Origin of the sequence: Marinomonas ostreistagni, assembly GCF_016461785.1 — a bacterium.
Lineage (GTDB): Bacteria > Pseudomonadota > Gammaproteobacteria > Pseudomonadales > Marinomonadaceae > Marinomonas > Marinomonas ostreistagni_A.
Genome location: NZ_JAEMUH010000003.1, coordinates 1 through 115,343 on the forward strand (window position 1 = coordinate 1; position 115,343 = coordinate 115,343).

Consider the following 115,343-nt stretch of genomic DNA (forward strand, 5'->3'; position numbering starts at 1 on the left):
GCGCCTGTTTTGAAGAAGACAATCACCGTAGTCTGGAGTCATCCAACAAATTTTATAAACATCGGCTAGACAATGTCGGATGGCGTCGCAAGTTCCTTATCCCGACCTGCGCTTTATTGCTCATTAGCAAGTATATCTAAATTTAATTAGCAGAGTTCATATTAATTTTGGCTATTATTTCTTTCGCCTCCTCTTCCAGTGCTGCAATAAAGTCATCTAAAAAAGGGTTAAAGGGACGGTGTAAAGGCAAAAGTATATTGACGGTAAATGGGTAAGACACATTCAATGGACGAATTTGCAGGCCATGCTCAATAAAATCCAGAGCGGTTAGCGGGTTGATGATGGCAATTCCCGCCCCTTTGCTAACCAGCTGACAGACAGACGCGGCTGTGGGTGTTTCTATCACCGTTTTACGATTGATTCCAAGTTTATGTAGCTCTTCATCCAATTTGATTCGATAAGGGTCAGTAGGGGATAAGTTAACAAAAGGTTGACCTTCGAAATCTCGAATATCAATAATATCTTTTGTTAATAATGGATGGTTATTTGGCAAAATGCAGACTTCATCGATGCTTAACAAAGGTTTAAGTGTAGTACCTGAAGGTGAGTAGTTGTTTTCAGTCAAACCAAGATCGTATTGCTGATACGTTAAACTTTGTTCTAAATATGGTGGTTCTTGCACCGAAATAGAGATGCCGACATTTTTGCCGGTGTTTAAAAACTTTAAACAAGCTCCCGGTAAAAGCGACTGAGAAAAAGCTGGCAATGTCAGTATTGAAAGTCTTCCTACCTGATCAATGCGCAAATCTTCAACGGTTGACCAAATTCTTTCCAAACCTATGTATGAGCGTTTCACCTCCTCAAAAAGAGTGTAAGCCGCATTGCTGGGCTTGAGTCGGCCTCGCACTCGTTCAAATAAAGTGAATCCTAATACTTGCTCAAGTCTTGCTAATTCTCGGCTAATGGTGGGTTGCGAGGTGTGCAATATATCTGCAGCGTTGGTCACGCTTTCCGCAGTCATCAAAGCATTGAATATTTCAATTTGTCGGAATGTTAGCTTCATAAGTCATATCGGAAGTGAATAGAAATTGAATAAATAGATATTATTTGTATTTTTGTCTGAGCGCTATGATTGATTCACTTTCAATAACTAAAAAAGTGACTCAAATAATCTATAGGAGCATGGCGAAGTGACAATTTTTAATCCCAATACACTAATAGAAATAACCCAGCAGTTTGGTACTCCTGTGTGGGTGTACGATGCGGCTACTATTCGACAACAGATAAGACGGCTTCGAGAGTTTGATGTCATTCGCTTTGCGCAAAAAGCTTGTTCGAATACGCATATATTACGATTGATGCGAGATGAAGGCGTAATGGTAGATGCCGTGTCCGCTGGAGAAATTGAAAGAAGTTTAGTGGCGGGCTACAGCAACAGTGACAATCCCGAAAGCATTGTTTTTACCGCAGATGTGATAGATCGTGAAACGATAGAATTGGTTATTCAACACGACATTCCTGTCAATATTGGCTCTATGGATATGTTGTATCGAATTGCAGAAGTAAATCCTCACCATCCAGTTTGGATACGAGTAAATCCTGGTTTTGGCCATGGGCATAGTGAAAAAACCAATACTGGTGGACCAAATAGCAAACATGGTATTTCGCTAGAAGATTTGCCGCATGCCGTAGCTATGATTCAACAATATGGTTTGGACTTAATTGGCATTCATATGCACATTGGTTCAGGTTCAGACTTTGCACATTTGTCTCAAGCCTGCCAAGTTATGGTCGAGATAGTGAAATTAGCCAATGTGGATATTCGAGCCATTTCTACTGGAGGTGGGCTTCCTGCGTCTTATACAGAAAAGGATGCAGAATTAGATACCAATAGCTTTTTTAGATTATGGGATGAGGCTCGTAAAGAGATAGAAAATCATTTAGGCCACGTTATTAAACTAGAAGTAGAGCCGGGACGATTTTTAGTGGCAAACGCGGGTGTTTTGGTGGCGGAAATCCATTGCTTGAAATCAACGCAGCACCACAATTTCATTCTAGTTGATGCGGGTTTTAATGACCTGTTAAGACCGAGTATGTATGGCAGCTATCACAAAATTGAGGTGGTTCATCAAGCAACACATCAGAAGCCTGCAATAATACCATCTAATGAGCTTGAGTATGCGGTGGCTGGCCCTTTGTGCGAGTCTGGCGATGTATTTACTCAGAATGCAAATGGGGTAATTTGCCATCAAACATTAGATAATCCTAAAGTTGGTGAACTATTGGTATTTAATGATGCTGGGGCCTATGGTGCTTCTATGTCATCAAATTACAACAGTCGACCACTAGCGCCTGAAGTAATAATTGAAGAAGGAGAATACCGTCTCATTAGAAAAAGACAAACCATAAGTAATCTTTTGGCATTAGAAGCCCTCTAGAACTTCTGCTGTTGAATGAAGTCAAATGGGGCGGATGGTGTTGCAAGCTCCTTATCTCGGCTGATCATAGAGTACCTGATCTCATCCGCGTGCTTGTCACAGACGCTCAGAAGTGACTCTTTACACGCCACAGGCGCTCACCATTGCATTGCTGATGGTAGTGTGATCTTTTGAATTGGTGGGCATGTGAGAGTAGGTCGCACCGCAAGGGCATAAATATCGTCAAGCTTTTCATTATGAAGCCCTGATTGCTGATGCAGTCAGGGTTTTTTTTCGTTTGCTCGATCGAAAAAGACCCTTACGCTAATACTGCTATTGCTAAACCTTTACGAAGAACAGCTGTAATGACTAACGCCGCCCATCCTGTAGAACTCTTCTGGGCGAAGGCGGTAGTACTTATCTTCGATCTCTTTAGATTGTTCTTGGTAAGGGTTGTTAAGGACTTCTTGTAACTCTCTAATGAGATCATAGTTACCTTGTTCTGCTTGTTGATAAGCAGGTACAACGAGCCATTCGCGCCAAGTGTATTTAGGGTTCACTTGTTTCATCGCTTGGCTAATGCTGGCTTGTTTTTCGTCCGCATGGATAGCTACGCGCCACTGCTCAAGCCATTGCTGCCATTGGATTAGCTGTTCTTCAGTTGGCTCTGTATAAAAAGTACTGGTCAGGGCTGAAATGTCTTTTGGTATATGAGACAGCTCACGGAAGAACATATTAAAGTCAGCGCGGGCGCTGAACATTAAGCTTAACAGCTGCGTCACAAGCTCTGAGTCATAGCGTTCAAGTCCTAGCTTGCTGACCCACATGGCTTCAATCTTCTGCTGCATCACCTGGATAAATTCATCACGAATTTGCAGTAGTGCTTTGTGTGCATCTGGTTCTTGTTGCAGTAATGGCTCAAGCGATTTGCAGAACATGCTAAAGTTTTGCTGCGCTGCTAGAGGTTGATTGAAGAATGAGAAGTGGCGTCCACCACCAGTCCAAGGTTGGAACGCTGGATCAAATATCTCGCAGAAGCCAAATGGGCCATAGTCTAGGGTGTAGCCGCCAGCAGGACAGTTGTCACCATTAAAGTTCCCTTGGCAGTATCCTACTCGAATCCAGTTCGCTACTAATGAACTGAGGCGTTCGCGGAATACTTCAGCAAGTTTGATCAGTTGCTTAGAAAAAGATAACGCTAGATCGATTTCACCTTTGTATTCTCTATCGATTAGATGGTGCACTATCATCTCAAGCTCTTTTAACGCATTAGGATGCTCGTTGATTCGTGCTCTACGTGCAAATAGTTCGAGCTGACCGACACGTATAAACGAGGGTGCCACTCGGGTTGATATCGCTACAGGGTTAGACACCATGATTTCAGGGTCAGTGGACTGTGAGCCTTCGTGATACCAAGGGCGATGCACCTGCTCAGTTTTCGAAACAAATAGGCTAAGAGAACGAGATGTTGGAATACCCAAGGCATGCATTGCTTCTTGTGCAAGAAACTCTCGTACGCTTGAGCGTAGGACGGCTCTACCATCACCACCACGACAGTAAGGTGTACGACCACCGCCTTTCAACTGCATTTCCCAACGTTTACCTTTAAATACTCCTTCAAATATAGACATGGCACGCCCATCACCATATCCGTTTCCTGTTCTGAAAGGGCACTGCTGAGTGTACTCTGTACCGTAAATAGATAACGCGTAACCTGTTGCCCAGCCGGATCTCAACATCGGTGCTGTAACGTTTGACAGGTCTCCAGAAAAGACTTCTTGAAATGTTTCCGTAAGTGCTAAGGCATCATCTAAGCCAAGCTCTTCAAAGAGTGTGTTGCTGTGAGCAACGTACTCGAAGTCTGGCAAAGGTGTGGGACTTACTGGTACATAGTGCCCTGAGAAGACTTGCCTCGGATGATGCTCGTTACCATCTGGATCGCTTTCTGGGTCAGCGTTAAGTGAATCCACTAGAGAATAGTCAGCTAGCTTAGCAAAGCCTTTCATCGTCGTGACTTTAGTATTGAGGTCGCTGCTGTTGTCATGTGCCATGTTAGTGTCTTCTCTTGAATTAGTGATAAGTGGATTCGACTTACTTTAATAAATTGTATTTATGCTAAGACTTGATAGATAGCCCTACTTAAACTTTCTTATCTTGAACCTCATTACTTTAAGATTAGCTGCGCAATTAATTAAACTGTTTCTATAAAATAGTACGTACGTTATTAAGTCTTGAAAATAAGGATTTCGGTGAATGAGTCATCAATCATGGGTAGTGAGCCTGTACAACTGGATAGTGAAGTCAGACGAGAAAAGGCATGAAGACAAACCTTCTGTGGCAAGGAACTTTATTCGCTTAATCACGGCGCAGTTTCTCACTAATACAGGAGATGCAATCGTTAATCCCAAGGTGACTCTTCCTTGGTTGCTCCAGTCTGTTGGAGCGCCAACGTTTTTAGTGGGCTGGCTGGTGCCAATTCGCGAGTCGGGTTCGTTATTACCGCAGTTATTTATTGCCAGTGCGATGCGCCGTTTAACGATTCGTAAGTGGGTGTGGGTATTGGGAAGCGTAATACAGGCTATGTCGTTATTGTTGATGGCACTCGTTGCAAGCTCCCTTGAGGGCTATACAGCAGGCATGAGTATCATATTGCTGCTGGCGTGCTTTAGCTTAGCTCGTGGGCTCAATTCTGTTGCGACAAAGGACATTTTAGGTAAAACCATCCCTAAGTCAGAGCGAGGCCAAGTGACAGGGCTATCTGCCAGTGCAGCTGGTCTAGTAACGATCGGCATTGGCCTTATGATGGCTCTTAGCTATGCCTATGATTGGCAGACATCGTCTTACTTTATTTGGGGGTTGATTGCTGGTGCGGTGCTTTGGTTGTTATCTGCATTCATCTTTTCGCGTGTTGATGAGCCGAAAGGGGAGACGGACGATACAGACTTTAGTGTGATGCGTTCTTTATCTCAGTTATCACTTCTAATATCCGATAAAGAATTTCGTCACTTTGTCATAACACGAGCGTGTTTCTTAGGGACGGCTTTGGCTGCACCGTATTACGTTCTGTTAGCTGAGGAAAGAATTGGTGACTCAATTTGGGTGTTAGCGATATTTATGATGATCAGTGGCTTAGCAGGCCTCGTCTCAGGGCCTTTTTGGGGCCGCTTTTCTGATGACTCAAGCCGTAAAGTTCTGATCTTAGCATCGAGTTTAGGAGCGCTGACAAGTATTGCTCTTTTTGCTATTGCGCAGTGGCTACCGGAGGCGCTTGAGAGCTTTTGGTTATTACCGGCACTGTATTTTTTGCTGACGGTTTTTCACCAAGGTATTCGTGTTGGTCGCAAAACCTACCTAGTGGATATGGCTGAGGGAAATAAGCGTACGAGCTTCGTAGCGGTAGGGAATACCGCGATAGGGATGATGCTGCTTGTATTCAGTTTAATTGGGTTGCTAAGTGAAGTGGTGACATTAGATATGCTGATTTTTATCTACGCTCTAATCACGGTTGTTGGAGTATTGATGGCAATACGTTTGCCAGAGGTCACTAAGCGCTCCTGAGCGCTTAGTTTGGGAGTGGGACAGAAGTGCAGTACTTGATTTTGTTTAATGCAAGAGTCGAGCTGACATCTCGTACTCCTTCCATGTTTGAAAGCTCATCGCTAAGAAAATCTGATAAAGCCGTAAGGTCCTGCGCAATGACTCTAAGCCAATAGTCACAATGCCCCGTCACAGAATAGCACTCTTGTACTGTTTCCATCGTTGCGACTCGTTCTTGAAAGTTTTTACGAGCCAGACTGTTGCCTTTATCAAGTGTTATAAACACAAAAGCGGTAACTTGATACCCTAGTTCTGTACTGTTTAACCGTGTATTGTATGCCTCAATTAAGCTACTCTGCTCTAATCTCTGCAGGCGCCGAGAACACTGAGAAGGCGATAAATTCACTTGTTCGGATAAAGCGACATTAGAAAGACGAGCGTTGGTCTGGAGCGCTTTGAGTAGCTTCCAGTCATAAGCATCAAGTTCTAAGTGGTTCATTCAAGGTTCCTTAGAATATTACTTGGCGTATTTAATTTTAAGTTAGTTATTGGGCCAAGCCTGTACGTTATATCCTATGGAATTCTCAGGAATAAACAAGCACATTGCTTGCTTTTTTGGGGGAATAAAAGCAGAAAAGTGCAGTGCGATATGAAAAAGGCTGCATGTAGCAGCCTTTTTCGCAATTAACCTGTAGGTAGGTTTTCGCTCAACCAAGCCAGTGCTTGGTCATAAGGCTCTGGCATGGAGCTCAATGACTTGAGAATCGATTGCAGCTGGTCGAGATCTCCTGAACAAGCATTCAGGTGGCCAACCTTACGGCCTGGGCGCACTTCTTTGCGGTACCAGTAAAGCTCTAGACCTTTGATGGATAGCCAGTTGTAATCAACGTCAACACCGATCAAGTTCACCATCATGCTTTGATTTTTCACTTCAGCAGGCGCTAAAGGTAAACCTGCTACAGCACGAATATGGTTTTCGAACTGGTCAACACTTGCACCAGCTTGAGTCCAGTGACCACTGTTGTGAACTCGTGGGGCCAATTCGTTGATCAATAGTTTGTCGCCGCAACGGAAGCATTCCATTGCCATCACACCGACGTAATCCAGCGCGTCCATTAGCTTACCAAGCATGCCTTCAGCTTGTTCTTGAAGGTGCTCTAAGCGCTGCAGCGGTGAAATGGATGCGTACAGAATGCCGTTAATGTGTAGGTTTAGGGTAAGTGGGTAAAAGTATTTTTCACCGTTTCTACCTCGTACACCAACAACAGATACCTCTTCATCAAAGTTGATGGCTTGCTCAGCAATCGCTAGGCCTTTCCAGTCATCTGGAATTTCAGTGCTTTCAGCTTGTTTCAACCAGTACTGACCTTTGCCATCGTAGCCACCACGGCGGCGTTTCATCAATACGCGGTCACCCAGTGTTTGATAAGCTTTTTCAGCCGTTGAGTCATCTTCAACAGGGAACCAAGGTGCTGTTGCTAGGTCCAGTTTATCGATCCACTGCTTTTGTGTCAGACGATCGGCTAACTGTGGGAACGTTTTCAAGTTGACGAAGTTCGGATGGGCTGCAAGCTGCTTTGTTGCAGCCGTTTCAGGCCAATCTTCACGTTCTGCTGTGACGATGTCATCCGCTTGAAGTGGCAACGTTTCGTCGGTTTCAATATCAACAGGTTTAACGTCTAAGCCAAGTGGGTTGGCTGCCTGTTTAAGCATGGCGCCAAGTTGACCTGCGCCGAGTACCCAAATAGATGACATGGATTAAGCCTCGCGTGGATCTGGGTTAGAAAGAACCGTATCTGTCTGCTCGTTGCGGAACGCTTCAATACGCTCTGCAAGCTCAGCATCTTCATTTGCAAGGATTTGACAAGCTAATAGGCCAGCGTTGAAAGCACCTGCTGTACCAATGGCTAACGTGCCTACCGCTACACCTTTTGGCATTTGTGCAATCGATAGTAAGCTGTCCATGCCGTTTAAAGCTTTGCTTTGAACTGGAACACCTAACACAGGAAGGCGAGTATGTGCTGCAACCATGCCAGGTAGGTGAGCTGCGCCGCCAGCGCCGCCAATGATAACCTTAAAACCACGTTCAACTGCGCTTTCAGAAAACTCTGCTAGCTTAACCGGTGTACGGTGTGCTGATACCACTTCAACATGGTACGCAACGCCTAGTTTGTCCATGATTTCAGCGGCTGCTTCCATGGTTGCCCAGTCACTTTTAGATCCCATAATAAGGGCTACTTTCGCTTGCAAAATTGTTCTCCTGCTCTGTTCTCCAACGGGTATGAGGGGATATGTCGGAGTTTGATTTCAAGTCTTCAAGGGAGCTGTATTCAACTCCTGCAAATAGGGGCGATAATATAGCCGATTTTCGTCGAAACCGCGAGTTGGGGGAGTGTCTAGAGGCGACTTTTTATTTTAAAAAAGCACAGTGTCAGAAAGAAAAAAGGCGAGACTTAAAGTCTCGCCTTTAGATAGCTATCGTAATCTGGAATTTGCTTCTCAAAGGGCTCATCAAACAGAGGTGAGCTGATTAGGAAGTTTGCCGACGATACGCTACAAGCAATGGGGATGTTCCACACAGCTGCTACACGTAAGAGCGCTTTAATATCCGGATCATGGGGCATTGGCTCAAATGGATCCCAGAAGAAGATCAATATGTCGATTTTGCCTTCTGCAATCAGGCCGCCAAGTTGCTGATCACCGCCAAGTGGACCACTGATTAAGGCGTTGACCGGTACACCCAGCTGCTTTTGTAATAAGCTGCCAGTAGTCCCCGTTGCCATGAGTTCATGCTTAACGAGTTTATCTTTATGTTGCACAGCCCAAGATGTCAACTCGGGCTTCATGTTGTCATGTGCAACCAGAGCAACGCGTTTGCGCGCTGCTGTTGTAACCGTCTTTTTATCCATTAAACAACTGCGCCAACTTCAACCACTTTGATCATGTTAGTTGTACCATGTGAAACAAGGTGATCACCTTTGGTTACGATCACTAGGTCGCCGTCTTTAACGAAGCCCAAAGATTTCACTTTATTCACGAGACCTGAAATGATGGTGTCAATGTTGTGCTCTTGAGAAGAGAACGCAACGGGTGTAACACCACGGTATAGTGCTGTTTTGTTCAATGTTTCTTGGTTTGGTGACAATGCGTAGATTGGCAAACCAGATGAAATACGTGATAACAACAATGGTGTTGTACCTGAAGCGGTTAAACTAATGATCGCTTTCACGCCTTCAAGGTGGTTGGCTGCGTACATTGCTGACATAGCAATCGTTTCAGAGATCGACGTGAATGTCACATCAAGACGGTGCTTTGAACGCATCACTGAAGGATGTTTCTCTGCGCCAAGACAGACGCTGTCCATCTTTTTAACCACTTCTTCAGGGAAAGAGCCTGCAGCGGTTTCTGCAGATAGCATTACAGCATCAGTACCATCTAGTACAGCGTTGGCAACATCAAACACTTCTGCACGAGTTGGCATTGCCTGTGTAATCATAGTTTCCATCATCTGTGTTGCTGTGATCACAGGACGGTTAAGTTGACGACAACGTTTGATCATGTGTTTTTGTACGCCAATCAACTCGGCATCACCGATCTCAACACCTAAATCACCACGTGCAACCATTACAGCATCAGATGCGAGAATGATAGCATCTAGTGTTTCGTTGTCAGCCACCGCTTCAGCACGCTCAACTTTAGCTACGATACCTGTTTCAAGACCTGCCGCTTTAGCCAGCTCACGAGCTTCCTCAAGATCTGCTGCACTACGCGGGAAAGAAACCGCTAGGTAATCTGCTTTTAAGGCCGCTGCCGTTTTGATGTCTTCTTTGTCCTTGTCGGTCAACGCCGCTGCAGACAAGCCGCCACCTTGACGGTTGATGCCTTTATTATTGGACAGCGCACCACCAACGATGACTTTGGTGTGAACTTCCATGCCAATCACTTCAGTGACTTCCAGCACAACACGACCATCATCAAGAAGCAACACGTTGCCTGGAGAAGAGTCTTCTGCAAGTTGAGGGTAGTCGATACCTACGCGCGTTTCATCGCCTGCGTTCTTGTCGAAACCTACGTCTAGGATAAACTTCGCGCCTTCTTGTAGCGTAACTTTTGTATCCTTAAAACGAGCGATACGAATTTTTGGACCTTGAAGATCCCCAAGAATAGCAACATGACGCTTATTTTTTGCCGCCATTTCACGCACGACATTAGCGCGATTGATGTGATCTTCAGGTTGGCCGTGTGAGAAGTTCAAACGAAAAACGTTTGCTCCAGCCAAAATAAGTTTCTCAATCATCTCTGGTGAGCTAGAGGATGGTCCTAATGTGGCAACGATCTTTGTTCTGCGGGTCATATCTATTCCAAAAAAGTGATAATGCGTCAGGGAAGTATAAGAGATGAAAAAGGCTGCGTCAGCAGCCTTTTGGATTTAGTCTTACTTGGCGTTCATCAAAGCGATGGTGTTATCCAGCATTCGGTTTGAGAAGCCCCACTCGTTATCATACCAAGCCATGACTTTAACAAGCTTTCCTTGTACACGAGTTTGTGTCGCATCAAAGTTGGAAGTATAAGTGCTATGGTTAAAGTCAGAAGACACTAGTGGCTCATTGTTAACACACAATACTTGTGCCAACACTGGATCCGCCGCAATGGCGTCTTCGATAATTTTGTTCACTTCTTCAGCCGTTGTTTCACGCGGTGCTTGAAATGTTAAATCTACCAAAGACACGTTAATCGTTGGTACACGAACAGCCATGCCGTCAAACTTGCCTGCAAGCTCTGGAACCACTAGGCCAACAGCTGCTGCAGCACCAGTTTTAGTAGGAATCATGTTCATTGCAGCAGCGCGAGCACGGTACAAGTCAGAGTGATAAACGTCTGATAAACGCTGATCGTTTGTATACGCGTGGATCGTCGTCATCAAGCCACTTTCGATGCCAAGCTTATCGTTAAGCGGCTTCGCGATTGGAGCAAGACAGTTCGTGGTACAAGAAGCGTTTGAGATCACTGTCATGTCTGACGTTAGAACATCTTGGTTAACACCATAAACAACTGTGGCGTCTACTTCTTTGCCTGGCGCTGAGATAATGACTTTCTTGGCGCCTGCGCTAATGTGAGCACCTGCTGTTTCTTTGGTAGTGAAGAAACCAGTGCACTCGTAAACCACATCAACACCTAAGTCTGCCCAAGGTAGTTTTGCTGGGTCTCGCTCAGAAAACGTTAGGATTTTATCTTCATTGATGTATAGCGCTTCAGCATCAAATTTTACATCTGCATTGAAACGTCCGTGAACTGTGTCATATTTAGTTAAGTGAGAGTTGATTTTGGAATCGCCAAGGTCGTTAATGGCTACAACTTGTATTTGATCACGTTTTCCTGACTCGTAAAGTGCTCGAAGTACGTTGCGTCCGATACGTCCATAACCGTTAATAGCTACCTTAATCGTCATATCTCACTCCTAATATTCGAAGATAAAGTCTGCTCATTGGAATTAGTGTAGAACAGAATTCTTTCAATGTTATTGTAAAAACACTACAAAAATAAAAATCCTCAATGGCTAAACCTACCAAGAGAGCATTGTATGTGTAAAAAACATACGGCATTTTGAAATGTTCTGTCATTTAGCCTGTTTTATAACTCTATTCTAAAGAAAAAAAAGCGTATTGGTAATATTTTTTGGTAAATTTATTACATAAATATGCCTAATATAGAACTTTAGTCTTGTTTGTTGGCTTTAAATTCTTAAAATGTAGTAAAATTACATAAAACGGCTCTGTTTTCTTAATCTAGCATTTAACCGGAGCCCAAATGGAGAGAGATGATGAACCCTATAGTGGAAAAAGTGACCCAAGCCATTATTGAACGTAGTAAATCGCTGCGTTCTCAATATTTAGCGGATATGCAGCAGGCTGAGTTAAAGGGTCCACATCGTGGTTCATTGTCATGCGGTAACTTGGCCCATGGTTTCGCGGCGTGTCAGCCTCAGGAAAAGCAAAAGCTTAAGCTGATGGATGAAGCTAACATCGGTATCGTTACTTCCTACAACGATATGTTGTCTGCCCACAAACCTTATGAAACTTACCCAGATATCATTCGCAAAGCCGTGGCAGAGATGGGATCTGTGGCACAGGTTGCTGGCGGTGTGCCAGCAATGTGTGATGGTGTCACTCAGGGCCAAGAAGGTATGGAGTTATCGCTATTTAGTCGAGACAACATTGCTCAAGGTACCGCGATAGCACTTTCTCACAACATGTTTGATGCTGCTGTGTTCTTAGGTATCTGTGACAAAATTGTTCCAGGACTGTTGATCGCGGCTTTACGCTTTGGTCATTTACCATGCCTATTTGTGCCAGCCGGCCCAATGCCATCTGGTATTACTAATGCGCAAAAAGCGGCGGTTCGTCAGCGTTTTGCCAAGGGGGAAGCAAGTCGTGACGAACTGCTAGAAGCTGAGTCTGCTTCTTACCATAGTGCAGGTACTTGTACTTTCTACGGCACAGCTAACTCTAACCAATTATTGGTTGAAATGATGGGGCTGCAACTACCAGGCTCCTCTTTTGTTAATCCTGATAACCCAATGCGAGATGCATTAACGCGCTATACAGCGCAGTTGGCCACCAAAACAACGGCGCTAGGAAAAGATTACCGTCCAATCTATAAAGTGATTGATGAGCGTTCAATTGTGAATGCTATGGTCGGTCTGTTGGCAACAGGTGGCTCAACGAATCACACCATGCATATTGTCGCATTTGCTCGCGCGGCAGGTATTGTGATCAATTGGCAAGATTTCTCAGAGCTTTCAAAAGTGGTGCCGCTATTGACGCGCATCTACCCGAATGGGCAAGCGGACATTAACCATTTCCAAGCTGCAGGCGGTATGGCTTTCCTAACTAAGCAGTTATTAAAAGGCGGTTTGGTACATGAAGACGTAAATACCATAGTGGGTCATGGACTAACGCATTATACCAAAGAGCCTTTCATGGAAGGTGATCAGCTAGTATGGCGTGACGGTGTTGAAGCCAGTTTAGACGATGAAGTTGTTCGATCAATTGACAACCCATTTAGCAAAGAGGGTGGTTTGTCTTTGTTAGAAGGTAACCTTGGTCGTGCGGTGATTAAGGTTTCAGCAGTAAAAGAAGAGAACCGCGTGATCGAAGCGCCTGCTGCTGTTTTCCAAGATCAAAATGACTTGGCTGAAGCGATTCGCACTGGTGAATTAAAGCGTGACTGTGTTGCAGTAGTACGTTACCAAGGTCCGAAAGCCATCGGTATGCCAGAACTACACAAGTTGACGCCTTTCCTTGGCAACTTGCAGGACCAGGGCTACAAAGTAGCACTTGTTACCGATGGGCGTATGTCTGGTGCCTCTGGTAAGGTTCCGGCGGCAATTCACTTAACTCCTGAAGCATTAGCCGGCGGCCTTATTGGCAAAATCCAAGATGGTGACTTGGTTCGCTTAGATGCTAATAAAGGCACTTTGTCTGTATTAGTAAGCGATGCTGAGCTTGCTAAGCGTGAGCAGGCTAGTTGTGACCTGACGGCTTCTCATCAAGGAATGGGACGCGAGTTGTTTGCTGGGTATCGCATGCTGGTTAATGGTGCTGAGCAGGGCGCTTGTTCACTTTTCCCCGAGTAACAGATTTCTCTGACTACTAACGTTTGTTAGTAATGGTGTTTAGGCCTCCTTTTGGAGGCCTTTTTTTGACCTTTAGAAAGAGGTTCTAGTTGCTGGAGCTGGAACGGAAATTCGGCAAAAAGGAGCTGTCAGACAGCCACAAAAAAGCCGAGCGCTCAGGCTCGGCTTTGAAGAGATGAAGACTCTAGATCATTAGTCTAGCGTGTTCAATTTACCCTCGTATGACTCAAAAGAATCCAGTACTTTCTTCTCTGGAGCACCAGACATAAGGCTAACGACAACAATAGCGATGGTTGATAGGATAAAGCCTGGAACGATTTCATAGACATCAAAGATGCCACCAGAAATTTGTTTCCAAACAACGATCGTAATACCACCCACTAAGATACCTGCTAGGGCACCGTTGCGGTTCATGTTGCGCCAGAATAGGCTCAAAATGATGGCAGGGCCAAAAGCTGCACCAAAACCAGCCCAAGCGTACGACACTAAGCCAAGCACCGAGCTTTCTGGGTTAAAGGCCAGAATAAGCGCGATAATCGATAGAGCAACAACACCAAAACGGCCGATGTTTACGATTTGTTTTTGTGTTGCATTTGGGTTGATCCAAGCTTTGTAGAAGTCTTCCGCTAACGCAGAAGAGGACACAAGCAACTGAGAGTCAGCGGTACTCATGATTGCAGCAAGAATTGCAGCTAATAGGATACCCGCTACGACTGGGTTAAATACCGCATTCACCAAGATCATAAAGATCTTTTCGCCGTCTTCTAAAGAGCCGCCCATATGGTTGTCTACGTAGACAATACCAACTACACCAATTAATAGTGCACCAACCATTGAAAGTGCTGTCCAAACAACGGCAATGCGACGTGCTGTAGTAATGTCTTTGTTAGAACGAGATGCTTTAAAACGAGCTAGGATGTGTGGCTGACCAAAATAGCCTAGGCCCCAAGCAACCAATGAGATGATACCAATGATGCTCAAAGGTTCACCATTTACATCACGCCATAGGGACAATAACTCTGGATTTTTCGCTTCTAGTGTCGCTGGAAGCTGAGACCAGTCGCCTTCCATAATTGCGATGGGTACGATAACCAATGCCGCACACATCAAAAGGCCTTGCACTAGGTCTGTCCAAGATACGGCTAAGAAACCACCAAATAGTGTGTAAGACACAACACATACCGTGCCGATTACAACTGCCCAACGGTAGTCCAGGCCGAATACTGTTTCGAAAAGCTTACCGCCCGCTACTAGGCCAGAGCTTGTGTAGAACAAGAAGAATAGCAAGATAAAGAAGGCTGAAATGGTTTGAATCAGTTTTGATTTATCTTGGAAGCGAGTAGACAAGTATTCAGGTAAGGTTAGAGAGTTGGCTTCGATACTGTAAGTACGAAGACGTTTCGCACAGATTAGCCAGTTTAACCATGTACCAACAAGCAGACCACCAGCTAGCCAAAGAGACTCCATACCGGCTGCGAAAGCGTAGCCTGGAAGTCCTAGTAATAGCCAGCCACTCATGTCTGATGCGCCAGCGGATAGGGCAGTAGGCCAAGGGCCTAGAGAGCGACCACCTAGGAAGTAGTCTTCTGAGCTAGATGTACGTTTGTACGCGTATAAACCAATACCTAACATAACCACTAAATAGGCTAAGAAGGTGAAGCTTATTGCTAAGCTGTTTTCAATCATTGTTGTCCCCATGATTTGTTTTCTTATAGCGAAGGATATTGTGCGACGTTTTATTCAATAAGCTTAAACGTTTCCCGAGGATCAGCTAAGAGCCTCAGAGGTGCATGTCATCCTCAGATGATGGATTGCATAAGACAATCGGGCTGTAGTTCCTTGAAAAAGGCTTTTTTTACAAAAAAATAACCATTACACAACCTGACCGGCGATTCTAAGAAGAGAGTGAGCAATTATCTTTCAAAATCCTCTGACAAAATATTGATATTCTCTTATTAAGGGGGAAGTGAGGGTTCTATAGTGGAACAAATAAGAAAGGCGCCGATTAGGCGCCTTTGAATACTTTAGTTATCCTGCTTCGGAAGGCGAGTATCTTGTACACTCAGTTTCAACTTGCGCAGATGCTCGTTGAATTCAGGGCCGCGTTTCAGCAGTACACCTGTTGCCAATGCATCGATCAGCGTGAGATACACGATACGTGAACTCATCGGTGTGTAGATGTCCGTATCTTCGGTTTCTTCGATCGGAAGCACAATAGAGCAGTGTTCCGTTAATGGTGAGCCGGGGTTAGTAATACCGACTACCGTTGCACCGGCTTCACGTGCAACCCGGGCTGTTTCGATCAATGGTAAGGTACGACCTGACAATGAAATCAGTACCACCGCATCGCCTGGATGAGTGCCCGCCGCCGCCATTCGTTGCACCAAAATATCGGTATAAGCGACAACTGGCATATTTAAGCGGAAGAACTTATGGTGCGCATCTTTAGCAACAGGACCTGATGCACCTAGGCCATAAAACTCGATACGGCGTGCTTGTGCTAAAACATCCACTACACGACTAATCAATGTCTCTGGAAGTAGTTCTTGCGCACGAGTAAGGTTGTTCTTTGCCGCCTCAAAAATCTTATGGGTAATGGCCCCAGGCGCATCGTCAGGTTCGACGTTAAGGTTCACATAAGGTGTTCCTTTCGCAAGGCTTTGTGCTAATGCGACTTTGAAGTCTGGAAAGCCGCTGCCAATTAAGCTGCGACAAAAACGGTTAACCGTTGGTTCACTAACCTCGGCACGCGCGGCAAGCTTCGCAATGCTGGAGTGAATAGTCGTTTTAGGGTCGGCTAAAATGGCTTCAGCAACCTTACGCTCAGATTTGCTCAGCGTACTCAGTTTTTCTTGGATTCTGCGAATAATGTCTTCGTGCTTATTCATTTATGTGCTTCAACAGTAAAATATTGACTCAAATTGGTATCAAGGACATTCTGACAGCGGTTTCCCCCTCTGGCAATAAGTGATTGAAAATGTATGCACTTTCTGAGTATTTGAAGCAAATGAACTCCATTTTACCGAAAGATGGCGAGTATGACTTAGTGCCTCTTGAGGAAGGGTTTTCTAACCAAACTTACTGTATTCGTTGGTGTAACCAGCCTCAGCTGGTGTTGCGCTTAACGCAAGAAAGCGATGAACTGTTTGGCGTGAACCGTGAGCTGGAATTTCATATCTGGCGGCAAGCAGCTCAACATGGATTAACCGCGAACATCGTTTGGCAGCAGCAATCGTGCGTGGTTAGTCAGTTTTTAGCGGGGCATACCTTTCCTTGGTCTGTCGTTCACCAAGACGCTACCTTAAAACCTATCTGTGAGGTGGTGCAGCATTTACATCAACAACCAAGCGTTTCTCAAGAATACTGTGTTTATGAGTTATTAGAGCGCTGGCTACAGGCCTTGTCTAAAGGGCATTGTGAACCGGATATAGTGGAACCTATAGAGCAAGTACAACGTTTCTATAGCACCTTAGCGAAGGCACCACGGCCAGATACATTGGTTCTTTGCCATAACGACTTGAACCCTAAAAACGTTATTCTCAAGTCCAATAGAGCTTGGCTTATTGATTGGGAATGCGCTGGGATGAGTGACCCTTTGTTTGACTTGGGGGTTTTGGCTCATGCGCATCACTTGAATTACGAACAACTCCAACAGGCTTATTCAATCATTATTGGTGGAGCCTTAGATGAAGAGCATTGCTACCGTATCGAATGCTATCGTCAAGCTTATGTTTTACGTGAGTTGGTCTGGCTGTTACTAAGGCAGTTAATAAGGGGAGCTCATGAATTGGATGGTGTGCAGTGGTATCATGCACTCTTAAATGATCCCATATTTAACCCTTATTTCAAAACTGAGTAACTATGAATCTTGCATCCGACTGGCAGGCACATTTGGCCGATGAATTTAACAAAGACTACATGCAGCGTTTGCGTGAATTTTTAGTGCAGGAAAAAGAAGCGCGAAAAGTGATTTTTCCTCACTCAAATGACTGCTTCAATGCTCTAAACGAAACCCCTTTTGAGCAAGTGAAAGTGGTTATTTTAGGGCAAGACCCTTACCACGGTCCAAATCAAGCTCATGGTCTGTCGTTCTCAGTGAAACCTGGTATCAAAACACCGCCATCTTTGATCAATATCTACAAAGAGCTTGAAGCTGACCTGAATATACCGATTGCCAATCATGGTTACCTGATCAATTGGGCACGACAAGGTGTGCTTCTGCTCAACAGTGTATTGACCGTTGAAGCATCAAAAGCTGGCTCACATCAGAATAAGGGCTGGGAAACTTTCACAGATCAAGTGATTCAATTAATCAACGAGCACCATCAAGGGGTGGTGTTTATGCTGTGGGGTTCTTACGCTCAGAAAAAAGGCCGTCATATTGATCGCTCTAAACACTGTATTCTAGAGAGCGTTCACCCATCGCCATTGTCGGCTTATCGTGGTTTCTTTGGCTGCGGCCATTTTTCAAAGGCGAATCAATACCTCGAAAGTATCGGTAAAGCACCAATTGATTGGAGTGCGCATTTACAGGTTGCGGAGTAAGCGCCTGAGACCCAAAAAAAAGCGCGCTTTGAATGTTCAAGCGCGCTTTTCTACTAAGCTAGGAAAAGCTAGTTGCCCAGCTCATAGGGTAGAGGCAGTAGGCTAATGTCGTAGCCTTCAACTGTGGCGCTACCAACCTCGCTTTGATCGATGTTTAGGATCAATTGCGCAACTTGTAGGTCCGCTAAAGGCGCGACATCAAATACTGACCCAATGACTTTGCCTTCTTCGTTCATCACATCCGCACCAACTTTCATTAGACCTATACAGGTACAAAGCGCTAGGTGTTTTTTTGACTTGCCACGGTATTTCATACGGGCAACGATTTCCTGTCCGGTATAGCAGCCTTTGGTAAAACTGATCCCGCCGTTGCGTTGCATATTGATCCATTGAGGTAGGATCTCTTCGAGGTGCTCTTTACCTAGCAGTGGTCGTGCGGCCAAAAGAGCCATCACCTTGTGAGCGGCTGGATCTTCTGCATCCGGAAGCTCTTCTGATGCTGGGGCAATCGTCAGTGTTTCTTGGTAATACGTATTGTTCAGTACCAATTGGCTGCAACCATCTTGATGACTGGTTGGGATCGCTAATTCATACTGCGTTTGTGGCTCAAGTGTGTCTGTTAGCGCAAACAAAGAGCTAACATGGTACTGAGTGCTGACATCCGAGAGCTCAGTTTTGAAAAATACGGCGTACTTTTTCAAATGGGCTAACAGTGTCTCGAGCACATCCCGCTTAACCGCCACTAAAAAAGAGTCGGCAGCGTTTTGTAAAATATAAAAGTTGGCAATGATGCGTCCTTTAGGCGTGCACACTGCACCGAATACACTGGTCTGTAAGTCAACAAGTTTTACGTCAGCGGTAGTCTGACCTTGTAACAATTTGAGGCTGTCAGGACCTTGAACAGAAATAACACCTAGGTCTTGAGTATGACTGTAGCTAGTAGCGGGAAGCGTTTCATTAAGAAGCGGCTCAATCTGCATAATGACCTCAGAGTGAAGAAGTGAATAGTCTATTGATTATGTGGGGCTGTATTGAGTGAAATCAATGCACTGATGTAGCAAATTATACCTCTATCCTAAAATCAAATTAAGTTGATGCATTTTGCGTTGGAGTTATACGAAAAATGCAGATTATTGATCAGCCATTGACTAAATTGCTTCAACTTCTGACACTCAATCAACACAAAACAATAACGATTCACTGCAATCATATTTGGCAGGTAAAAATATGTTCTTAGGGTTAGATTTAGGTACTTCAGGCTTAAAGGGCGTGATCATCAATGAAGAAGGTGTGGTTGTCGCGCAAGCTAATTACGCATTAACAGTTAGTGCCCCCCATCCAACTTGGTCAGAGCAGGCACCGGAAGACTGGTGGTTTGCCGTGGAGCAAGTATGTGAGCAATTATCCCAGCGAGTAAAACTTGAAAATGTTAAAGCGATCGGTTTGTCTGGTCAAATGCACGGAGCGACAGTGCTCGACCAACAAGGCCAAGTACTAAGGCCATGTATTTTGTGGAATGATGGTCGTAGCAAAATACAATGCGATGCGGTCATGGCTGCTCACCCAGAGCTTTTAGATTTGTCGGGAAACTTAGCCATGCCAGGTTTTACTTTACCTAAAATTCTATGGCTCAAAGAACATGAACCTGAAGTGTTCGATGCAATCGATAAAGTATTACTGCCAAAAGATTACTTGGTGTACCGCTTAACGGGCATCTTTTCAAGTGACTGTTCGGATGCTGCAGGTACGCTTTGGCTAAACCCTGAAACACGGCAGTGGGACGAACAGTTGCTTGCCATGACAGGATTGAAGCAGGCAAATATGCCCAACGTTCATGAAGGTCAACAAGTAATAGGTTGCTTAAATGCAGAGGTTGCCAAGCAATTGGGGTTAAATGAAATCCCAGTTGTGGCAGGGGCCGGAGATAATGCTGCTGGGGCTGTCGGTATGGGCGTGACGGAGCCAGGACAAGGCTTCGTTTCGCTTGGTACTTCTGGAGTGTATTTCGCTGTTTCTGAAGCCCATAATGCAAAACCAGAAAATACGGTCCATGCTTTTTGTCACGCTCTACCTAATCGTTGGCACCAAATGGGGGTAACGTTAAGCGCGGCAAACTCATTGTCATGGTTTGCAAATCTTGTGTCCAAGTCTGTTCCAGAGTTACTTGAGGAGCTAGAGCATAGCGCTATATCTAAGACATCAGTGATATTTCTTCCATATTTAAATGGTGAAAGAACGCCCATCAATGATCCACTTGCCTCTGGCCAATTTTTTGGTTTGGTCAACAGTACTCAAAGAGAGGAAATGACCTTAGCGGTGCTAGAGGGAATCGCTTTTTCGATTCTTGATTGTCAAAATGCTTTGGCGAGTGCTGGTACTACTGTCTCTGAATTATCGTTGATAGGAGGAGGGGCTCGGAGCGCATTATGGCGCCAAATTCTTGCCAACGTATTGGAGAAAGAATTAACTTACAGAGATGGTGGTGATGTTGGCCCTGGGCTTGGGGCGGCCCGATTAGCATTACTGGGTTACCGAGAACAAGAAGGGGAAGCAATTGAGGCGCTGATTAAAAAGTATTGTCAGCTTCCTGATGTTCTGGCTACGCACATACCAGTAGATAACACCTTCGATTATTACCGTGCTAAATACACTGTTTATCGTAACTTGTATCAACAAACTAAAACGTTAAATATCGAGCTAACAAAGCTTAGTATGAATCCATGATATGAAAAAACCGCCATCTATCAATATCAAATAGATGGCGGTAAAAGTTCCTCTAGGGCTATATCCATCGAGGAAAGGTGCATTTTCTAAAATTACTGGCCTTCAATACGTTTGTAGTATTGGGTACGGAAGTCTCTAGGCGTGACGCCTTTTAACTCATGAAAACGGCGGTTGAAGTTGGCTACATTGTTGAATCCAACTTGGAAACAAATGTTAGCGATTTGCTGATCCGTTTCGGTGAGTAAGCTGCATGCTCGGCTAATACGCATTCGATTTACAAATTCTGTAAAACGGTTACCGGTGGCTTTTTTAAAGAAACGGGAGAAATGGCTATCAGACATGCCGATTAAGCTGGCTACATCCGCAAGGGTAATATCGTTAGCATAATTCTTTGAAACATAATCAACTACCGTGTTGATCTTGCGTTGTAAGGTCTCACTGGATTTTAAGTCTATTTGTACGGTTGAAAGTAAGCGATAGTTTCGACTTTGAGACAGTTTGTGAAGTAAGGGGAGTGCATTGATAACGCGTTGCAAGCCCGAAGAATCTCGAACGTCTTCGAAAACCTGTTTGAGAAAATCGAATTCAAGATCAAAGAACTCTATCCCGGATTTTGCACGTTGTAGCATTGGCATAACTTCAGCCAATTCTGGAAATATTTTAGCGCCGTATTCAAAGGATTCATGGTCAAATCGGATGACCATATCTCGAATGGGGTAACTGGTATCGGTATCCTGACAAATCCAATTATGAGGCAGTCTTGGACCAGTCAGAATAAGTTGTCCTGGTTTGTAGTTACCTATGTAATCACCTACAAATACCTTGCCTTGCGATGCAACAATAAAATGTAGTTCATAGTCATCATGGGCATGCCAGCGAATTAGCTCGCTTGGATAGCCGTGCTCAAGATAGCGAATGGTTTCAATACCATCATCAACGAGCTCGTATTCGGGGGTGACCCTTTTTGTTATTGTTGTAGTAGACATAAATTGTACCAACTTCGATTCTGCCAGAATTGCAAACGGTTGAACTTCTCTGCAGCTGCTGAACTGGCTTATCGCAAGACGTTAATTCCATAGTCGCCTGCTCTAATTATTATGTGACAGAACACGTCTTATAGCGCCTGTTAAGAACAACAAAACAGGCGCTATTAATGTCAATTACGCATAACGTGATTGCATTGTGTGAATGGCTGCAGTGAGATCTTCAGTAAAAGAAGGGTATTCTGTAGGAATTTCCCCCCAAAGAAAACTATCTGATGCAAATGCAGCGATACCTTCGGCATCATTTGTAAAACTTTCTAGTGCTTCCATATTTGGTTCATGGTATGGAACAGATACGGTTCCTGCTCTAGACTTCTGAAGGTAAACAAACCAAGCTGCAATACCCTCAAGTGTTTTATTTGGTGTTCGGCCAATTTTGTAGCATCCTGCTAGTGATGGATAAACAAATATTGGGAATTTCGAGTACCCATCTGTACAGATGCGCTCGACTGTATCACCAATGTTTGCGTTGCTAAATCGACGAGCGATTATTTTGTGATAGGCAGCCAAATCGACAATTGACTCTCCAATAGCTGGAATAGAATCCTCTGTAATGAAGTCATCAAAATAATCACGTAGCTCATCATCACGCATGGCTTCATCAAAAAAGTGCATTCCTTTTAGCGCTGCTTGATATACCACATTTGTATGGCCTGCATTAAGGATTCGGATTTTTGCTTCTTCGTAGGCAACTACGTCGTCAACAAATTGAGCTTTTACCAAATCTAGTGCTGGCCTTTCAGCTGCAAAATTGTCTTGAATAACCCATTGAAGATAATCTTCACCCATCACAGTCAATTCATCATCAATGCCAAACTTCTCTTGTACGTCCTTGACATGAATAGGGCTTGGTTTAGGCGTGATACGGTCAACCATTGAGCAAGGGAACGTCACGTTTGCTTGGACCCAAGTCGCTAATTCAGTATCACCTTTTGCTGCTAAGAACTGCATTAAACCTGCTTCAAGCACTTCGCCGTTATGGCGCAAGTTATCACAGCAAAGCAAAGTAATTTTGGCATTAGATGTCTGGCTACGTAGCTTTAAACCTGCGTATAGGAACGCGTAAATAGTATTTCGTCCCCCAGCAATGTCAGCGTCAATTGCTTCGTGATCAAGCATTAACTGACGGTTTTCATCTAAATAGTAACCACCTTCAGTAACGGTAGAAGTAACCAATTTAATATTCTCACCGGCCATGGTCTCATCAACCAATTCAGGTGTTTTTGCACCATCTATTTGACCAATGATGGCACGAATTTGTTCATACTCCACATTACCCTCAGGATCCATGGTCTTTAGAACATATTCGCCGTTTTGTTCACTAAAACGCTCGAAGGCCTTGGAGTCGTGAGGGCGAAGGTTAACACCCACAACCCCCCAGTTCTTACCTTCTGGTGTCTCGAGTAAACGGTCGAAGTAAACCGCTTGATGAGCGCGGTGAAATGCACCTACGCCAAGATGCATCACTCCGGCCTGAATGTCTGAGCGATCATAGTTGCGAACCAATAATTGGTCCGCATTACGAGTGGCGTTTAATGTATTACTCATGGCTTGCATCCTCAGCGATAACCGAAAATACGCGATCGTTTTCGTTGAACAAGATAACTTCTTCGCGATCAACATTGATGTGAACTTCTTCACCATCTTTGATAGTTGTGCGAGCCGAAGCTTTAACAATAACAGTTTGACCGTTGGCCAAGCGAATGTGGGTGTAAGCTTCAGAGCCTAAGTGTTCAATTAGCTCAACTTTACCGATTAGATCACCACCCGCTTCAACGATATGCATATGCTCAGGACGTACACCCATCACAACTTTATCTGGAAGAGGGCCATGAGTTCTGGCAACAGGGAAGTCGATACTAGCGTTCAACAATTTGAGGTGCAGAGTGTCCGCTTCACGAACGACATTATCTAGCTCAATTAGGTTCATCTTAGGAGTACCGATGAATTCTGCAACGAAGCGACTGTTCGGTGAACGGTATAGTTCAAGTGGAGTACCTACTTGCTCAATCTGTCCAGCGTTCAATATAACAACACGATCGGCTAGCGTCATCGCTTCTACTTGGTCGTGAGTTACATAAATCATTGTTGTACCAAGTTTTTTATGCAAGCGAGCTAACTCTAAGCGCATTTGTACACGTAGCGCTGCATCCAAGTTTGATAGAGGTTCGTCAAAGAGGAATACCTTTGGTTGACGAACAATCGCACGACCAATCGCAACACGTTGACGCTGACCACCAGACAGTTCCTTCGGCTTACGCTCTAGAAGCTTATCAAGCTGAAGTGATGCTGAAACAGACTTCACCTTTTCATCAATAACACTTTGTTCTTCCTTTGCTAGACGCAATGCAAAACTAAGGTTATCAGCCACACTCATGTGCGGGTACAAAGCGTAAGACTGGAACACCATTGCAAGGTCACGCTTTGAAGAGGACAGCTCGGTGATATCACGGCCATCAAGTTCAATCGTTCCACCTGTGCTAGATTCCAAACCAGCAATAGTACGAAGAAGAGTTGACTTACCACAGCCTGATGGACCTACGAATACAATAAATTCGCCTTCATCAATTGCTAAGTTAATGCCGCGCAGTGCGTGGTAGTTGTCATAGTGTTTTTGTAATTCTGTTATGTTTAAGTAAGCCATTCTTATTATTCCTATAAACTATTTCACTGCGCCGAATGTTAGGCCTTGTACCAATTGTTTCTGACAGAACCAGCCAAAAATCACGATTGGGGCACAAGCAAGAGTTGATGCGGCAGATAATTTTGCCCAGAACAAGCCTTCAGGGCTTGAGTATGAAGCAATCATTGCTGTCAATGGAGCTGCTTCTGATGCTGTTAAGTTCAATGACCAAAATGCTTCATTCCAGCACAATACGATGGACAGTAAGCCTGTTGATGCAATACCACCAACTGAAAGTGGAAGTACAACCTTAATCATTTCATCCCAAGGTGTAGCGCCATCCATACGTGCTGCTTCAAGAATCTCTTTTGGCAGATCTTTAAAGTATGAGAACAGCATCCAAACGATGATTGGAAGATTCATTAGGGTAAAGATAATCACCAAGCCAAGTTTTGAATCTAACAGACCGTAGTCACGAGATAGAATGTAAATAGGAACCAATACCCCTACTGCCGGTAGCATCTTAGTTGATAGCATCCAAAGTAAAATATCTTTGGTTTTCTTGCCTGGGAAAAAAGCCATTGAGTAGGCAGCAGGAATCGCAATGATTAATGCAAGGATCGTAGCGCCAAAAGATGTTACGACGGAGTTCCACGCATGTTTCAAATAGTCACTACGCTCTTGTACAAGTGAGAAGTTCTCAAAAGTTGGTTCAAAGAACAACTGTGGTGGTACAGAAATCGCTTGTAGCTCAGTTTTAAACGACGTAATGAACATCCAAAAGATCGGAAAGAATAATAGTAGAGCAACCGTCCACGAGGCTAAGCCTACTAAGATGGTTTTAAGTTTTCTTTGCTGAGTTAAAGTCATGATCGTCCCCTTACACTGTTAGATTTTTGCCGACAGCGCGGATTAAGAAGAACGCTACGATGTTAGCTAGTAGCACTGCGAATAAACCACCAGCAGATGCAACACCTACGTCGTATTGTAGTAATGCTTGGTTGTAAATTAAGTATGCAAGGTTAGTACTGTCATAACCTGGTCCACCACCAGTGGAGACATAGATTTCAGCAAATACAGCCAGTAAGAAGATTGTTTCAATCATTACTACTACGGCAATCGGACGAGCTAAGTGAGGCACGGTTAAGTAGCGGAAAATGTGCCATCCATTTGCACCATCCATTTGAGCGGCCTCTTTTTGCTCTGTATCCTGAGATTGAAGAGCTGTCACAAATACCAAGATAGCAAATGGTAGCCATTGCCAACTCACCATAATAATGATCGACATTAGAGGGTAGTCAGACAACCAGTCGATGGGTTCTAGACCTAAAGAGTTAGAGATCCACGCAAAAATGCCATACACAGGGTTCATCATCATGTTTTTCCAGATCAGTGCGTTGACTGTTGGCATAATGAAGAAAGGTGAAATGAGCAAGACACGGACAATATTTCGTCCAAAAAACGGCTTGTCAATCAAAGCTGATAGCGCAACACCCAGCACAACGGTGATGACAAGTACTGAAATCAACAAAATGAGTGTATTGGAGACAGCAATCCAGAATCCTGGATCGGTTACAAAGAACTCAAAGTTCATCCAACCAACAAAGTTATTACGTCCTGGGTAGAGCAGGTTGTAATTGATGGTTGAGAAGTAGATAGTCATTGATAATGGCACTATCATCCATGCCAACAGTAAAACAACTGAGGGCGCCATTAACAAGCGAGTGATGGAACGCTTCATGGGATTTTCTCTCGTGATTAGCTTTTAGCGCGTCTCTCGACGATTATTAAGGGCTAGAAAGTGGGGCATAGCCCCACTCCTAGCGATAACGCTTAGAACGTTATTTAGTAGTAACCAGCTTGGCGCATCTGACGATCCGCAGAACGGTTAGCTGATTCTAGAGCTTTATCAACCGGTAGACTTCCAGCTAGAGCGCCAGAAACCATTTGTCCTGTTGTTGTACCAATTGCTTGGAACTCTGGAATGGCAGCAAACTGAACGCCTACGTATGGTGAAGGTTGAAGCGTACTGTCATTTGGGTTAGCAGAGTTAATTGCTTTAAGCTCTGCGTCTGCAAATACAGCGGCTTTTGTGAACTCAGGGTTTTCATAAGTGGATGTACGAGTACCTGTTGGTACTGCGCCCCAACCATTATGATCAGCCACTAACTTGATGTATTCCTTGGACGTTGCCCAGCGAACAAACGTTTGTGCTGCTTCAGCATTTTTAGTTGCTGCAGGGATACCTAGGGCCCAAGACCACAACCAGTTTGCACCTTTCTCAGTCACTGCGTATGGTGATTGAGCAAAGCCGACTTTGTCAGCAACTTTTGATTGCTTTGGATCGGTTACGAAAGAAGCTGCGATCGTGGCATCAATCCACATACCACATTTGCCTTCGTTGAACAGCGCCAAGTTTTCGTTGAAGCTGTTACCACTTGCACCTGGAGGTCCGTATTTGTTTAGCAGGTCAACGTAGAAGTTAACTGCATTTTTCCACTCGTCACTTGTCAACTGTGGTTTCCAATCCATATCAAACCAGCGTGCTCCGAAAGAGTTTGCCATTGCAGATAGGAAGGCCATGTTGTCACCCCAGCCTGCTTTACCACGTAGACAAATACCGTACACGCCGTTTTCTGGATCGTTCATTGCAGCCGCAGCATCACGAATGTGTTCCCAGCTATCACGGTCACCAATCGTTACACCTGCTTTTTCAGCCAGGTCTTTACGATACATAACCATTGAGCTTTCACCATAGAATGGTGCAGCGTACATAGTGCCATTGTAAGACAGACCACCACGAATAGATGGAAGAATATCTTCAACGTCGTAATCACCACTTGTATCAACTGGCTCTAACCAACCACGCTCACCCCAAATCGGAGCCTCATACATACCGATAGTCATTACATCGTACAAGCCACTGCCGTTAGCAATGTCTTGAGTAACGTTTTGACGTAGTACACCTTCTTCAAGTGTGACCCACTTTAGTTTGATGTCAGGGTATTGTTTCTCGAATTCAGGAGAAAGTTTTTGCATTTCGATCATGTGACCGTTGTTCACAGTCGCGATCGTGATTTGAGTTTCTGCGAATGCATTGAAGGCAGCTAGAGAGACAGCGCAAGCGATGGCTGTTTTGGTAAGACTTTTCATAGGTTCTCCCATTTGGGTAAGTTTCTTTTTATTGTCGCACCTAGTGACTTGAACATAATTGAATCAAGCCAAGTAAATATAGACCAACTTCGAATTGACTAACTAGTACATAAATAGTGACTATTTGTACTTTTTTGTTTGTTTATATGAATTTTGATTAAAAATGCAGTCAAAATAATACTCTTTTGACTTTGCTTTATTTGATTGCTAAATAAGCAAAACCTAAAGAGGCTGTGGCTCTAGAAGAGCGAGGAACGCTCTTCTTTCATGAAGAATAGACGATGTTATCTATTTTTCGTTGGTAATTTGAAAAATATGCAAAAAAAATGATTGGTACAAAAAAGTATCATCTACTAGATAGGTTTTTTCTAAATATGCTTGCAAACTTCTTAGAGGAACATCGATAAATAGGCGTTTTTATTGGTTTAAAGCATACGCTTTGACTTCGTTAAAGCGACGTTTGGCTTGCTTGGGGAGTGTTTTGGGAATCTTAAACTGCGTGATATCGCCTTCGCCTGCCTGAATGATCATGACCATTCCCATGGTTAAATGTGGGGCGCATTCTATACCGTAGAAGCCTTTTTTATTGATGATCATGGTGATGGGTTTGCCTATGTCTCCGCGATAGCGATTTGCGCCAGTTGGGATCATATAATTGATGGTGACGGCATTATGTCCTGGTGTGGTGGGTTCAAATGTTACGGTGTCACCTACTTGAACTTTCAGAAAGCTTGGCTCAAATGACATGTAGCCCCACTCGCTTTGATTGAGCATTCTGACCGTGTGCTCGGCGGCGTAAGTGGCCATTGTTGCGGATGTTAGAAGCATGACGATGATCAGTTTTTTTAACATGACATTCCTTACCTGTAGTGGTGTTGTGGGCGCAGGGTAACGAGCTTGGTGACGGACTTTCTATTTGTACTTACGAAGCCTTTAAGTCGATCATTTTTCTGGGGGTACATTATCTTAGACTTAACTTTCCTACAATCGTGGCAGATAAAGGTCAACATTGCGGTATTTTGCCATGATGGTGAGTTGCCGACACTCAGTGAACCGCTATAATGGCGCGTACTTATTGGGGAGTACCAATCATGACAGATAAAATCGAATCAAAAGACTCTGCGGGTTTTAAGCGATTGAAATGGCAATGTCGCCGCGGCATGCTGGAGTTAGATGTGTTGTTTGAGCCGTTTTTGGATGAAGTGTTTCTAACACTGGATGACGAAGACAAACAGCGTTTTTATAAGCTAATCGAATGTGAGGACCAAGAGATCTTCCCTTGGTTTATGCAGAAGGAAGTGCCAGAAGATCCTGATTTAGCCCGCATCGTTCACTTGATTGTTAATCGTGTACAGCCTGAAAACTATAGCGCTTAAACATTCGCGACTTGGCTTTGTATCAAGCTTGGTTGGGTTGCTGTCAGCAGGACTTTTGATCGTCCTGCTACAGTGGTCTGTAGTGTGGCAAAGCGTTGGTTTTCTGGCTTTGTTCACCTTTTTTGTTTACACACGTATTGCGCCGCTGCCGACGCTTGAAGTGTTGAAAGAAGGTGTTCAATGGCAAAGCTCCCAATGTCAGGTCAATGCCACATTGTTGTATTTAAATGAGTATTGGATGATGCTTGTTTTGCATCCTAAACCAAACTCTTCACTATGGCAGCGTTTGATTATTTTCTGCATCAAGTATCAATTAATTTATCGGGACCAATTTGATGAGCCCGAATATCGCTTATTGCGTTCTAAGCTTTTCGTTCAAAAGCTGCTTGATTCGCCAGCTCAGAAGAACGAATCCGAGGCTTTAAAATAGTGGGTTCTGACTGTTTTAGCTTTTCAGGATAGTCCAATGTGAAATGTAATCCACGACTCTCTTTTCGGGCCATGGCCGACTGGATAATCAAATCCGCTACCACTGCCAAGTTACGCAGTTCAAGTAAATCCGCCGTCACACGATAATTCGAATAAAACTCGTCAATTTCAGACAGTAGCAAATCTACTCTGTGCTTCGCACGAAGCAGACGCTTGTTTGTTCTCACAATGCCTACGTAATCCCACATAAAACGTCTTAGCTCATGCCAGTTGTGAGTGATGACCACATCTTCATCCGAGTTGGTGACTTTGGAAGCGTCCCAGTCAGGAATTTGGTAAGAGTCTCTTAGAGCATTGTCGGACAAAATTTGTTGTGCGGCCGATCGTGCGTAAACAATGCATTCCAACAAAGAATTGCTAGCGAGACGGTTCGCTCCGTGAAGCCCCGTGTAGGAAGTTTCACCAATGGCATACAGGTCTTTTACGTCCGTTGCACCAAATTGATCTACGACCACGCCACCGCAAGTGTAGTGAGCCGCTGGTACCACTGGGATAGGGCCTTTAGTCATATCATGCCCGAAGCTCAAGCAGCGTTTATAAATAGTAGGGAAGTGTTCTTTGATGAACTCTGGATCTTTATGAGAGATATCCAGCAAGACGTGTTTGACCCCTAAACGTTTCATCTCATGGTCAATGGCACGGGCAACGATGTCCCGTGGCGCAAGTTCCCCGCGCTCATCAAAATTGAACATGAAACGTGTGCCGTCAGGGAGCAACAGGCGACCGCCTTCTCCTCGTACCGCTTCAGAAATCAGAAATGTTTTAGCTTTAGCATCGTATAAGCATGTTGGGTGGAATTGATTGAACTCCATATTGCCCACTCGACAGCCTGCACGCCATGCCATAGCAATACCATCACCAGAGGCGGTGTCTGGGTTACTGGTGTACAAATACACTTTACTGCTGCCACCTGTGGCTAATGCTACACGTTGAGCATGGAATACTTCCACTTCCTCGGAAGATTGATTTAATGCATATAGGCCAATGACGCGATTCTCACCCGATAGCCCTAGCTTTTGAGTGGTGATCAAATCCACGGCAACGCGATCGGGGTAAAAATGGATATTCTCATGAGCCAAGGCATTTTTGACCAAAGTTTCTGAGATCGCTAATCCTGTTGCGTCCGCTGCGTGGATAATACGACGATGGCTGTGGCCACCTTCTTTGGTTAAATGGTAGCTGTCATCGTCGCCATAGCGAGTAAAAGGTACACCTTGGTCGATCAGCCAGTCGATACTTTCTTTGGAATGTTCGACGGTGAAGCGAATGGCTTCTTGGTCGCCTAATTCTGCTCCTGCAACGATGGTATCTTGAACATGGGAGTCTACCGTGTCTTTTTCTGACAACACAGCGGCAACGCCGCCTTGAGCGTAAAGTGTCGAGCCTTCAGCGATATCTCCTTTTGTTAAAATGGCGACGTTGTGTTCATTGGCAAGCTCTAAGGCAAGAGTAAGGCCCGCTGCACCGGCGCCGATAATAACGATATCGTGATGAATATGTTGGCTCATGTTGTTGTTCTGGCTAGTGATAAACGAGCTAATCTTACACTTCTTTGTCACACCAATGAATACCTTGACTCGAATCAAGAGTCTTAGCGAGAGCAAAGTAAATCGCTTACAATGCTTTTTATACATTACGAAGTTATTCTTCGTGGAACTCTAGTAGTACAACGCTGTCCATATATTCATCAATAGGTTGGGCACAGTATGTTAAAGAATTATGAGGTGCCTATGCAGCACGAAACGTCCACAGATGAGGCGTTAGTTCAGCGAGTTCAAGCGGGTGATAAGCGTGCATTTGACTTGTTAGTGTTGAAGTATCAACACAAAGTTGCCGCGTTAGTCTCCCGTTATATTCAGGACAAGCAAGAAGTGCTGGATGTGGCGCAAGAAAGTTTTATTAAAGCGTATCGAGCAATTGATAGCTTCCGAGGGGAGAGTGCGTTCTATACATGGTTGTATCGGATTGCAGTTAATACGGCAAAGAACTATCTCGTCAGTCGATCAAGGCGCCCCCCCGCCAGTGACGTAGAGCTGGATAATGAAGACGTTCACGCGGTTTACAGCGAGCTGTCTGATGGCGGCACGCCTGATGCCAACTTAAACAGAGATCGCTTAGAAGTTGAGATTCAAAACGCGATTCAAGATTTACCCGAAGAACTGCGAGGCGCACTGACTTTAAGAGAGTTTGATGGTCTGAGTTACGAGGATATTGCCCAGGTCATGGATTGCCCTGTTGGTACGGTTAGGTCGCGTATTTTTCGCGCCCGTGAAGCAGTGGAAAAACGAATTCGCCCTATTTTTGGGGGAGGAGAGTAGTCATGTCAAAATTCTATGACAAGCACGGCTCTAGCAGTGACGACAGTCTATCCGCATTTCTAGACAACGAAGCGACCCAAGCTGATATAGACAAGCTGCTGGCCAGCGACCCGATGTATCTGGCACATAAAGTCGACTGCTATCAAGACATTCATCAAGCGTTACAACCTGATACAGAGGTGTTGATCTCGGACTCTGGTGACTTTCTAGCGCAAATGCACCGTAAAATGGAGCAAATCACGCAAGAGAGCAATGTTGTGGTGTTTCCTAATCAAGGTGCATTAGCGACGAAGCCGGAAAAGCTTGAGCAACTCCACCTACCAAATTTGGAAAACAATGCAGCGCATACGAAGCGTGCGTTTTTCTCCGGTTTGGCTGTGGCGGCCAGTGTGGCTTTTGTCGTGGTGTTGGGAGGCAATGCTTTGCTGAATGATGATCAAAGTTTCACCAGCAACAATATTGTAACGGCTCAAAATAGCACGATTAAGCCGGCACAGCCGTTAACGGCATTGAGCGCAGAAGAAGCATTAGAAAACAATGCACGTCTGCAGAACTACTTGCGACAGCATGCGCAACAAGCCTCGATGACGGTTGGCCAAGGCATGATTCCAATGGCCAAAGTGGTTGGCTACCCACAAGGGTCTGATCAATGATACGCGCTTTTCTCCTGACAGCTCTGCTGAGTTTAAGTGGAGTGGTATCCGCTCACTCTGGTGTAGAGTGGCTCCTGCGGATGACGGAATCGTTTGATACGTTGGCTTATGATGGCGTGTTTGTGCATCAAGAAGCGGGCGCAATGAACTCTATGAGAGTGCGTAGAGGGTTGATAGGTGGTGTGGAATACGAAAGTCTTGAAGACCTTGACGGACGACGTATTGCTGTGATCCGTGCGGACGACAGTGTTATTTGTGTTTTCCCTGATAAAGAAGACTACGTCGCTGGTTTCGTTCCAAATGAGCCGTTTAAACGCTTCCAACAATTAGATAAGGAACGCTTAGAGCAGGTTTATGACATCAGTGTGGTTGATAAAGATCAGCGCATTGCTTCTCGTGATGCTGTGAAAGTCGCCTTAACGCCAAAAGATGAGTTTCGTTATGCTCACCGTTTTTGGATCGACAAGGAAAATGGCTTTCTCTTAAAGCATGATGTACTGGGACCTTCGGAGGCATTGTTAGAGCGTATTCAATTTACCTCAGTAACGTTTACTCCAGACTTGAAAGCGTCCGACTTCACCCCCAATGATGAGTCTTATACGCAGCACTTTACCGAAGTTGAGCCGACGATAGTTGAGCGCAACTGGCATTTTGATTGGTTACCAGCAGGGTTCAGTTTGGTTTGGCAAGACGCGCGTCGCTTGAATGACAACACAAAAATGCTGTTATTATCCGATGGAATGAGCACAGTATCCGTGTTTGTTGAGCAGACAGATAAGAAGCGCTCGGAAACTTTCATGAATTTAGGCGCGACCATAGCGGGTGAGAAAAGTATTCAAGTGAATGACAAGCTTTACTTGTTAACAATGGTAGGTGAAGTGCCAGCGCAAACTTTACAACGCTTAATGGCTGTGATCATGCCAGGATCTAGTAATGATTGAAGAGCAAGGTATCGTACTGTCGATACATGACCGGATTGCCGAGGTCGAAACCATCCGTACCAGTAGCTGCGACAGCTGTCGAGCTCGTCACGGGTGTGGCCACCGAGCGATCGCTAAAGTTTCGAACAGTAATCGAATGCTAATGAAAGCCATTGCTCCAGAAGGCCTTGAAGTGGGCCAGAATGTGGTGGTGGGCATTCCTGAAGATACGTTATTACAGGCTTCTTTATATATGTACGCCGTCCCGCTAGTTGGCTTGGTATTGGGGGCGGCATTACCGTCAGTTTTTACGGAACAAACGCTTTTTTCGATTGTCGGAGCGATAAGTGGATTTGCAGGAGGGCTTTGGGTGGCTAAACGGAAGTCAGCACAAGAAGCCAGCAATCCTGATTTTTATCCGCGAGTTTTGAGAATCAATAAAACACAGGTGCAAACCATTCCCGTGGTTCACGACGCCTGAAATCCTCTTCACCTGACACTGTAGCATCATATAACTTTGGTACGTTTGAGGAGACCAATACATGAGCAGATTGCTAAAACGTGTGAACTGGGCCGGCATCACTCTATTGATGTTGTTTTCAACTTTGGTGAATGCCGCGAATTTGCCGGACTTTACCGAATTAGTTGAAGATGCATCTCCGGCGGTAGTCAATATCAGCACAGAGCAGACAACGACTTCGAGTAATCGTCAGCTTAGCCCTGATGCGCAAGAGCTAAATGAGTTCTTTCGTCATTTCTTTGGGCAACAGCCTTTTGGCCAACAGCAACAACAACCGCGCCAGCAACAGCGCCAAAGAAGCTCGCTAGGGTCAGGCTTTATCATTTCTCATGATGGCTATGTACTGACCAACAATCACGTGATTGATGGTGCGGATGTGATTCATGTTCGATTGAACGATCGTCGTGAGTACGAAGCAACGTTGGTCGGCACCGATGCGCGCACTGATTTGGCACTACTTAAGATCGAAGCGGAAGATTTACCGATTGTAACCATGGCCGATTCAGATGACCTAAAAGCCGGTCAGTGGGTACTGGCCATCGGTTCACCATTTGGCTTTGATTACACTGTCACGGCAGGGATTGTCAGTGCCATTGGTCGTAATTTGCCAAGTGATAACTATGTGCCATTTATTCAGTCCGATGTGGCGATTAACCCAGGTAACTCTGGCGGACCATTGTTTAACCTAGATGGTGAAGTCGTTGGCATTAACTCGCAAATTTACACTCGCTCTGGTGGCTTTATGGGGGTGTCCTTCGCGATTCCTTCTAACGTTGCTATGTCGGTAGTTGATCAATTAAAAGCCGATGGTAAAGTTTCTCGAGCATGGCTAGGGGTATTGATCCAAGATGTTAACCGTGACCTAGCGGAATCATTTGATCTCGATCGTCCACATGGTGCACTGGTAAGCCGCGTTATGCCGGATTCTCCGGCGGAAAAAGCAGGTCTGAAACCTGGTGATATCATCATGGCGTTTAATGGTAAAACCATTGAGCACTCTTCTGAGCTGCCTTACCTTGTAGGTCAATTAAAAGTCGGTACGGATGCTAAAGCACAAGTGTTCCGCGATGGTAAAGAGCGCACTATGACGATTGCACTGGCGAAACGTCCAGATGATGCTGAAGTAGCACAGCAGAAAGCCGACGAAAACCGACTGGGCATGACGGTGGCGCCGATATCAGAGCAGCAAGCTGATCGTTTAGGTGTTGATAGCGGTGTTGTTATTGAACAAATTATTGGCGGTGCTGCTGCCCGAAATGGCTTACAGCAAGGTGATGTTATCACTATGCTTAATGGTCAAACGATAGAGAGTGTAGATGTCTTTAACCGTATCGCTAAAACACTCCCATCTAACCGTTCGGTTCCAATGCGTGTCATCCGTGATGGTTACCCAATGTTTATTCCATTTAAGATTGTTGAGTAGCATAAAAGCCACTCATTAAACTAAAAACCCATTGCTAAATCAGTAATGGGTTTTTTAATATTTGAAATAAATATTTAGACATGTAACTATTTTTCAACACTATATTTAACTTTAATTGATGAGGGCGTTGGTATGGAGGAGGCATTGTCAAAAGGGATCTGTTTTCGCCTAGGAAGTGAGCAGTATTTACACCCTTTAAACACCGTAAAAGAAGTTTTAAGTTATCAAGAGTCTGCACCGGTCCCAGGTGCAGGAGATGGTGTGGAGGGTATGATTGAAGTCAGAGGGAACATGGTCACGGTTCTATACGGCTCTTACCTGTTAGATTTAGATCCTGACGAATGCAAAGAAGAAGGACACATTATTGTCTTGGATTTACCTTCTGGTTATTTTGGTATTCGAGTGGAAGGTGTCGAGAAGGTGATGGATTTGCCTGATAACCAAACCACTCAAACCTTAGAATACAAAGAAAGTGATTTTGTCCAAGGTACCATGCAACATGATGATGAGTTGTATATTTTGGTGGACTTTAGTGACTATTGTAAAACCCTGTCTTGATCAATGTTGGTGCGCCAAAATGTGACGCACCGAATTGACAGCTAAAGCTGTTTAGCAAAGATCTTAGAATTGCGTTGATAGTTGTACAAGGCCTGCTTCTTTGCTGGTAAGGTCGACAACGTTGTTTCACGGAAACCACGTTCGATAAACCAATGGGCGGTTCGGGTGGTGAGCAGAAATAACGTATCCAAGCCTTGGCGCTTGGCTTCGTATTCAATACCTTTTAGTAAGCGCTCACCACGGTTAGAACCTCGGTATTCAGGCGATACAGCCACACATGCAAGCTCCCCTGAACGCTCTTGCTCAAACGGATACAATGCAGCACAGGCAACGATTGCACCATCACGCTCAATCACAAGGAAGCGTTCGATTTCATTTTCAAGCAACTCACGAGAACGGCGTACTAAAATACCTTTCGCTTCTAGTGGTGCGAGTAAGTGCATCATGCCGCCCACATCATCGATGGTCGCTAAGCGCAGCTTTTCATAACTGTCTTCATCGATCATGGTACCTGAGCCTTCACGAGTAAAAAGCTCGCTGAGTAGGCCGCCGTTTTCATTGAACGAAATGATATGGGCACGAGGAACCGCCGCACGTACCGCCATCAAACACGCTTCAAGAGCGTCTCGAGTGATCGGTGTTAGGCCGCCGTTGGCAAGGATAGTATCCGCATGATGGGCCAACAGTTCGGAATACAGTTCATCTTTCTCGTCGAAAATGCCCTCATCTTCTGTAAATATGATTAACTTGTCAGCTTTAAGTTGGATCGCTGCTTGTGTTGCTACGTCTTCAGCTTTTAGGTTGAAAACTTCACCCGTTGGTGAAAAGCCAAGATGCGGTAGAAGCACCATATTGTCGTCTTCAAGCAAACGGAAGATCGCTTCACTGTCGATGCGTCGAACTTCGCCTGAATGACCATAATCTATACCGTCCACGACTCCCAGAGGCTTGGCCACAACATAGTTACCACTACAGACTTTCAGGCCAGCATTGGCCATTGGGGTATTGGATAAGCCCATAGATAATTGCGCTTCTAACTGCACACGAACTGCAGCAGATGCTTGAATAATATCGATCAACTGTTCTTGTGGTGTGACTCGGTAACCATCCTCGATACGTGATGGTAAGTCGCGTGCTCCCAATGCACGGTTAATTTGAGGGCGTGCTCCCTGAACCAATACTAGACGAATGCCAAGCGAATCTAGCAGAGCCATGTCGTGGATGATATTAGAGAAATTTGGGCTCTCAAACGCTTCACCGGGTATTAAGATAACCAGTGTTTTGCCTCGGTGGGCGTTGATATAGGGCGAAGAGTGGCGAAACCAGTCCACATAATTGAGTTCGTCAGACACGCGTTGCCTCATTGTCGGTACTCGGGGTTAAACAATAACGTTCCACTAATCCCTTGATCACGTGTTGCATGGGCGCGATTTGGTCGAGCGCCATAAACTCGTTGGGCTGGTGGGCTTGGTCAATTGATCCTGGACCCAATACAAGGGTTTCCATGCCCAACTGATTTAGGAAGGGTCCTTCGGTGGCAAATGCTACGGATGTTGCTTCCTTTTGGGTAAGACGTTCACACGCCCTAATGATATCGGATTCTTTTTCTGTGAAAAACGATGGAACATCTGGAAATAAATGATTTAATTCGATTTTTGTACCGGTTTGTTGTTCTATTTGAGGCAAGATCGCAGTGATCTCATTAAAGAGTGTCGCGTTGTTCATGCCCGGTAGCGCCCGAATATCGAACTCTAACTCGCAACGACCACAAATACGGTTCGGGTTGTCCCCACCGTGGATACAACCAAAGTTCATTGTCGGGTAGTCGATGACAAAGTTAGTGTCTCGGTATCTATCCTGTAATCCTTTGCGATACATCATCAGCTCTGACATTACCGCATGCATAGCGTCCAGTGCGTTGTTGCCCAAGCTCGGATTAGACGAATGGCCCGCTTTTCCGGTGATACGGATTTTTTCCATCATGATGCCTTTGTGAGCATGAATGGGGGTTAAAGATGTCGGCTCCCCGATTAAAGCGTAACGTGCTTTAGGGCGTTCTGCATCAACCAATGCGCGAGCACCGTCCATAGAGCTTTCTTCATCAGCGGTGGCAAGAATGATTAAAGGCTGCTGCAATTTACTGAGATCAATGTCTCGTAACGTATCCAATACAATGGCGAAGAACCCTTTCATATCACAGGTCCCCAAACCAAAAAGCTTATTGTCGCGCTCTTCGAGTTTGAAGGGGTCGCTTTGCCAACGACCGTCATCGTATGGCACGGTATCGGTATGTCCAGATAATACCAATCCACCGGCACCTTTGCCGATGGTTGCAATTAAGTTCATTTTGTCCGGTTGACCGGGTAATGGCATGATTTCGCACTGAAAGCCTTGGCTTGATAACCAACTTTCCAATAATAAAATGACACCTTTATTTGACTGATCCCAGCTTTTTTGACTACAACTGATTGAGGGTGTGGCGATCAATTGTGTCATCATGCTCAAAAGTGAGGGAAGTGAAGACATGGGATGCTCCTAGGCGTGATGCCAAAAATGATACGGTGCTAAGCGCTTCTGGTAAACTTGCTTCTTTAACGCAGTTGTCTCCGGTGTACCGGAAGTTTAGAGGTTATAAAATATGGCTACCGAGCTTGAACTAAAGTTAATGGTTCAACCCGAGTATCTCAAGTCGGCATGCGCTTTTCTCGATGCTTTTTGCGAAAAAAACAGTTCTGATCAAGATACATCCTCCCAGAGTTCTCGCCAAGCGACACTCGATCTTATGAATGGATATTACGATACAGCCAACGCTCTTTTGTTAGAAAACGGCATTGCGTTGCGTATCCGGGCAGTGAATCGAGAGTACATACAAACGGTCAAAACTCGTGGTAGCAGTCGTGTTGGTATGCATGCCCGAGGTGAATGGGAGTGGCAAGTTCATAGCGATGCGTTGGATTTAACATTGTTATCTGATGTGCCGTTGCCAGAGCCATTACAAGATATGCAATGGTCTCGTGATCTTATTGAAGTCTTTCGAACAGATTTTCAGCGTCATGTTTGGCTGATTCATCACCAATCCGCAGTGATAGAGGTCGTCTGTGATGAAGGGGAAGTGTCATCCGCTTATGGGCGCGACAGCATTTGTGAATTAGAGCTTGAGCTGAAATCAGGCAATGAGGGGGCGTTATATGAGTTTGCCCACCTTATTGCACAACAGGTGCCAGTACAGGTAAGCGTCGTATCAAAAGCGCAAAAAGGCTCGCGTCTTAAACATCGTCGTATAGAGTTCCCCAAAAAGCCTAGTGCACAGGATTCATTATTGAGTTTTGCCGAGTATTGGTATGAAACTTGGCTGGTATATTGGGAGGCCATGTTTTACCTGAAAGACGAAGCATTATTGCAGCCGATACGCAGTGCTGTTTATCAATTGAAACAATGTGTTCCTGAGGAACTGTCCAAGCAACTAGAAGCCTTGGATCAATGCTATGACAACTTATTTAAAGTTGATAAAAGCGGTTTATTAGAACGCTTGGCGGGAAAAGCTGAGACTGGCATCATGATGCTGGCAACAGGGCAATGGTTGAATCAGCAGCTCGATCGCCCAGTCTAATGTATCGGCTAATAACAATAAGGATACCCACTTGACCTTGATCCCACTTTCTCAGCTTCAGACGTTATATACAGCGCAACAACGAGAGATAAAACAACAGGCTTTGAACGATGCTATCGCCAGACGAATTGGCTTAGAAATCGATGCGCCAACACTAGAACGTGCTGAGCGTATTTGGCTACTTAGTGAGTATGTTCATAGACAATTAACACGTTTTCCGCACTGGCTAGAAACCCTATTTGAGCCAATGGACGGTATCGTTGAGCCGTCTATAGCTCAGTTCTACTCTGGTGAGAAACATTGGGGGCAGCATGTTTCAGAAACGGTTGCTCAACCGGACTGGGATGAGGCTACTCTGATGCAGCAATTGCGTCGTTATCGCCACTGGTGGATGACACGCTTAATCGCAGCGGATATCGAGCAAACCATTGCCCTTGAAACCCTAACAGCCCACCTTAGCCGCTTGGCGGATGTTGCCGTCAATGCCAGCCAACAATGGTCCATGCAAAACTATCAGGCTCTGTATGGTCAAGCCCTCGATCAAAAGGGGCAAGCACAAAAGCTGATCGTTATTGGCATGGGAAAATTAGGCGGATTCGAATTAAACCTTTCATCAGACATCGATCTCGTCTTTGCGTTTCGTGAGCATGGTGAAACCCAAGGGGGCAAAAAATCGCTGTCTCACCAAGAGTATTTTACTAAGATCGGACAAAAGCTGATTCAGCATTTAGATCAAGTGAATGCGGAAGGCTTTGTGTTTCGTGTAGACATGCGCTTAAGACCGTTTGGTCAGTCTGGTGCTTTGGTTATGAGCATGGACTCGCTGGAAAATTATTACCAAGACCAAGGCCGTGACTGGGAACGTTACGCCATGATCAAGGCCCGAGTGATGGCGGGAGACCCCGTTGATGTGGAAGAGTTCGAGGCGCTTCGCCGTCCATTTGTGTACCGAAAATATTTGGACTTTGGTGCGATCGGTGCGCTGCGCGACCTCAAGTCGATGATCGCCAAAGAAGTGAGAAGGAAGGGGATTGAGCACAATATCAAGTTGGGGGAAGGGGGTATTCGTGAGGTTGAGTTTATTGTCCAAGCCTTACAAATCCTCCACGGGGGCCGTGACCAGCGTTTGCAAAATCCTGCTTTATTTCATGTCTTACCTGCACTTGGGCAGGATGAGTATTTAGATGTTCAACAAGTAGAGGATTTACTGGCTGCTTATCGCTATCTGCGCCGAGTAGAGCATGCCTTGCAAGGGGCTGCGGATGAGCAAACTCAGTTGTTGCCAGAGGATGAAACAGAACGAGCAAGGTTAGCTTACCATGTGGGCGAAGTGAGTTGGGATGTGCTGTTGGAAACTCTATGGCAACATCGCAAAGCTGTGCATCGATACTTTCAAGCATTGATTGATGATGGTGAAGAAAACTCTTGTGACCAACAAGCGCAAGAAGCGTGGCGAGTGATTCTAAAGCAGCCTCAAGAGCACAGTTTGATCGAAGAGGCTATGGAAAATATTCAGTGGCAAGATCATGCAGCGTCGGCTCAACAACTGGGGCAATTCCTAAACGCGCGTTCAGTTGCTTATATGCAACCTATTGGACAAGAGCGCTTGGCGGTATTCTTGGCCGCTTTGATGGCCTGTCTAGAAGACGAATCGAATCCCGATACGGTGTTACAGCGTATTATTCCTATTATGGAAGCTGTGACGCGTCGAACATCTTACCTCGTGTTACTCTCTGAAAATCAGAGCGCCATTGTACACTTGATTGGTTTGTGCCGAGCGAGTGTTTGGTTCTCTGAAATGATTTCCAACTCACCCGCATTGCTGGATGAATTGTTAGATGCCAACACGCTCTTTTCGCCGCCCTCTAAAGAAGCCATGCAACAAGAGCTAAGGCAAACCTTAATGCGCTTACCAGAAGAAGATGAAGAGGCACATATGGATGCCATGCGTCGCTTCAAACGCTCAATTATCATGCGCGTTGCGGCCTGCGATATAACTGGCATATTACCTCTAATGAAAGTAAGTGATCACTTAACCTGGTTGGCTGAGGTGCTGTTAGAGCAAGTGCTACAGCAGTCATGGCATTATCTCACCCAGCGCCACGGTTTCCCAACGAGAGATGACAGTGATGTCACTCGCCCAGAGATGGTTATAGTAGGCTATGGCAAATCTGGCGGGATAGAACTGGGCTATGATTCAGATTTAGATCTGGTCTTTATTCATAATGCTCAGCTTAATCGTGTCACCAACGGTGAACGCAGTATTGATAACTTGGTGTTTTATACGCGCTTAGGTCAGCGCATCATTCACCTTCTGACGAGCTTTACAGCGGCGGGTCGACTCTATGAAGTGGACATGCGCTTGCGCCCTTCAGGTAACTCGGGCTTGCTGGTGACTAGTTTTGAATCGTTTCAAGATTACCAAGAGAAAGAAGCTTGGATATGGGAGCATCAGGCATTATGCCGAGCACGTGCCCTAGCGGGGGAAGTGCAACTGATGGCGCAGTTTGAGCAAACTCGAGCAGACATCATTGGTCGTGAGCGCGATCGCTCAAACTTGAAACAAGAAGTGCTTAATATGCGCGAAAAAATGCGTAAACACTTGGACACCAGCGGTATCGAAAAAGGCTTCGATCTGAAACAAGGGGCCGGCGGCATCATAGACATTGAATTTATGGTGCAATACATGGTGTTAGCTTGGTCGCACCGCTATTCTGACCTAATGAGCTATTCCGATAATATTCGTCAGCTAGAAGCTGCCGAGGCGCACGGTTTACTCTCGACTGAAAACGTTGCGAAGATGAAAGAAGCGTATACCTTTTATCGAGCGACGGCCCATCGCCAGACATTACAAAAACAAGGTCGATTGGTGCCTGTGGACACATTGGAAGAGAACCAAGCGGTGATTGCACAATATTGGGAGGCGTTTGCTGAGCAACCTTGTTAAGCAAAAAAATCCCCTCTGATAGACTCAGAGGGGATCTGTATAAACCTAAAACACGTGAGGTTATAGAAGGCTTTCCAAGTAAGGTTTAGAAAGAAACGGTAACTTTTGCTTGGTAGCGACGGCCATCTTGGATGCCGCTGTATTCGTCTGCACTGATTTCTTTATCAAGCAAATTGTAGATGCCAGCATAGAACGTGACTGATTCATTAGCCTTATAGCTTAAGCCAGAATCAACCAAAGTATAATCTGGGTATGGATCTGCCATGCTTGTACGAGAAACACCAGCACTTGATTCACCAACGTAGTTTACTTCACCCCATAGGTTGAGCTTGTCTGTTGCGTCCCAAGAAAGGTTAGTGTGAATACGGTGTTTTGGAATACGGTTCAATGGTTGACCTGCGAAATCGCCTGATTTCTGTTCAGAATCCGTGTATGTGTAACCAACGTCCCAGTCTAAAGTTGGCGTCAATGGGGTCGCAAACGTAGCTTCGACACCTTGCATGATAACTTTGTCTACGTTGTATCGCGTACTGATAAAGGTGTAGTCCACCCCTTCATAAGTACAAGATGCGTCACCAGCGGTGGTATCACAGTAGCGATTTTCTGTTATCTTGTCTTTAAACTCTGTGTAATAAGCAGTTAGTTCTGCTTTCGTTCCTTGATGATTACTCCAAGCAATTCCGATCTCATGGTTTACGCTTTTTTCCGCTTCTAAATCAGAGTTACCCAAAATGATTGCGCTGCCTTGCCCCGTAGATTGTGCCCAACCGTCTGTGGCCTGTCGAAGGTCAGGTGATCGGTAACCTGCACTGATCCCCCCTTTGACCGTGACTGAATCTGTGGTTTGCCAAACACCGTAAAGACGTGGCGTTACTGCACTGCCATAGTTTTCATCTTCGTTATAGCGCAAACCTGCTGTCAGAGAAAAATCGTCGGTCATGTAGAACTCGTCTTCAGCAAACAAAGCACCTTGCCAACGTTCTAACTCATCTAGGCCATTATCAACATTATTCGTCGAATCACTTAGGGTTTGGTTCTCAAATTGTCCACCAAGCGTTAGTGTGTGCTGATCAAAGAACAAGTGACTTTGATGATTCAGCACCAATGACTCGTATTGCATATCGCGTGATGTGTTGTCGTTGTCTTCATAGCTTACATAGGACTCATGTTCACTGTTCGCTTTTGATAGTTCGCTAGTGATCGAGAAGTGGTCACGTTTGTAAGTTGTATTGCTGTCAGAGGTTGCGCTCAAGTCAGCGCTGCGGTTACGTTCTTGAGTCTCGGTCCCAGCTTCAAATTTTAGTGTTTGTTGGTCACTTACTTTCCAAGACGTTTTGGCGGTTAGATTTTGAATTTTCTGTTCAGCATAGCCATCGGTAATATTGTCTTCTTCACGCTCATTGATTTGACCAAATACTTCTAACCCTAATTTGTCTTGAGCAAGAGGGCCTGATACATAGAAGTCACTTTGCAGAATGTCGCCAGAGTCACTGTTTTCTTGAATGGTCGTGCCCATGCTTAACTGACCATGCCACTCTGGTTGGACGTCTTTTGTAATGATGTTGATAACACCGCCTAGCGCATCAGAACCATACAAAGAAGACATTGGGCCACGAATGACCTCGATGCGCTCAATGGCTGAAATAGGTGGAATCCAACCTTGTTCAATCCCTGTACCATCAGAGTTTGGACGAGTTTCGCGACTCGTTTGACGTTTTCCATCCACTAGGATCATAGTGTATTTGCCACCTAGGCCGCGCATACTGATATCAGTACTCGAACCTCCTCCTGTGACATAAACGCCTGGCACGGCATCTAGTACATCTGTGATATCACGGTAAGCCTTTTTTTCAATCTCTTCAGCACTAATAACGGTGATAGATGCGGCTGCATCTTGCGTATTTTGCTCATAGCCAGAAGCACTGACGACTAACTCATCTAAGTCAACCGTATCGGCATGGGCGGAATGGGCCATGGCCACACTAAGAGCCACCAAAGAAACTGAGAAACTACGCATGAACATAAATCCTTAAAATTAAGTACAAAAAATGCAAAATTAAATGGTAATCTTTATCATTTGTATTCTGTATTATTTGTGTAAAATTGTCCTGCGATGGCACGTTGCATATTTTACAACGGCTGAACCACCATAAAGAGGACTCTCGTGTACGATCTCAATGATTTAAAAAGCTTTGTTTCTGTAGTGGAGACGGGCAACTTAAGTTCCAGTGCTAAACACTTAGGGGTTTCCAAGTCGACACTTAGTCGGCGCATTTCTCATCTTGAGGACGTCATGCGTCAACCTCTCATGCGCCGCCAAGCTAATAGAATGTTTGCCAACGATGCGGGGAAAGCGTTTTTACCTTATGCCAAGTCCATTCTGGATACCGTTTTGCGTGCTCATCGAACCGTAGACGAATTGAAAGAAACGGTAGCAGGACGTTTAACGGTAGGTTTGTTTTCAGGATTAAGCCGCTCGTGGGCAACTCGAGAGCTGTTCCAATTCTTAGATGACTTCCCAGAAGCGCAAATTGATGTCTATACAGTGACGGATTTTCAAGATATTCGTGAGCAAACGGATGTGGTGCTTTACATGGGAGAGTTGCATGGCGGGACCTTCAAATCTGAGCTTTTAGGGGAGTTAGATTGTGGTATTTATGCTCACAAACGCTATCTTGAGAAACATGGTCCAATTGCTGCGATAGAAGAACTTGAAGAACATGACTGGGTGAATTTACACAACTTCTTTGGTCATGATCAAATGTCAGCTCTATTTCATTCAGAGCATGGCTATAAAGAAATTCGTATGCCACGTTCTCGCCTCACGACAGACTTAATGGGCTTTCACTTAGATTGTATTGTGCATGGCAGAGGAATCGGGATCTTGCCAGAGGATATGGTTGCTAGGAGAGAGGAGTTCCATCCTGGTGAGTTGATTAGAGTGCTCCCAGAGTGGCAGGCACCTAAATTACCTTTGTATTTATTGTATGCCTACGGCCATCTGCCCAAACGAAACCAGGTTTTGCTGACACGTTTGAAAAATGCGTACTCTAACTCAAAGTGAGTACGCATCTATCGTAACGTAGTTGCTCGGTTAATTAGAGAGCTAACTCCGCCTGCTTGTTATCATTTGTAGCGACAGTTTTGCTGGCTTCTGAATAATGTGCTCGACGGACGTTCACCAGAATCGGTGCGCCGGTATGCGGATCTGCCAACAGGTCACAATGAACTCCGTACAAACTTTCTAAAATCTCTGGCGTGATGACCTGCTTAGGTGAGCCTTGGGCGACAATTTCACCCCCTTTCATCGCGATCAAATGATCAGCATAACGAGCGGCCATCGCTAGATCATGCACGACCATGATGATGGTTTTACCGGCTGCCGCAAGCTCTCTAATGAGATCAAAAACTTCTATTTGATGCCCTAAATCTAAGGCTGAAGTGGGTTCATCGAGTAGCAAAAGAGGCGTTTCTTGGGCAATGGACATAGCGATCCAAGCACGTTGGCGCTGTCCACCAGAAAGTGTATCCAGTAAGCGGTCCCCTAAAGATTCCAGATTTGCGGCTTGTAGGGCAAATTCGATGGCGGTGCGGTCATCCATACCCCACTGTTTGAACAGTGACTGATGGGGGTGACGACCAAAACGAATCAATTCTCGAACAGTAATGCCATCCGGTGCTGACGTCTCCTGCGGTAACAGCGCTAACTTCTTCGCCACTTGCTTAGCCGGCATGGAATGAATGTCCTTTCCATTCAGTAGAATGTATCCAGAGGACGGTAGATGCACACGTGATAAGCCGTTTAGTAGCGTTGATTTACCGCAACCATTAGGACCGACGATGGCGGTGACTTTTCCTGCCGGAAACGTGACATCCAGCCCATCGATGATGACATGGTCATCATGTTTAAGAGTGATCGATTGTGTGCCTAAAGGCGCTTGAGTGGATGAACTCATAGAGTGCTCCGTTTAGGTTTACGAATTAATATCCAAAGTAAATAAGGTCCGCCGACCACTGCTGTGACCACACCGACAGGAATTTCGATGGGACTCAAAAGGGTTCGTCCTGCGAAATCTGCCAACACCATGACAATCGCCCCACAAAGAGCGCTAGACACTAACGGCAAGCCGCGATGCTTAGCAAAGGTTCGTGCCATTTCGGGGCCAACTAAAGCGACGAGTCCAACAGGCCCAGCAAGGGCGACGGCAAAGCCGGTTAGTACCACAGAAATCGAGACCGCAGAAAAACGCAGGCGGTTGGGCGTGCGACCAAGGGCGGTCATTACAGAGTCGGAAAAGGCCATTAATTGGAAACGCTGGCATAGGAAAATGCTTATGATTGTTCCTACTAAGGTAATCCATCCCATCCAAGGAATCTGTTCTTCAGGACGTGCTGACAAACTCCCCACCGTCCATGGATAAGCCTCGTTAGCGGTATCAATATGAACTTGTGAGAGCAGCAGTTGCGACACCGCTGCGGAGACAGAACCAATGGCTAAGCCTGCAACAATAAAGCGATAGCCTCGGGTGCCACTGCCACCGCCAATAATAAACGCCAGCGCGGTAGCAGATGCCGCCCCCGTCAGAGCCATAGCGGATGGGGCCAGACCAAAACCGACACCAACGACCGATGCAACCGCAAACGCCATCGCCGCGTTATCGATGCCGATGATCCCGGGTGTGGCCAATCGGTTACGTGCCACCGTTTGCATCAAGCAACCCGCAATACTAAACGCAGCCCCCGTGTAAATACCGGCTAATAATCGATTAAGGCGTAATTCATTGACCACGAATTGCGTCATGGAATCGCCTTGTCCGATCAGTGCTAGCACCACTTCTTGAGGCGTTAAGCTTAAGGTGCCAACGCCCAAACTGAGAATGCCAATCAAGAGTAACGCCACGCTTAACAGTATATTTCGTCGAATCGCCTGACGGTCTAGCAGAAGGCTAGTGTGCTCTGAACGAACCAGCCAATAACCTGATGGGGGCGTTAGTTGAGCAGATGAAGAGTGAGATAAGGGCACAATACAACTCCTAAGCCAACGTTGGTAAACGCTTAGCACGAACGATCAGCATTAACACTGGGGCGCCTACCATGGCGGTTAATACGCCCAACGGCATTTCCGCAGGTTGAGCGATCATGCGTGTAAGAATATCCGCGCCGATAATCATCAGCGGCCCAATGGGTAAGCACATAATCATGGTACGGCGAATATCTGGACCAACCAAAGCTCGGGCTGCAAAGGGCACCACAAGACCAACGAACATGATTGGACCCGCAATCGCCGTTGCTGAACCTGCAAACAGAGCCACCGCTAGCATCACTAAATAGCGAATGGTACGCGGGTTATGACCAAGACCTAATGCGACTTTTTCACCTAACGCCATGGAGGCAAGGGGCTTTGATACGTACAAAGTAATAGCGGTTGCGATGGCAAAGTAAGGTAATACGGTGACCAAATTACTCAAGTGACGTCCTGCCACGCTACCTGTGACCCAAAAACGTATCTCGTCGGCCGCTCGTTGATCGTACATTAATAGGATGGAAGTCAGTGCGGTAAGCAAAGAGGTCAATGCAGCACCTGCTAGCACAAGGCGTACAGGGTCTTTAAATTGACCTTGCAGGCGTGCCGCAATCATCACGAAGAAACAACCAGCGAGAGCACCCAACTGCGCAACGCCCATGGCTAACGTCGCTGCGCTGGCGCCGAGAATAAGCGCAGCGGCCACGGCAAACGATGCCCCAGCACTGACCCCTAGCAAGCCTGGCTCTGCTAAGGGGTTGCGAGCAACCGCTTGCATCAGAGCGCCGGAAATGCCTAAGGCAATGCCGACCACCAAACCAACTAAGGTTCGCGGTAGGCGTAGTTCCATGATGATAAAATGTGCTTCCTCATTGCTTTGCCCCCACAGGGTGGACCATGACTCCGCTATACCAACGGCACCAGCTCCGATCAGCAAGGACAATAGCACGCAGCCGATGGTGATGACGCTAACGAGGCAAAAACAAACGACTAAAGGGCGCTGTGAGGGCGCCCTTTGCCAAAATGATGCAGCGAAATGCATGACTACTGATTGTCCACCAGACGTTCGATGTCATCCAACACAACGTGTGCCGCTAATGGGCCAGAAGTACTGCTCCAAACCTGACCATCCACGGTTGTCACGTGATCTTTTTGAACCACATTAAGTCGTGAGAAAGCAGGTGAATCTTTGGCTGCATCAAGAGCGGCTTTGCCGTCTTCGTTCAATGTCGCAAGGAACAGCCAGTCGTGGTCAATAGCACTGATGTTTTCAAGGCTTAGAATACTTGAATGTGGGCGACCTGCTTTGATCAAACCACCATCCTCAGCTGTAAATCCTGTTGCGGTTAATAATGTGCCAGCAAACAAGTTTTTAGACATAGCCATTGGACCTTGTGGCATCCAGCGAGCCACGTATGCGGTGCGCTGATCTGCCGGGATCGTTTGCTCTACTTTTTGCTTGATAGAGGCGGCACGCTTCTCCACGTCGTGAATAACTTTTTCCACATCAGCTTCGCGGCTCACCGCTTTACCGAATAGACGAGCTTCGGCTTTCCAATTGAATGGTGTGGTGAAATCGCTACCATTTGGAACAACCGTTGGTGCGATTTTGGAAAGCATTTTGTACTGCTCTTCAGATAAGGAAGGGGAAGCTAGAATCACATCAGGACGTTCGTTAATAACCGCTTCCAAATTGGTCTCACGTGCGGTACCAACAATGTCGATATTAGGCTGGCGCTCAGCAAGATAACGAGAGACTGTTTCACTGCCACGAGTTGCAACCGAACCTGCTACTTTGAAGTTGATAGCAGACATGACATCTAACGCACCTTCGTGAAGTGTGACGACATTCTTAACATCGTCTTTTACGGTTACTTTGCCGTATTTGGTATCTAAAGTAACGTCAGCGAATGCGATATTTGACATAAGAAGCATTGCAGAAGTGGTGCTAAACAAAATATTGCGAGTAAGTGACATGAGCTCTCCTTAAAGCTAATTTTTAACTCTGATATTAATGATAATGTTTCTTATTTTTCTTTCATATGCTGTTGCACAGAATTTACTCAGTGTTTTGGGTGATGAGGCGTTGCGGATTGTGCAACGAACTAATGAGGGAATTTAAAAATGTATTAAAGAGATACAGTCAACGGTCGATACAAATTTGTAATGGATTGTAAAGCAGCATTGTTGCTTTCTGAATGTATGTACTAAAGTAGGGATACTTAACTAAGAGGTCTGACTATGAACAGTGTCACGAATGTCAGTACGGCGTATGCAATGGAAATGATGGGTGTTGCGATGGCAAAGACTCAGCAGGAAGAGCAAGGACGTCAGTCGTTGCAACTGCTTGAGAGTGCGGCATCGTCTACTCAGCAGATCCAATCAAGCGCGCCCGCTTCAGGCAACCTTGGTCAAAACATCAATATCAAAGTATAACGGTATTAAGATGTGGCAAAGCCGCTAACGCCCTTGTGTCAGCGGCTTTTTGCGTTTTATGCGCCTGACGAAAACGTGGGAGCTAATACGGTTTTGGCTGGTTCCCCTGGGATTTCTTTTGCTAAACGAGGCATTAGATAACCGGGTAAGTATTTGGCTACTTGGCCCATTAAGCTTTGTGCTTCAGCAATGGGAATATCGAAATGAGCACCACCTTCGATAGGGTCAAAAGTGAACATGTAATAGGGCAAAATCCCTGCATCAAACAGTTTTTCGCTAAGCTCGACTTGAGCGGAAACGCTGTCATTTACGTTTCTTAACAATACGCCTTGATTTAGGACGGTTACTCCCTGAGCTTTTAGTTGGGTGACTTTTTCAGCAATGGCGGCATCGATTTCATTCGCATGATTGCTGTGCAACACCAATATAATGTCTAAGCGACTGGCTTTCACCCAGCTTAATAGTTCTTCATTAATACGGCTTGGAATCACGATTGGTAAACGAGAGTGAATGCGCAGTCGCTTTAGTTGTGGTAGCTCATTTAGGCGCAGAATATGTTTGCTCAGTTGGCTGTCCTTAAGCATCAAGGGATCGCCACCACTTAAGATCACTTCATTCACTTGGGGGTGTTGTTGAATGTATTCGATGATCGAGTCCCATTCCTTCTGTGCCAGCTGATTGTCGCCGTACGGAAAATGTCTGCGAAAGCAGTAACGACAATTCACGGCACAAGATCCTGTGGTAATCACCAGCACACGGCGCTCGTATTTATGCACGATGGCTTTTTGGGGGTTATGCTCGCCTTCGGCAAGGGGGTCTTTGCTGTATCCAGAAGCAGGAAGCATCTCAATGTCGTCAGCTAACACCTGTTTTAAAAGTGGATCATTTGGGTTGCCGTACTCCATGCGCGCCACAAATGGTCGTGGCACCAACATTCGAAAGGAGGCCATCGCTTGCTCTGCTTGCGGAAGGCTTGTGTCGGATAATCCCAGCAATGGCATGAGCTCTGCGGGAGATTTTATCGCTTGTGCCAGCTCAGTAGACCAATGGGTCTCTGCGGCATTTTGAATTGGTATCACGTCAAATATCTGCAAAATTAAGTTAAATTGGGTTATTATGGCGGCCAATCTTTGGCCGATTGGCCTTCGCTCTTGTGAGTCTCGCTTAATTATTCCGCGATGGACTCCAGTGAACATCCCGTTTGTTCAGAGCTTTTTATCTACATCATGATATTGTGAGGATTTATGGCGAGTTATTCTACCAGCGATTTGCGCAGCGGTAACAAAGTAATGGTTGATGGTGATCCTTGTGCCGTTCTAGACAACGAGCACGTGAAACCAGGTAAAGGTCAAGCGTTCAACCGTATCAAACTGCGTAACTTAAAGTCAGGTCGTGTTTGGGAACGTACCTTCAAATCTGGTGAATCTCTAGACGCAGCAGATGTAATGGATACGGATATGGAGTACCTATACACTGATGGCGAATTCTACCATTTCATGGCCACTGATGGTTCTTTCGAACAGCATGGTGCGGATGCCAATGCGGTTGGCGACACAGTTAAATGGCTGAAAGAGCAAGAGTCTTACGTCATCACGCTATACAACGGTGCACCACTAGCAGTTACACCACCAAACTTCATTGAACTTGAAGTGACTGAAACAGATCCAGGTGTGAAAGGTGATACAGCAAACGGCGGTTCTAAGCCTGCAACACTTTCTACTGGCGCTGTAGTACGCGTACCACTGTTCATCAACATTGGTGAAGTGCTACGTGTTGATACTCGTACTGGTGAGTACGTATCACGCGCAACAGGTAAATAATTACCTTTTTAAAAAAGCCCCCAGCCGCAAGGTGTGGGGGCTTTTTTGTGTTTGAGAATTATGCTTAAAAGCTAAAGAAGATCATTATGTATTCAAAAGATGTTTGGCAGCCAACTGCAGAGATAAGCGCGTTGAAATTTCGCGCTGAGGTGTTTCATAAAATCCGCGGCTTTTTCTATGAGCGTGATGTGTTGGAAGTGGATACCCCGTGTTTATCGCTTGGCAGCATCAGCGATCCGCATATTGAAGTGCTGACCAGCCAAACTCGAACGTTGGGTAAAGATGTGACTTATTACCTACAAACGTCTCCTGAATACGCCATGAAGCGCCTGTTAGCCGCGGGTGCACCGAGTATTTATCAATTAGGCAAAGTCTTTCGAGCTGAAGAAATTGGCCGTCGTCATGGCATCGAGTTCACCATGCTGGAATGGTATCGCTTAGGCTTTGATCATTGGCAGCTCATGGCGGAGATGGATGATTTGTTATCGACTCTAATGGGACAAACCATTGCATCTGAACGATTAAGCTATGCCGAAGCCTTTGTGCGCCATGTGGGTTTAAACCCATTTAATGCAAGCCTTGAAGCGCTGCAGCAAACCTGCCATCAGCATACGGAATACGGTTTGGATGAAATGGATCGAGACACGCTTTTAGAACTCCTCTTTGCTACTTTAGTTGAACCCAATATTGGCCAAGAAGTTCCGTGTTTTATATATGCCTATCCTGCTTCTCAAGCGGCGTTGGCTAAGCAACAGCCAGATGAAGAGGGCAATGCTACCGCGGCGCGTTTTGAGTGGTATTGGCGTGGTATGGAACTGGCGAACGGTTACTTTGAGCTGACGGATTCGATCGAACAGCAACAGCGAATGCACAATGAAATGGCAGAACGCGCTGAGCATGGCCAAGTATGGCGACAAGCGGATGAGCGTTTGATCAGTGCCTTAGAACAAGGCTTACCAGAGTGTGCTGGCGTGGCGCTGGGTGTCGATCGTCTGCTAATGTTATTGCAAAACAAAGCGCATATTAATGCAGTGATGCCGTTTGCTGGGGCGCACGCGTAACGGGACTCATCCCCTATCTTTAAGAGATGGCTATGGTAAGTTTGTCTGCAAAATTTCGTGATCTGATTTGGCCAAAGCAATATTTGGAGAACCCAAAACGCTTTGCCTGGTTGTATGTGGCGGTCTTTGTCATTTGTCTGCTGACACTGTGGCGTGGTGGAGACGCCTTAAAACAGCAACAGATCCAAGACCTCTCGCTGGATACAACAGAGCAACTGGTCCAGCTCACCAGTGTCATAGAAAGTGCCATTGCCAAGTATCAACATATGCCAACCTTGTTGGCGTCTAATGATCGAGTGCGTAAGGCATTGCGTGATGGCTTGCCATCCGATATCAATCAGCTAAACCGCGAGCTGGAACAAATCAACCGTATTACCGAAGCGTCTGACAGCTACATTATCGATGTCAACGGTAGTACTATCGCGGCTTCCAACTATCGCTTAAGTACCTCATTCGTTGGGGGCAACTTCTCTTTTCGGCCCTATTTTAAAGATGCCATCAAGGGCAAGCCGGGACGTTATTACGCCTTAGGTACGACGTCCAATCGCCGTGGTTACTATTTTTCTTACCCTGTTTTTGAAGGGGATAGCATCATTGGGGTTGCCGTTGTTAAAGTCGATTTAACCCAGTTTGAAAAGCGCTTTAGCAATCAAGCTTATGACTTTTTGATGTTAGACCCAGATGGTGTTGTATTTAGCTCCTCAAGATCTGAGTGGCTGTACAAAGTCATGGGGCAGCTATCCCATGAGGAGTTGACGCGTATTGCCGACTCACAACGTTACTTTGATCAAGCTATTGAAACCCTGCCGATTGTAAGCAAGAAGGCATTTGAAAGTGGTGGCGATATCATCGAAATGCTGGATGAAGTCCAAGACAACTTGGGCAATGAACTCGTTGAGCGGCATCGCTATTTAGCTATGAGCCGCCCGATTAAGTTGCTCAACTTTCAAGTCGCAGTTTTTGTGCCATTAACAGCGATTGAAGAGCAGATTGCTTTATGGCGCGCAATATTTGCTGGCGGTATTACTATCACCATGCTGGTATTTGGTTTAGCCCATTTGCGCTCACGCATGTTGCAAGAGCGATCCGATGCCATCGAAATGGCACGTCACAATCAAGCTTATATCCGAGAAGTCATTCAGCATACCCAAGCGGGGCTGGTGACATTGGATGGAGCGTTTCGAATTGAAGCATTGAACCCTGCGGTAGAAAAGCTCGTAGCGACACCTTTGTCGGACTTGATTGGCCAACCCCTATCGGCGTTATTTCAAGTGGCCGAGAATGATCTGCTGCGCTGGACCAAAGCGTTGCAATCGGATTTTGATAACGCCAAAGACAGCTTAACCACAGTGCAAGGTACTCTTTCAGTAAAAGGTGAGCCCACAAGTATTGCGGTAGAGGCGACGATCTGTGAGCTACAGCTGCCGCATCGACGCAGCCATCTAGTGACGTTCCATGACATGACAGAACGTAAACGCTATGAGCAAGAAATTACCAGTGCTCGACATGCTTTGGAGCTACGAGTCAAAGAGCGGACGTCTGAATTAGAGCAAGCCAACCAATTGTTGCGGCATGAAATCGGCGAACACAAAGCCACTCAGCAAGAATTGATTCAGACCGCCAAGTTGGCGGTGCTTGGGCAGATGAGTGCTGGACTGAACCACGAACTTAATCAGCCCTTAACCGCGATTCGCTCGTTTGCTGATAATGGCTTGAAGTTTCTTGAACGAGAACGCTACGAACAGGCAAAAGGCAATCTGCAACAGATCAGTCAACTGGGACATCATATGGGCGATATCATTGCTCGTTTTAAAGTGTTTGCACGCAAAGGTAATGTGATGCATACGCCAATTGATGTGCAGACCGCCATCAATGGTGCCTTAAAAATTATGCAGCCTCGCTTCAAAGAGTCGGGTATTGAAAGTAACGCGCCGAGTAATGTCCAAGTCGCTGTGTTGGCAGACATGGTTTTTTTAGAACAAGTGTTGGTGAACTTATTGGCCAATGCGGTGGATGCTATTTTAGAAGCTTCTAGGCAAGAGAAATTGGTATCCATTGAAGTGAATTGTGAGCAGGATGTTGTATGCATATATGTCAGGGATTCAGGCACTGGATTGTCCGAAGAGTCTTTGAATCGCCTATTTGAACCCTTCTATACGTCGAAAGAGAGTGGTTTAGGGTTAGGATTAGGGTTGTCCATTTCCCAACGTATCATGGACTCTATGAATGGTAGTCTATCAGCGCGAAATCACCCTGAGGGAGGGGCTGAGTTTTGTGTTACTCTTAACACCTTCCAACCCGATTAGTGCTAAGGAATAACCGCAATGTCAGAGTTAGATCGCGTGATTGTCATCGATGATGAGCAATCGGTTCGTATGGCGATTTCTCAAACGCTTGAGCTAGAAGATTTCGATGTGATGGCGTTTGCGAGTGCGCAAGGTGTTGCGGATAAAATAGCGATCGACTGGCCCGGTGTGATTGTGAGCGATATCAATTTGCCCGGCATAAGCGGCTTGGAGCTGTTTGAGCAAGTCAAAAAAATCGACTCTGAAATCCCCTTTATTCTCATAACCGGTCATGGGGACATCAGCATGGCTGTGACCGCCATTCGCGATGGCGCTTATGACTTTATAGAGAAACCCTTCTCAAACGATGATTTCATTGAAGTAGTGCGACGTGCCAGTGAGAAACGTCGTCTGACCCTAGAAAACCGTAATTTACGTTTAGAGCTTGCTGCGCAAAATGCACCAGGACCACGAATTATTGGTAATACGCCAGGGATCCATCGATTGCGTCAAGCGCTTCTACATGTCGCGGATACGGGAGCGGATATCCTAGTTCAAGGGGAAACCGGTACTGGTAAAGAAATGGTGGCGCGTTTTATTCATGAACACAGTTCGCGACGTGGCAAGCCATTTGTGGCCATCAACTGTGGTGCGGTGCCGGATTCTATTATGGAATCCGAGCTATTTGGCCATGAAAAGGGCGCATTTACCGATGCGAAAACCCAACGTATCGGTAAGATTGAGCACTCGAATGGTGGCACATTATTTCTGGATGAAATCGAAAGCATGCCCATGTCGATGCAGATTCGATTGCTACGGGTATTAGAAGAACGCAAGGTTGAACGTTTGGGTTCAAATAAAGGTGTCGACCTTGATTTACGTATCCTGGCAGCGACCAAAGTTGACTTAAAAGAGCTCAGTGAAACGGGCACTTTCCGTGAGGACTTATATTATCGCCTCAACGTCGTTCGCGTTGATATTCCCCCCTTACGTGAACGCAAAGACGATATTCCTTTGCTATGGCAGCACTTTTGTTTGGTGGCGACTGCCCAGTACAAGCGTGAGTCTGAGCAGCTTTCGGCGGAGCGAATGCACAGCTTAATGAGCTATGATTGGCCTGGAAATGTTCGAGAGCTACGAAACCTAGCCGAGCGCTATGTATTAATGGGTGAAGCCGGCTCGTTTGAATTCGATCAGATCATTACCAATGAAACCAACCCTGGTTTTATGACTTTGCCAGAACAAATGGAGCGCTTTGAGAAGACCTTACTAGAGCAAGAATTAAAACGTCAAAAGGGCTCTATTAAAGACACTATGGACGCGCTTGGACTGCCTCGAAAAACCCTGTACGACAAAATGCGTAAATACGATCTGGATAAAGACCTTTATAAGTCGTAATTGATTTTTTGCGTAATACCATTCAAATCGCTTTATTAGCGCTCTGTTATTCTGTGGACGTGATAGCATCTCACGCTTCGTGATAGGAGATGTTTGAATGACAGAGTTATTCCTAAATGGGCTATCGCCTTTTGTCTTTTGGTTGCTGGTACTGACGGCTGGTTTTACATCATTGTTTACCGCGAGCTTTGGTGCAGGCGGTGGCGTGATGTTGCTGGGAGTGATGGCGCAAGTGCTCCCGCCTCAACTAATTATCCCGCTTCATGGGGTAGCGCAACTCGGCTCTAATGCGGGTCGTGCCGCGATGAGTTGGCGACACATTGATTGGCGCTTGATCGGTTTATTTTTACCCGGTGCCATAGTGGGTGCTTTGCTTGGACAGTTAGTCCTTGAAGCATTAGACCCCTCTGTCATGTACTTATCCATTGCCTTGTTTATCCTGTTCTTATGCTGGGGGCCTAAGCTTCCCAAGCTAGTCCTAGGTAAGTTTGGAACACTAATGGCGGGGGCGATTACTACCTTTCTGACGCTGTTTGTGGGGGCAACAGGCCCCTTGGTGGCCGCGTTTATCAAACAAGTATTCGTCGACCGATTTCGTACCGTTGCTACCTTTGCGACGGCCATGTCGCTTCAGCATGTGCTAAAAATCGCTGTTTTTGAACAAGCGGGTTTTCCTATTGGTTCATGGATGCCGTTGCTATTGTGCATGGTGGTCAGCGGTGCGATAGGTACATGGTTTGGCTTAAAAGTGCTTAAACGCGTCTCGGACAAACACTTCCATCGTATTTTTAATATTATCCTCACATTGTTAGCCGTGCGCTTAATTTGGCAAGCTTGGTTGGCTTATTAATCGCTACAAAACGCTAATATTTTGCATATTGACCTACCACAATAAAGTATAACTTTTACAGAGCATATAGGCCCCAAAAGGCGTCATATAGGGATAGGAGATGTTTAATTAGATTGTCATGATCTAATTAAATATGTTCTGATATAAGTGGAAGTTATTTTGGTCGGGTGGGGTTAGTTATGCGTTCAATCATCCAGAAGCTAAGTCGGTGTAAATTAGTTTTTCTGATAACACTCACAGCACTGATTATGGCGATCTGCACCGATTATGGATTAGCGATATTTTTTGGACATGAATTTAATTTTGATGATTTAACCCGCGCAACGATTATTCCATTAATCATTGCTCCTTTCGTTTCTTGGTATCTTGTGGGCTTAATTTACCGTCTCGATAAAACAGAACGTCGTATGACATCGCTTGCTAGGTTGGATAGTTTGACAGGGTTACTGAATCGCCGAGCTTTCTATGATGAATATGAGCTGCATTTGTCAGAAAAAAGCGATTCACGAGGCGCGTTTATCCTGTTAGATCTAGACCACTTTAAACGTGTTAATGACGAATATGGGCATTTAGCTGGTGATGCAGTGCTGAGAGCGATTTCAGCCTTGTTGATTGAACAGCTTCCTGAGGAAGCGACTATTGCTCGATTTGGGGGAGAAGAGTTCGCGTTATTGCTGCCAAGTGCAAATGCTTCGACCGTAAAACAACAGGTGGAAGAGTTATTATCTGCTGTTTGTGATTTGACGATAAGGTTTGAGGCGAGTGAAATTTCGGTCACAACATCTGCGGGTGGATATGTTTTTCCTAAAGGACAAGCTTCGAGTTTACATTCAGCCTATCAATTGGCTGACCGAGCTTTGTATATGGCCAAAGAAAGCGGACGCAATCGTTTTATTTTGAGTGATGTTTAATCATAAAAAAAGCGCCCCTAAGGGCGCTTAAACATGACGTATAGCTGTCATAAAAGGGTATTACTGTACGATTTCTGGTCCCATGATTGCGTATGGTAGCGCAGTGGATAGAGCTGGGATGTAAGTAACAAGGATCAAGAACACAAACAGTACCGCTACGAATGGCATGGCCGCTTTAACAACGCGTGCCAAACTCATGCCGGTGATCCCCGAGGTTACAAAGAGGTTCAAACCGATCGGCGGTGTGATCATACCAATCTCCATGTTTACCACCATGATGATACCTAGGTGGATAGGGTCAACACCTAGCTCCATCGCAATCGGGAAGACCACTGGTGCTACGATAACTAGAAGACCAGATGGCTCCATGAATTGACCACCGATCAACAGTAGAACGTTTACTGCGATTAGGAAGGTAAACCAGTTGAAACCAACGCCTAGCATCCATTCAGTGATCGCTTGAGGGATACGTTCTGCTGACAAGGTGTGAGCAAACAACAGCGCATTAGCGATGATAAACATCAGCATGATAGTGGTCTTAGTACCTTCAAGCATCGTCTTACGAGTTTCATCGCCGAACAATGCCGGGAAGAAGCCGCGCGCCATCAACGAGAAGTTACGACCCCAAATTGGCATACCCTGAGCGATACAGCTTACTAGACCATCTTCGAGTTTCGCACCACGTTTAGAAACGTAGAACAGAGCTAGAACAATCGATAGCACTAGACCAATTAGCGCTCGAGTACCTGCAGTCATTGTTTCGCTGTCAGACAATGCGAAGAATGACATGATTTCCCATACAAGGAAGAATGATACGCCGTACACGGTACCGTTGAAGCCAACTCGTGCCGCTGCTGAATCGCTTTCGTTTGTCCAAGTTTGGCCTTTAAGTGGGCCCATATCACGGTAAACAAATAGTGCGATAAAGATCGAATAAACTGCAGCAACTACCGCAGCTTCGGTCGGTGTAAACGCACCACCGTAAATACCACCCATGATGATTACGATTAGGAACAGACCCCAACCAGCGTCCTTACCACCACGAACTAGGTTTCCAAAACCTTTCCATTCTTCCGCGGGTAGGTTTTTAATACGTGCTACGACGTAGATCGCTAGCATCAACATACCACCCGCCATCAGGCCAGGGATAACACCCGCTAGGAACATACGACCAACAGATACGTCTGTTGCTGCCGCGTAAACAACCATTACGATGGATGGTGGGATCAAGATACCCAATGTACCTGCGTTAGCGATGATGCCTGATGCGAACTCTTTCGAGTAACCCACTTGGCGCATACCTGCGATGGCGATTGTACCTATCGCAACAACGGTTGCTGGAGATGAACCAGACAATGCCGCAAACATCATACATGCCAATACTGAGGCCATTGCCAGACCGCCACGGAAATGGCCCACTGACGCAATCGCGAAGTTGATCAAACGCTTCGCTACACCACCTGTAGACATGAATGACGATGCCAAGATAAAGAATGGGATCGCTAACAGTGTGTAATGCTGGCCTGCACCAAACAATGAAATCGCTACCGATGACAACGAGTCATGGGAGAAAAATGTAATAAATAAAATGGACGACAAGCCCAATGAAATACCAACTGGTAGCCCGATAAAGAGCAGAGTTAGTACCATTCCGAATAAGATTAAAGCTTCCACGATACACTCCTAGCCAATTAGTCTTTCAATGCGCCTTTGTTCTCTTCAACAAGCTCTTGCGCTTCGTGACCACTGATCAACATATCACGCTTGTTTGTTGCGATAGCCCAGAAGGCTTGTAGAGAACGGTAAGACAATAACGCCAAACTGATTGGCAGAATCACAAGTACTAACCAACGGTGTACACGAGGTTTCAGGTCGAACATTTCAACCATGAAAGTAGGGTAGCGCAGTTCTTCTTGACCTAGACCAATACGCCACATTTTGTACCAGTACTCAATTGCACCACCACGAACGTCCACACCTAGCATTGCAACCCACGTAGAATCTAGCAAGATTAGACCGTATAGCAGAGCGCCCGCTGCACCGATCAAAGACAACACTTTACAGGTGCCTTTTGGTACTGCGTTGAGCAGAATGTCTACACCAAGGTGAGAGCCTGTTTTGATGCCGTAGCTCATGCCTAGGAGGATCAACCACGAGAACATGACAGTATTGAATTCGAGCGCCGCTACCCAGCCTGTATTGAAGGCGTAGCGAGCAATCACCTGGCCGAATGAAACAACCATGATTGAAGAAATCACTAGAACAAGTAAGTTTTCTTCAAATCGTTCCATGAATTTTGGAAAACGTTTTTCCAGCACCCAGAGCGCTAGAATAAATATTAATAAGTATAAATGAGGCCAGTATGCCATGGGGTACTCCTAAACATCGAAATGCAGCGTAAAAAGGCCTTTCACACCAGTTCTCACGGGTGCGTAATGCAAATGTGAAAGGCTCGAAAGACTAGCCCCGGGCGGGGCTAGCATTGCTGCTCAGGTGTGCTGTGCTTATGCGCCAGCTGCAGCGTCGATTAGATCTTTACCGATATCACTTTCGAACTGCTTCCAAACAGGCTTCATTGTTTCAACCCATTCAGTACGTTGTTCTGGTGTTAGAGTATTGATCTTACCGCCTGCTTTAAGGATGTTTTCACGGTTAGCGGCTTCTTTTGCTTTAACCGATTGGTTAGCTTCTTGCGTTACTGCATCAGCAATAGCCATGAATTGTTCACGGTCTTCATCGCTTAGACTTGATAGGAACTCTGAAGATGTCATGAACAAGTAAGCAAGTAACTGGTGGTTAGTTTCTGTGATGCTGTCTTGTACTTCGTAGAATTTCTTAGTGTAAATGTTAGACCAAGTGTTCTCTTGGCCGTCTACAACGCCAGTTTGCAATGCGCCGTATACTTCAGAGAAAGCCATTGCTTGTGGTGATGCACCCATAGCCGCGATCATTTGTTTCGCAACGTCAGATGTTTGTACACGGAATTTAAGACCTTCTGCATCGCTAGGAACCATTAAAGGTTTGTTGGCAGAGAAGTACTTCATACCTGACATCCAGTAACCTAGACCAACGAAGCCTGCATAGTCATCCATTTCAGTTAGAAGTTCTTTACCTTCTGGTGTGTTGGTAAAGCGGATTGCATGGTCCATGTCTTTGAAGATAAATGGTAGGTCGAAGACACCGTATTTAGACGTGTAAGAGCCGAATTTAGAAAGTGAAGGTGCTAGAAGTTGCACATCACCTAGTAGAAGAGCTTCAAGCTCTTTGGAATCACCAAACAGTGTCGAGTTCGGGAAAACCTCAATACACAGTTTGCCATTCATTTCCTTGTTCACACGTTCAGCAAAGTTATTTGCTGCAACCACTTTAGGGTGAGTTGTACCACCAGTAACGTGACTGAATTTAACGACGCGCTCGCCTGAATCACAATTCGCAGAAACAGCAGAAGCAGATAAAGCAAGGGCAGCAGTCGTTAGTGCAAGGCTGATTTTTTTCATTTGTATGACTCCAAATTTGAGTATTTATTATTGTTAGCTTGGGCATTGCCAAACAAGCAACATAATTTGGTTGTTGCTATTCGTAGTTATTACACAATCTGTGCCAATTTCTTGAAAAATATTTAACCTTTTGAATTTTAAAGATTATTTTAGTTTTTGTGCGTTTTGGAAGTTAAGTTTTATTTGTAAATATAAGCGGGCATTCGCCAACTAAGCTTTTTTTATGGGTGGATAACCGCCTATTTTTAAGGACTTAAGTGCGATGAAACTGCGACTTTAAGTTGTTGGTAGAATTCTTTTTTACCAGAGAATCCAAGCTTACTTGCGTCTTTATCGCTGTTCTGTCCAATAGCGCAGCCCAGCAATAGCCTATCATTGAGTTGTTCTGGCACTAAGTAATGCTGCGACATTAAAAACAAACAATAACGAAGTAAAGCCGGTCGGATAGCATCAAATGGTCGATGGTGGTTGCAGAAATAGGCCAAATCCGACACATCTTTTGACGAAGGTTTAAGGATGTGTGGATTTTCCCCCATTGGGAAAGTGGCGTTGATAGACAAGATTAATTCAGGCGACAGCTCTCTTAGACTAAGAGTCAGGGTGTCGAGCCAATCCTTTTTAAAAAGGTTTGACCAATCTTGGCTGATGCTTTTCATAGCAGGCGTCAGTCCTTTAACCATCATTAAAGAATAAGCACCGCTGGCTTGATCTTTCCCTGTACCTAAGCGGACAGTGATTAGGCCATAATCACGCCAAAAATTAATCACATCAGCCGTTGCGGCAAAGCTTGTGGCAATAAAATGTGCTTTATTTTCTAGTGCATCTTGCTCAATGAGTTGCAGTAGTCGCCTACCAAAACCTTGGCGTTGATAGCCTGATGCAATAGCAATTCGGCTGATTCGCCAATAGGTGTATTGAGCAGCTTCTGAGATGCCTTCATGTGCGAGCAGAGACTGTGGTAATAAATGTCCTCTCGGTCGGCGTGTTCCCTCCATGACAGCTTGACTTAGTTCATTAGGAAGGTTGCCCTCTACTGAAACTAGTGCGACGCCAATGAGGCGTTTTTCATGGTATAGACAATAGGTTTTGACACTTGGATCATCCACCATCCATCTTTTATTTTCAGGAGATGTCTGATAGTGAGCATTTACCAACAAGGAGAAGGCCTGATCTAAAATAGTAGGATAACTTAACCAATCTTCTCGGCATAATTGAGAAGGCTGCGCCTGAGATAGCTCGTTGGTTTGATATTCTTTGAAAAGTAGTTGAGCGAGCCAGTTCTCTAATGGGTCATTTACCCCCCATCGAATGGGGTGAGTAAAGTGGTGTTTTAAGACAGATACCTTTCGGTTTTCCAGTAGACGCTGAAAGCGAATAGCAAATCCTTTTCCTGATCCTTCATAACCATAGTCTGTACTGCTGAAGACTATGCTTTCTGCTTTTTCGATAAGCGATTCTAAAACAGGTAAAGGTAAACTTGCCGCTTCATCAATTACAAGTAAGTCGTATTTCTCTGAGTCGTTTAACAATGCATCAGGTGCTTTGAAAGGTAAGGGGACCTCAGTTAAATCTTGGTAATGATCCAATAAAGACGTCATATTAAGTTTACTGGAAGCGGTACAAGCGCTCTTAATACCACGACTTTGAGCACGTGCTATTAATTCAGCTAAGGCAAATGACTTACCCCGTCCACGAGGTGCTAGAAGAAAATGGCAAGTTGTAGGGTGAAGAAAAACTGAGTCGACAAAATACTCTTGCTCAGGTGTTAAGCACTTCGTGTTGTAAGTTAAAGGTTGAATGGAGTCGGGCCACTCTATTTGAAAAGGTGAGCTGTCTTGATTCAGCGCTTGCCAGAAAATCGTTTTATAAACACTGGTAGTATCCTGGCTATTCAAAGGCCATGGTAAGTAGCGATCTAATTCTTGATCGGCTTTTATCAACCAATCTTCTCCGAGATGAAGAGCTAACACACCTCCGCCACGAATAGTTCCTGCGACAATAGAGAGAGCTGTGATGTTGATGCCTTTAGAGAGGTCTAGTAAGACTGCGCTGTAACTGTTTCCTAGCTGGCGTTTCAATGTATTGAAATTAATCTGCGAAACGTGTGTCAGTGGAAGAGTGCTATGGCTAATGACGAGAGCATCCGAAAATGTTCCGTAGCGTTGTTCGAATTGTTGCAGCGTGCTGGACCAGTCAGACAAACTGATGACGCAATGGCGGTGTGCCATATAAGACCTCTGAGAATGCTAATGTGTAAGCATCATACCTTTGTTAGGTCTTTGAGCAAATTGGGCCTCAACACAAAACGTATTGAGGCCTAAATACCGAGTTTATAACTAAGCTGAATGTTATAGCGTAAACTGAGTTAGATTTTGTTTTAAGTTAATTGCTAATTGGTGGATACGCTGGCTTTCATCACGTGACTTCTGAGCATTCTCAAAGGTATCTGTTGCTGCGGACTGAAGCTCAGTGGTATTACCTCGGATTTGAGTGGTCGCCACACTTTGCTCCTCTGTGGCAGCGGCCACACCAGAGATTTGCTGAGCAACAAGGTCCATAGATTTATTAATCGCTGCGATCAGTTCTCCTGCTCGAGTTGCTTGCTGAACGCTATTTTCAACTTGATCTCGACCCTGCTGCATGGTTTCTACTGCAGAACGACTGCCTTGTTGAAGACGTTCAACCACTTGTTGAATTTCTTCAGTGGATTGCTGAGTTCGTTGTGCTAGCACTCGCACCTCATCCGCTACAACAGCAAACCCTCGACCTTGCTCTCCTGCACGGGCGGCTTCGATGGCCGCATTCAATGCCAGTAGGTTAGTCTGCTCTGCGATCTCATTGATTACATTCACAACAGAACCAATGTTAATCGTGCTGCTTTCTACTTCTTGAATGGTTTTTGCTGCATTTTCAAATGACATAGACAGTCGAGAAATCGTTTCTTCTACACGTTTAGTAGCTTGGTAGCCCTGTTGTGTAGTGTCGTTCACCGACACTGTTTCGCCTGATACTTCCGTTGAGCTTTGAGCCACTTCTTCGACAGAAGCGGACACTTGCTCAATGGCAGTGGCTACCTGAGCACAAACATTAGAGCTATTGGTTGCAGAGTGAATTAATTGATCATTCGATTGACTGATGGTTTGTGCAGAAGCCAATAACTGCTCACTGGATGTCTGTACCTGAACAATTAAGCTAGCTAAACCGTCACGCATGGTTTGAATAGAGCACTGAAGTTTGTGCGTTTCATTATTGCTTGATCGAGAAGCGGCTGTTGGAAATCTAAAGGTAAGGTTACCTTTACCGATTTCTTCAACCCCCTGAGTAATACTTTGCAAAGGTTTAAGAGCTGATTTTATAGTAAGCCATAGAATCAATGAGAGAAAAATTGCCGCGCCTGCACAAATGGCAGCGACGAAATAGAGTACTGTCATCAGCTCTGCGGTGTACTCATTAGTATACGTTTTAATTGCGACGACCCAGTTCCAGCCTTCTACTTTGTGGAAGATGACTTTGGACTCTTCTGCTTGTGCATCTTTTCCTGCAACTTGAATACTATAAGAGGTGATACCTGAGCTTTGCTGGAACATGCTAGCGAAAGCGTCTTTTGCTGTAGGGAACAAGTTGAAAACATTTTTTCCAAGCACTGAATCGCTTGGATGGATAACAATTTCACCTTTATTGGCAGACTTCGCATCCATAACATAGACATAACCACGTTTGCCTATTTGTACACTGCTAAGGTTACTGCGCAAGTGACCTAGGATCTTTTCAAGAGGGATGGCTGCCACAATGGACAGATTAGAGTGTCCCGAGATAGGAGCTACTTTTGCAACATAGCTAGCATTACCGTTTTTCCATTGACCAAAACCATTGGCTGGAAGAGCATTTATAACTGAGATGCCTGATACTGTTGAAGCCAACAATTTATTTGTTTTTGATTCGATAAGAAATAATTCAGCACTCACGTTTTCTTTAAGAGTAGCCAGTTTATTTGATTGGCTGAGTTGCAAACCATCCAGTTTAACCTCACTTCCACTTTGGCTGATTGACTGCGTCAACTCGTTATTAAGGTACTTAGCTGAGCGGTTCAGTGAGTCACTTAAAAAGCCGTATTGAACTTCAAGCTCATGACTGAGTAGCTTAACTTCTGTTAATTGATGACTGGTGACTATCTTATTTAACTGCTCTTCAAATAGGACTTCGATAGCCACAATTAATAGAGAAAAAATAAAGACAACAGCAATCAGAGAGCCAGCGGATAATTGTGTCGGTAGGGATAAGAAGCGCAAGCGAGACAACATAGATTCATTGTTCCTTCAAAAACATTAGCCAATAAAAAATGTGAGGGTATTTTTGTGGGAATTTATACCACTTATTTAAAGGTTAAGGCAGTTTCAATCATTAAAATACTTAATAAAATTGTAACCAAGCCTTTCATGCCGCATGTTTTGTTGTCATTTTTGTCAATTGCTAAGCATTTAATTGAAAGTAAGTTCTAAATAAACTGTGGAACAACCTCCTCATTGAGCCAGGAATACATAGTGCATAAAGCACTCAATATGAGCTGATTTGGCGGCGAATATGTCTTAAATTGTGTAAACATAAAGGCCAAATTCCTTTTAAATAGATATCTTTCGTAAGCAGTATTTCAAGTACTTATACCTATAGAAGTAAATGATTGCTAATACAAAAGTGTAAAAAAGACTGTATTTGTTAACAAAGTGGTTACAAACGGCGGGTTTTTGAACCTTATTGATTGTTTTTTCAGGAAGGTGATACTTTTTTGAGCGTCTAAATGTTAAGGGAATGTTTCCAAAAGCGCTCATTAGGGCAATGAGCGCCCATATAAAGTGCTGTAAGGAGGGTTAAATAACCAATAAATCCATAAAATCGTGGACGGCAGTACTCTCAAGCCCATTTTGATCTTTACATAAATCAAAAATATGTTGGCTACGAGCGGACGGGAAGCGGGTCGCCAAGTTCGCTTTGAATTTCTTCTCTAGTAATGGGATACCTTCTTCACGGCGGCGGCGATGACCAATAGGGTATTCTACAGAGACTTCTTCTGTTGAAGTGCCATCTTTAAAGAACACTTGGATCGCGTTCGCGATAGAGCGTTTGTCGGCTTCTAGATACTCGCGTGTAAAGCGCTCGTCTTCGATGATTTCCATTTTCTCGCGAAGCTCATCAATGATTGGATTGGCAGTATGGAAGTCATCTTCGTAGTGCTCTGCCACCAAATTACCAAACGCCAATGGCACAGCGGCCATGTACTGTAGACAGTGGTCACGGTCAGCCGCGTTCGCTAATGGGCCGACTTTCGAGATAATACGAATCGCTGATTCATGGGTGCGAATGACAATCTTCTCAATTTGATCCAAGCGATCTTTGACTTGCGGATGTAGCGTTACCGCGGCTTCTGCCGCGGTTTGTGCGTGGAACTCCGCAGGGAAGGAAATCTTAAACAGCACGTTTTCCATTACATAAGTGCCGTAGTCTTGCGTGAATTTAAAGGCACGGTCTTCTGGAGACTTCAGTTTTTGATCTTTGTTGGTTTTCGAGAACGACACATCGTAGAAGCCCCACTGTGGTGCTGTGAGCACACCTGGAATGCCCATCTCACCACGTAGCGACATATCCGCTAAGCGCACCGCACGAGAGGTTGCATCGCCTGCCGCCCAAGATTTACGTGAGCCTGCATTGGGGGCATGGCGGTAAGTACGCAGTGCTGAGCCATCAACCCAAGCTTGGGAAATCGCCGCCATGATTTGCTCGCGGTTACCCCCCATCATTTTTGCCACCACGGCAGAAGACGCCACACGCACTAATAAAACGTGACATAGACCCACGCGGTTAAACGAGTTTTCAAGAGCGATCACACCTTGGATCTCATGGGCCATAATCATGCCTTCAAGAACATCGCGCATGGTTAGCGGTGCTTCACCGCGAGAAACACGAACCTGAGACAAATGATCGGCAACCGCTAAGATACCCCCTAAATTATCTGAAGGGTGGCCCCATTCCGCTGCGAGCCAAGTGTCGTTGTAATCAAGCCAGCGAATAATACAGCCGATATCCCATGCTGCTTTCACAGGGTCTAGGGCAAATGAAGTACCCGGCACACGAGCACCGTTAGGTACCACTGTGCCTTGCACCATTGGACCAAGGTGTTTAGTACACTCTGGGAAGCGAAGTGCTAACAGGCCACAACCAAGAGTATCCATCAGACAGTTGCGGGCGGTATCTAGAGCTTCTTGGCTTTCAATTTTGAAATTTAACACATAATCCGCGATGTCTTGGATCACCTGATCGTATTCAGGGCGGTTATTTAAATCGACATTTGCACTCATGGTGGTTCCTCTGATTCTTTTGGCTCTTTTCATAGGTGAGAGGCTGCAATCGGGATTTCAAGCACTCTTAAGCACGCGCTATGGATGGCGCAATAGGGCGCTTTATCAGGGATGATTTTGCGCCCGGCGTAGAGTGTTGAAAGGCCTCTAACACTAGGTTTAGTTGTCTATGTTCAAGGTGCTTATGCCTTTTCCTCGCTTGGAAAAGGCATAAGCCTCTTGTCTGTTAATTCTGTTGAGCTTCGAGCTAGTCTCTTTGGTCGATATCTACCCAAGCGGCTTTTTCTGGGCCGATGTAATCGGCACTTGGGCGAATAATGCGGTTATTGGCACGTTGCTCCATCACATGAGAGGCCCAGCCAGTGACCCGTGAACATACGAAGATCGGTGTGAACAATTTGGTTGGGATGCCCATAAAGCGGTAAGCACTGGCGTGGAAAAAGTCAGCGTTACAGAACAGTTTCTTCTCACGCCACATGACGGCTTCGCAACGCTCCGAAACTGCATAAAGATGTGTATCGCCCACTTCCTCTGACAGTAGCTTTGACCATTTTTTAATGATGTCATTACGTGGGTCACGTTCGCGGTAAATGGCATGGCCAAAGCCCATGATTTTGTCTTTGTTCGCTAGCATACCCATGATGGCATCTTCCGCTTCATCAGGCGTTTGCCAAGGCTCGATCATGTCCATCGCGGCTTCGTTGGCACCACCATGCAGTGGTCCACGAAGGCTGCCGATACCGCCTGTGATACAAGAGTGCATATCAGATAAAGTGGAAGCACACACGCGAGCAGTGAAAGTAGATGCGTTGAATTCGTGTTCAGCGTAGAGAATCAGTGAGGCGTTCATCACTTTTTCGTGTAGTGGATTTGGCGTGTCGCTGTGTAGCATGGCTAAGAAATGGCCAGCTAAACTGCTCACCGATGGGTTAAGTGTGTCGATACGTACACCATCGTGGCTGAAGCGATACCAGTACAAGATGATTGCTGGCAAGGTTGCGAGTAGACGATCTGCTGTATCTTGTTGTTGGCTAAAGTCGGTCTCAGTCTCAAGGTTTCCTAAGAAAGAACAGCCAGTGCGCATTACATCCATTGGGTGCGCGTCTTTCGGGATCAATTCCAAGGCCGACTTAAGCGGCTGTGGTAACTCCCGCAGATTCATGAGCTTAGTTTTGTAATGGTCAAGCTCTGCTTGATTCGGCAGTTTGCCGTATAGCAGTAGGTAAGCCACTTCTTCAAAACATGCCTTGTCAGCCAGCTCTTCAATGTCATAGCCGCGATAAGTAAGGCCTGAGCCGGTTTTACCCACGGTACATAGAGCGGTTTCCCCTGCGCTTTGGCCGCGAAGACCTGCGCCAGATAGTTCTTTAGCCATTTGTATCTCCATTTTTATTGTTAGTGAGATAATCAGTTGAATACCTATTCGTACGACCCGATTCTATCGGGGATGAAAACATCCCAATCGCTGATGGAATCAGCTCGTACAACTCTAACGCTTGTTCTCGGAGAACAGCGCGTCGAGCTTTTGTTCGTAATCGTGGTAATTCAAGAAATCGTATAAATCCATACGGGTTTGCATGGTGTCGACCACGTTGCGCTGGTGGCCGTCGTTCAATAGGTGTTGGTAGACGTTCAGCGCCGCTAGGTTCATAGCTCGGAAGGCGCTTAATGGATAAAGCACAATGTCGACGCCCGCGCTGGCCAGTTCTTCACGACTAAACAGCGGTGTCGCGCCAAACTCTGTAATGTTTGCCAATACAGGGACTTTTACCGCATCAACGAACTCACGATACTGCTCAAGGGTGAGCATGGCTTCAGGGAAGATCATATCGGCACCGGCTTCAACGCAGGCAACAGCACGTTCAATAGCGGAATCCATGCCTTCTACTGCGAGTGCGTCAGTACGCGCCATGATGACAAAGTTGTCGTCATAGCGTGCATCGACACAGGCTTTGATGCGATCGACCATTTCCGCTTGACTGACGATCGCTTTATTAGGGCGATGTCCGCAGCGTTTTTGTTGTACTTGGTCTTCAATATGCACGGCTGCGGCCCCCGCTTTTTCCATTTGCTGGATTGTGCGTGCGATGTTGAATGCGCCACCAAAACCTGTGTCGATATCTACCAACAGCGGCAAGTTACTTGCTGCTGTGATTCGACGAACATCTTCTAGAACATCATTCAGGTCGGTCATCCCCAAATCTGGTAAACCGTAGGATGCGTTAGCAACACCACCACCTGAAAGGTAAATGGCATGATGCCCTGTTTGCTCTGCCATCATGGCGCAATAAGCGTTGACGGTGCCAACGACTTGCAGCGGTGAATGGTCTTTAATCGCTTGGCGAAAACGTGCGCCGGGTGATGCTAACGTCATACGATCCTCACTTTTTATTGTTATTGGCTAAGGTTGGCCAGAGTTACCCTGAGAGATGCTGTCGTGCAGCATCGCTTTTTTCAAAAGAGTCGCGGCGCGGCTGATATGGCGACGCATTAGTAATTCTGCGAGATCACCTTCACGGTTGGCGATGGCATCTAAAATGGCTTTGTGCTCTCGCAGCGCCTGACGTGGATCGGGCCGTGAATCCGCAGTGTAGCGACGATACATGCGGATCGTGGCGTATAGGTCTTGGGTTAAGACTCGAATTAGCTTTTTATTTTGGCTTGCTTGAATGATACGTAGATGAAAGTCTTCGTTGCCGTATTGGCTGGCATAATGCTCATCTTTGTTACTATCGAGATGGGCTTGGTGGTCATCTAGAAGTGTATAAAGCTCTGCCACTTCTTGTTCGCTGATGAGCTCCGCGGCTAAACGAGCCGCCATACCTTCCATGGCTTCACGTAAGGTATAAGTATCCAGTAGGTCTTCAATGTTAAGCTCGATGACGCGGGCGCCAACATTGGCGGTGCGGGTAATTAAGCCTAGTGCTTCGAGTTTAACGAGAGCCTCACGTAATGGGCCACGCGAAACGCCATAACGTTTAGCGAGTTCAGGCTCTGATATTTTGCTACCAAGAGGAAGAACACCTTCGACAACTTCAGCGGTTAAGCGTTGAGTTAAGTCATCGGAGAGTGTGGCAGATTTAATTTGCGTAACCTTTTCCAAACTCATGTCCTACATATTTGTCTACAATGTGACTATTTATAGAATGAGTATTAGTATAGATCAAGCTAAATTGTCGACAATTCGACTTAGGTAGTAGTTAAAGTATTATTTTTAATAATGGATTGTCGACAATATTAGAAAGGTTCTGAAAGTGCTTTACCAAGTAATGGGCTGATGATTCCAGTCCATATAACTGGCTTTGCCATCGATTTCTAATTTATCTAGTAAGCTTAACAGCTGTGTTGCGACAAACTTTGGGGTAAACAATTTATCTTCGGGAACTGAGCGCTGAAAAGGCTTCGAAAGTGGCGTGTCTGTGGTGCCAGGATGGAAAGCAAGTAGTTTGACGTTTTTCGAGCGTCGCGCGAGCTCCACAGAAAAGGTTTGCACCATCATATTGAGTGCCGCCTTGGAAGCTCGGTAGCTGTACCAACCTCCTAAGAGGTTATCACTTATACTGCCAATACGTGCGCTAAATAAAGCCACTTTACAAGGTTCGTTGCTTTTTAAATGAGGAGCTAAGTATTTTAGCCAAAGAGAAGGCGTAACCGTATTTGCTTCAAATATGGTTAACATATTCTCGGCGCTAATGCTTTCTAACTTACGCTCTGGCTGAAGCTCGTTTTGATGCAAAATGCCTTGGCAGATAAAAACTTTGCCAACTGGGAATTGGAAGTCCAGCTCTGTGCAGATGTTTTCGATGCTTCGCTCATCATACTGGCAATGTAGAGCAGTGATTTTAGGGTGTTGAAAGCTCTGATGACGGCTAATGGCGATGATTTGCTGACATTCATCCCGTTCGTTTAATTGTTCAATGATCGCTTGAGCAATGTGGCTACCAGCGCCGACTACAATGGCTGAATAGGGCATTTCATTCTCCTGTGCTTATATCTGATTGAATACGCAAAGGAGTGATAATTGGATGGTTTAGATCACCTATTTAGGAGGGCGAGGAGGGCAACTATCTTTGGAGCATGCATCGCAGCGTTCTTGCCCAGTTAGCCAGTAAGAGATTTTATGGCGATGCTTAGCAAATAAAAGGTAGCCGCGATCAGCGAACCAGCGGATAAATGGCCAGCGCAAAACTCTTAGCCACTTATGCTTACCAACGGCTTGCCAAACGGCCACGTTGGCATCAAGTCCAGTCACCAGTTGACCATTATTTAAAATGGCGTGTAATAGCCGGTCTGCCGCCACTTTATTAATCTGTGGGTACAGTGTTTCGAATTCTTTACTGTGAATATCCACTAATTTCAATTGCTGAGCAGTATTGTAGCGTTGCAATACTGAAATCTCTTTCATGCACAGTGGGCAGTGTCCATCGTAAAACAGTGTAACCATATACTAGCCTTTGAAGATTAGAATTTTGGGTACAGCATGAGCAGATGCATTGCGCATACCAATACGGTTAAAAAGAAACGTAAATTCGGGTAGTAGGATTGATCGGGACGCATGGCTTTTAACCAACGTACTTCTAGCCAAAAGATACTAATGTAACCACCTAGTAATAACAGCAAAGATAAGTGAGGTTGTTCAATGATTAAACCGAGCCAACCAGCGATAGCAATCACATTACTGCCGATTAATAGCGCCTTGCCTTTGCTTTGTGGCGCTTGTTCAATCACTTGTCCCCAAATCGCTCCACTAAGGAAGCTTAGAATGACTGCACTGTAAGCAATAAATGCCGTTTGGGCATGAAAGCTATAATGATAAAAGTCAAACAGATAAGTAAGAGTACTGACCACGAATGGAATCAATCCTAGATATCCAAGAACTTTGATCACTGTACTAGAAGAATTACGCATATAGAGTCCCAAACGTAAAATTCAATTGACGGAATATACGTATTATCTAACAAATTGGATGTTCAAGCATGTGAAAGCGGTCACATTTACTTAAATTTATCCTAGTAATCTTCGAAATGTCCGCCATTGAGTCGAACAAGGTCACGGAGTACAATGTCGGACTTATTTTATCGGCTACGCCGTTGTGCGCAGGTCGCCCCAAATTAACGAATTAAGGTGTGTTTAAAAATGCCAGCAAAAACGATGGATGAACTCGTCTCCCTTTGTAAACGTCGTGGATTTATCTTCCAAGGCAGTGAGATTTACGGTGGTATGCAAGGGGCTTATGACTACGGTCCACTGGGTATTGAATTAAAAAACAACCTTAAAAATGCTTGGTGGCGTGCCATGGTTTATGACCGTGACGACGTTGAAGGTCTAGACGCTGCGATTATCCAAAACAAGCACGTCTACAAATACTCTGGTCACGAAGACACTTTCACAGATCCAATGGTGGACTGTCACGAATGTAAATCACGCATGCGTGCGGATCACATGAAAGACATCAAAAAATGTGACAACTGTGGCTCTGATAACGTGACTGAACCACGTGATTTCAACCTAATGTTTAAGACAAACGTTGGCCCAATGGTGAACGAAGAGTCTTACACTTACCTGCGTCCAGAAACGGCACAAGGTATCTTCACAAACTTCAAAAACGTTGTGGATTCGACTTCTCGTGCCTTGCCATTTGGTATCGCGCAGATAGGTAAATCGTTCCGTAACGAAATCACACCACGTAATTTCATTTTCCGTGTACGTGAATTCGAACAAATGGAACTTGAGTTCTTCTGTAAGCCTGGTGAAGACGAGCAATGGCACGACACTTGGGTGAAACTGCGTAAGCAATGGTGGTTAGACCAAGGCTTGGCAGAAGAAAACATTGAGTTTGAGTACGTGACAGGTGATGACTTAGCCCACTATTCAAAAGCAACTGTGGATATCTTGTACAAGTTTCCACATGGTTTTGAAGAGCTTGAAGGCGTTGCAAACCGTACTGACTACGATCTTGGTTCCCATACCAAAGCGCAAGAAGAGTTTGGTCTGTCTGCGAAAGTTAAGAAGAACGAGCACTCTACGACTAAACTAGCGGTGCGTGATTTGGAAGAGAACAAGCAAATCGTTCCTTTCTGTATTGAGCCTTCTGCGGGTCTAGACCGTGGTGTATTGGCTGTGATGACAGAAGCCTACACGGAAGAAGAGCTAGAAAACGGCTCAACTCGTACCGTTCTTAAACTGAAGCCACACCTAGCACCGATCAAAGTGGCTGTCCTTCCTCTTAAGAAGAACAAGCCAGAAATTGTTGAAGCGGCAAAAGCGATTAAGAACCGCCTACAAAAACTAGGACTTGGTCGTATCCTTTACGAAAACACAGGTAACGTAGGTAAAGGCTACCGTCGTCATGACGAAGTAGGTACACCGATTTGTATCACAGTTGACTTCGATACTATCGAGCAAGAAGGCGCACCAGTAACCATTCGTCATCGTGACACGATGCAACAGGAAGTGGTAAACACCGCTGACCTACCAAGCTTCATTTTGAACTACTTTGTCAACCAAGATTAAGGTTAAAAGGTATTTCAAAGCTAAAAAAAACCGATGCAAAGCATCGGTTTTTTTGTTTTCAGACAGTGCTCTAAGAAACTTCTAGGGTTTAGTTGACTTCATTTCTTCTAAACCCCCACCATTTAGAACGTGAGTAAACCCCATGTCATAGAGCTGGCGTTTTGCATGAGAGGCTCGACTACCTGAACGGCAATAAACTACTATTGTTTTATCTCGATCAATAGGATTTGCGAGCTTGCTGAGTGAGCTAAGTGGCATGTTTACCGCACTGTCTATATGGCCTTCTCTGAACTCCGCAGCGGTTCTAACATCGATAAGTACTGCGCCTTGCTCCAGAGCTTGCCAAGCTAAATCAGACCGTTTTGAGGCCAACGCATTAATGCTGAAAATTGCGATTATCGCTGCAAGCAGGATTAATAACATGTGCTTGAAAGGGGTTTGAGTATCTACCGCTAAACGTTCCATATTTCATAATCCTATGTGTGAAGGGTTAAAAATTTGTTACGGCATATCATCACGCGTTTGTTGCGCAAAAAATTTGTACGCAAGCTTTGAAAACTTGGATCACTATTTTTTCAAAATTTTTGAGGTGAGCTTACAGGGCAACATCGAGATACTGCTCGCAATCAACAGCTGACTGCGAGCAGTAGGGAAGGATTATTGTAATTCAAAGACTGCGAAGCCTTGGTCGTCTAATCCTGTGAATGTCATATTCGGCGATGCATAAGATTTAGCCTTAGGCGAGCTAGTGAAATTAACGGTGGCACCTGCAAAGCTGGCAAACTCCCAGTTGTTATCCGCTGCAGGATTGATGACCGTCTGTGACAGTAAGTAATTTGCCACGACGTCACGGTTTTTATCTGGTGCATCAATGACCGTTGTGGATCCATCTAGCGCAGGGAATTTACCACCACCCGATGCGCGGTAGTTATTGGTGACGACTAAGAACTCTTGGTTAAGTTCAATAGGCTGACCTTGGTAAGTCACCGCTTCAATACGGTGTGCATTTTCGTTAACGATTTTCCCTTCACTGTCATAGCGATTTGGTTTTGTCACATTGATGCGATACTGAATACCATCAATCACATCGAAGTTGTAGGTTGGGAAGCTGGTATTAATCAGTGCTTGCGGCGCCTCTTGATTGGGTTGGATTTGATTAAACTGTCCAGCGGAGCGTTCTAGCCACTCGACCACTTGCGCACCGGTAAGTTTAACGACTTTCAGATCATTTGGATAAATGTAAAGGTCGCTCACATTTTTCAGGGCAATATCACCTTTTGGGACGTCGGTGAAATACTCTGGACCGCCACGACCACCTGCTTTAAACGGGGCTGCAGCAGATAAAATCGGTAGTCCTTCGTAAGAGGTTGCGCGAACGATATTCTGTGCGTACCAAATCTGCGCATTGTTCACGATTTGGATAGAAGGGTCATCTTGCACTAGAGCGAAGAAACTATTGATGTCAGCCGTGCTTTCACCCACTTTGCGACGCATGTACTCCAGTGTACCTTGGTGTTCATGCTCAACGGCATGATTGATGTGCTCATCAGCTTCGACTAATGGCACTGTGGTGCGTCCTTCACGTTTGGCGATGGCTCTGATACTGCTGGAGCCTTTGACGACTTTCCAACCTTGGCCTTCTTGTTCTAGCACAAGATCTACTAAGCCAAGGTGTGATCCCCAAAAACCTGGCATGGTTGCAGGCACACCAAAAACGGTTCCTGTAGCGTTGTCTACGCCTTCGATATTATCCAGTGAGCTGTCCCCAGGGAACACTTTATGGGAGTGACCAAATAGTATGGCATCAATACCATCTACTTTGGCGAGGTGGTAAGTAGCGTTTTCTTCACCTTGCTCATAGTTTCCTATATACATGCCACTGTGAGGGATCGCTATGATGACGTCCGCTCCTTCAGACTTCATTTGCGGGATATATTTTTTAGCACTGGCGATGATGTCTTTGGCAATGACCTTGCCTGAAAGGTTGTCTTTATCCCAAGTCATAATTTGCGGTGGCACAAAGCCGATGTAACCTACATTGATTACTTGCTCTTTGCCGTCACTGTCCAATACCGCAGTAGGTTGGATCAAATATGGCTGGAAATAAGGCTGATCGTTATCTGGATTGGCATCTCCATCGTCAACGTAGACATTGGCATTAATGTAGGGGAAGTTGGCGCCGGCTAATGACTTCATTAAAAAATCTAAGCCGTAGTTGAACTCATGGTTACCAATATTCCCCACATTGTAATCCAGTAGGTTCATGGCTTTGTAAGCTGGGTGTGTTTCACCGAAACGCAACACGCGGCCTTTTGCGACATAGTCACCCAAAGGATTGCCCTGTAATAGATCACCGTTATCGACTAAAACCGAGTTTTGTACTTCCGCTCGAGCTTGTTTAATTAGAGTGGCAACGCGCGATAGGCCAACGCTGTTGCTTTGTTTATCAGCGTAGTAATCATAGTCCACCAAATGCATATGAATGTCAGTGGTTTCCAATATACGTAGATCAACCGTTGCCGCGTTGGCTGTTGCGGAAGCTAAGCATGCCAACGTAAGGCTGGTTGGCAGAAAAATTTTGTTCCATTTTTTCATGGTTTTATGGCTCCAAGTTCCAATTGTGACAGGCAAGAGAACGTTATTTTGACTAAAAGGTCAATATTTAAGAGAACAGGAGCTTATGCAATAATCATGACGCTTTTATGTACTGAACCAGAAAAATCTAGGAGAGCAGAAAACTGCAATGATGTGGTGAAGGGCAGAGGTTGCGCTGACAACTCGCCTAAGGTTGTTGTTCGAAAAAATTCGCTATATCTGGTTGTATAGGGGCTTTACTTGGTATAAACCAAATCAAGTTTGACACCATATCAACGTGACCCATATGTGGGTAAATAATCGTGTCGACGGCTCCGTTTTTTTGACGAACTCTCTCTGCTAAAAGGTCAATATTTCGTTGACCAACGAGCTCATCTTTCTCCCCCCATAGCAGCAACATGGGGGGCTCATTACCTTCTATAAAAGTCGTGACGGTCATTTGAGGGTATTGATCAGGTGGCCCAAACATATCTTTTAAATCCTCTTCTTCGGGCACGAAATCATAAGGTCCAGATAAACCAGCGAAGGCTTTAATATTTTGAGTGGAATGATTGAGCTGAGCCAAGTAACGCTCATCGGCACTGATCAAGGCACCGATATGAGCGCCTGCGGAGTGCCCCATGATAAACAAACGGCTTGAATCGCCATGGTACTCATAAACGTTGTCTAATGTCCAAGCAACCGCTTGTGCACCATCTTCCACAAAGGTGGGAAACTTAACATCAGGGTATTTTCGATAATCAGGAATCACAACAACGTAACCCATGTCTAAGAAAGGCTTCGCCACAAATGGATACATGTCTTTTGAACCATCGGTCCAACGTCCACCGTAGAAGAATACCAAGACCGGAGCTTGTTCTGCCTTCGCAGAAGAAGGCACGTAAATATCCAAGGTTTGATTCGCTAACTGTCCGTAAGCGATGTCTTGATAACGTTTATTAGAGTCAATCAGCGTAGGTAGATTGGCTACTTGTAACCCTATTTGAGTACAGCCCGCGCTGAGTAATGCGCCAATGGCGATTAACGAGTTCCTGATTTTGATAAGGCTCTCCTAGCAAGTAAATATAGATTTTACGGGATTCGACCACAGTTGGATGAGGATTATTCAAAAAAGATTTCCCTATGGAATTTTTAAGATCCTATTGGAGTGAGGCTAAGGCGCGATTCATAATGGGAACATTCCAATAGGATTATCTGAACAATTAAGGAGTCACCATGAATGACGTCATTGAACTCTTACAATCTCACCGTTCAATTCGAAAATACCGTACTCAAGCACTTCCTGATGGGTTGCTTGAGCAGCTCGTGAGCGCTGCGCAATATGCCTCTTCAAGCAACAATGTTCAGGCCTATAGCATTATCCGTGTCAGTGATACAGACAATAGGGCGCGCTTACAAGAGCTAGCGGGGAACCAAGCCTACATCTCTCAGGCGGCAGAGTTTCTAGTATTCTGTGCTGATATGAAGCGCAATACGGAAGCGGCGGCTCGCTCAGGTGTTGAGCCTACCCTAGGCATGACAGAGCAGCTTTTGGTTTCAACCATTGATACGGCATTGGTGGCGCAGAACTTTGCCATTGCAGCAGAGTCAGAAGGTCTTGGCGTCGTTTACATAGGGGGCGTACGTAATAATCCACAGGAAATTAGCGATGTCTTAAAGCTACCAAAACATGTTTACCCTGTATTTGGTATGTGCGTTGGCTATCCTGAGCATCACCCTGATGTTAAGCCTCGCCTACCGGTCGCAACGGTTTTAAAGCAGGATTACTACGATAGCGAACACGATATTGCCTTGGTTGCAAAATATGACTCGGAAATGGACGAGTACTACCAACAACGCGCAGGCGGTAATAAAACCTCCAACTGGTCAGAAAGCATGGCACCGATGTTTAGCGGGAAATTACGCCCACACATGCGAGACTTTTTAATTTCGCAAGGTTTCGAGATGAAGTAGTGCAGCGAGAAACTTAGCTACTTGATTTCATAGCAGAAATTTAAATTTCTATATTGGCAAAGCGATGCGCTCTAGCTATAATGGGCGCCGTTTAAAGGCCCCATAGCTCAGTTGGTTAGAGCATCCGACTCATAATCGGCAGGTCCCCTGTTCAAGTCAGGGTGGGGCCACCATAAAAGAAAACCCCAGTTGGCTCGTTCCAGCTGGGGTTTTTTTATTCCTATCTTGTTTTTACTACATTTAAATACAGTTTTTTAGCCGTATTTCGCAATTTTTTCTATCTTTCTCTATGCTCTTATTTGCTTACATTTGAACTATGAACCATGCTTATTAAAAGGTATAGGAACCATAGGGAGAAGACGGTGCTGAAAAATCTTAAAGTGTCTCATGCTATTGCTTTGGTGGGCTTTTTGCCGCTTTTGTTGGTACTGTTTTTAGCATTCTCGCTCGGTTCTGCTTTATTAAGCAGTATTAACGATTCGCAGAAAGCGAATGACATTGTCCGATTAACGGAAAAGCTTGATGGCATCGCACATAACTTCGCTGTTGAACGTGGTTTAAGTGCTGGCTTTTTGGGCTCGAAAGGTGAGCAAGGGCGTGATGCGGTTTTGAAACAGCGTGTTGTGGCGGATCAAATTGAACAAGCGCTTTTAGATATGAAACCGTTAGATTTTCATGAGCTATCTGAAGCTGAGTTTAAGGATTTGATTCAGCCAACCTTAGACATTTTAAAAGATAAGAACACGATCCGACAGAAAGTCGACAATTTAGCATCCGATAACGGTGCTTTTGCCTACTATTCTAAGCTCAATGCTACAGCACTTAGGGGAATTCAGCGTTCAATTATATTGGTTAATAACACAGAGATTGATCAAGCTTTATCATCTCGCCTTGCTTTACTCTGGATGAAAGAGCGTATTGGGCAATATCGAGGCGCGTTAAATGGCGTTTTTGGTGCAGGTCAAACGACTGAAAAACGCTTCGTAGAGATTAATGGTTATCTATCTGATGAGAAAGCGTGGGAGAACTACTTTAATGACATGACTTCTGTTGCCTACAAGACAGAAATGGCGGCATTGAAGCAGTCTGCTGATTGGAAAACAGTTGATCAAGTATTAACAAAATTTCAGTCAGTAACGGATCTTTCAAATGTGGTTGGCCCAAAAGACTGGTTTGCATTGGCTACTGCAAAAATTAGTCTGGTAAAAGGGCTTTCTGATGAGATTGGCCAGAATGTTCACCGTTTTGCCTTGGCAAAAGAGTCGCGAGACAATACGGTCTTCATAGTGATTATAGCCATCATCGTAGTCGTTGTGCTGTTTGTTCTTTACTTGATGAAACAAGTTATGACGTCGGTATCATCTAGGGTAGCGATAGTGCACAAGGCCCTTATGTCAGTGGGTGAGGAGAAGGACTTCACGGTCAACTTAGAAGTAAAGTCCAATGATGAACTCGGCCAGATAATGAATGAGCTGAATCGTCACTTGAATCATTTGTCCTCCACTTTTGGTATGTTGGTGTTGAAATCGAAAGAGTCTAAAAACAGTATGGATGATTTGATTCATCAAGCTCGAACTGCTGTTAAGGAAACTCAAGATCAACAGGCACGAACCGATCAAATTGCAGCTGCGATTGAAGAGATGTCTCTTACCAGTGGTACCATCTCAGTAGATATGCAGGAAGCTGCACAAGCGACGGAGACGATTCAGAGCCGCGCCTCCGAAGGTCGAGCTGGTGTGCACTCCATTCAAAACTCGATAGAAGGCTTAACGAGAGAAGTACAAGGTGGCTTTGATTCGGTACAACAAGTCACAGGGCAAACGGAGCAAATTGCTTCCATTCTACAAACAATTGAATCGATTGCTGAGCAGACCAATTTATTGGCATTGAATGCTGCGATTGAGGCCGCACGTGCTGGTGAACAAGGTCGTGGTTTCGCCGTAGTGGCCGATGAAGTTCGTAGTTTAGCTCAGCGAACTCAAGATTCGACTGAAGAAATCCGCTCAATGATTGAGACCTTAATTCACTCAAGTAAAAATGCTTTAACGTCTATGGAAAGCTGTTCAACAATGGCGACAAGCACAGCTGAAGAAGTGGTGAAAAATGCTGAAATGATTGAGTCCTTATTGGAGTCGGTGGATGCCATTAATATGACGATTGAAAGGGTGGCGACCGCGGCAGAAGAGCAGTCACAAGTAACGGAAGACATTAACCAAAATGTGCAGATGGTGCGTGATCGCTCAAGTCATATCTCTGAGGTGGTTGACTTAACTGAGACGGAAGCGAAGCGTACCCAAGATCGTTTTGATGAGGTACTAAAAGAGGTTTCGTCATACCGCTTACGCTAACTAACGGATTCATCGTGATTTATCAAAGAAAAACCACCGTCATTGTCATGATGGTGGTTTTTTCATTTCAAGAAGAGGGCGAGGAAGAATAAGTTATTTCTTTTTAGCCTTAGCAAACGGGTTGCTACGAAGACCTGGGCCTTTTGTCACATCTGGCTTTTGTTGTTCAACTTTGGTTTTGGTTTTCTGTGTCTCTGGTGCTGCACCTTTTGACTTCTTTTGGCTACGAGGATGAGTATCAGGTACTCGATGCTCCGCCTCGAAACCGGGTATTTCTTTGCGTGGAACGCGCTGTTTTAAAAGTGCTTCAATAGCGCGTAGATTTTCGGCTTCATCGGCACAGACTAATGATACAGCGCGACCTTCTTGACCTGCTCGACCCGTTCGTCCAATACGATGGATATAATCTTCTGCAACGTGCGGCAGATCCACATTAATTACAACGGGCAGCCCTTCTATGTCCAAGCCACGAGCCGCCACATCGGTGGCAACAAGATACGCTAATTCCCCAGACTTAAAGGCATTAAAAGCCGCTAAGCGAGCGTATTGAGGCTTATCGCCATGCATGGCTTGGGCGGAGAAGCCTTCGGCTTGTAAAATATCGGTAATCTCGTCAGCACCGCGTTTTGTCTTGGTGAAAATCAGTGCTTGGCGCCAATGCTGGCGATTTAATAACTCAGCTAATAGTTCAGGCTTGCGTACCTTATCCACGGTATAAATTTGGTGGCGCACCGTGGCTGCGACACGGTTGCTTTGCTTCGCGGCGACCTCTTCTGGATTTTTCAACCATAGTGCAGAAAGTGCTTTGACGGCATCCGAATAAGTGGCTGAAAACATCATAGTTTGGCGGTTTTTAGGCAAAAGTGTCAGCAGCTCGTTTAGGGCTTCCTCAAAACCGAGGTCTAGCATACGGTCGGCTTCATCGAGCACTAAGAACTGTAGTGAATCGAATAACACTGCGTCTTGCTTCACGAGGTCAATTAAGCGGCCTGGAGTTGCAACTAAGATGTCTGCACCACGTTGCAGTCCGTTAATTTGAGGAAAGGCTTTTACACCACCAAAAATAGTTTGGCTACGTAAACCGAGTCCACGGCTGTAGCTACGTACACTTTCACCTATTTGACTGGCAAGCTCGCGAGTAGGGGCCAATATCAAGGTGCGCACTTGTTTTGGGTTCGCTCGTTCACCGTCTTTGAGTTGTTCCAGTAGTGGCAGCGTAAAAGCAGCCGTTTTACCTGTGCCTGTTTGCGCCGCCGCTAAAACATCTTTTTTTGACAGGATCAATGGGATTGCTTGGGCTTGAATCGGTGTTGGTTTTTGGTAGCCGAGTTCTTCTAAGGTGTTAAGAATGGCCGGGCAAAGGCCAAGTTTTGCAAAGTTCATTTTGTTACCAAATTGAGCGAAGATGTGAGCGCTTACACACGCTGCACATCAACTGAAACATTAAGTGCTTGGCTGTCACCACCATCGAAAATAACGCCTTGTAGAGGCGTAACATCAGCGTAGTCTCGACCCCATGCTGTCACAATGTGTTGTTCATTGGGCATTAAATCGTTAGTAGGGTCGAATTCTACCCAGCCTAGATCAGGAATGAAAATGGCGAACCACGCATGCGACGCATCGGCCCCTACCAGCTTCTCTTGCCCTGGTGGTGGCAAGGTTTCTAAGTAACCACTCATATAGCGTGCAGGTAAACCAAGTGAACGAATGCAAGCGATGGCTAAGTGGGCGAAGTCTTGGCATACCCCTCGTTTTTCTTTTAAAACTTGCTCTGGAGGCGTGCTAACACTGGTAGCTGTAGGGTCAAATTTAAATTCTTCAAAAATCTTATGGGTAAAATCCATGCTCGCCTGCAACACAGGAATGTCGTCTTGAAAGCAGCTGCGAGCATAGTTTGCCAATTCTTCTGAACGGTGAATATGTGTCGAGTTTAACGTATATTCTTTGACCATGCGTAGCTCGGTTGAACTGGCGCTTGCTAACTGTTGTCGTAATTCGCCACATGTTAGGCCATGTAAGGTTAGTTGATTAGATAAATCGTTTTGTTCAATTTCAAAGTAGCATTCAACATCAATGGCTAGCTTTTTATGAGGTTCTTGTACGGAAAAATAAAATGTCGGGTTGCCATAGTAATCTTCCCCTTCAGTTTGATAAACCGGAGTAGGGCTCACTAAGATACGACGGCTAAGGCAACGTTGATTATGCGTGTCACGTGGGAGTAAATGCGCCATGTTATAACACAAAGTTACTGGTGCGCCATACAGGTATTCCGTTAAGTGCCTTACCCGATATTTCATACGTTATTCTTCCATTTGGCTTTGATCAGCTGTTGTGGACCAGCAGTGTGATCAAAGTATTTATCACTGATCAAAGTAGTCAGTTTCTCTAACTGTTCAATAATCTGTGTCATCAATTCAGCCAAATCAGCACGTGTCTGAGTGCTTTCATCGATTTGAGCTAAGGATTCTAGGTCTGCCAATTGTATGTCATTAAGCGACTTAATAATTAAGCGCTTATCAGGCGAGAGCCCTAGAACCGTCTGCTCTGACTGAGGCAGCTCTTCTAAATACTTACGTAGCTGCTCTATTTGATAAATCAGTGAACGCGGGTTCGAGCGGTCAATCATAAGCAGATCTAGTCCATATGAGACTCGTGCTCTGGTTCGATAGCGTCGACGGAACGAGATTAATGCCTCGACACTTAACAAGACCGACTCAAGAACTTGTTGCTGTTGTAAACTTGGTAAAGGGCGACTAAGAGTTTGTTTCAGGAGATTGGCCGTTAGCAACGCGCGCTCGGTACGACGACCAATTTCTTGGAACATCCAGTCCATGCCGCGTAACATACTTTCGTGGTTTAACCCTGAAATGGCTAATAAAGACGTGACTAAACTGTCTAAAGACTCTTCTGGTACAGACGGTAAGCCGTTGACATAAGCACGATCAACACTGTGAATATGGTCGCGTAATTCGTTCAAAATGATACGAGTATCCGCTGACAGCATTTCTTTCACTTGTTCAGCACACGCCAGCATTTGTTGTAAGTTTGCCTTAATCGAGCCGACGCGATTTGCATCCACGACTAGCGCAGCTAATTCATCGTTTGGATTTTCTATGAGTTCAGGCTGGTCTTGGAAGCCAGGTAACGACCCTGTTATTTCCGACATCGCTCCTAACAATACTTCGCGGCTCTCGGTTGGGAATCGGTCAATACCATTTAACTGCTTAAAGATGGTGCGCATTAAGCGTAGGCTCATTTCTGCACGTTCTGCGTAGCGCCCGAACCAGAATAGATTTTCAACGACACGACTTGGTAAGTTTGCCGCTTGAGCTTGACTAGTAGGAAGGTTATCCAATGGAACGTCAATATCTGTTTCAGTGCTGTCGCTGAGTACCCACATGTCTTTGCTTCGTGAGCCAGAGAGACGCTTACTGACGATGCATTGATCATCATGGTCAGCAACACGAGACAACCCGCCAGGCATGACGCAAAAATCTTCATCCGTAGCAACGCTAAATGTGCGCAAAATACCTGGGCGAGCATGCATTACACCATTGTCCCAAATAGGACTGTAAGAGCTTGGGATATAATGCTGCGCGACAAAACCAACGGGGTTTGCCTTAACCATCGCTAGTGTGTCAGCCAGACCTTTTGCATCGAGCTGATGACAATAAATACTCTTGCTGTTAATGCCGCGAAAAGCAGGCTTTATGATTAATCGTTTAAGGTTCGCCTCAATATAGCCCATGTGGTTTGTATCACCACACCAGTAAGTCTCTACTGAGTCGAGTAATAACTCTTCAGCCATCAAAAACTGGCTGATTTGAGGTAAGAATGCGAGTATAGCTGGGGTTTCTAACAAACCTGAGCCAAGAGGGTTTGTCACAACAACGTTACCCTGACGAGCCACTTCTAAAAGCCCAGGTACCCCTAACATAGAATCAGAACGAAGCTCTGCTTGATCGCAGAAAGCATCTTCAACTCGTCTGACAATAACATCCACTCGAGATAGTCCATTTAAGGACTTCATCCAAACCTTGCCATTACGAACCGTTAAATCCCCGCCCTGAACAAGAGGATAGCCAAGGTGGTTAGCCATATAGGCTTGTTCAAAGTAAGTACTGCTGTAAGCGCCTGGTGTGAGTACGACAATCCTTGGCGATTCTGTTAAGTGAAGTGCGAGTTTGCTGAGCGTTTCTCTTACTGTTTGAAAAAAGCCCGCCAAGCGCATGGTTTGACTTTCTCTAAACAGGCTAGGTAACACCCGCGAAACAACGGTGCGATTCTCTAAAGCATAGCCTGCACCACTTGGCGCTTGAGTACGGTCCCCTGTCGCAATGAAGCGCCCAGATTGATCACGTACTAAATCCACCGCATGGAACGTAAGCATGATATCGGTTGGCCAGTTTAAGCCATGGCATTGACGTAAAAAGCCAGGATGAGAGAAAACGATTTCAGAAGGTAAAATCCCTTCCTTAAGCAACCGCTGCTCACCGTAGAGATCTTTATAAATTAGGTCAAATAGCTTGGCACGTTGTTTAAGAGCCGCTTCTAATACACGCCACTCAGATTCAACCATGACCTGCGGAATGATATCGAGGGACCAAACATTAGGTGAAAGAGGGTCACTTTTTAAATTATAAGTAGCGCCATCATCACGCAAGATACGTTGCGCGCGAAGATGGCGGTCTTGCATCCCTTCGGCCCCAAGTTCATGAACTGCCGACATCACAGACTGCCAAGCTAATCGCGGAAGTCTATTAACCTCAAATGCTTCATCGAAGGCATTTTCTGGTGCAGCATAAGGGGCAACGAACGGCGCTTCAGTGAGCGCCGCCGTGGATGGAGTAACGATATTTGTCATAATTAGACGTTCTAATGGAAATTAGAGCCTAGTATACCTCTTCCTTAGGTCGAGCGTATGCGGATATTCATGACAGATTTCTTCTTCTGGTGGTGACATGGGTCTAGTGACCTTGTCATGCTCGGTTACACTGCGAAGTGCGCTGTATTCCGGAGGCGGAACCAATGCGCCTTGAGTGAAGCCATGATCCCAGAATCGGTTAACGCGACGTGCTTCTGCCTCATTACTGTTAACTGGTAAGGTATCATAGTTGCGACCACCAGGGTGACTAACATGATAAGTACAACCACCAATGGATACACCGTTCCATGTGTCGATTAAATCAAACACTAAGGGTGTGTCCGTGCCTAGTGTTGGGTGCAATGCGGACGGTGGTGCCCAAGCTTTATAGCGCACAGCGCCAACCATTTCACCTTTACGACCAGTACTACGCAGTGGTACACGGCGACCGTTACAAGACAGCACATAGCGGCCTTCGGTCAGGCCACTTAGGCGCACCTGCAAGCGTTCTACCGACGAGTCCACATAACGTGCTGTACCAGACTGCGTGATTTCTTCACCAAGAACATGCCATGGCTCAATTGCCCAACGTAGCTCAAGTTCAATGTCATCAATCTGCTGGCGGCCGTAGTGTGGGAAGCGGAATTCTTCAAACGGTGCTAGCCACTCAAGCTTAAATGGCAAGCCATGAGCTTGAAGATCATCGACAACTTCTTTGATGTCCTGCCAAACAAAGTGCGGCATCATGAACTTATCGTGTAATGAGGTACCCCAACGAACCAAAGGTTTGTGATAAGGCTCGTCCCAGAAGCGTGCAACCAAACAACGTAGTAATAGCATTTGTACGAGCGACATACGAGCATGGGGCGGCATTTCAAAACCACGGAATTCAAGCAGGCCTTGGCGGCCACTGCTCGAGCCAGCCGCGTAGAGTTTGTCGATACAGAACTCAGAGCGGTGAGTATTACCGGTAATGTCTACCAATAAGTTACGCATGAGACGGTCGACCAGCCATGGCTCGTCTACCAAACCAGTTGGGATATTCTGGAAGGCAATTTCCATTTCGTACAAGGCTTCATCACGACCTTCATCTGGTCGTGGCGCTTGGCTGGTTGGGCCAATAAACATGCCCGAGAACAAATAAGATAGTCCTGGGTGGTGCTGCCAGAACGTCACTAAACTGCGAAGCAGATCAGGGCGACGTAACAGCGGGCTATCAGCAGGTGTGACACCACCAAGGGTAACGTGGTTGCCACCGCCTGTTCCTGTATGACGACCATCCAGCATGAACTTCTCTGTACCCAAGCGCGACTGGTAAGCTTCTTCATACAGAGTCTCTGTGTTGTATAAAAGCTCTTTCCAATTCTTCGCAGGGTGGATGTTCACTTCAATCACACCTGGGTCAGGGGTGATCAAGAACTTCTGCAAACGGTAATCTTTTGGTGGCTCATAACCTTCTATGACAATTGGCATTTCCAATTTTTTTGCCACGGTTTCGATAACATTGATTAAGGCTACATAATGCTCAAGGAAATTAACTGGCGGTAAGAACGCATGCAGGCGTCCATCGCGTGCTTCGATACAGAGTGCTGTTCGAATAACGTTTTTGAGGATTGTGCTGCTTGTCTCTTCAGCATCTGCTAACGTTTGTTTCGTTTGTGTTTGAGCAGAACCTGTTGGCGAAGCTGGTTGGCTATAAACTGGCAGAGGCTCACGCGGAGCAAACGGATCACGTTCTGGTGTTTGCTCTTCTTCACTGATGGCTGGTAACGAGTTCAGCGGCAAACGGTAACCCATTGGGCTGTCGCCAGGAATAAGCGTTATCACATCAGAACGCATTGGCCAAAGACTGCTTTGCCATTGGGAACCATTAAATTCGATCGGCAAGACATAACCACTGACACGCTCAAGGCCACGGTTTAGCAGCTTCGCTAAGCGGCGGCGTTCTAAATCATCTTTAAGGGAGGCTTTGCGCGGGTTCACATCGTCAGGAAGAGAGCGCTCTAGCCATAGGTAATAGAGAGTGTCTTCGTAGGTTGGCTGTAAGTACTGAGATTCCAAGCCTAAGTGCTCGCACAGTGCCTGGCCAAACTTTGCGGCATGGCTTTCATCAAAGCCGTAGTCTTTGTCGACGCGCGCAAGGTATTTTGGATCTTGCCATAGGGCTTCGCCATCGGTGCGCCAGAAGCAGCCCAGTGCCCAACGGGGAACTTCCTCGCCAGGATACCATTTGCCTTGGCCGTAATGCAGTAGGCCATTGGCTCCAAATTTAGCCTTCATACGCAACAATAGGTCTTTCGCAAGACGCAGTTTGTCAGCGCCCAGAGCGCCTGTGTTCCACTGCTCAGAGTCCATGTCATCAATGGAAACAAACGTTGGTTCACCGCCCATAGTTAGGCGTACATCGCCTTGCTCTAGACGTTTATCCACCGCATGACCAAGGGCTTTGATGTTTTCCCATTCGTCATCGCTGTAAGGCTTGGTAACGCGAGGGTCTTCATGGATACGGGTAACAATATTGGTGTAGCTAAATTCGCACTCACACTCATCAGTGAAACCCGTAATTGGTGCTGCAGAGATTGGCTCAGCGGTACAAGCCAATGGGATATGTCCCTCGCCGGCAAACAATCCACTGGTTGGGTCAAGGCCCACCCAGCCAGCGCCAGGCAAGTACACTTCACACCATGCATGAAGGTCGGTGAAATCTTCTTCTGGTCCAGAAGGGCCATCTAACGCTTTGATGTCGGACGTTAGCTGCACTAAGTAACCGGATGCAAATCGTGCTGCTAAGCCTAAATGGCGCAAAATCTGAACCAATAGCCAAGAGGTGTCACGACAGGAGCCTTTCTTAAGAGTCAGCGTTTCTTCACAGGTTTGCACACCTGGCTCTAAGCGGATTCCGTAATCAATTTCATTAGCTAAACGGCTGTTAAGAGCCACTAAAAAGTCGACAATACGCGTAGGTTTACGGTCAACGGTTTTGAGCCAATCTTGCAGTTCAGGGCAGTCTTCAGACTTATTCAAATACGGAGACAGCTCTTCTAGTAGTTGCTTGTCGTATTTGAATGGGAAGTTTTCTGCGTATTCTTCGATAAAGAAATCAAAAGGGTTAATGACCGTCATATCAGCGATCACTTCCACAGCAAACTCAAGTTTCTTGGTCTTTTCAGGGAACACTAAACGAGCTTGATAGTTTCCGTAAGGGTCCTGTTGCCAGTTTACGAAATGATCTTCTGGCAAGACTTTTAATGAATATCCATGAATATGGGTACGTGAGTGAGGCGCCGGACGCAGACGTAAAATGTGCGGCGAAACATTAATAAAGCGATCAAATTCATAAGTGGTTTTATGCTGAATCGCTACGCGGATGGTCATGCCGCTTCTCCTTTCTGGAAGTTAAACCAGTTTTCCGTGATCTGGTGGTGCAGAGTAATGATATCAAGCTGAATATCGTTCAGGTAATCACTGAACTCACTGTTTAAATCGCTTGAGTGCTCTACCGCTTTAGTGTTTTCCAATAATTTGTCAGCACTCAAGATGACAAGGCCAGATCTTGGTAACTCTGCCGCTGCCAGCTTGATCTGCTCCAAGCAATAACGCTGTGAGCGCGGGAAGTATTTATCATTCAATAAGAAGGTCACCGCTTTGGCGCCGCGAATGGAGCTGCGCATAGTGCGACGGAAACTTAAGTAAGCACTTTGAGATTTTAAGACTTTGGACCAAACGACTTGGCCTAACTCGATGTCTTGCTCTGCTTGAGACTGGCTCATTAAAGAGGTAGCGGCATCAATAATACGAGTGTTCATGTCAACTCGTTCTAAATAACGTCCTAAAATTAAGAACTGCCACCCAGCGTCACGGTCCATGGTCGCTGCGAGTAAGCCAATGATTTTCTGGCAACCTTCAATAATGGTATTGAGGTAAGAATGACGGGCAGATCGATTGATGCCTTGCTTAATATTTTGTTTGGCAAATAAGTCCAGCTCATTCACCAACTCCCACATTTCATTGGGCAAGACATCCCGAGTTGTTCGGATGTTCTCACGGGCCATTTTCAACGATGAGAGCAGGGAGCTTGAGTTATCATCGTCTGATAACAAAAACTTCACCACGTTACGTTCATCGCGAACTTTATAACGGTTATTAAATGCCTCAATACCACTGTTGATTTCGATAAGGTTGTACCAAGAAATTTGTACGACATTGTGCGGTAAATCGAACAATAAATCGTCGTAAACACTGACCAAACGAGCCGTATTTTCCACGCGCTCTAGGTAGCGAGCACTCCAGTATAGGCGTTCTGCAACTCTTGAAAGCATGATTAAGCTCCTTTTGTGTCCACAATCCAAGTATCTTTACTACCACCGCCTTGTGACGAATTGACGACGAGAGAGCCTTTTTTCATCGCTACTCGTGTCAAGCCACCTGTGGTCACATAAGTTTCATTACTCTGTAAGATAAACGGACGTAAATCCAAGTGACGCGGTTCTAGAGAGCCTTTACCGATCAATGTTGGCGCTGTAGAAAGCTTCAGGGTTGGCTGAGCGATATAGTTGCGCGGATTTTCTTTGATCAGCTCGGCAAAGGTCTGTTGCTCTTTCTTGGTTGAATGAGGACCAACAAGCATGCCATAGCCGCCTGATTCATTGGCAGGTTTAACCACTAGCTCATCCAAATGCGCTAGCACGTATTCACGATCTTCTTCATTGTCGCAAAGGTAGGTTTTTACGTTTTTGAGAATAGGCTCTTCGTCAAGGTAATAACGGATCAAGTCAGGTACGTAGGCGTATACTACTTTGTCGTCCGCGACACCGGCACCGGGCGCATTAGCCAATGCAACGTTGCCGGCTTTCCAAGCGCGCATTAATCCTGGAACACCTAGTACAGAGTCTGGGTGGAACGCTTCTGGGTCTAGGAATAAGTCGTCAATGCGGCGATAGATCACATCGACGCGTTCAGGACCGTAAATGGTCTTCATGTAAACGCAGTCGTCTTCATCCACAAATAAATCCGCACCTTCTAGTAACTCAACCCCCATCTGTTGTGCGAGAAACGCATGTTCAAAATACGCTGAGTTGTAAATGCCAGGTGTTAGGACAACGATTTCAGGGCATTCAATATCACATGGAGAAAGCGCGGCAAGAGTATCAAACAAGTCAGAGGTGTACGAACCGACAGGTAAAATCTCATCGTTTTCAAATAACTCAGGCAAAACTCGCTTGGTAATAGCGCGGTTTTCAAGCATATAAGAGACACCAGACGGTACTCTTAAATTGTCCTCAAGGACGTAAAAGTCTCCGTGCTCATCGCGCACTAGATCTGTGCCACAAATATGTGCCCAAACGCCATACTTAGGTGAAACACCGACGCACTCAGGACGAAAGTTTTTAGAATCTTTGATGATGTGTTCTGGAATAATGCCGTCTTTGATACAGCGTTGTTCGTGGTAGAGGTCGTCGATGAAGCGGTTGAGTGCGGTGAGTCGTTGCTTGAGGCCTTCGGCAGTGATTTTCCAGTCCTTAGCATCAATAGTGCGGGGAACAATATCAAACGGCCAGGCTCTATCAATGTTGCCTTCTTCCGTGTAGACGGTAAAGCTAATCCCCATTTCCTGAACCGTTGCTTCGGCGGTTAATCGTCGCTTTTCAAGTTCTTCAGTCGGTAGGCTTTCAAGGTAATCGAGGAGTTGTTTCGCTGGTGTTCTGGGTTTTCCTTGAGCATCAATTAGCTCGTCAAAGAAATCTCCAGAATTATAGTTCTTAGTGAGTGTATCCATTTTCAAATTATCCCCTTGGACGTCTGAGGGACTGCACTATCACAGTTCAATCTCGTGCGCTGTATTGGTCATTGATGAACCAAAATAGAGCTGTTGGCAAGTAAAACTTATCTTTTACTAATCGAGAGCAATTTTTGCGCCAATAAAGCTAATTTAGAAACGTTATAAATATGTGAAATAGATAGATAAAAAAGACTTACATCAGGTGATGGGAAAAGACTTTTGCTATGATTCTTAAGGTTAGACCAAATACTAAGGAATCAATTGTGGAGCAGGTAGACCAAGCTGAACAAATCATCGTTGTGGGGGCAGGCATTGGTGGGTTAACCGCCGCTTTAGGGCTTGCTAAGCAAGGGTGGTGTGTCAAAATCCTAGAACAAGCCGCGGAGCTTAGTGAAGTTGGGGCTGGTCTACAATTGAGTCCAAATGCCGTGAAAGTATTACGACATCTGGGGGTTGATCAAGCGTTAACCAAGCACATATTCACTCCCCAAAATGCTTGTATACGGGACTTTCGTTCAGGCAGGTACTATTTAAAAATGCCGCTTGCAAGTGACGTGGTTAAACGTTACGGCGCCCCTTATTGGCATGTTCATCGAGCCGATTTACATCAAGAGTTAGTGGCCGCTTGTCGTCAGCATGGTGTTGAGATTGTGCTTGGTCAGAGAGTTCAGGGATACCGGAATGAAAAAGACCATGTCAAAGTTTTACTTGAAAAGGACACATTGAAAGCCAGTTTATTAGTGGGCGCAGATGGTATCCATTCGCAGATACGAGAGCTTATGCTCGGGATGCAAGCGCCTATCTTCACGGGGCAAGTTGCATGGCGTGGTACGGTTCCAGTAACGAATATAGCGGGTGCAACAGTGCAGCCTGACGCAACGGTGTGGGCTGGACCGAATCGACATGTGGTGACGTATTATCTGCGTGGAGGCGCGTTTGTTAACTTTATTGCTGTTGAGGAACAGGCACAATGGCAAAATGAATCTTGGCGCGAAGAAGGTGATGTAGATATATTGCGTGATAAGTTTTCAGGATGGCACCCAGAAGTGACTGCTGTGTTAGACGGATGCGAGTCCACGTTTCTTTGGGCATTAAATGGTCGACCAACGTTATCAACATGGCATGATGAGCGAGTCGTTTTACTCGGAGATGCTTGCCATCCTATGTTGCCTTTTATGGCTCAAGGTGCAGCCATGGCAATTGAAGATGCCTTTGTGCTTGCCAAAACACTCGCTAAATATGATTTCAAAGAAGCTTTTTCTCGTTATGAGGCATTTAGAAAACCCCGAGCAACGGCCGTGCAAAAACAGTCCTGCGATAATGCTGCGTTGTACCATATGCATGGTGGCTGGCAAGGACGAATGAAATTAGAAGCGCTGGGAATGGCGTCTAAATTTGCAAATGGTGTGATCAATGCGAAGTTAGACAAAATCTATGGACATGATGTGACAACACTAGAGCTTTAATAACGTACTCGACTCCTAGACAATCTGTCAAAACAGTCTTTTATATATTTTCAGTAGGTCTAGCTGTATCTACTCCGACCTTTTCTCCTACCCTATAAGGACTGCAACGTGAGCTCCACTGCGCCAAAACTAAAGGCTGAACTTATCTTAGTTTTAGTCACTTTTATTGCTGCCCTAGGGTGGATCTTTTCAAAAGAAACACTTGCAGGGTTGCCTCCGATTTTCTTTCTCGGTGTTCGCTTCTTAATAGCTGGCCTTGTTCTTATGTTCGTAGGGGCTCGCTACTTTAAAGGCATCAAATGGGGAGATTTAAAAGGCGCGATCGTCGTTGGAATGGTGATGAGTGTTGCAATGATGTTCTGGGTGGTCGGATTGGATCAGGTCAGCAACATTGGTGTGGGAGCATTTATAAACAGTTTAGGTGTCATCTTGGTGCCAGTGTTTGCGAAGTTCCTATTTAAAGAAAAACCACCAAGAATTTTATGGGTAGCATTACCCATCGCAATAGTAGGATTAGCTTGTTTAGCATTAGGTAATGGTGTTTCATTTGAGCCCGCCCAGCTGTATTTTTTAATCGCGGCCATTACCTTTGCATTGCAATTTAATATGTTGACTCGTATGTCTTCTAAAATTCATGTTTTGGTGTTGACCGCGATTCAGTTGTTTACGGCTGGACTTATCATGTTGTTTGTTTCGCCAACGGTTGAGGAGATTCCACATTCGGTACCACTGTCCATTGTCGGGTGGTTCTTAGCCAGTACTTTAATTGCAACCAGTTTACGTTTCTTGCTACAAACTTATGGTCAGAGTTTGACGCCTGCCAGTCATGCCGCTGTGATTATGAACTTAGAGCCTGTTTGGACGGCTGTATTAGCCGCAATGTGGTTTAGTGAAACCATGACGGGCCTTCAGGTAATAGGATGTGGACTTATCTTTTCTGCTATGCTGGTCAGTAAGTGGACTCCAATAAGGTCTTTATTGAAATCAAAAAAACGTTGTTAGTCTGGGAAAAGTTCGTTCAGCATATGGTTGAACACTCTATGCGACGAGGCGTTGTAGGGGGCTGCAAAGAAATCTCTTCGGTGAAGTAGCCCATCAGTCAGAGCAACAAGGAATTGAATACGCGCTTTGATATCCTCTTCGTTATCAAGATCGTACTTACGACGAACCAAATGAATGGCATGTTCCGTTAAACGTTGGTCCGCTTCTAATTGGATTTTCGCGAGGATAGGGGATCTATTCGCTTCGGCTTTAATTTCCATATTTAGAATTCTTTGTGTCCGAAACTCACTTTCATTTTCAGGCTCAAAGATGCGTGTTAACCAATCTTTCTTGTCTAAAAATTGCTCCATCATTTGCAAATATTCTTCAGTCTTGCGCTCCACAACGGCGCGGATGATGTCCTCTTTGTGAGCAAAATAACGATAAATTTGCCCTACACTGAGTTCAGCGGTTTTTGCAACATCAGCCATGCTTGCTTTATGAAAGCCTTTTTCCACAACGTGCACGATAAATGCATCCATTATTTGCAGGCGGCGTTCTTGCTCATTGACTGGGTTTTTTTTCATAAATATTTACACGATTTAAAGATGGGAACTGAAATCAAGCTGGATTATAGTGTGAATGAACGCTCATTCTCAAATGATAATTAATTGGAGTCACCACAGTTTATGCTGTCTAGGAACATATTCATTACAGGGGTTGTACTGGCCTCGGCAATCTTGGCGGGATGTCAAGAAAGTGAAACCAGTGCCGCAGCAAGTGCGCCTGCACAACAAGCACCTAAAACTCAGGTTGGTGTGATTACGATTCAAAAACAAGAAGTTGAGTTAAGGTCTGAATTGCCTGGACGAACGAAATCAAGTCTGGAGGCAGAAATACGCCCGCAGGTAGGTGGCATTGTTGAAAAACGTTTATTTGAGGAAGGGCAAACAGTCTCAGCGGGAGACCTGCTGTACCAACTTGACGACTCTGTTTATGAGTCTGCTGTGGAGCAGGCTCAAGCCGATCTGGACAGTGCGCGTGCGACCCTGACTTCGACTAAGCAAACTTATGAGCGTTACCGTCAGTTGAAAGAGCGTAATAACGTTTCACAACAAAACCTAGATGATGCAAATGTAGCTTACCTATCTGCTGTTGCAGCAGAGAAACGAGCAGTTGCAGCCTTGAATAGTGCCAAAATTGATTTGGCTTACACCAAAATTACCGCTCCAATCGACGGTAAAATAGGTATCTCGGATGTCACGGTTGGTGCCTTAGTGACGGCAGGACAATCTGCTGCTATGACCATTATCCGTGCGACCGACCCAATGTTTGTTGACTTGGCTCAGACCAGTGTCGAGCAATTGCGTCAGCGAACTCTACTTTCACTCGATCACGTTAACCTAGGCGATCAAAGTGTTACTTTGACACTAGAAGATGGCTCGGAATATCCATATAAGGGGCGCATCAAAACACGTGAAGTGAATGTGGATGAAATGACAGGAAGTGTGACGTTACGTGCAGAGTTCGATAATCCAGATGGGCTTTTATTACCAGGGATGTTTGTGCGCGGACAAATTAACGACCTGAATGACAGCGAAGCGATTTTAGTGCCTCAACAAGGTGTTTCTCGTGATGTAAAAGGTAATGCCATTGCATACATTGTTACTGCGGACAACAAAGTCGAGCAGCGTATCTTAGAGACGGAGCGATCTATTGGTAATCAATGGTACGTGACAGATGGTATCAAAGCTGGCGATCGCGTTGTTGTTCAAGGTAGCTTGAAAATACGTCCTGGTGCAGAAGTAACTGCAGTGGAGCTACAACGTGATCCACAAACCGGTCGAATTGTTGAAGCAAATGCTGCGACCACTGGCCAGTAGATTAAAGGAGCCACGTTTATGATTGCGCAGTTTTTTGTTAGGCGCCCTGTCTTTGCTTGGGTAATATCGATTGTCATTATGTTGGCGGGTGTGCTCGCTATCACGCAATTGCCTATTTCCCAATACCCGAATGTTGCACCGCCTTCGATCCGTATTTCTGCTACTTACAATGGCGCTTCGGCGGAAACGGTTGAAAACAGTGTGACGCAAATTATTGAACAGCAGCTGACTGGTTTAGATGGCTTACTGTACTTCTCTTCTAGCAGTAGTTCAGCTGGCCAAGCGAGTATTGATGTAACGTTTGAGCAAGGCACGGATGCTGATACCGCACAAGTTCAAGTCCAAAATAAAGTTCAGCAAATCACATCCAACCTACCTTCTTCGGTACAACAGCAAGGCGTAACAGTTACTAAGTCACAGTCGGACTTCCTACTGATTATGGCATTGTATGATGAGACTGACCAAGATAACGCGAGCGATCTATCTGATTATCTTGTTTCCAACATGCAAGACCCTATTTCTCGTCTTGAAGGTGTGGGCAGCGTGAGGGTGTTTGGTTCTTCATATGCTATGCGCATTTGGTTAGACCCGCTTAAGCTTGCTACTTACAGCTTAATTCCTTCCGATATTGCGAATGCTATTGAGGCTCAGAACGTTCAAGTCGCAGCCGGTAGTCTTGGGAGCTATCCTATTGCTAACGGTCAGGAGCTAAATGCCACAGTCACCGCTCAATCAAAGCTAGAAACGCCTGAAGAGTTTGAGAACATCATTCTTACTTATGATGATAATGGGGCGACGGTACGTTTAAAAAATGTCGCCAAAATAGAGTTAGGCAGTGAAAACTATAATTTCACGCCACGAATGAATGGTCACCCTTCAACGGGTATGGCGGTTATGTTGTCTCCTGGCGCCAATGCTTTAGAAACGTCAGAAAGAGTAAAAGCCGCGATTGCTGAACTAGAACGTAATTTACCTGAGGGTTATAAAACAGGACTCCCATTAGATTCTACTGAGTTTATTAAAATATCTATTGAAGAGGTGGTGAAAACCCTGTTTGAAGCGATTGTCCTAGTTGTCATCGTGATGTTCGTTTTCTTACAAAGTTGGCGTGCGACTTTGATTCCTGCGATTGCTGTGCCTGTCGTATTGTTAGGCACCTTTGGGGTTTTGCAGGCGTTTGGTTACTCAATCAACACTTTAACCATGTTCGGTCTAGTACTCTCAATTGGTCTACTTGTGGACGATGCTATTGTCGTGGTGGAGAACGTAGAGCGAGTGATGGAGGAAGATAAACTCTCTGCACGAGAAGCCACCATAAAGTCGATGAAAGAAATCACCAGTGCTTTGATCGGTATTGCAGTGGTTTTGTCTGCGGTTTTCGTACCGATGGCATTTTTCAGCGGTTCAACCGGTGTCATTTACCGTCAATTCTCTATCACCATTGTATCGTCTATGGTCCTATCTGTGATTGTAGCGTTAACGTTATCTCCGGCGCTTTGTGCAACGCTATTAAAGCCGAGCCACCACAAAGAAAAAAGAGGCCTTGGTGGTTGGTTTAACAGAACCTTTGATCGCTGGACGAGTCGATACAGTGGGCGAGTCGCTAAACTGATCAAGCAACCTGTTCGTTGGTTGGCTGGTTACTTAGTTATTATCGCGGGTATGAGCTACTTGATGGTAAACACACCTACAGGCTTTTTACCTACTGAAGACCAAGGAACAGTAATGGTCATCGTTTCTTTACCTGAAGGCGCATCAATGGCTCGTACAGAAGAGGTCATGGATAAAATTCAAGATCACTTCTTGGTAAAAGAAAAAGACTACGTAGATTCTATCTTTACTATTTCTGGCTTTAGCTTCATGGGAACTGGGCAAAATGCTGGTATGGCGTTTGTGCTATTAAAACATTGGGATGAACGAACAACACCGGGGAGCTCTGCAGCCGCGATAGTTGGCCGTTCTTACCCAGGTTTAGCGGGTATTCGTGATGCACAGATCTTCTCATTGTTACCGCCTTCAATTCGTGGTCTTGGCCAGAGTAATGGCTTTACCTTCGAGCTTCAAGCAGCAGGTAACACCAGTCGTGAAACCTTGCTTGAAATGCGCGATAAGCTGTTAAATGATGCCCGAGCAAGCCAAATCTTGAGTGGTGTTCGCATGGGAGGGCAAGGAGAAACAGCCCAGTTACACATTGATATCGACCAAGAAAAAGCCTCTGCGTTAGGTCTCTCCATGACTGACATCAGTAGCACATTGTCTTACGCGTGGGCGGGTAAGTATGTAAATGATTTTGTCGATCGTGGTCGTGTTAAGAGCGTCTATGTCCAAGGTGATGCCGAATATCGAGGAGCACCGTCTGATCTTCAGCACTGGTATGTAAGAGGTGATGGTGATGAGATGACACCATTCTCTGCCTTTGCTGACAGCGAATGGACGTATGGCCCTAAAACCTTGACACGTTTTAATGGCTTGCCATCCTATGAAGTTCAGGGTTCTGCGGCGGCGGGTTTAAGCTCTGGTGATGCCATGGCAGAAATGGCTCGCATCGCTGAAGACTTACCGCAAGGTGCTTCTTACGCTTGGAGTGGCTTGTCCTACCAAGAGCAGCAATCGGGTGGTCAAACGTACTTCTTGTACGCTGTTTCTATCTTAGTGGTTTTCCTTTGTCTTGCTGCTTTGTATGAAAGTTGGACAGTACCGTTCTCGGTAATCATGGTCATCCCTCTTGGGGTAATTGGTGCGGCTGGGGCGATCTACTTACGCGATCTACAAAACGACGTGTACTTCCAGGTAGCCTTATTAACCATCATTGGTCTGTCCTCTAAGAATGCTATCTTGATCGTTGAGTTCGCTGAAGCGGCTTACCGTCGTGGCGAGGATGTATGGCATGCGGCAACGGAAGGCGCACGTTTACGTCTGCGTCCGATTATCATGACATCGCTTGCGTTCATCGTCGGTACATTACCACTGGCACTGTCTTCTGGTGCTGGTGCAAACAGCCGAATCTCAATCGGTACAGGTATTGTGGGGGGGACCTTAACGGCAACGTTATTAGCGATCTTCTTTGTACCGTTGTTCTTCGTCTTGATTCGTCGCTTATTCCCTAAGCGCCCGATTGAAGATTGATAAGTATTTTAGTGTAAAAATGAAAGGAGCCAAACTTGGCTCCTTTTTTATGCTGAATGCTTGCAACTAAGCTAAGAGCGCTTATTGCTAATAAACGTAACACGCTCATCTTGTTTACAGAGTTGTGCGATCTCAGTGGGACGTCCTTGACTGTCAAGATGTACCAAGCCAATACCGGAATGGTTCAGTAGGCGCTCTCCGTGATCTGCGCCGTCGGGCTTACGTGGTGAGATACGTAATGAACGTCGCTTTGTAAATAGATTTAAAGGGGACCAAGGCGCGTACAGCCAACGGTTGAGGCGGTCAAACCATTCGAGTAGGTCGTGAGGAAACTCGTTACGCAGTCCACTGCTGGTGATTTGCCAAATATTCGGACTGCTTTTGTCGCCTCTTAACTTGATGTCGTAGGCAAATGAATAATGCACATCGCCTGATAAAATTACGAAGTTCGTTGGTGTTTTGGAGTGAGTGAATAGGTTCATTAATGCGTAAGCGGAACCTGGATGTGCCATCCAGTTTTCGGCATCCACCATCAGGGGGTTACCGATCCACGTAAAGACTTTCTGAATGGCTTCTATCAGCTTGACACCAAACATAGGAGCAGGAGACACCAAGATCACAGAATCTAGGTTTTTGATGTCTTGTTGCAAATCTGTGATCGCTTCCCAATCCATGAGTCCTGATGGATTACTAAAGCTTTTCTCTGAACGCCAACGGCGTGTGCGGGTATCCAGAACAACAAGCTTGGGTTGGGTATCCCAATGATAATGCCATTGATCGTAGGCAAGTAATTCATCGATAAAGGTGTCGCGCACGTTCGCTTCTAGAGTTAATGCAGCTTTTTCGGCTTGTTCCATGAAAGCTTTGTCGTATTGCGTCGGATTGTTTCCCCAGCCTTGGCAGAGCAAGTAACCAAATAAAGCATTGCCGATGATACGTTTGGATAAAGGGTGGCCAAAGGCGGTTTGTTCCCACTCGGCAGTTAGGTTCCAATCGTCTGTTACATCGTGATCGTCAAACATCATCGCGCTGGGGATGTGTGCCAGTACACGCTGTACTTGCGGAAGCCCTTCCACAAACTCTTCGATGGCTTTACGTTCTTTATCATAACGGAGGCAGTGTTCTTCTTTACTGATGCTGCTTGGACGCTCAAGAGTAATATGGCGCCAAAGTTTCGGAGACCAAACTAATAGATACATACAGATCACTTCAGCAAAGCTCATCAAGTGATTATGCGCAGTGTCTGTTGTGAAAACAGGCTTTTTCTTACCTTTGAAAAATTGCGATTTAACCTCTTCGCTTTGATCGCTTTGTGGTAACAACGATTCACGGCAATAAAAAAACGGCTGCTTGGCTAATGATTGCTCCGCACCAGGGAGGCTTTCTTCCTCTATGCCTAGTAAGGCGATAGTTTGACGTATGGCGAATAACATTGGACCGGCCACATCATCGGCGTAAATCTGATCACCTGAAAGCACCATAAAAGAGGGCCATTCTTCGATTTTAGTGTTACTAAGATGATGGTCTGCTTCGACCAGGCCATCACCCGCTTTACGATCTTTATCTTGGATATGATAGCCATAGTGCGCTTTACGACATGATCCATGCAAAACGGAGTGAACCTTGGGGTGCCAAATGAACTCGGTCTTGGTGGAGTCTTTCGTGTAACTTAAATTATCTTCAAGCAGTTGGGAGATAGGCGCGCCGCCTATATTTAGTTCATAGGAAAGAGGCGTGTCAGCAGGTAGCGACTGTTCGAACGTGACTCTAATAAGTTTAAGGTACAGCTTCTTTCCCAAGTGGATAGTCTGTATGTCTGTGTTTTGAGAGAGGGCGGTCTCTTCATTGAAGATTGAAACGTCCACAGTGCTATCAGAGCTGGTGGCGAGCCAAAGGTGCAAAGAGTCAGAGTCCAGTTTGCGTAATAAAGGGCCTGCAATGATAGGGGATAAAGCCTGTGGCATGGGCTCTGTACACATGTATTCACTCCAATGGTTAGTATTGCGCCTTATTATCCTACGGAATAAAAGCGTCAAACAGTGTATGGAAACGTAAAATTAATTCATGTTTTTTGCAAAAAGCATGATGCCTCTGCCATTGCAAGGGGGTAGTGGATTCGATAGCTTTATATATTGTTTTTTGTTTCGATATAAATTGCTGGATTAAGAGATCAATATGCTCAAAAAGTCAAAGTGTTGGCCACTGGCCTGCTTGCTACCTTTCACTGCTTCTCCCTCTCTTCTAGCTGAAAACCTTAATGCCTCCTCCAATAATGACCGAGTTTTTGCCTCAAAAACGTATTTTCTAATGGCGGTTGATCATGAGATAGGGCTTAAAATTAAGCAGGCAGATATCCCTACTTTACTAGGGGTAAAGGATATTGAAACACAAGACGCAGAGGTGATTTATTTTGGTATGCGTAAAGCCATGCTGAAGTACGCTGCAAGCGCTTGGGACAGCGGTATTGCGTCATCCTACGGTAAAGAAGTAGGCCGTATTATTGGTTGGCAAGGGGACACTACCTACACAGATACTTCCGCTGAGAGAATAAGGAATAAACTCTTGTTATTTCGATTCGCTCAGCAGTACCGTTCCTCAAACAATTTGATAAAAAAATATCACCATCACGTAGAACGTGAAGTGTCCAAAATTAAGGCTAATTCAGTAGATACCATCTCCCTTTGCGATCCCTTATTGCCATACTCTGACTTTTCTTTTTACCAATCCATTAGCTCAGCCTCAGTAACGACTTATCAAATATTACCTGTTGTCGAACGTTATGAATCATTTGATTCATGCCATAAGCAAGATATTTACCAACAGCTATCGAATGCTCATTCCATATATACATTTCGAGACATTTTAGAAATCGTCAATTTAAACGCTAAAACCCTTCCTTAGTTACCTTGCTAACATCTTTGTTTATTGTTTCTGAGAGGCTTCCGGTTGGCATTTTTAGTTATTTCCAATTGAAAGTTTTTTGTAGGCAAACGCATGTAAACTGTAAAGATTAATTTAAAAAGTTGAATGAATGGGGAATAAGTTAGCCTAAATAATGATCCAGATGGTAAAAATACGCCCGAATAGATGTAAGCCAATGAGTGTTTAATTCTCACCTCAGGCTGATTGACTATTCGCTTATCTCATCAGGGAAAACAGTGTTTTAGTAAAGGTTAATTTTTCATGGATTTGAAGCTTATCGTTCATCAAGGGCAAGAGTTACTCGGCAACCGCTCAGAAGTAATTGTAGACGCAGATGTGTACTCTATCGGTCGAGGGAATGACAACTCTTGGGTTCTCCCTGACCCAAAGCTTCATATTTCTAATAAACATTGTGTTATCCATCGTAAACATAACGAATTCCACTTAACAGATATTAGTACCAATGGTGTTTATTTAAATGGTCTACCGGATCCATTAGGCCGTGGCCGTAGCCAAATATTAAAACACGGTGATTCTATCGTTATTGGCGAATATCTTATTAAAGCAGCTTTAAAAGACCTTGGTGACTTTTCAAATAATACAACACCGACCCATGATGAATTAGATTCTGCGCAATCTATCAATGATATTGCTGCTCTAACTGAAGATGTTGTCTCTGCAACTAAAAGCGCTTCAGCAACGGTGAATGAGACGTTAGAAACCCCTAAGTCGACACCAACGGCTGCTGAATTGACGGCATCGGATACGACCTTAGAAAACCTGTTAAAAGAGGGGGAGAAGGCGACATCATCCGAGCCAACAATTAGTGAATTGTTGCGACCAGTATCACCAGAGAAAGAGTTTTATGTCCCGCCGAAGGTGATTTCGGAAGATCATGCTAATGGAAAAGATCTTCAATCAGACTCCTTGTCATCAGTCCAAGTCGATCAATCAAAACAGGCAATTCCTGACAACTGGTTGGATTTAGCACAGGAACAAGACAAACCATTACCTGCTTCATCGTCAACGAATGAAGTCAAAGACACTCCATCTCACACTGATCATAAACTAGAAGAATTGCTGGAAACATCCGCTGTCGCGCTTTCTGAGAACGCGCATAGCGAAAGCGTATCAGAAGACTTGAACGTTCAAGAAACGCCTAAAAATCCTAGTCAAGAATCTGCGCCAATGTTTGATATTCAAGAGCGCTCGATGGTCAGTCGTTTAGAGGAGCAAGTGACTCAACGCTCCGATGCGCCAGACCAATCAACATTACTGAACGAAACCCCTAGAAACGCTGTGGAGCAGTCCGATCTATTTAGTGTCATGATGAAAGAAGCAGGCTTGCCTGAGCATTTGTTTCATGGCAAAGATAAAGCCGATATAGCGAAATTAATGGGACGCATGCTACGTCAATTTGCGCAAGGTACGATTGATACGTTAGCCACCCGAAGTATGGTGAAAAGCGAGTTTCGTCTTCAACAAACGATGATACGTCCGGTGGATAATAACCCGCTTAAACTGTCTCCTTCTGGCGATGAAGCATTGAAAATAATGTTGATGGGAGACTCTTCAGCGTATTTACCTGCTGAAAGCTCAATACAAGAAGGTTTCAAAGATATTCAAGCTCACCAGCTTGCAATGATGTCCGGCATACAGGCGGCATTTATGCATCTTTTACAGCGTTTTGAGCCGAGTATGTTGACGCAAAAATTTGAGTCACGACCTCGTTATAATAAAGGGCTTCTGAGCCGCAACAAGACCGACCTGTGGCGAGAGTATCAAGATTATTACCATGATATATGCGCCATGATGGAAGACGAATTCCAAGACTTATTTTCCAATGAATTCGGCAAGGCCTATGAAAACCAGCTAAGGAAAATTCGATGAAACCGATCTTGCTTGGTGGCATTCTGATTGGCTGTAGCTTGCTTTTAGGTTGTTCGATCAACCCTTTTTCTGATGCAGAGGAAGAGGGGATCAAGTTGCAATTTGATATGTCTGCAACGGAATCATTGAACCCAGATATTAATGGGCAGCCTTCACCGATTGAGATTCGAGTTTATCAGCTGAGCTCAACCACCGAGTTTGAACGGGCAGATTTTTTCGACCTTTATCAGGATGACCCTCTTCCATCGAGCTTATTAGATACACGAATTTTTATTATTAAACCTGGCGAAACGGCTCAGGTAGTAACGGACCTAGATATAGAAACGAAGTTTATTGGAGTGATTGCAGGGTATCGCGATTTAGATCATGCGGTTTGGCATGATGTGATCCAAGTAAGAGATGAACGTGGCTTTTTAAGGCGTTTGATTGGCTCACACAAGCGTATGACTTTGCAAGCGGAAGCATCAAAAAACGAAGTTTCATTAATGGATGAAGAAGAGTAATAGTTCATGAGTTGGCATAGAAAAGTGGCATGGTTGGAAGGGGCATTTATACGCCCGCAACATTTCCAGCAACAAGACCGCCATATGGAATGGAGTCTAACGGCACTGACTCATCAGTTAAATAGCTATGCATGGGGCATTTCAGAACTGGCGTTTGACGAGGCAGCACTAAGACTTGGGCACGTTATTTTGACGAAGTGTCGAGCAATCATGCCAGACGGTACGATTATCGATGTGCCTTCCGAAGACGATGTTCCGATGCCGCTGGCTCTGCAAGAGAGTGATGAAGGCTGTTTAGTGTATTTAGCAGTCCCTATTTGGCGAGCGGGGGCAAATGATATTGATCGTCAGCAAGCTGAGGACAGCAATGCTCGATTTCGTCTGGCCGACATGGATGTTCCAGATATTGTGACGCAATCGAATAGCCACGCAAATATTGAGCTTGCCAGTAAAAAAATCCGAGTGATTACTGAACAGCATGGCCCAAAGCAGTTTTCGACCATTGCGATTGCTCGCGTTAAATCCATTAAGAATAAAGCGATTGAATTGGATGAGCGATTTATTCCAGCCGCTTTATGCATTCACTCCTGTAGTTCGTTAACGAGCATTGTTCGAGACATTCAGGGGCTTGCCTTGAAACGTGCGCTGTTATTGTCTGAACGGCTAAAATCGCTTGGTGAAGGCAATGGTGTCGAAATTTCTGATTTCTTATTGCTACAAATGCTGAATCGTTATCAACCCATGCTAGATCACTTTCTTCGAGCAAACATGGTTCATCCTGAACGAGTGTATGAAACGCTTATTCAAATGGCGTCTGAGCTTGCGACCTATACCCATGTAGACAAACGTCTAGAAGACGCTCCGGTATACGAACACAGCGATTTACAAGCCACATTTGAGAAGTTTGAGCCATTACTACAGCAGCGTTTGAGCATTTTGTTGGATCAAAGTGCGATGCAAATTGAGCTTGAAATTAAGGGCTTTGGTATTCGTATTGGCTATATCCCAGAGCTGGATCGTCAAGCAAGTTTTGTATTGTGCGCGAGGGCGGACATGCCGAATGAAGAGTTGCGTCGATTGCTACCGCTGCAAGCCAAAATTGGCTCTATTGAGAGTATTACTGACTTGGTGAATAAACAGCTTCCTGGTGTTCAAATTGCGCCCATGGCAGCAGTACCACGTCAACTTCCATTCTATTCTGGTGCTGTTTACTTTGAGTTGAAAACCCAAGGCAAGTGGTGGCAAGACATTACGGATTCTAAGGGGCTTGCTTTGCATGTTGGTAGTCAGTTCCCAGGCATCTCTCTCGAACTTTGGGTTATTAAATAATACATAAATTGGAATCAGTCTAAATGGATTTTAATGGCAATCGAACCGTCATCATTCCTGTTCCAGGTGGTCAAGCCACGCTTGCAGACCAAATACCTTCAAACAACGTTAAAGGCGATGTGAACTGGGCAAGTTTATTAGATGACCCTGATAAGTTCTCATCTTCTGGATTGAATCGCTTAGAAAGTGCGGCTTTTAAACTGCTGTCTTTGGTTCCAGCGATTCGCAAATCTCAGACAAACCCAAGCCCAGCTTTGTTACGTCAACAGATTGTTGAAGAAATGGAATCTTATGAGACGAATGCAAGAAAGGCGGGAGTGGATGCCAGAACCGTCATGATTGGTCGTTACATACTGTGTACTTTGCTTGATGAAGCCGTGCTAAATACGCCATGGGGCGGTCAAAGCGATTGGCAAAACGACTCATTACTAAGTTTGTTTCACAAAGAAACTTGGGGCGGTGAAAACTTCTTTGTCATGCTCGATAATCTGGAGAAAGATCCCGCAGGTAATATTGACCTATTAGAGTTGATGTACGTGTGTCTTTCTTTAGGTTTTGAAGGGCGTTATGCACTCGAAGCTGACCGTTCGGGAAAGCTCATTGAAATCCGATCAAAGCTATTTCGGTTGATTCGATCGCAACGTAAAGAGCCTGCACGTTACCTATCCGCGAATTGGCAGGGGGGTAATATCACTGGGCGTGATTTAAGACGCTTTATTCCCCTTTGGGTATTTGCATCTGGGCTCACGGGGGCATTGGCGCTCTTGTTGTTTGTCTTACTTTATTTGCTCAATCAATCGTCATCCGTTCCATACCAAAAAATGGCACAGTTGGCACAACATACAGTGACCACTTTAGACCGCCCTCGAATCATTGATGTATCGGCTCTTAAAACATTGCGAACCTTTCTTGCTGAGGAAATTGAGCAAGGTTTGGTGACTGTTAACGAGCGTGACGGTAATGTCCGAATTGTGATGCAAGGAGATTTGTTCTTTGCTTCAGGACAGGCTCAATTGATGTCTAACTACAGTCAACTGGTTGCGCGAGTGGCTCAAGCTTTGCTCCAAGTGGATGGTGCTGTGGTTGTAGAAGGACACTCTGATAATCAACCAATCAGCACTTTGAAATACCCTTCAAATTGGCACTTATCTAAAGCTCGTGCGGAGTCTGTGGCTGGAGCATTAAGAGAGTACACGCAAGAGTTCGAACGCTTTAAAGCCGAAGGTAAAGCTGATACTCAACCCGTTGCTGACAATAAAACAAGAGAAGGTCGAGCTCAAAACCGTCGTGTTGAGATCGTTTTGCTCTCCAATCTTATTTGGCGTAACCAAGGAAGAAATAATTAATGCGACTGCCTATCCCGCGACTGCCAGTTTGGCTATTACGTTTGTTGAAAATGATGATTGGTGTGATCGCTCTGCTGATTGTGGCATTGCTGATTTGGTTTGTGACACCTCTGATTCATTTCGGTGAAATGGAACCATTTGCTTCAAGCACCGTTCGAGGGGGATTGATTGCACTGATTCTTATCGCCTACTTAGTTGTGAAGTTTAAACACTTCTTTGTTCGTAAGCGTAAAAACGAAGCGCTAGCGAAAGAAATGGCCAGTGCTCCTAAAGCAGAGACCCCTTTAGGGCAAGAAGAAGTGACGGAGCTGTCTAATAAGTTTCAATCTGCCTTGCAGCTGCTAAAGAAAGTGAAAACGAAAGAAGGTGGGCGAGGAAGTTATTTATATGTATTACCTTGGTACGCCATTATTGGGCCACCAGGGGCTGGTAAGACCACTGCTTTACTTAACTCGGACTTACATTTTCCACTTATTGACTCGGTAGGAGCGTCTGTAAAAGGCGTAGGTGGAACGCGTAACTGTGATTGGTGGTTTACCGATGAAGCGGTGCTATTGGACACAGCGGGGCGCTACACCACGCAGAATTCTCAGAGTGAGTTAGATGAAGTGGAGTGGAAAGGCTTTCTTGCCTTGCTGAAGAAGTTTCGTAGCCGCAAACCAATTAACGGTTTGATTGTCTCTTTTCCAGTGGATTATTTATTAAAGCTCCCTGAAGCGGAACTGATTACGCATGCCAAATTTATTAAGCAACGTATTCATGAGTTTCAAGAAACATTTAAGATCCGTTTCCCTGTCTACGTCACGTTAACCAAAACCGATTTGCTCCCAGGTTTCAGTGAGTTTTTTGACGATTTAGGTAAAGAAGAGCGCGCTCAAGTGTGGGGAATGACGTTTCCTTTAGGTGACGACCCCGATCAAGATCAAGATGTCGTGCCGGACTTTTTGATGGAGTTCCGAACACTACAAGAGCGTATCCAGTCTCTGGAAACCGGTCGCCTGCAAGCGGAATCAGACGTTAATCGTAGAGAGCAGATTTATGTATTCCCGCGTGCTTTTGGTTTGTTGCAAGACCCTATTGCGACATTCCTAGGAGAGATTTTTAAATCTACGCGCTACGAAACCCAGCCACTGCTTCGTGGTGTGTATTTGACCAGTGGTACGCAAGACGGTACGACATTGGATCGTGTTATTAGCTCTCTCGGGGCAAACTTTGGTCTTAAAACAGACCCTGCTGCACGTCGACCAGGTAAGGGAAAAGCCTACTTTTTACATAACTTAATGACCAAAGTGATTTTTAAAGAGTCCGGGCTGGCTGGCATTAATGTCAAACAAGAGCGTCGTATGTTGATGATGCATCTGGCTGGCTACTCGGCGGCGGCATTATTGACGGTGGGCCTATCGACGTATTGGTTATATACCTACTTTAGTAATCAGGCATTGGTAGACACAGTGCAGCAGGAGATTACCGCTGCGGAATATGAAATCAACAATATAAGCGCCTACGATCATGATTTACTGGCGCCTGTTCCTGCTTTGGATCGCGTGCGTAATATCACGACAGGTTATGCAGATGATCAAGAGGAAGGGTTGCGCTCTTTTCTTCAGATGGGGCTTTACCAAGGGGATAAATTAGGCCAAGGCGCGAATGAAGCCTATCAGCAGCTCTTATATAAGAGTTACCTTCCTAGAGTGATGGCTCGTCTCGAAAAAGCCATGTTTGAAGACCGTAGTAACGCAGATGCTTTATACGAGACATTACGTGTTTACCTCATGCTGTCAGATCAGAAGCATTTTGATGCCGAAATTGTGCAAAACTGGTTCAATCGGGATTGGGAGAGAACACTACCGAAATCAACGCAGGCGGAGCAAATCCATCGGTTAGATGCTCACTTAAATGCTTTGTTAGGCTTTTTGCCCTCATTGCCTGCACTTGAGCCGAACGCAGAATTGGTGGCGAGTGCTCGATCTGTATTAAGTAAACAACCGCCAGCGCGTCGTTTCTATGCCCATCTAAAACAAGATGGTCTCAATAATCGTGAGCTTGACGAATTTCGCCTAGTAGACGCTGTGGGAACAGATTCTATATACCTTTTTCGCTTCAAGAATGGTCAAAAGCTGACCTCTGGAATTAATGGCTTTTACACTCGCGACGCTTATCGTAAGTATTTCTTAGAGCAGCGTCAGGTCATGATTCAAAACCAATTAACGGATGAATGGGTTATGGGAGAAGAGTACGGTTTGTCTGCCGTAGGGGCCAATGCTGACATGCTCTTTAACCAAGTGGAAAACTTATATTTAGATGATTACTTGGCGCAATGGCGTGGTTACATAGAAAGTATCGGTTTTAAGCCAGTAAACACGAATGACGAAAGCTTGTTGTTGTTGAAGCGTCTTTCGCGCGACGACTCGCCATTAATTGGTTTGCTTAAGGGGATAAAAAAACACACCTCGGCAGAGGCCTTTACATTGCTGCCGGATGTGGATGCACCGAACGGCATGATGGATAGAGTCAGTAACGTTTTAACATCCGTTAGTGATCGAATGCTTAAAGGTTATCAGATGCGAACAGATAACCCTGTTGTTGAGTATTTTGCAGACCTGAACAACATGATAGAAGGCTCAGAGAACAGCGCGCCTCCGATTGATGAAACTTTGAAGTTATTAGACGAACTGTACGTTTACATGAGCGCGATGGATGGTTCACTTAATCGTGGTAAAGCTGCATTTCAGAATACCTCAGACCCAAATGGTCCTTCCGCTGTGTTACGCGAGATGGATATTGAGGCATCACGATTTCCAGAACCACTGTCTGGATTCATTGAACGCGTAACAGACAACGCTAGACGACTGACGACGACCGATGCCAAAGGCTATATGGAAAGGCGCTGGCAGAATGATGTGGTGCAGCAGTGTAATGCAATGATTGCCAATCGCTACCCCTTCAATAAAGCCAGTAATCGTGAAGCGACGATTGGCGACGTAAGCGCATATTTTGGTCCAAGTGGGATCGTAGAAACCTACTTCAATGATGTCATGATTGATTACGTCGATACAACAAGACGACCTTGGCAATGGAACACGACCAACGGTATCAGTTTAGGCTTTGCGGACGAAGTGTTGAATCAGCTTGAAATTGGCCGAGTTATTCGAGATACCTTTTATCGTAATGGGCAAACAGAGCCAAACATTAATTTCGAGTTGAAACCTTTAAAAATGGATAAGTCGATTCTACGAATGAGTCTGCTAATCAACGGTCAGCAAATGACCTATGCCCATGGCCCTCAACGAGGAATGCGTTTTCATTGGCCTGCAGAGGACAGTGCGGAACGAGGCTTAGCCCGTTTGGTTATTGTGACCGCAGAAGGACAAGAATCCGTAACGGAGCAAGGCGACTGGGCGCTGTTTAGGCTTTTTGATGAAGCGGATATCAAACGACTGGACAGTGAGCGTTACATCCTCAACTTTACCCTGAATAACGTGTACTCCGTATCGTTAGAACTGCGCGCTGGCAGTGTTTACAACCCATTCCTAATGTCTGAGCTACAACAAGTGAGGTGTCAGTAATGTCTGGATTAACCATTGGCATCTACGGAAAGTTGCCTGCCCACTCGGACTTTATTTCCGATTCGATCCACAGTGAAGTCAGTAATGAGTTGTATGAATGGGGGCAAACGTCCCTGTATCACAGTCAGCAACAGCTGTCTGAAATGGATTGGTTATCGGCGTATTTAGTGTCGCCTATTTGGCGCATGTGTGTGCCGCCCACCGACAAAAGAAAGCATGCCTGGATTGGGATCATGGTGCCTAGTGTGGATGCTGTGGGGCGCTATTTTCCATTGTTTCTAGTGTTTGAGATTGAGTCAAAACATATATGTGTGGAATGGCTTTTCAAAGAGGCTGACGCATTATTCTCAATGTTAGAAAAAGTATCCCTAGAGGCGTTACAAAAGCGGCTGCCCCTGAATGATGTGAAACAACAATTAGCTGAGGCGTTGGTATCCTTTGAATTGGGGGACGACTTGCAGGTTCCAGCCGGTTTAGTAAACGGAGAGTCTCTCAGTTTGAAACAACTTACCTCTGAGGAGCTGATGGCTTTTTTACCGACGCCACTGAATAACATTCAAGGTTCTTTATGGTGGTCCTTTGGTGATGTCCACGGTCGTAAAGATCCTTTCGTGATGGCTAAAAACTTGCCAAATGTAGAGGATTATCTGTTTCTGTTGACGGGTAATGCCATGCAGAAAACGTCATTAGAACCTTTAAAGCAGAACTAAGGCTGTGTCATGAATATGTACGTATGGGAAGGGCATGGTCAAACAGATACTGGTCCTCAACGTAGTGAAAACCAAGATAGCTTTATTACGTTGAATGATGTGGGGCTATGGTGTGTTGCGGATGGTATGGGAGGACATAAAGAAGGTGGTATCGCCAGCCATTTGGCAACACAAAGTCTAGAAGACATTCGTCATAAAGCCTTTGAGTCATTAAATGCCTTAGCCGTAGCGGTTCGAGAAATAGTTTTAGATGTAAATCGCTCACTGTGTGAAATGTCCAGTAGCTTTTACGACCGTGAGGTCATTGGTACGACAATCGTTGTGCTCATGATTTATCAGCAACAGGCCAAGGTTATTTGGGTGGGGGACTCCAGACTATATCGTATGCGCGGTACCTCATTTGAGCTGGTAACACGTGATCATACACAGTATGAGGAGCTGCTAAGTCGAGGTTTAGTCCATGACAACCAACCAGATCATCCTGCTCATCACATACTTACTCGCGCGTTGGGTGCAGCAGATCATTGTGAATTAGAAGAGCTCAACTTGGATGTCATGCCCAATGATATTTTTCTGATGTGCACAGATGGCGTTTCAAACACGATCAGTCAAATGGATCTCGCAAAAGTGATTTACTACAGCGAGGACAAAGTTCGAGCCGTTGCGAATTTAATTAACATGGCGCTTGCAAAAGATGCCTCAGACAACATTACCGCCGTTATCGTAGATAAGGGAGTGTCATGAAACACATTAAGTTAACTTTGCTAAGCAGTGTGGCGCTTCTGATGCATGGATGCGCTATGTTTCAATCACCACAGGATCGGGCGGAGGCCGGTTGGGAAACCGTGACCATTGCATCCTTTGATCAAATGGAGCCCTCTATAGATCCCTATTTAGGTGTGGATACGATCGGTGTGCTGACATTGGTTGAGAGCGATGCTGAACCAAAAGCCTTAGTGGAACAGGCGTGGCAATCGCTTAAAGACGGTGACTATAAACGAGCGAGAATATTATTAGGGCAGGCGCTTTACGTTGATGGGGAATACAAAGAAGCGATTGCCTTAAATAATCAAATTACTGCCGATCTTAATGTTTACGCTTACAAACACGGTTTTGATTTGATGGCAGATAAAACCGTTTATTTGGCGAATGAGGGCGATTCCTTAGAAAGTATTTCCGAGCAAGTATATGGCACTCAAAATTACTTTCCATTCTTAATGCGCTTAAATACGTTGGCATCATCAACGCTTGCACAAGGGGACTTGGTATGGACGCCAACAAAAGATGGTAAGAGCCAAAATACTCCAAAAAAAGCTAAACCGAAAGCACCAGTAGTTGCAAAGAAAGCGGCACCGATTGTCAATAAAACCGAAAATGTAGTAGAAGACAAACCCAGCGAAAATACAGTCATTAAAACCAAAGAAATGACTAATAAAGATTTGCCTGAATTAAAAAAGGACGATGAATCTTTAAAGACAGAAATGTCCGCTGAAAATAACCTGACGAATGAAGAAACTGAGAACACTGATAATCAAAAGTCCGACCAAGATAGTAATCTAAAAGTCCTAGAACCTGTCAAAGAAAGCGTCAACATTAATCAAGAAAGTGCACAAATTGAGAACAAAAACAGATTAAGTGAGCTGGAAGTAAAAGGTTTGTCAGCATTGAGAAAAGGTCGCCGAAAAGAAGCGTATCTTCTGTTACTCTCCGCGACAGAACTTTCAACAGATGGTCAAAACACACTGAATGACCTAAAAATAGAGTTGGTTGATCAGCCTTATTCAAGGGGGATTGCAAATTACCAATCTCAAAACTTACAACAAGCCATCGCCGATTTTGATCAAGTACTAAGCATTGCACCTGATCACAGTCAAGCGAGTTTGTACCGTGCTCGTTGTGTGCGTCTGTTAGAAAAGCTTCAAACGATTCAATAATTCAATGACTGAACAAATCGTGTGACAGGGATAGTATGGACTATATAGACGCGCTCAAGCCGATTAATGAAGACGGACCTACTGGGATAGACATTCGTGATGATGCTGAATTAAGCGAGTTATATTACTCACTCCGTGATCTCAGAAATGGTATCCGCGCAGAAGAGCGTAAAGTTGTTCAGCTAGAAGATTTGCACTCACTTTCTGGTGAGTGGCGTCCTGTTAGAGAGCAATGCTTAAAGATCCTGACAGAACATACCAAAGATGTTGAGGTACTGGCATGGTTAATCGAAGCCAGTATCCGATTGGATGGATTTTTAGGGCTGGCACAATCTTTGGCACTGGCGGAAAAAATGGTATCGACATTCTGGGGAAGCTTGTACCCGCTACCAGATGAAGATGGTATTCAAGCAACCTTATATCCGCTCAGTGGTCTTAATGGCGATAATGGTGAGGGAACGCTCATCATGCCCATTCGAATGTCTCCGTTCATGTATACCCACGAAGGTGAGCCCGTATTGGTATGGGACTACATCAAAGCCTGCGAATTGGGGCAGATCCAAGACCAAGACAAACGTAAACGTCGCATTGATAACGGTGAGTTAACCGTTGATCAACTGCAACAACAGGCGCACAGCAGCAATACCGATCAAATACGTACGATCGCTACTTCGGTCCATCAAGCACGACAACATTTTATCGCGTTAGAAGACTTTCTAAATGAACAATGTGGTTTTGATTCACCGCCAACATCAGCCATCAAAAATACCTTAGCCGTGGCCCAAGAAGCCATCAAAGTCATCGCACATATTGATGTAACGGATAAGCCTGCCGAAGAAGTGCTGGTTGAAGAGCTTGATGTTGAAGCTCAAATACCTGAGCCATCAGCGCAGAGCGCGTTACAAGCATCAGCCTCTTTTGACCCGATGACCTACTATCCGACATCCCGAGATGAGGCCTTAATTATGACCTCACGACTGAGTTTGTTTTTTGAAAATACAGAGCCGCATTCGCCGTTATCCCACCAAATGAAACGTGTCGAACGTTGGGGACGCATGAGCCTTGCAGAATTAATGGAAGAGCTGTTAGACGATGACAATGCTCGTAAACAGTTTTTCCGTTTAATTGGCCTCAATCCAAGCAGTGGAGGCTAATGAATAACCTGTGGCTAGCGTGCCGCTGGTGATCAAAACGAAAGTTCGAAATATTTATCCATGCCTTATGCGCCGGTAAATGTGAAATAAAGGAATAGCCGAGGACGAAACATGAGTAGTGAAAGCATTCACAAAAAATTAGAGCGAGTACGTAAGCCACGTGTTCACATCACCTACGATGTGGAAACAGAAGGTGCTGTCGTCGTCAAAGAACTGCCATTCGTAATGGGGATCATGGGGGAGTTCACGGGTAACAATCCTGGAGCACCGCTAAAGAGCCTAAAGGATCGCAAATTTATCCAAGTGGATCGCGATAACCTAAATGATGTAATGGCGAAGCTTGAGCCTGGTTTGGCGT

Annotated in this window: 92 protein-coding genes and 1 tRNA gene (1 of these 93 running past the window's edge); 43 read left to right on the top strand and 50 right to left on the bottom strand. The window is 45.3% G+C overall.

The window, feature by feature from the left end; genetic code table 11:
- Positions 1 to 142 precede the first annotated feature (142 nt).
- Positions 143 to 1,063, bottom strand: coding sequence for a LysR family transcriptional regulator (locus JHD44_RS03220; protein ID WP_199461048.1), 921 nt, complete (start codon positions 1,061 to 1,063; stop codon positions 143 to 145).
- Positions 1,064 to 1,190: 127 nt separating this feature from the next.
- Between JHD44_RS03220 and lysA the strand changes: the two genes are divergently transcribed.
- Positions 1,191 to 2,438, top strand: coding sequence for a diaminopimelate decarboxylase (lysA, locus tag JHD44_RS03225; protein WP_199461050.1), 1,248 nt, complete (start codon positions 1,191 to 1,193; stop codon positions 2,436 to 2,438).
- Positions 2,439 to 2,764: 326 nt separating this feature from the next.
- On the opposite strand, the gene JHD44_RS03230 is transcribed toward lysA, so the two are convergent.
- Positions 2,765 to 4,468 (bottom strand): protein adenylyltransferase SelO, encoded by a 1,704-nt coding sequence (locus tag JHD44_RS03230; RefSeq protein ID WP_199461052.1) that lies wholly within the window; start codon positions 4,466 to 4,468, stop codon positions 2,765 to 2,767.
- A gap of 202 nt (positions 4,469 to 4,670) precedes the next feature.
- On the opposite strand from JHD44_RS03230, the gene JHD44_RS03235 reads away from it, so the two are divergent.
- Positions 4,671 to 5,975: an MFS transporter gene (locus JHD44_RS03235; RefSeq protein ID WP_199461054.1), complete on the top strand. Its 1,305-nt coding sequence runs from the start codon at positions 4,671 to 4,673 to the stop codon at positions 5,973 to 5,975.
- 4 nt (positions 5,976 to 5,979) lie between these two features.
- Here JHD44_RS03235 and JHD44_RS03240 read toward each other — a convergent pair whose 3' ends face one another.
- The 6 genes from JHD44_RS03240 to gap form a co-directional block, all read right to left on the bottom strand.
- Positions 5,980 to 6,453 (bottom strand): Lrp/AsnC family transcriptional regulator, encoded by a 474-nt coding sequence (locus JHD44_RS03240; protein ID WP_199461056.1) that lies wholly within the window; start codon positions 6,451 to 6,453, stop codon positions 5,980 to 5,982.
- A 185-nt stretch (positions 6,454 to 6,638) separates the two neighbouring features.
- Positions 6,639 to 7,709 (bottom strand): 5-(carboxyamino)imidazole ribonucleotide synthase, encoded by a 1,071-nt coding sequence (gene purK / locus JHD44_RS03245; protein ID WP_199461058.1) that lies wholly within the window; start codon positions 7,707 to 7,709, stop codon positions 6,639 to 6,641.
- Between the two features lie 3 nt (positions 7,710 to 7,712).
- Entirely contained in the window at positions 7,713 to 8,204 is a 492-nt protein-coding gene (gene purE / locus JHD44_RS03250; RefSeq protein ID WP_133563642.1) for a 5-(carboxyamino)imidazole ribonucleotide mutase, read from the bottom strand.
- A gap of 203 nt (positions 8,205 to 8,407) precedes the next feature.
- Positions 8,408 to 8,863: a methylglyoxal synthase gene (locus tag JHD44_RS03255; RefSeq protein WP_199461060.1), complete on the bottom strand. Its 456-nt coding sequence runs from the start codon at positions 8,861 to 8,863 to the stop codon at positions 8,408 to 8,410.
- On the bottom strand, positions 8,863 to 10,308 hold the full coding sequence (gene pyk, locus JHD44_RS03260; RefSeq protein WP_199461062.1) for a pyruvate kinase: 1,446 nt from the start codon (positions 10,306 to 10,308) through the stop codon (positions 8,863 to 8,865). The genes JHD44_RS03255 and pyk overlap by 1 nt, the downstream gene beginning before the upstream one ends.
- Before the next feature lie 81 nt (positions 10,309 to 10,389).
- Positions 10,390 to 11,403 carry a type I glyceraldehyde-3-phosphate dehydrogenase gene (gap, locus tag JHD44_RS03265; RefSeq protein WP_199461064.1) on the bottom strand — a complete coding sequence of 338 codons (1,014 nt, stop codon included), beginning with the start codon at positions 11,401 to 11,403 and terminating at the stop codon, positions 10,390 to 10,392.
- 372 nt (positions 11,404 to 11,775) lie between these two features.
- On the opposite strand from gap, the gene edd reads away from it, so the two are divergent.
- Positions 11,776 to 13,590: a phosphogluconate dehydratase gene (edd, locus tag JHD44_RS03270; protein WP_199461478.1), complete on the top strand. Its 1,815-nt coding sequence runs from the start codon at positions 11,776 to 11,778 to the stop codon at positions 13,588 to 13,590.
- Between the two features lie 192 nt (positions 13,591 to 13,782).
- Here edd and putP read toward each other — a convergent pair whose 3' ends face one another.
- Together putP and hexR are read right to left on the bottom strand one after the other, a co-directional pair.
- Positions 13,783 to 15,276 (bottom strand): sodium/proline symporter PutP, encoded by a 1,494-nt coding sequence (putP, locus tag JHD44_RS03275; protein WP_133563634.1) that lies wholly within the window; start codon positions 15,274 to 15,276, stop codon positions 13,783 to 13,785.
- Between the two features lie 338 nt (positions 15,277 to 15,614).
- The gene (hexR, locus tag JHD44_RS03280) at positions 15,615 to 16,478 is read right to left on the bottom strand and encodes a transcriptional regulator HexR (protein ID WP_133563632.1); all 864 of its coding nucleotides are present in this window, start codon (positions 16,476 to 16,478) and stop codon (positions 15,615 to 15,617) included.
- An 89-nt stretch (positions 16,479 to 16,567) separates the two neighbouring features.
- Here hexR and JHD44_RS03285 point away from each other — a divergent pair, with 89 nt between their 5' ends.
- Together JHD44_RS03285 and ung are read left to right on the top strand one after the other, a co-directional pair.
- The gene (locus JHD44_RS03285; RefSeq protein ID WP_199461066.1) at positions 16,568 to 17,449 is read left to right on the top strand and encodes a phosphotransferase; all 882 of its coding nucleotides are present in this window, start codon (positions 16,568 to 16,570) and stop codon (positions 17,447 to 17,449) included.
- A 2-nt stretch (positions 17,450 to 17,451) separates the two neighbouring features.
- Complete coding sequence (ung, locus tag JHD44_RS03290) at positions 17,452 to 18,135, top strand: uracil-DNA glycosylase (RefSeq protein ID WP_199461068.1); 684 nt, start codon at positions 17,452 to 17,454, stop codon at positions 18,133 to 18,135.
- A gap of 68 nt (positions 18,136 to 18,203) precedes the next feature.
- Here ung and JHD44_RS03295 read toward each other — a convergent pair whose 3' ends face one another.
- On the bottom strand, positions 18,204 to 19,115 hold the full coding sequence (locus tag JHD44_RS03295; protein ID WP_199461070.1) for a YgfZ/GcvT domain-containing protein: 912 nt from the start codon (positions 19,113 to 19,115) through the stop codon (positions 18,204 to 18,206).
- A gap of 247 nt (positions 19,116 to 19,362) precedes the next feature.
- Here JHD44_RS03295 and xylB point away from each other — a divergent pair, with 247 nt between their 5' ends.
- A complete protein-coding gene (xylB, locus tag JHD44_RS03300) occupies positions 19,363 to 20,859 on the top strand; it encodes a xylulokinase (RefSeq protein WP_199461072.1) in 1,497 nt (498 codons plus the stop codon).
- A gap of 92 nt (positions 20,860 to 20,951) precedes the next feature.
- Here xylB and JHD44_RS03305 read toward each other — a convergent pair whose 3' ends face one another.
- The 7 genes from JHD44_RS03305 to JHD44_RS03335 form a co-directional block, all read right to left on the bottom strand.
- Positions 20,952 to 21,845 carry a helix-turn-helix domain-containing protein gene (locus JHD44_RS03305; RefSeq protein ID WP_199461074.1) on the bottom strand — a complete coding sequence of 298 codons (894 nt, stop codon included), beginning with the start codon at positions 21,843 to 21,845 and terminating at the stop codon, positions 20,952 to 20,954.
- A 174-nt stretch (positions 21,846 to 22,019) separates the two neighbouring features.
- Positions 22,020 to 23,450 (bottom strand): mannitol dehydrogenase family protein, encoded by a 1,431-nt coding sequence (locus JHD44_RS03310; protein WP_199461076.1) that lies wholly within the window; start codon positions 23,448 to 23,450, stop codon positions 22,020 to 22,022.
- Positions 23,443 to 24,546 (bottom strand): ABC transporter ATP-binding protein, encoded by a 1,104-nt coding sequence (locus tag JHD44_RS03315; protein WP_199461078.1) that lies wholly within the window; start codon positions 24,544 to 24,546, stop codon positions 23,443 to 23,445. Before JHD44_RS03315 ends, JHD44_RS03310 begins: the two co-directional genes overlap by 8 nt.
- A gap of 18 nt (positions 24,547 to 24,564) precedes the next feature.
- On the bottom strand, positions 24,565 to 25,395 hold the full coding sequence (locus tag JHD44_RS03320) for a carbohydrate ABC transporter permease (RefSeq protein WP_199461080.1): 831 nt from the start codon (positions 25,393 to 25,395) through the stop codon (positions 24,565 to 24,567).
- 10 nt (positions 25,396 to 25,405) lie between these two features.
- Complete coding sequence (locus tag JHD44_RS03325) at positions 25,406 to 26,266, bottom strand: carbohydrate ABC transporter permease (protein WP_199461082.1); 861 nt, start codon at positions 26,264 to 26,266, stop codon at positions 25,406 to 25,408.
- A gap of 104 nt (positions 26,267 to 26,370) precedes the next feature.
- Positions 26,371 to 27,678, bottom strand: a complete 1,308-nt coding sequence (locus JHD44_RS03330; RefSeq protein WP_199461084.1) for an ABC transporter substrate-binding protein — start codon at positions 27,676 to 27,678, stop codon at positions 26,371 to 26,373.
- A 417-nt stretch (positions 27,679 to 28,095) separates the two neighbouring features.
- Entirely contained in the window at positions 28,096 to 28,530 is a 435-nt protein-coding gene (locus tag JHD44_RS03335) for a pseudoazurin (protein ID WP_199461086.1), read from the bottom strand.
- A gap of 239 nt (positions 28,531 to 28,769) precedes the next feature.
- On the opposite strand from JHD44_RS03335, the gene JHD44_RS03340 reads away from it, so the two are divergent.
- Both JHD44_RS03340 and JHD44_RS03345 read left to right on the top strand, forming a co-directional pair.
- A complete protein-coding gene (locus JHD44_RS03340) occupies positions 28,770 to 29,054 on the top strand; it encodes a succinate dehydrogenase assembly factor 2 (RefSeq protein WP_199461088.1) in 285 nt (94 codons plus the stop codon).
- A complete protein-coding gene (locus tag JHD44_RS03345) occupies positions 29,026 to 29,484 on the top strand; it encodes a protein YgfX (RefSeq protein ID WP_199461090.1) in 459 nt (152 codons plus the stop codon). Before JHD44_RS03340 ends, JHD44_RS03345 begins: the two co-directional genes overlap by 29 nt.
- Here JHD44_RS03345 and nadB read toward each other — a convergent pair.
- Positions 29,417 to 31,051 (bottom strand): L-aspartate oxidase, encoded by a 1,635-nt coding sequence (gene nadB, locus JHD44_RS03350; protein WP_199461091.1) that lies wholly within the window; start codon positions 31,049 to 31,051, stop codon positions 29,417 to 29,419. The genes JHD44_RS03345 and nadB overlap by 68 nt on opposite strands.
- A gap of 222 nt (positions 31,052 to 31,273) precedes the next feature.
- Between nadB and rpoE the strand changes: the two genes are divergently transcribed.
- The 6 genes from rpoE (at position 31,274) to JHD44_RS03380 (ending at position 35,935) form a co-directional block, all read left to right on the top strand.
- Positions 31,274 to 31,861 carry an RNA polymerase sigma factor RpoE gene (gene rpoE, locus JHD44_RS03355; protein WP_233401703.1) on the top strand — a complete coding sequence of 196 codons (588 nt, stop codon included), beginning with the start codon at positions 31,274 to 31,276 and terminating at the stop codon, positions 31,859 to 31,861.
- Positions 31,862 to 31,863: 2 nt separating this feature from the next.
- Positions 31,864 to 32,514 (top strand): hypothetical protein, encoded by a 651-nt coding sequence (locus JHD44_RS03360; protein ID WP_199461095.1) that lies wholly within the window; start codon positions 31,864 to 31,866, stop codon positions 32,512 to 32,514.
- Positions 32,511 to 33,455, top strand: a complete 945-nt coding sequence (locus JHD44_RS03365; protein ID WP_199461097.1) for a MucB/RseB C-terminal domain-containing protein — start codon at positions 32,511 to 32,513, stop codon at positions 33,453 to 33,455. Before JHD44_RS03360 ends, JHD44_RS03365 begins: the two co-directional genes overlap by 4 nt.
- Positions 33,448 to 33,915 carry a SoxR reducing system RseC family protein gene (locus JHD44_RS03370; protein ID WP_199461099.1) on the top strand — a complete coding sequence of 156 codons (468 nt, stop codon included), beginning with the start codon at positions 33,448 to 33,450 and terminating at the stop codon, positions 33,913 to 33,915. The genes JHD44_RS03365 and JHD44_RS03370 overlap by 8 nt, the downstream gene beginning before the upstream one ends.
- 61 nt (positions 33,916 to 33,976) lie before the next feature.
- Positions 33,977 to 35,377, top strand: a complete 1,401-nt coding sequence (locus JHD44_RS03375) for a DegQ family serine endoprotease (RefSeq protein ID WP_199461102.1) — start codon at positions 33,977 to 33,979, stop codon at positions 35,375 to 35,377.
- A gap of 132 nt (positions 35,378 to 35,509) precedes the next feature.
- On the top strand, positions 35,510 to 35,935 hold the full coding sequence (locus JHD44_RS03380) for a chemotaxis protein CheW (protein WP_199461104.1): 426 nt from the start codon (positions 35,510 to 35,512) through the stop codon (positions 35,933 to 35,935).
- A 41-nt stretch (positions 35,936 to 35,976) separates the two neighbouring features.
- On the opposite strand, the gene argA is transcribed toward JHD44_RS03380, so the two are convergent.
- Positions 35,977 to 37,287 (bottom strand): amino-acid N-acetyltransferase, encoded by a 1,311-nt coding sequence (gene argA, locus JHD44_RS03385; protein ID WP_418903726.1) that lies wholly within the window; start codon positions 37,285 to 37,287, stop codon positions 35,977 to 35,979.
- Positions 37,280 to 38,461 carry an acetylornithine deacetylase gene (argE, locus tag JHD44_RS03390; protein WP_199461108.1) on the bottom strand — a complete coding sequence of 394 codons (1,182 nt, stop codon included), beginning with the start codon at positions 38,459 to 38,461 and terminating at the stop codon, positions 37,280 to 37,282. Before argE ends, argA begins: the two co-directional genes overlap by 8 nt.
- A gap of 112 nt (positions 38,462 to 38,573) precedes the next feature.
- Between argE and JHD44_RS03395 the strand changes: the two genes are divergently transcribed.
- The gene (locus JHD44_RS03395; RefSeq protein ID WP_199461110.1) at positions 38,574 to 39,545 is read left to right on the top strand and encodes a CYTH domain-containing protein; all 972 of its coding nucleotides are present in this window, start codon (positions 38,574 to 38,576) and stop codon (positions 39,543 to 39,545) included.
- 31 nt (positions 39,546 to 39,576) lie between these two features.
- Positions 39,577 to 42,492, top strand: a complete 2,916-nt coding sequence (gene glnE, locus JHD44_RS03400) for a bifunctional [glutamate--ammonia ligase]-adenylyl-L-tyrosine phosphorylase/[glutamate--ammonia-ligase] adenylyltransferase (RefSeq protein ID WP_199461112.1) — start codon at positions 39,577 to 39,579, stop codon at positions 42,490 to 42,492.
- Positions 42,493 to 42,577: 85 nt separating this feature from the next.
- Here the strand turns inward: glnE and JHD44_RS03405 are convergent, their stop codons facing one another.
- Complete coding sequence (locus tag JHD44_RS03405) at positions 42,578 to 44,509, bottom strand: TonB-dependent receptor domain-containing protein (protein WP_233401705.1); 1,932 nt, start codon at positions 44,507 to 44,509, stop codon at positions 42,578 to 42,580.
- 147 nt (positions 44,510 to 44,656) lie between these two features.
- Here JHD44_RS03405 and JHD44_RS03410 point away from each other — a divergent pair, with 147 nt between their 5' ends.
- Entirely contained in the window at positions 44,657 to 45,556 is a 900-nt protein-coding gene (locus tag JHD44_RS03410; RefSeq protein WP_199461116.1) for a LysR family transcriptional regulator, read from the top strand.
- A 34-nt stretch (positions 45,557 to 45,590) separates the two neighbouring features.
- On the opposite strand, the gene JHD44_RS03415 is transcribed toward JHD44_RS03410, so the two are convergent.
- Genes JHD44_RS03415 through JHD44_RS03430 form a run of 4 tightly spaced genes read right to left on the bottom strand, consistent with a single transcriptional unit; the run spans position 45,591 to position 49,492 of the window.
- Positions 45,591 to 46,448 carry an ABC transporter ATP-binding protein gene (locus JHD44_RS03415; protein WP_199461118.1) on the bottom strand — a complete coding sequence of 286 codons (858 nt, stop codon included), beginning with the start codon at positions 46,446 to 46,448 and terminating at the stop codon, positions 45,591 to 45,593.
- Positions 46,445 to 47,515: an iron ABC transporter permease gene (locus JHD44_RS03420; protein WP_325097038.1), complete on the bottom strand. Its 1,071-nt coding sequence runs from the start codon at positions 47,513 to 47,515 to the stop codon at positions 46,445 to 46,447. Before JHD44_RS03420 ends, JHD44_RS03415 begins: the two co-directional genes overlap by 4 nt.
- Positions 47,516 to 47,525: 10 nt before the next feature.
- On the bottom strand, positions 47,526 to 48,557 hold the full coding sequence (locus tag JHD44_RS03425) for a FecCD family ABC transporter permease (RefSeq protein ID WP_199461120.1): 1,032 nt from the start codon (positions 48,555 to 48,557) through the stop codon (positions 47,526 to 47,528).
- Between the two features lie 2 nt (positions 48,558 to 48,559).
- Positions 48,560 to 49,492 (bottom strand): iron-siderophore ABC transporter substrate-binding protein, encoded by a 933-nt coding sequence (locus JHD44_RS03430; RefSeq protein WP_199461122.1) that lies wholly within the window; start codon positions 49,490 to 49,492, stop codon positions 48,560 to 48,562.
- 264 nt (positions 49,493 to 49,756) lie between these two features.
- On the opposite strand from JHD44_RS03430, the gene JHD44_RS03435 reads away from it, so the two are divergent.
- On the top strand, positions 49,757 to 49,951 hold the full coding sequence (locus tag JHD44_RS03435) for a hypothetical protein (RefSeq protein WP_133563575.1): 195 nt from the start codon (positions 49,757 to 49,759) through the stop codon (positions 49,949 to 49,951).
- Positions 49,952 to 50,007: 56 nt separating this feature from the next.
- Here the strand turns inward: JHD44_RS03435 and epmB are convergent, their stop codons facing one another.
- Entirely contained in the window at positions 50,008 to 51,030 is a 1,023-nt protein-coding gene (gene epmB, locus JHD44_RS03440) for an EF-P beta-lysylation protein EpmB (protein WP_325097039.1), read from the bottom strand.
- Between the two features lie 165 nt (positions 51,031 to 51,195).
- On the opposite strand from epmB, the gene efp reads away from it, so the two are divergent.
- From efp to JHD44_RS03470, 6 genes are all read left to right on the top strand, one after another.
- Positions 51,196 to 51,771, top strand: coding sequence for an elongation factor P (efp, locus tag JHD44_RS03445; RefSeq protein ID WP_199461125.1), 576 nt, complete (start codon positions 51,196 to 51,198; stop codon positions 51,769 to 51,771).
- An 86-nt stretch (positions 51,772 to 51,857) separates the two neighbouring features.
- The gene (epmA, locus tag JHD44_RS03450; RefSeq protein WP_199461127.1) at positions 51,858 to 52,832 is read left to right on the top strand and encodes an EF-P lysine aminoacylase EpmA; all 975 of its coding nucleotides are present in this window, start codon (positions 51,858 to 51,860) and stop codon (positions 52,830 to 52,832) included.
- 32 nt (positions 52,833 to 52,864) lie between these two features.
- Positions 52,865 to 55,138 carry an ATP-binding protein gene (locus JHD44_RS03455; protein ID WP_199461129.1) on the top strand — a complete coding sequence of 758 codons (2,274 nt, stop codon included), beginning with the start codon at positions 52,865 to 52,867 and terminating at the stop codon, positions 55,136 to 55,138.
- A gap of 18 nt (positions 55,139 to 55,156) precedes the next feature.
- Entirely contained in the window at positions 55,157 to 56,515 is a 1,359-nt protein-coding gene (locus JHD44_RS03460; RefSeq protein ID WP_199461132.1) for a sigma-54-dependent transcriptional regulator, read from the top strand.
- 97 nt (positions 56,516 to 56,612) lie between these two features.
- Complete coding sequence (locus JHD44_RS03465) at positions 56,613 to 57,365, top strand: sulfite exporter TauE/SafE family protein (RefSeq protein ID WP_199461134.1); 753 nt, start codon at positions 56,613 to 56,615, stop codon at positions 57,363 to 57,365.
- A 179-nt stretch (positions 57,366 to 57,544) separates the two neighbouring features.
- A complete protein-coding gene (locus JHD44_RS03470; RefSeq protein WP_199461136.1) occupies positions 57,545 to 58,276 on the top strand; it encodes a GGDEF domain-containing protein in 732 nt (243 codons plus the stop codon).
- Positions 58,277 to 58,336: 60 nt separating this feature from the next.
- Here the strand turns inward: JHD44_RS03470 and JHD44_RS03475 are convergent, their stop codons facing one another.
- The 12 genes from JHD44_RS03475 to JHD44_RS03530 all read right to left on the bottom strand — a co-directional run bounded on the left by JHD44_RS03475 (position 58,337) and on the right by JHD44_RS03530 (position 73,031).
- Complete coding sequence (locus JHD44_RS03475) at positions 58,337 to 59,950, bottom strand: TRAP transporter large permease (RefSeq protein ID WP_199461138.1); 1,614 nt, start codon at positions 59,948 to 59,950, stop codon at positions 58,337 to 58,339.
- A gap of 17 nt (positions 59,951 to 59,967) precedes the next feature.
- Positions 59,968 to 60,645: a TRAP transporter small permease gene (locus JHD44_RS03480; protein WP_199461140.1), complete on the bottom strand. Its 678-nt coding sequence runs from the start codon at positions 60,643 to 60,645 to the stop codon at positions 59,968 to 59,970.
- A 135-nt stretch (positions 60,646 to 60,780) separates the two neighbouring features.
- Positions 60,781 to 61,773: a TRAP transporter substrate-binding protein gene (locus JHD44_RS03485; RefSeq protein WP_199461142.1), complete on the bottom strand. Its 993-nt coding sequence runs from the start codon at positions 61,771 to 61,773 to the stop codon at positions 60,781 to 60,783.
- A gap of 245 nt (positions 61,774 to 62,018) precedes the next feature.
- Positions 62,019 to 64,001: a GNAT family N-acetyltransferase gene (locus tag JHD44_RS03490; protein ID WP_199461144.1), complete on the bottom strand. Its 1,983-nt coding sequence runs from the start codon at positions 63,999 to 64,001 to the stop codon at positions 62,019 to 62,021.
- 120 nt (positions 64,002 to 64,121) lie between these two features.
- Complete coding sequence (locus JHD44_RS03495) at positions 64,122 to 66,074, bottom strand: methyl-accepting chemotaxis protein (protein WP_199461146.1); 1,953 nt, start codon at positions 66,072 to 66,074, stop codon at positions 64,122 to 64,124.
- Positions 66,075 to 66,638: 564 nt separating this feature from the next.
- Positions 66,639 to 68,123: a 2-methylcitrate dehydratase gene (gene prpD / locus JHD44_RS03500; protein ID WP_199461147.1), complete on the bottom strand. Its 1,485-nt coding sequence runs from the start codon at positions 68,121 to 68,123 to the stop codon at positions 66,639 to 66,641.
- A 247-nt stretch (positions 68,124 to 68,370) separates the two neighbouring features.
- Complete coding sequence (gene prpC, locus JHD44_RS03505; RefSeq protein WP_199461149.1) at positions 68,371 to 69,498, bottom strand: bifunctional 2-methylcitrate synthase/citrate synthase; 1,128 nt, start codon at positions 69,496 to 69,498, stop codon at positions 68,371 to 68,373.
- 114 nt (positions 69,499 to 69,612) lie between these two features.
- Complete coding sequence (gene prpB / locus JHD44_RS03510) at positions 69,613 to 70,497, bottom strand: methylisocitrate lyase (RefSeq protein ID WP_199461151.1); 885 nt, start codon at positions 70,495 to 70,497, stop codon at positions 69,613 to 69,615.
- A gap of 27 nt (positions 70,498 to 70,524) precedes the next feature.
- Positions 70,525 to 71,226, bottom strand: a complete 702-nt coding sequence (locus tag JHD44_RS03515) for a GntR family transcriptional regulator (protein WP_233401707.1) — start codon at positions 71,224 to 71,226, stop codon at positions 70,525 to 70,527.
- A 156-nt stretch (positions 71,227 to 71,382) separates the two neighbouring features.
- Entirely contained in the window at positions 71,383 to 72,096 is a 714-nt protein-coding gene (locus JHD44_RS03520) for an SDR family NAD(P)-dependent oxidoreductase (RefSeq protein WP_199461155.1), read from the bottom strand.
- Between the two features lie 66 nt (positions 72,097 to 72,162).
- Positions 72,163 to 72,567: a thiol-disulfide oxidoreductase DCC family protein gene (locus JHD44_RS03525; RefSeq protein ID WP_199461157.1), complete on the bottom strand. Its 405-nt coding sequence runs from the start codon at positions 72,565 to 72,567 to the stop codon at positions 72,163 to 72,165.
- A 17-nt stretch (positions 72,568 to 72,584) separates the two neighbouring features.
- Positions 72,585 to 73,031, bottom strand: coding sequence for a DUF3429 domain-containing protein (locus tag JHD44_RS03530; protein WP_199461159.1), 447 nt, complete (start codon positions 73,029 to 73,031; stop codon positions 72,585 to 72,587).
- A gap of 228 nt (positions 73,032 to 73,259) precedes the next feature.
- On the opposite strand from JHD44_RS03530, the gene JHD44_RS03535 reads away from it, so the two are divergent.
- Positions 73,260 to 74,636: a glycine--tRNA ligase gene (locus JHD44_RS03535; protein WP_199461161.1), complete on the top strand. Its 1,377-nt coding sequence runs from the start codon at positions 73,260 to 73,262 to the stop codon at positions 74,634 to 74,636.
- 81 nt (positions 74,637 to 74,717) lie between these two features.
- On the opposite strand, the gene JHD44_RS03540 is transcribed toward JHD44_RS03535, so the two are convergent.
- From JHD44_RS03540 to JHD44_RS03550, 3 genes are all read right to left on the bottom strand, one after another.
- Positions 74,718 to 75,101 carry a rhodanese-like domain-containing protein gene (locus JHD44_RS03540; RefSeq protein ID WP_199461164.1) on the bottom strand — a complete coding sequence of 128 codons (384 nt, stop codon included), beginning with the start codon at positions 75,099 to 75,101 and terminating at the stop codon, positions 74,718 to 74,720.
- 192 nt (positions 75,102 to 75,293) lie between these two features.
- Entirely contained in the window at positions 75,294 to 77,231 is a 1,938-nt protein-coding gene (locus JHD44_RS03545; RefSeq protein WP_199461166.1) for a bifunctional 2',3'-cyclic-nucleotide 2'-phosphodiesterase/3'-nucleotidase, read from the bottom strand.
- Between the two features lie 187 nt (positions 77,232 to 77,418).
- Entirely contained in the window at positions 77,419 to 78,111 is a 693-nt protein-coding gene (locus tag JHD44_RS03550) for an alpha/beta hydrolase (RefSeq protein ID WP_325097040.1), read from the bottom strand.
- 335 nt (positions 78,112 to 78,446) lie between these two features.
- On the opposite strand from JHD44_RS03550, the gene nfsA reads away from it, so the two are divergent.
- From nfsA to JHD44_RS03565, 3 genes are all read left to right on the top strand, one after another.
- Positions 78,447 to 79,184, top strand: coding sequence for an oxygen-insensitive NADPH nitroreductase (gene nfsA / locus JHD44_RS03555; RefSeq protein ID WP_199461168.1), 738 nt, complete (start codon positions 78,447 to 78,449; stop codon positions 79,182 to 79,184).
- Between the two features lie 96 nt (positions 79,185 to 79,280).
- Positions 79,281 to 79,357: transfer RNA gene (locus tag JHD44_RS03560), tRNA-Ile, on the top strand.
- A 189-nt stretch (positions 79,358 to 79,546) separates the two neighbouring features.
- Positions 79,547 to 81,532: a methyl-accepting chemotaxis protein gene (locus JHD44_RS03565; protein WP_199461170.1), complete on the top strand. Its 1,986-nt coding sequence runs from the start codon at positions 79,547 to 79,549 to the stop codon at positions 81,530 to 81,532.
- 93 nt (positions 81,533 to 81,625) lie between these two features.
- Here the strand turns inward: JHD44_RS03565 and JHD44_RS03570 are convergent, their stop codons facing one another.
- The 6 genes from JHD44_RS03570 to JHD44_RS03595 are packed head-to-tail and all read right to left on the bottom strand — an operon-like array spanning position 81,626 to position 92,172.
- Positions 81,626 to 82,915, bottom strand: coding sequence for a DEAD/DEAH box helicase (locus JHD44_RS03570; RefSeq protein WP_199461172.1), 1,290 nt, complete (start codon positions 82,913 to 82,915; stop codon positions 81,626 to 81,628).
- A gap of 32 nt (positions 82,916 to 82,947) precedes the next feature.
- Complete coding sequence (locus JHD44_RS03575) at positions 82,948 to 83,829, bottom strand: transglutaminase family protein (RefSeq protein WP_199461174.1); 882 nt, start codon at positions 83,827 to 83,829, stop codon at positions 82,948 to 82,950.
- The gene (locus JHD44_RS03580) at positions 83,826 to 86,396 is read right to left on the bottom strand and encodes a circularly permuted type 2 ATP-grasp protein (protein WP_199461176.1); all 2,571 of its coding nucleotides are present in this window, start codon (positions 86,394 to 86,396) and stop codon (positions 83,826 to 83,828) included. Before JHD44_RS03580 ends, JHD44_RS03575 begins: the two co-directional genes overlap by 4 nt.
- A 21-nt stretch (positions 86,397 to 86,417) precedes the next feature.
- Positions 86,418 to 89,771, bottom strand: coding sequence for a DUF2126 domain-containing protein (locus JHD44_RS03585; RefSeq protein WP_199461178.1), 3,354 nt, complete (start codon positions 89,769 to 89,771; stop codon positions 86,418 to 86,420).
- Positions 89,768 to 90,715, bottom strand: a complete 948-nt coding sequence (locus tag JHD44_RS03590; protein WP_199461180.1) for an alpha-E domain-containing protein — start codon at positions 90,713 to 90,715, stop codon at positions 89,768 to 89,770. The genes JHD44_RS03585 and JHD44_RS03590 overlap by 4 nt, the downstream gene beginning before the upstream one ends.
- A 2-nt stretch (positions 90,716 to 90,717) precedes the next feature.
- Complete coding sequence (locus tag JHD44_RS03595; RefSeq protein WP_199461182.1) at positions 90,718 to 92,172, bottom strand: circularly permuted type 2 ATP-grasp protein; 1,455 nt, start codon at positions 92,170 to 92,172, stop codon at positions 90,718 to 90,720.
- Between the two features lie 266 nt (positions 92,173 to 92,438).
- Here JHD44_RS03595 and JHD44_RS03600 point away from each other — a divergent pair, with 266 nt between their 5' ends.
- Both JHD44_RS03600 and JHD44_RS03605 read left to right on the top strand, forming a co-directional pair.
- Positions 92,439 to 93,641, top strand: a complete 1,203-nt coding sequence (locus JHD44_RS03600; protein WP_325097041.1) for an FAD-dependent monooxygenase — start codon at positions 92,439 to 92,441, stop codon at positions 93,639 to 93,641.
- 108 nt (positions 93,642 to 93,749) lie between these two features.
- Positions 93,750 to 94,643, top strand: a complete 894-nt coding sequence (locus tag JHD44_RS03605; RefSeq protein ID WP_199461186.1) for a DMT family transporter — start codon at positions 93,750 to 93,752, stop codon at positions 94,641 to 94,643.
- On the opposite strand, the gene JHD44_RS03610 is transcribed toward JHD44_RS03605, so the two are convergent.
- Positions 94,640 to 95,209 (bottom strand): TetR/AcrR family transcriptional regulator, encoded by a 570-nt coding sequence (locus JHD44_RS03610; protein WP_199461188.1) that lies wholly within the window; start codon positions 95,207 to 95,209, stop codon positions 94,640 to 94,642. The two genes, JHD44_RS03605 and JHD44_RS03610, sit on opposite strands and share 4 nt — an antisense overlap.
- 102 nt (positions 95,210 to 95,311) lie before the next feature.
- Between JHD44_RS03610 and JHD44_RS03615 the strand changes: the two genes are divergently transcribed.
- The gene (locus tag JHD44_RS03615) at positions 95,312 to 96,505 is read left to right on the top strand and encodes an efflux RND transporter periplasmic adaptor subunit (protein ID WP_199461190.1); all 1,194 of its coding nucleotides are present in this window, start codon (positions 95,312 to 95,314) and stop codon (positions 96,503 to 96,505) included.
- An 18-nt stretch (positions 96,506 to 96,523) separates the two neighbouring features.
- Entirely contained in the window at positions 96,524 to 99,631 is a 3,108-nt protein-coding gene (locus JHD44_RS03620) for an efflux RND transporter permease subunit (protein WP_199461192.1), read from the top strand.
- Positions 99,632 to 99,702: 71 nt separating this feature from the next.
- Here the strand turns inward: JHD44_RS03620 and JHD44_RS03625 are convergent, their stop codons facing one another.
- Positions 99,703 to 101,610 carry an alkaline phosphatase D family protein gene (locus JHD44_RS03625; protein WP_199461194.1) on the bottom strand — a complete coding sequence of 636 codons (1,908 nt, stop codon included), beginning with the start codon at positions 101,608 to 101,610 and terminating at the stop codon, positions 99,703 to 99,705.
- 196 nt (positions 101,611 to 101,806) lie between these two features.
- Between JHD44_RS03625 and JHD44_RS03630 the strand changes: the two genes are divergently transcribed.
- From JHD44_RS03630 to tssB, 11 genes are all read left to right on the top strand, one after another.
- Positions 101,807 to 102,532 (top strand): hypothetical protein, encoded by a 726-nt coding sequence (locus JHD44_RS03630; protein ID WP_199461196.1) that lies wholly within the window; start codon positions 101,807 to 101,809, stop codon positions 102,530 to 102,532.
- A 282-nt stretch (positions 102,533 to 102,814) separates the two neighbouring features.
- Positions 102,815 to 104,443 carry a type VI secretion system-associated FHA domain protein TagH gene (gene tagH / locus JHD44_RS03635; RefSeq protein WP_199461197.1) on the top strand — a complete coding sequence of 543 codons (1,629 nt, stop codon included), beginning with the start codon at positions 102,815 to 102,817 and terminating at the stop codon, positions 104,441 to 104,443.
- Positions 104,440 to 104,946, top strand: coding sequence for a type VI secretion system lipoprotein TssJ (gene tssJ, locus JHD44_RS03640; RefSeq protein ID WP_199461199.1), 507 nt, complete (start codon positions 104,440 to 104,442; stop codon positions 104,944 to 104,946). Before tagH ends, tssJ begins: the two co-directional genes overlap by 4 nt.
- 6 nt (positions 104,947 to 104,952) lie before the next feature.
- Positions 104,953 to 106,275 (top strand): type VI secretion system baseplate subunit TssK, encoded by a 1,323-nt coding sequence (gene tssK / locus JHD44_RS03645; protein ID WP_199461201.1) that lies wholly within the window; start codon positions 104,953 to 104,955, stop codon positions 106,273 to 106,275.
- Between the two features lie 23 nt (positions 106,276 to 106,298).
- On the top strand, positions 106,299 to 107,621 hold the full coding sequence (tssL, locus tag JHD44_RS03650; RefSeq protein WP_199461203.1) for a type VI secretion system protein TssL, long form: 1,323 nt from the start codon (positions 106,299 to 106,301) through the stop codon (positions 107,619 to 107,621).
- Entirely contained in the window at positions 107,621 to 111,187 is a 3,567-nt protein-coding gene (gene tssM / locus JHD44_RS03655) for a type VI secretion system membrane subunit TssM (protein WP_199461206.1), read from the top strand. The genes tssL and tssM overlap by 1 nt, the downstream gene beginning before the upstream one ends.
- Positions 111,187 to 111,897, top strand: coding sequence for a type VI secretion system-associated protein TagF (gene tagF / locus JHD44_RS03660; RefSeq protein WP_199461208.1), 711 nt, complete (start codon positions 111,187 to 111,189; stop codon positions 111,895 to 111,897). The genes tssM and tagF overlap by 1 nt, the downstream gene beginning before the upstream one ends.
- Before the next feature lie 9 nt (positions 111,898 to 111,906).
- Positions 111,907 to 112,641: a PP2C family protein-serine/threonine phosphatase gene (locus tag JHD44_RS03665; RefSeq protein WP_199461210.1), complete on the top strand. Its 735-nt coding sequence runs from the start codon at positions 111,907 to 111,909 to the stop codon at positions 112,639 to 112,641.
- A complete protein-coding gene (locus JHD44_RS03670) occupies positions 112,638 to 113,831 on the top strand; it encodes a tetratricopeptide repeat protein (protein ID WP_199461212.1) in 1,194 nt (397 codons plus the stop codon). The genes JHD44_RS03665 and JHD44_RS03670 overlap by 4 nt, the downstream gene beginning before the upstream one ends.
- A 35-nt stretch (positions 113,832 to 113,866) precedes the next feature.
- Positions 113,867 to 114,985, top strand: coding sequence for a type VI secretion system protein TssA (gene tssA / locus JHD44_RS03675; protein WP_199461214.1), 1,119 nt, complete (start codon positions 113,867 to 113,869; stop codon positions 114,983 to 114,985).
- A gap of 111 nt (positions 114,986 to 115,096) precedes the next feature.
- Positions 115,097 to 115,343 carry the 5' portion of a type VI secretion system contractile sheath small subunit gene (gene tssB, locus JHD44_RS03680; RefSeq protein WP_199461216.1) on the top strand. The gene runs 266 nt beyond the window's last position, so 247 of the gene's 513 nt are visible here — the first part of the coding sequence; the start codon lies at positions 115,097 to 115,099; its stop codon lies off the right edge, out of view.

What these genes read in the sequence shown, in the direction of transcription:
- tssM (WP_199461206.1), top strand. Translation starts at nt 107,621, where the DNA reads ATGCGACTGCCTATCCCGCGACTGCCAGTTTGGCTATTACGTTTGTTG.
- JHD44_RS03220 (WP_199461048.1), bottom strand. Translation starts at nt 1,063, where the DNA reads ATGAAGCTAACATTCCGACAAATTGAAATATTCAATGCTTTGATGACT.
- JHD44_RS03620 (WP_199461192.1), top strand. Translation starts at nt 96,524, where the DNA reads ATGATTGCGCAGTTTTTTGTTAGGCGCCCTGTCTTTGCTTGGGTAATA.
- JHD44_RS03425 (WP_199461120.1), bottom strand. Translation starts at nt 48,557, where the DNA reads ATGCATTTCGCTGCATCATTTTGGCAAAGGGCGCCCTCACAGCGCCCT.
- nfsA (WP_199461168.1), top strand. Translation starts at nt 78,447, where the DNA reads ATGAATGACGTCATTGAACTCTTACAATCTCACCGTTCAATTCGAAAA.
- JHD44_RS03240 (WP_199461056.1), bottom strand. Translation starts at nt 6,453, where the DNA reads ATGAACCACTTAGAACTTGATGCTTATGACTGGAAGCTACTCAAAGCG.
- JHD44_RS03340 (WP_199461088.1), top strand. Translation starts at nt 28,770, where the DNA reads ATGACAGATAAAATCGAATCAAAAGACTCTGCGGGTTTTAAGCGATTG.
- JHD44_RS03545 (WP_199461166.1), bottom strand. Translation starts at nt 77,231, where the DNA reads ATGAAAAAATGGAACAAAATTTTTCTGCCAACCAGCCTTACGTTGGCA.
- JHD44_RS03495 (WP_199461146.1), bottom strand. Translation starts at nt 66,074, where the DNA reads ATGTTGTCTCGCTTGCGCTTCTTATCCCTACCGACACAATTATCCGCT.
- JHD44_RS03315 (WP_199461078.1), bottom strand. Translation starts at nt 24,546, where the DNA reads ATGGCTTACTTAAACATAACAGAATTACAAAAACACTATGACAACTAC.
- JHD44_RS03580 (WP_199461176.1), bottom strand. Translation starts at nt 86,396, where the DNA reads ATGACAAATATCGTTACTCCATCCACGGCGGCGCTCACTGAAGCGCCG.
- prpC (WP_199461149.1), bottom strand. Translation starts at nt 69,498, where the DNA reads ATGGCTAAAGAACTATCTGGCGCAGGTCTTCGCGGCCAAAGCGCAGGG.
- nadB (WP_199461091.1), bottom strand. Translation starts at nt 31,051, where the DNA reads ATGAGCCAACATATTCATCACGATATCGTTATTATCGGCGCCGGTGCA.
- JHD44_RS03455 (WP_199461129.1), top strand. Translation starts at nt 52,865, where the DNA reads ATGGTAAGTTTGTCTGCAAAATTTCGTGATCTGATTTGGCCAAAGCAA.
- JHD44_RS03470 (WP_199461136.1), top strand. Translation starts at nt 57,545, where the DNA reads ATGCGTTCAATCATCCAGAAGCTAAGTCGGTGTAAATTAGTTTTTCTG.
- JHD44_RS03310 (WP_199461076.1), bottom strand. Translation starts at nt 23,450, where the DNA reads ATGAGTAATACATTAAACGCCACTCGTAATGCGGACCAATTATTGGTT.
- JHD44_RS03465 (WP_199461134.1), top strand. Translation starts at nt 56,613, where the DNA reads ATGACAGAGTTATTCCTAAATGGGCTATCGCCTTTTGTCTTTTGGTTG.
- JHD44_RS03460 (WP_199461132.1), top strand. Translation starts at nt 55,157, where the DNA reads ATGTCAGAGTTAGATCGCGTGATTGTCATCGATGATGAGCAATCGGTT.
- JHD44_RS03430 (WP_199461122.1), bottom strand. Translation starts at nt 49,492, where the DNA reads ATGTCACTTACTCGCAATATTTTGTTTAGCACCACTTCTGCAATGCTT.
- gap (WP_199461064.1), bottom strand. Translation starts at nt 11,403, where the DNA reads ATGACGATTAAGGTAGCTATTAACGGTTATGGACGTATCGGACGCAAC.
- JHD44_RS03525 (WP_199461157.1), bottom strand. Translation starts at nt 72,567, where the DNA reads ATGGTTACACTGTTTTACGATGGACACTGCCCACTGTGCATGAAAGAG.
- tssL (WP_199461203.1), top strand. Translation starts at nt 106,299, where the DNA reads ATGGATTTTAATGGCAATCGAACCGTCATCATTCCTGTTCCAGGTGGT.
- JHD44_RS03230 (WP_199461052.1), bottom strand. Translation starts at nt 4,468, where the DNA reads ATGGCACATGACAACAGCAGCGACCTCAATACTAAAGTCACGACGATG.
- putP (WP_133563634.1), bottom strand. Translation starts at nt 15,276, where the DNA reads ATGATTGAAAACAGCTTAGCAATAAGCTTCACCTTCTTAGCCTATTTA.
- JHD44_RS03630 (WP_199461196.1), top strand. Translation starts at nt 101,807, where the DNA reads ATGCTCAAAAAGTCAAAGTGTTGGCCACTGGCCTGCTTGCTACCTTTC.
- JHD44_RS03490 (WP_199461144.1), bottom strand. Translation starts at nt 64,001, where the DNA reads ATGGCACACCGCCATTGCGTCATCAGTTTGTCTGACTGGTCCAGCACG.
- tagH (WP_199461197.1), top strand. Translation starts at nt 102,815, where the DNA reads ATGGATTTGAAGCTTATCGTTCATCAAGGGCAAGAGTTACTCGGCAAC.
- JHD44_RS03330 (WP_199461084.1), bottom strand. Translation starts at nt 27,678, where the DNA reads ATGAAAAGTCTTACCAAAACAGCCATCGCTTGCGCTGTCTCTCTAGCT.
- JHD44_RS03530 (WP_199461159.1), bottom strand. Translation starts at nt 73,031, where the DNA reads ATGCGTAATTCTTCTAGTACAGTGATCAAAGTTCTTGGATATCTAGGA.
- rpoE (WP_233401703.1), top strand. Translation starts at nt 31,274, where the DNA reads ATGCAGCACGAAACGTCCACAGATGAGGCGTTAGTTCAGCGAGTTCAA.
- JHD44_RS03615 (WP_199461190.1), top strand. Translation starts at nt 95,312, where the DNA reads ATGCTGTCTAGGAACATATTCATTACAGGGGTTGTACTGGCCTCGGCA.
- argE (WP_199461108.1), bottom strand. Translation starts at nt 38,461, where the DNA reads ATGTCTTCACTTCCCTCACTTTTGAGCATGATGACACAATTGATCGCC.
- purK (WP_199461058.1), bottom strand. Translation starts at nt 7,709, where the DNA reads ATGTCATCTATTTGGGTACTCGGCGCAGGTCAACTTGGCGCCATGCTT.
- JHD44_RS03670 (WP_199461212.1), top strand. Translation starts at nt 112,638, where the DNA reads ATGAAACACATTAAGTTAACTTTGCTAAGCAGTGTGGCGCTTCTGATG.
- tssJ (WP_199461199.1), top strand. Translation starts at nt 104,440, where the DNA reads ATGAAACCGATCTTGCTTGGTGGCATTCTGATTGGCTGTAGCTTGCTT.
- prpD (WP_199461147.1), bottom strand. Translation starts at nt 68,123, where the DNA reads ATGAGTGCAAATGTCGATTTAAATAACCGCCCTGAATACGATCAGGTG.
- JHD44_RS03285 (WP_199461066.1), top strand. Translation starts at nt 16,568, where the DNA reads ATGTATGCACTTTCTGAGTATTTGAAGCAAATGAACTCCATTTTACCG.
- JHD44_RS03365 (WP_199461097.1), top strand. Translation starts at nt 32,511, where the DNA reads ATGATACGCGCTTTTCTCCTGACAGCTCTGCTGAGTTTAAGTGGAGTG.
- JHD44_RS03480 (WP_199461140.1), bottom strand. Translation starts at nt 60,645, where the DNA reads ATGGCATACTGGCCTCATTTATACTTATTAATATTTATTCTAGCGCTC.
- JHD44_RS03625 (WP_199461194.1), bottom strand. Translation starts at nt 101,610, where the DNA reads ATGTGTACAGAGCCCATGCCACAGGCTTTATCCCCTATCATTGCAGGC.
- JHD44_RS03535 (WP_199461161.1), top strand. Translation starts at nt 73,260, where the DNA reads ATGCCAGCAAAAACGATGGATGAACTCGTCTCCCTTTGTAAACGTCGT.
- JHD44_RS03540 (WP_199461164.1), bottom strand. Translation starts at nt 75,101, where the DNA reads ATGGAACGTTTAGCGGTAGATACTCAAACCCCTTTCAAGCACATGTTA.
- tssK (WP_199461201.1), top strand. Translation starts at nt 104,953, where the DNA reads ATGAGTTGGCATAGAAAAGTGGCATGGTTGGAAGGGGCATTTATACGC.
- tagF (WP_199461208.1), top strand. Translation starts at nt 111,187, where the DNA reads ATGTCTGGATTAACCATTGGCATCTACGGAAAGTTGCCTGCCCACTCG.
- JHD44_RS03320 (WP_199461080.1), bottom strand. Translation starts at nt 25,395, where the DNA reads ATGACTTTAACTCAGCAAAGAAAACTTAAAACCATCTTAGTAGGCTTA.
- JHD44_RS03380 (WP_199461104.1), top strand. Translation starts at nt 35,510, where the DNA reads ATGGAGGAGGCATTGTCAAAAGGGATCTGTTTTCGCCTAGGAAGTGAG.
- xylB (WP_199461072.1), top strand. Translation starts at nt 19,363, where the DNA reads ATGTTCTTAGGGTTAGATTTAGGTACTTCAGGCTTAAAGGGCGTGATC.
- JHD44_RS03395 (WP_199461110.1), top strand. Translation starts at nt 38,574, where the DNA reads ATGGCTACCGAGCTTGAACTAAAGTTAATGGTTCAACCCGAGTATCTC.
- JHD44_RS03370 (WP_199461099.1), top strand. Translation starts at nt 33,448, where the DNA reads ATGATTGAAGAGCAAGGTATCGTACTGTCGATACATGACCGGATTGCC.
- JHD44_RS03335 (WP_199461086.1), bottom strand. Translation starts at nt 28,530, where the DNA reads ATGTTAAAAAAACTGATCATCGTCATGCTTCTAACATCCGCAACAATG.
- JHD44_RS03485 (WP_199461142.1), bottom strand. Translation starts at nt 61,773, where the DNA reads ATGAAAAAAATCAGCCTTGCACTAACGACTGCTGCCCTTGCTTTATCT.
- ung (WP_199461068.1), top strand. Translation starts at nt 17,452, where the DNA reads ATGAATCTTGCATCCGACTGGCAGGCACATTTGGCCGATGAATTTAAC.
- JHD44_RS03295 (WP_199461070.1), bottom strand. Translation starts at nt 19,115, where the DNA reads ATGCAGATTGAGCCGCTTCTTAATGAAACGCTTCCCGCTACTAGCTAC.
- JHD44_RS03360 (WP_199461095.1), top strand. Translation starts at nt 31,864, where the DNA reads ATGTCAAAATTCTATGACAAGCACGGCTCTAGCAGTGACGACAGTCTA.
- JHD44_RS03305 (WP_199461074.1), bottom strand. Translation starts at nt 21,845, where the DNA reads ATGTCTACTACAACAATAACAAAAAGGGTCACCCCCGAATACGAGCTC.
- JHD44_RS03610 (WP_199461188.1), bottom strand. Translation starts at nt 95,209, where the DNA reads ATGAAAAAAAACCCAGTCAATGAGCAAGAACGCCGCCTGCAAATAATG.
- JHD44_RS03585 (WP_199461178.1), bottom strand. Translation starts at nt 89,771, where the DNA reads ATGACCATCCGCGTAGCGATTCAGCATAAAACCACTTATGAATTTGAT.
- JHD44_RS03415 (WP_199461118.1), bottom strand. Translation starts at nt 46,448, where the DNA reads ATGAGTTCATCCACTCAAGCGCCTTTAGGCACACAATCGATCACTCTT.
- JHD44_RS03375 (WP_199461102.1), top strand. Translation starts at nt 33,977, where the DNA reads ATGAGCAGATTGCTAAAACGTGTGAACTGGGCCGGCATCACTCTATTG.
- JHD44_RS03665 (WP_199461210.1), top strand. Translation starts at nt 111,907, where the DNA reads ATGAATATGTACGTATGGGAAGGGCATGGTCAAACAGATACTGGTCCT.
- JHD44_RS03235 (WP_199461054.1), top strand. Translation starts at nt 4,671, where the DNA reads ATGAGTCATCAATCATGGGTAGTGAGCCTGTACAACTGGATAGTGAAG.
- pyk (WP_199461062.1), bottom strand. Translation starts at nt 10,308, where the DNA reads ATGACCCGCAGAACAAAGATCGTTGCCACATTAGGACCATCCTCTAGC.
- efp (WP_199461125.1), top strand. Translation starts at nt 51,196, where the DNA reads ATGGCGAGTTATTCTACCAGCGATTTGCGCAGCGGTAACAAAGTAATG.
- JHD44_RS03570 (WP_199461172.1), bottom strand. Translation starts at nt 82,915, where the DNA reads ATGAACTTTGCAAAACTTGGCCTTTGCCCGGCCATTCTTAACACCTTA.
- tssA (WP_199461214.1), top strand. Translation starts at nt 113,867, where the DNA reads ATGGACTATATAGACGCGCTCAAGCCGATTAATGAAGACGGACCTACT.
- JHD44_RS03435 (WP_133563575.1), top strand. Translation starts at nt 49,757, where the DNA reads ATGAACAGTGTCACGAATGTCAGTACGGCGTATGCAATGGAAATGATG.
- edd (WP_199461478.1), top strand. Translation starts at nt 11,776, where the DNA reads ATGAACCCTATAGTGGAAAAAGTGACCCAAGCCATTATTGAACGTAGT.
- epmA (WP_199461127.1), top strand. Translation starts at nt 51,858, where the DNA reads ATGTATTCAAAAGATGTTTGGCAGCCAACTGCAGAGATAAGCGCGTTG.
- JHD44_RS03595 (WP_199461182.1), bottom strand. Translation starts at nt 92,172, where the DNA reads ATGGATACACTCACTAAGAACTATAATTCTGGAGATTTCTTTGACGAG.
- JHD44_RS03575 (WP_199461174.1), bottom strand. Translation starts at nt 83,829, where the DNA reads ATGAAATATCGGGTAAGGCACTTAACGGAATACCTGTATGGCGCACCA.
- prpB (WP_199461151.1), bottom strand. Translation starts at nt 70,497, where the DNA reads ATGACGTTAGCATCACCCGGCGCACGTTTTCGCCAAGCGATTAAAGAC.
- hexR (WP_133563632.1), bottom strand. Translation starts at nt 16,478, where the DNA reads ATGAATAAGCACGAAGACATTATTCGCAGAATCCAAGAAAAACTGAGT.
- JHD44_RS03590 (WP_199461180.1), bottom strand. Translation starts at nt 90,715, where the DNA reads ATGCTTTCAAGAGTTGCAGAACGCCTATACTGGAGTGCTCGCTACCTA.
- JHD44_RS03520 (WP_199461155.1), bottom strand. Translation starts at nt 72,096, where the DNA reads ATGCCCTATTCAGCCATTGTAGTCGGCGCTGGTAGCCACATTGCTCAA.
- JHD44_RS03405 (WP_233401705.1), bottom strand. Translation starts at nt 44,509, where the DNA reads ATGCGTAGTTTCTCAGTTTCTTTGGTGGCTCTTAGTGTGGCCATGGCC.
- JHD44_RS03255 (WP_199461060.1), bottom strand. Translation starts at nt 8,863, where the DNA reads ATGGATAAAAAGACGGTTACAACAGCAGCGCGCAAACGCGTTGCTCTG.
- JHD44_RS03325 (WP_199461082.1), bottom strand. Translation starts at nt 26,266, where the DNA reads ATGAAGCGTTCCATCACTCGCTTGTTAATGGCGCCCTCAGTTGTTTTA.